This is a genomic window from Neorhizobium sp. 05N33 (assembly GCF_056397445.1).
Genome location: NZ_JBFTNK010000002.1, coordinates 611,821 through 721,207, shown reverse-complemented (window position 1 = coordinate 721,207; position 109,387 = coordinate 611,821). Strand labels below are relative to the sequence as shown.

The following is a 109,387-nucleotide window of genomic DNA, read 5'->3' as shown; positions in this document are numbered from 1 at the left end:
TGGTATGGGTGGTGACGGCGACATTGGCGACCTTCTGGAAGAAGGCGCGGATCGAGACCGCATTGGTCGTATCGTCGGCACCCTGGTCGATCACCTTCAGCACGTCTTCCGGGCCGATAATCGCGGCGGTCACCTGCACGCCGCCGGTGCCCCAGCCGTAGGGCATCGGCATCTCGCGGGAGGCGAAAGGCACCTGGTAACCGGGGATGGCGATCGCTTTCAGGATCGCGCGGCGGATCATCCGCTTCGTCTGCTCGTCGAGATAGGCGAAGTTGTAGGTGGCGAGGTCCGTCATCTTGGAGTATCCTGTGACTGCATGAACCAACTAGAAGGAAAGGCTGTCATGGACGCCATCACTTCGAACGGATTGCTGGGCGTGGCCGTCTTCGCGGCCTTCATCGCCTGCGGGATCATCATTCCCTTTTATGTCATCAAACCCCCTAAGGATGCCCGGATTGCCAATGCGGGCAGCGACGGCGGCTGGGCCGGAGGTTCCGTGAGCAGCTGCGACAGCGGCAGCGCGGGCGGCGCCTGCGATGGTGACGGCGGAGGCGATTGAGCCGCCTCTGAACTGCGGCCGAACCGACATCACGGTCATTCGGCGGCCTCCTGCAGGCCGCCCTTAACGCCATTGCCGCCATTGCGCGCCGCCTCGATGTCCGAGCGCATCTTGCGCACCAGCGCAAGCTCGGCCTGGAAGTCGACGTAATGCGGCAGTTTCAGGTGCTCGACAAAACCGGTCGCCTGGACGTTGTCCGAATGCGAGATCACAAATTCCTCGTCCTGCGCCGGCGCGGTAATATCCTCGCCCAACTCTTCCGCACGCAGCGCCCGGTCGACCAGCGACATCGACATCGCCTTGCGCTCGCTCTGGCCGAAGACCAGGCCGTAACCGCGGGTGAACTGCGGCGGTGCCTTGGACGAACCCTTGAACTGATTGACCATCTGACATTCGGTGACCTGGATGCGGCCGAGCGAAACGGCAAAGCCGAGCTCCGCGACTTCGATCTCGATTTCCACTTCGCCAATGCGGATTTCGCCGACGAACGGGTGGTTGCGGCCGTAACCGCGCTGGGTGGAATAACCGAGCGCCAAGAGGAAACCTTCGTCACCACGGGCGAGCGCCTGCAGGCGCAGATCGCGGCTCATCGGGAATTCCATCGGCTCGCGGGTGATGTCGCCGGCCTGATGGTCCTCGGAAAACTCGCCGTCCGGTTCGATCAGGCCTTCATGGGCGAGAATGTCCGAAACCCGCATGATGTGCTCTTCCGGCGTATCGCGGCGCTCCGGCTCATCGACCGGTTCGTCGGTGAGCAGCGAAGGGTCAAGCAGCCTGTGGGTATAGTCGAATGTCGGGCCGAGAAGCTGGCCGCCCGGCAGGTCCTTGTAGGTCGCCGACACGCGCCGCTCGACCTTCATGGCGGCCGTATCGACCGGAACGGAGGAACCGAAGCGCGGCAGCGTGGTGCGATAGGCGCGCAGCAGGAAGATCGCCTCGATCATGTCGCCGCGCGACTGGCGGACAGCAAGCGCCGCGAGCGCCCGGTCGAAAAGCGAGGCCTCGGCCATCACCCGGTCGACCGCGAGGCCCAGTTGCTCGACGATCTGCTCGATGGTGACGGAAGGGAGCGAGCGATCGCCCCGACGCCGGTCGGCCAGCAGCCGGTGAGCGTTGTTGATGGCGGCCTCGCCACCCTTGACGGCAACATACATGGTTCATTCTCCTGGCCATCACCGGCATTCCATGGAAGACGCGGGAAGGGTTTTGGTCGTTCGGCCCCAGCGGCTGCCCCGAGCAGGCGGCCCCAAGGCTAAAAAGTCAGATATCCGTTCATTGCGTTGCGATCCGTACCGTCCGCGGCAGGCACAGCAGGCTCTTGCCGGCCGTCAGGATGACATCGACGCCGCGCGGGAAGAGCGCCCGGTTGTCGGCCCAAAGCCGTGGAAACACTTCCGGAAGACCCTTCACCATGACGGTCGTTGCATGCGGAATGCCGGGACCGGTCAGCGTCAGCGGCAGGCCTTCGCCAAGTGCTGCGACTTCGATGACCAGCGTCGTCGAACGGTCCGGATATTCCTGGGTGCCGGCCGAAAACAGGCCGAACGAGGCAAGCGTCGCGCCGGCTTCAACGAAGGCGAAGCGGGCCTCCGCCTTTTCGCGGGTGATCGGCGCTCCGGTATGGAAACCGATCCATTCGCCGGTGGCCGATTTGGCAAGGCCGGCGCTCAGCCAGACGGGCGTTTCATGGTCGCACAGCGTCACGGCGATCGCCCCGGCTGCTCCTCCAAGCGGCTCGGGCTGACCGACATCCGGTCCGACGGTGCGGATCGTTCCCGGACGGGCCATGCCGTCCATCAGCATGCGGAACACGCCCTGGGATTCGAAAACCGGCTCCCCGAACCCGCCGGAAAGCGCTTGCGTCTTGATGTTCATCAGTCGTCCCCCCGTACCATGGTGAAGAAATCGACGCGAGTCGCCGCCGTCTCCTCCGCTTTTTGTTTGTCCTCCGCCGCGATGCGGGCCTCGATGGGCGCGAGCAGCGTGGTCTCCACGAAATCGCGCGTGCCGGCCTCCTGCCAGAGCGCGTCGAAAATGGCTGCAAGCCGGACATTGTCCTTAGACGTGCCGAGCGCCTGCCCATGGCCGGCAGTGCCGGATGCCAGGAGCACGGTCGCCCGCGTCACCGTCGCCTCGCCGAGATTGAAGGGCGCGCCGCCGCCGCCGATGCGGCCGCGGATCATCACCAGTCCGGTCTCCGGCCCACGTACGGGCTTGACCTCCGGTTTGGCCGGAAGCTTGTCCCAGGCGGCGCGCAATTCGTCCGTCATCGCCCGCGCAAGCAGGCCAACCGCACGGCGGCGCCCGGTGGTTCCCGCGTTCGGCCCGATTTGTTTCGCCAGGTCCATTGCCAAGCTCCAAAATGTCTATTAATATAGACAACCATACAAGTTACCTATACTACTAACTTCCGCATATAACAAGCGTGTGACATGGATACGGGGCAGGCAAACGTTCATCGGCAAAACGGCGTGGCGCTCTGGCGTCAGATCGCCGATCGCATTCGCGCCTCGATCGCCAACGGCGACTACGACGCGACCGGCAAGGTGCCGCCGGAATTCACGCTGGCTGCGCAATTCGGCGTCAATCGCCATACGGTGAGAAGCGCGCTTGCCGCTCTCGCCCAGGAAGGCATCGTCCGTTCCGTGCAGGGGCGTGGCACGCTGATCGAGCGCAAGGAACGGCTGAATTTCCCGATCACGCGGCGCACAAGGTTCAGCGAGGGTATCGGCGACCAGGCGCGGGAAAAGGAGGGCCTGCTGCTTCATTCGGCACAGGAGCCGGCCTCGACCGATCTGTCGGCCAGGCTGCGCATTCCCGAAGGCACGCCGGTGATCCGGCTGGAAACGCTGAGGAAGGCGGATCACCGCCCGGTTTCCCGCTCGACGACCTGGTTTCCGGCCGACCGTTTCAGCGGCATTGAGGAGGCCTACAGCAAAAGCGGTTCGATCACGGTCGCATTCCGGATGCTCGGCCTCTCGGATTATCTGCGCGTCTCGACGGAAGTGACGGCTACCCATGCGGACGGGGCGGATCTCGCCGACCTGCAGCTATCGCCGGGAGCCATCATCCTCGTCGCCCGCGCGCTCAATACCGATACCGAAGGCGTGCCGGTCCAATACGCCGTCAGCCGCTTTCCGGCCGATATGGTGCAGTTCACGATCGAGAATTGAAGTCGCCTATTCGGGCGGCCATTGGCGGGCGGTATGGATGATACCTAAAATCCGCACCGCGCCTTCGTGCACGTCATAGATCATCAGATAACTGGGATGGGCGAGGAGTTCACGCGTTCCAGAAACACGGCCGGGACGCCCCGAATAGGGATGGCGGGAGAGTTGGCCTGCCGCCATTGCAAACTGATCGTCCATGGCTGCCGCGGCCATCGGATTTTCAGGGCGAATGTAGTCAAAAATTGTTCTGCGGTCGCGGCGCGCTTGCGGCGTCCAGAGAAGCTTCATTGAGCGGACGACTTCCGCGCCTCTTCCCGTAAGGCAGCGAATTCGGTTTCGACGTCATCTTCGGAAAGAAGGTCACCGGCATTCGCCGAATCTATCGCCTTCTGGATCTTTTGGCGAAACCAAACATCGTAATCCGCAGCTTCTTGCTGCTGCTTGATATAGTCGCGCATGAACTTGCGCAACAACTGCGCGCTTGTCTGATCGTCGGCTTTCGCAGCCTCAGTGAACGCGGCTTTCAGCTCTTCCTCGACGCGGAACGTGAATGTGGCCTCAGTCATCTTCAAATCCATGTGTTACGCTGTCAGTACAGTGTAACACATGGATGTTTTGAAAGCAAAAGCTCAGTGCGCGCCGGACATGTCGCCGAGAATGTCCTTGGAAGCGACGGTCGAATCGGCCTTGAGCGTGTAGACCATCGGCACGCCGGTCGCGAGGTTGAGCTTGAGGATTTCTTCCTTGCTGAGCCGGTCGAGCACCATCACCAGCGAGCGAAGCGAGTTGCCGTGCGCGGCGACGAGGACCTTTTCGCCGCGCAGCACTCGCGGCAGGATTTCCGTCATGTAATAGGGCCAGACGCGGGCGCCGGTATCGCGCAGGCTTTCGCCACCCGGCGGCGGAATGTCATAGGAACGGCGCCAGATATGCACCTGTTCCTCGCCCCATTTGGCGCGGGCATCGTCCTTGTTGAGGCCGGAAAGATCGCCGTAGTCGCGCTCGTTGAGCGCCTGGTCGCGGATCGTCTCAAGACCCGGCTGGCCGACCTTGTCGAGGACGATCTTCAACGTGTCCTGGGCGCGCTTCAGCACCGAGGTGAAGGCGATGTCGAACTTGATGCCCGTTGCTGCCAGCGCTTCGCCGCCGGCCTCGGCTTCCTGGATGCCGAGCGGCGTCAGATCCGGATCGCGCCAGCCTGTGAAAAGGTTCTTGAGATTCCAGTCGCTCTGGCCGTGGCGCACAAGGACGAGAGTTCCGCTCATGGGATGAATTCCTCCGGGAAGATTTTCAGGAAAGCCCGAGCACGTCGAGCATGGAATAGTGGCCGGGCTTCTTGTCGCGCGCCCAGAGCGCTGCGGCAACCGCGCCGCGGGCGAAGATCGAGCGGTCGCGCGCGCTGTGCGAGAGCGTCACCAGTTCGCCTTCGCCGGCAAGGATGACCGAATGGTCGCCGACGACCGAGCCGCCGCGCAGCGTCGCAAACCCGATCGTGCCGGTCGGGCGGGCGCCCGTATGGCCGTCACGCACCCTGACGGACTGGCTTGCGAGATCGATGCCGCGGCCTTGTGCCGCCGCTTCGCCGAGCAGCAGTGCGGTGCCGGATGGCGCGTCGACCTTGTGCTTGTGATGCATTTCGAGGATCTCGATATCCCAGCCGGCGGCGGGCAAAGCCTTTGCCGCCTGCGCGACAAGCACGCCGAGCAGGTTGACGCCGAGGCTCATATTGCCGGATTTGACCACGCGCGCGTGACGGCCCGCCGCCTTGAACTTTTCTTCGTCCTCAACCGAGCATCCGGTCGTGCCGATCACATGGACGATCCGTGCCTGCGCGGCGAGAATGGAGAAGGCGACGCTGGTCGCGGGTGTGGTGAAATCGAGCACGCCCTCGGCATCCAGAAAAGCCTGAAGCGGATCGGCGGTCACGGGGACCCCAAGCGTTCCGACACCTGCGAGCTCGCCTGCATCCTTGCCGATGAACGGCGAGCCTTCGCGCTGGACCGCTGCATGCAATGCCACGCCGTCGGTTTCATGAATGACCCGGATCAGTGCCTGGCCCATCCGACCCGCTGCGCCGACCACTACGAGTTTCATGTCATTTGCGGTCATGTGCGGCGTAGTCCCTGCTTTTGTCGGTCGGTCTTTTCGAGCGGTTACAGCTTGTTGGGGCGAGCGTAAAGGCCGCTTCCGCACTGCGCAAGCATCTCTTGCAGGCCGTCTTCAGGAAAACCGGCCTCGCCCGCGGCGATGATCTCAGTCCGGTCCTAGCGTTGCCAGCGGCGGCCATCCATGGAAAGGCCGTAGGCGGAGGGCGTGCGGGCAAAGCTTGCAAGGCCGGCGAGTGCCGCCTGTGGATGGGTCACCACGAAGGTCGGAATCGTGCCCATCAGCTCCGTATGCGGCGCTTTGTCTTCGAAGGCGGCGCGGAACTCTGGGCCTTTCAGCGCGGGAACGATCTTCTGCGAGATGCCGCCGGCGAGATAGACGCCGCCGCGCGCCATGAAGATCAGCGCCATGTCGCCGGCGACCCGGCCGAGATAGGTGGCAAACAGCGATAGCGTTTCGACGGCCTGGGAATTCGAACGGTTCAGACCGTGAGCCGTGATATCCGCCGGATCGGAAAACGCGGGCTGCAGACCGTCGGCCGCACAGACGGCCTGGTAGATGTTGACGACGCCGCGCCCGCTCAGGATTTCTTCCGCAGAAACGCGGCCTTCGATGCGCTTGAGATGCGGAAAGATCTCGAAATCCCGTTCCGAGCGCGGGCCGACATCCACATGTCCGCCTTCGCCGGGAACCGGAAACCACATGTGCCGCGCATAGACGAGGCCGGCAACGCCGAGGCCAGTACCTGGGCCGAGCACGACGCGCGATGCCATATGCGGCTCGTTGTTGGGCCCAAGCGTCTCGCGGTATTCATCGGGCATGGCCGCGACGGCAAGCGCCTGGGCTTCGAAATCGTTGACGACCAGCACATCCTCGAAGCCGAGTTGGGCGATCATGTCTTTCGGCCGCACCACCCAATCGCAATTGGTCAGATCGATCTCGTCGCCGTCGATCGGTCCCGCGATGGCAAGGATCGCCGAGCGCGGCTGAACGGAACTCGAATCGAGCACGATTTTCTGGATCGCATCGTCGATCGTCGGATAGTCGGCAGTACGCACGTTCGGAAACGGCTTCGGTTCCGCATAGGCGTCGAGGAGAATGGAGAAGCGGGCATTGGTGCCGCCGATATCGCCGATCAGGATCGGAAAGGGCAGTTTGTCGGTCTTCATGGTATCGGCCATCGGGAAGCTTAGTCCTTCTGAAAGTCGATGAGTTTTTCGGCGGTGGCGCGGTTGAGTGCCATCGGAATGTCGTAGACGGTCGCCAGCCGCGTCAGCGCCTTGACGTCGACGTCATGGGGAAGCGCGCTCAGTGGGTCGATGAAGAACACCAGCATGTCGACCTCGCCGGTGGCGATCATCGCGCCGATCTGCTGGTCCCCGCCGAGCGGGCCGCTTTTCAGCCGCGTCACTTCAAGACCGGGGCAGGCATCTTGAACCCGGCCGCCGGTCGTGCCGGTGGCGACGATGTTGAACCGGGAAAGTGCTGCCTGGTGATGGCGGGCGAAATCCGCCATGTCATTCTTCTTCTGGTCGTGTGCGATCAACGCGATGCAAGGCTTGGCCGACATGATTGGGTGTCCTCGCCAGAACGATTTTCAATCGATTTGTGATGCGTTCTAGCGTGCCGCTTCGGTCTTGGGAAGGTCGCGAAGGGGCCGGCGTTTCGATTGCCGGCCTTGTCGGGAAACTATTGCAGCGGATGCGGCGTCGGGACCGGCATATCACTGGAAGCGGACGGCGGATCATTGACGATCGCTTCGACAGTCCTTGCCGATGCCGACGCGGCAGGCTGAGCCGTGTAGGCCACGGCGCTGCCGCCGAATGTCGCGTCGTCTTCGGAACGCGAGGGGGCCGCAAGCACGGCCGCACAGGCCTTCGGCAGGTCCGAGAGCATGACCTGACGCGGTTTTACCGGTTTCTTGTTCGGGTCCGGTTTGGGCGGCGGCGCCCAAGGCTCCTTGGTGAACCACCAGGCAAATCCCTTGCTGCTGCAGTCGTCGCCCTTCGGTACTGCGGCCTGCTTCTGGCAGGTGGTGGAGCCCGGCGGGCAGGAGATGCGGATATGGAAGTGTTCATCATGGCCGTAGATCGGCCGCACCTTGCCAAGCAGGTCGCGGTCGCCGGTCCAGGTCTCGCAGAGTTTCTTCTTGATGGCAGGATTGACGAAGACGCGCTCCACTTGCGGATAGCTCGCGGCCTGCATGATCAGCTTGGCATGGGTGCTGGTCCAGCGGTTGGAATCGACGGTCAGGAACTTGCTCTTGTCGAGCATGGAGGTGAAGGGATAGCTTTCGCGCTGCTGCACGGTCAGCGGCTGAGTGGGCTTCGGGGTGAACCAGACGTCGACATCAAGGCCGATCTGGTGCGACGAATGGCCGTTGATCATCGGGCCGCCGCGCGGCTGCGAAATGTCGCCGACGAGAATGCCGGAACCCCAGCCGAGCCTTGCTGCGTCGCCGGAGAAGCGTTCGAGCAGTGCGATCAGTTCGGGATTGCCCCAGCGACGGTTGCGCGAAAGGCGCATCGCCTGCCAGGTCGGCCCGTCGGTCGGCAGCGCCACCGCGCCCGACATGCAGCCCTTGGCATAGAAACCAAGCGGTTCCGCCTCCGCCTTGCTCGGAAGCTTGACGCCGGCGAAAAGTTGTTTCGCCGGTGTGCCCTCCTGCGCTGCCACCGATCCCGCGAACGTGCCGCAAAGGAAAGCAGCCGTCGTCAGCCGCATAATTGTACTCGAAATCGATCTCATGCCATCCGCCGCAAATCACCTGATCGCTTCCAAACTACCGTGAAACAGGATTTTGGTGAAATGGAGATGGCGAACGCCTTGCCGATTTTCAGGAACATAATGCCGGATAAAACGGATGTGAGTTTGGAACTCCTGTTTTTCGCCGCCTTTTGCCCTATGCTTCACCGCAACAAAGAAACTCACAAGGGGTAACGTATGCTCTTGGCCCGCCTGAAGATAGCTTTCGTGATCGCTCTCGCAGCAATGTCTCTTTGGACATCGGCAGCGACCGCCCAGGAGCCGAAATGGCGGCATGGCATGGCTGTCGTCGGTGACCTGAAGCTGCCGGCAGACTTCAAGCAGCTCCCCTATGTCGATGTGAACACGCCGAAGGCCGGCGAGCTGCGCCTCGGCGACGAAGGCACATTCGACAACCTCAACCTCGTGATCGACCGGGGTACCGCGGCTTCGGGTGTCAGCCTGATCTACGACACGCTCATGAAGCGGTCGGAGGATGAGGTTTTCGGTACCTACGGCCTTTTGGCCGAGGCCGTGTCCTATCCGGACGATGTGTCTTCGGTGACCTTCCGGTTGAGGCAGGAGGCGAAATGGGCGGACGGCCAGCCGGTCACTCCGGAGGACGTGATCTTCAGCCTGGAGAAGCTGAAGGAGCATAGCGCCCTCTATTCCGGCTACTATCGGCACGTCACGGGTGCTGAAAAGACCGGCGACCGCGAAGTGACCTTCCGCTTCGACGAAAAGAACAATCGCGAACTACCCTCGATCGTCGGCGATTTTCCGGTCCTGCCGAAGCACTGGTGGGAAGGCAAGGATGCACAGGGCAACCAGCGCGACATTTCCCGCACCACCCTGGAGCCGCCGATGGGGTCCGGCCCCTACAAGATCGGCGCCGTTCAGCCGGGCTCCACCATTCGTTACGAACTGCGCGACGACTACTGGGGCAAGAACCTGCCGATCAATCTCGGCCAATATAACTTCCGGACGATCAACTATACCTATTTTTCCGATGCCGACGTGGAATTCGAGGCCTTCCGGGCCGGCAACATCGATTACCGCCAGGAAAACAGTTCGAGCCGCTGGGTCACGCGCTATGATTTCGATGCGGTGAAGGATGGGCGGGTCATCAAGGAAGCGCTGACCAATCCCTTCAAGGCCGTCGGCGTCATGCAGGCTTTCGTGCCGAACATGCGGCGCGACATCTTCAAGGATGCGCGGGTTCGCGAGGCGCTGAACTACGCCTACGACTTCGAGGATCTCAACAAGAACCTCGCCTATGGCGGCCTGAAGCGGGTCGATAGCTTCTTCTGGGGCACCGAGCTTGCTTCATCCGGCCTGCCGCAGGGAAAAGAGTTGGAGATCCTCAACGGATTGAAGGACAAAGTTCCGGCGAGGGTGTTCACAACTCCGTACACCAACCCCGTCGGCGGCGACCCGAACAAGGTGCGCGATAACCTGCGCACCGCCATCAGCCTGCTGAAGGAGGCCGGCTGGGAGCTAAAGGGCAACCGGATGCTCAATGCCAAGACCGGGCAACCCTTGGGTTTCGAAATTCTCCTGAACAGCCAGTCGCAGGAGCGCACCGTGATGCCCTATGTGACGAGCCTCAAGAAAATCGGCATCGACGCCCGGCTCCGGATAGTCGACGCTTCGCAATATATCAATCGCATCCGCAGCTTCGACTACGACATGATGTACGGGGTCTGGGCCCAGACGATGAACCCCGGCAACGAACAGGCGGACTACTGGGGATCGGCGTCCGTCAGCCGGCCGGGATCACGCAACTATGCAGGCATCGCCGATCCGGCGGTGGATCAGCTGATCAGCATGATCACCGCTGCCCAGGACCGGGAGGATCAGGTGGCGGCCGTCAAGGCGATGGACCGGGTGCTGCTCGCCAACCACTATGTCGTTCCGATGTTCTATTCCGGCGAAGCCAGGATCGCCTACTGGAACCGCATCACGCATCCGCAGAGACTGCCGGAATACAGCATCGGCTTCCCCGAGACCTGGTCGGCCAAAAACCCTGCGAAATGACGCAATAGGCGCGGACTTGCGCCGCCGACCGGCACCTGTTCCAAATGAACCCGTATGATTCGCACCGGAAAAGAGGAAAGAGCCATTTGATCGGCATTGGGATATGTGGTGAAACAAGCCCCGTGACGACAGGCAGGGAGCTCTGATGGGCGCCTATATTCTTCGCCGTCTCCTGCTGATGATACCGACGATCGTTGGCATCATGGCGATTTCCTTCCTCGTCGTGCAGTTCGCGCCGGGCGGGCCTGTTGAACAGGTGATCGCCCAGATCCAGGGTCAGGACACCGGTGATCGGCTTTCCGGCGGTGGCGGCGACATGCTCCAGCAACAGGGCGGAGGCGAGGAAAGCCGTTACCGTGGCGCCCAGGGCCTCGATCCGGAATTCATCAAGAAGCTCGAAAAGCAGTTTGGTTTCGACAAGCCGCCGGCGACGCGCTTCCTCGAAATGATGTGGAACTACATTCGCTTCGATTTCGGCGAGAGCTTCTTCCGCAATACTTCGGTCCTCGACCTGATCATCGACAAGATGCCGGTGTCGATCTCGCTCGGTTTCTGGATCCTGATCGTTTCCTACCTGATCTCGATTCCACTGGGCATCCGCAAGGCCGTCAAGGACGGTTCGACCTTCGATGTCTGGACCTCCGGCGCGATCATCATCGGTTACGCGGTGCCGAGCTTCCTGTTCGGCATTCTGCTGATCGTACTCTTCGCGGGCGGTTCGTTTTTCGACTGGTTCCCGCTGCGGGGTCTCGTTTCGGATAATTTTGCCGAACTCTCCTGGTGGGAAAAGATCATCGACTATTTCTGGCATCTGACATTGCCGTTGATCGCCATGTCGCTTTCGGCTTTCGCCACAACCACTCTGCTGACCAAGAACTCGTTCATCGACGAGATCAAGAAACAGTATGTGACGACGGCGCGCGCCAAGGGCCTCAACGAGCGGCAGGTGCTCTACGGCCACGTGTTTCGAAACGCCATGCTGATCGTCATAGCGGGTTTTCCCGGCGCCTTCATCTCTGCCTTCTTCACCGGCTCGCTGCTGATCGAGAACATCTTCTCGCTGGATGGGCTGGGGCGCCTCGGTTATCTCGCGATCGTCAACCGCGATTACCCGATCGTTTTCGGCACGCTCTACATCTTCTCGCTGATGGGCCTGTTCGTCAGCCTCATTTCCGACCTGATCTATACCTGGATCGATCCGCGCATCGATTTCGAGCGGAGGGATGTCTGATGGAGGCAACCGCCGCAAAGACCGCCGTGCAGACGCCGCAGAAGCGGCCCTGGATCACGCCGACCAACCGCCGGCGGCTCGCCAATTTCCGCGCCAACAAGCGCGGTTATTGGTCCTTCTGGCTGTTCATGGTCCTTTTCGTGCTCAGCCTGTTTGCGGAATTCATCGCCAACGACCGGCCGATCGTCGCCTCCTACAAGGGCGAAATCCTCTACCCGGTCCTCGTCGACTATCCGGAGGAAAAATTCGGCGGCTTCCTGGCAACAACCGATTATCGCTCCGACTATATCCAGCAGGAAATCCAGGCGAATGGCTGGATGGTCTGGCCGCCTATCCGCTATTCCTACCAGACGGTCAACTCCAACATTCCCCATTCGGCGCCGACCGAACCCTTCTGGCTGATGGAGAAAGCGGATCGCTGCGCCGCCTATCCGCAAAAAGATCAGGACCCGAATTGCATCCTCGGCAACCTGAACTGGCTCGGCACCGACGACCAGGCGCGCGACGTGACCGCCCGCATGATCTACGGCTTCCGCATCTCCGTCCTGTTCGGCCTGGTGCTGACGGTCTTTTCCGCGATGATCGGGGTGACGGCGGGCGCTGTCCAGGGGTATTTCGGCGGATGGACTGACCTTCTGATGCAGCGGTTCATCGAGATCTGGTCGTCCATGCCGGTTCTCTACATCCTGCTCATCATTGCCTCGATCCTGCCGCCCGGCTTCTTCGTCCTGCTCGGCATCCTCCTGCTTTTCTCCTGGGTCGGTTTCGTCGGCGTGGTGCGCGCCGAGTTCCTGCGAGCCCGCAATTTCGAATATGTCCGCGCCGCCCGCGCGCTCGGCGTCGGCAACTGGACGATCATGTCCCGCCACCTGCTGCCGAACGCCATGGTCGCGACGCTGACCTTCCTGCCCTTCATCCTGTCAGGATCGATCGCGACGCTGACCTCGCTCGACTTCCTGGGCTTCGGCCTGCCGGCAGGCTCTCCATCTCTCGGCGAGATGATTTCTCAGGGAAAGAACAACCTGCAGGCGCCATGGCTGGGCTTCACGGCCTTCTTCACCATGTCGATCATGCTGTCGCTGCTGATCTTCATCGGCGAAGCAGTGCGCGATGCTTTCGATCCCAGAAAGACGTTCGGGTGATGGCGGGTCGTAATTGCATGATCGATGCGCTAGATTATCGGGTATATCAGCGAGCGTGACGCCATGAACAAGATCGTCAGAGAGCATTACCCAGTCGCCAACCTTCCCGAGGATCTGCGGGAGGGATTGGAGAGGGACGCGACCGTGAAGATCGTCGTTGAGGTGGAGGAGCGCAGAAAACGTGATGATCTCGGTATGGCCGAGCGCAAACCCATCCCGGCAAAAGACCTCATGGAGCTACGGCGCCGGCTGCTTTCGGACGGCAGGCCGTCAGTATCTACGGAGGAAGCCGTGGCGCGGATTCGCGAGTTGCGGGACGAGTGGGATTACTGATGGAGAATGTTGGTCGCGTCTATATCGACACCAATATTTTCATTGCTGGATTTGAAACAAGAAGTGGCCTCGCAGAACGGATCGCAATGCTCTTTTCCTCCGCACCGATCCAAACGCCTCCGCGTTTCGTGACCAGCGAGTTGACATTGGGGGAACTGCTTGTGCGGCCCTACCGCAATCATGACACTGCCCTGATCGATTTCTACGATAGTCTGATTTCTTCCAGTTCTTGGTTGGAGGTTCGGCCGGTTACCCGCGAAGTACTCTCCGCGGCAGCGAGTTGCAGAGCCCGTGATCCCGCGCGTAAATTGCCGGACGCAGTCCATATTGCAACAGCTGATCTTGCCGGTTGCTCCCACCTGTTGTCGGCCGACAAGGGTGTAGGGCCGGCGCAGGGCGAAAGCCTGCCTTTTTCACGTCTGCAACCAGACGAGCAAACGATCGAAAAACTCATCGAAAGCCTTGGCCGATGACAGAGCCGCTTCTTTCCGTCCGCGATCTCTCCGTCGCCTTCCACCAGGGCAGAGACACCTCGATTGCCGTCGACAGGGTCTCGTTCGACATCATGCCCGGCGAAGTGATGGCGCTGGTCGGGGAATCCGGCTCCGGCAAGTCGGTGACGGCCAATTCGATCCTCAAGCTACTGCCGTATCCTTCGGCAAGCCATCCGTCCGGCGAAATACTGTTCGGCGGCAAGGATATGCTGAAGGCATCCGAGCCAGAACTCCGGCGGGTGCGCGGCAACGATGTCACGATGATCTTCCAGGAGCCGATGACCTCGCTCAATCCGCTTCATTCGATCGAAAGGCAGATCGGCGAGATCCTTGAGCTTCACCACGGAATCAACGGCCAGGCAGTGCGTATCCGGACGCTCGAGCTCCTGAACCAGGTCGGCATTCGCGAGCCGGAAAAGCGCCTGAAGGCCTATCCGCACGAGCTGTCGGGCGGCCAGCGACAGCGCGTGATGATCGCCATGGCGCTCGCCAACCGCCCGAAACTGCTGATAGCAGACGAGCCGACCACGGCGCTCGACGTCACCGTGCAGGCCCAGATCCTCGATCTTCTGCGCGGGCTGAAGGGCGAGCACGGCATGTCGATGCTGTTCATCACCCATGACCTCGGCATCGTCCGGAAATTTGCGGATCGGGTCTGCGTCATGACCAAGGGCAAGATCGTCGAGACCGGCACGGTCGAGGAGGTCTTCGCCAACCCGCAGCACGCCTATACCCGCCACCTGCTTGCCTCTGAGCCGCGTGGCGAGCCGCCGCCGACCGATCCCTCGAAGCCGGTGGTGATGGAAGGCAAGGACATCCGTGTCTGGTTTCCGATCAAGGCGGGTTTCCTGCGCAAGGTGGTCGATCATGTGAAGGCAGTCGATGGCGTCGATCTCGAGTTGCGGGCCGGCGAGACGCTCGGCGTCGTCGGCGAATCCGGTTCCGGCAAGACGACGCTGGGTCTGGCGCTCGCAAGGCTCATCTCCTCCAAGGGCCGCATCGCCTTCATCGGAACTGATATCGACAAGTTCTCCTTCAAGGAAATGCGTCCCTTCCGCGACCGTCTTCAGGTCGTCTTCCAGGATCCGTATGGGTCGCTTAGCCCCCGCATGTCGGTCGGCGATATCGTCGCCGAGGGGCTGAAGGTGCATGAGCGGTCGCTTTCCCCCGATGGCCGCGACGAGCGCGTCGCCTGGGCTTTGACCGAGGTTGGCCTCGACCCCGCAACGCGCTGGCGTTATCCGCACGAGTTTTCCGGTGGCCAGCGGCAGCGCATCGCGATCGCCCGCGCCATGGTGCTGAAACCGCGGTTCGTGATGCTAGACGAGCCGACCTCGGCGCTCGACATGACCGTTCAGGCGCAGGTCGTCGATCTCCTGCGCGACCTGCAGAAGAAGCACGATCTTGCCTATCTCTTCATCAGTCACGATCTCAAGGTCGTGAAGGCTCTCGCCAACCACGTCATCGTCATGCGGCTCGGTAAGGTGGTGGAAGAAGGTCCCGCCGACCAGATTTTCCAGGCGCCGAAGCAGGATTATACCCGCGCGCTGATGGCCGCCGCCTTCCATCTCGAAGCGGTCGAGACCGAAGCCATCAATCAATAGTCACAGCAATCAAGGTCATTCCGTCCATGCCCGCCAGACATCCGGTCGTCGTCGATCTCAAGTTCGAACGCCGCGAGATCGATTTAGCACTCGCCAACGCCTTTGCCGGTCGCACCGTGCTGCACGCCTCCGATCCCGGCGTGGATATTTCCGAGGCGCGCTATGCGGTGATCTGGAAGCCGGACCCGGACCTATTCCAGCGGGCACCGAAGCTGGAGGTGCTGTTTTCCGGCGGCGCCGGGGTTGACTATATCCTCACCATGCCCGGCCTGCCTGACGTCCCGATCGTCCGTTTCGTCGACGAGAGCCTGACGACGCGGATGAGCGAATGGATCGTGCTGCAGGCCTTGAGCCACCTCCGGCAGGTGCCGGCCTATCTCGGGCAGCAGCGCGAACGCCAGTGGCGCGAACTCTCGCAGCCGGAGGCGAAGGACCTGACCGTCGGCGTCATGGGCCTTGGCGTGCTCGGCCTGGATTCGGTCCGAAAGCTGAAGATCATGGGCTTCGATGTCGTCGGCTGGTCGCGCAGCAAAAAGGCGATCGAGGGCGTCGAGACCTTTGACGGCGGCGAGCTCGATGCTTTCCTTGCCCGCACCGATATTCTGGTCGGTCTTCTGCCGCTGACGCCGGAGACGCGCGGTATCTTCAATGCCTCGCTGTTTACAAAGCTTCGCCAGGGCGGCGCCCTGGGCAAACCAGTCTTCATCAATGCCGGACGCGGCGGCAGCCAGGTGGAGAGCGATCTTGTTGCCGCGCTCGACAACGGCATTCTCGGTGGCGCGTCGCTGGATGTGTTCGAGAAAGAACCGCTCGGTGCAGATAGCCGGCTCTGGGCGATGGACAATGTCATCATCACGCCGCACGCGGCTTCCGCGTCCGATGTACGGGCGCTGTTCCGCAATGCGGAGACCCAGATGGAACGCTATGAGGCTGATGAACCTTTGCAGCATGTGGTGGACCGCCGGGCGGGCTACTGAGCCGTTCCCGTCCGGAACATTCGTAGCTGCGGGCCGTTTCTTGTGCATGAGCCGGGCATTCCGGCCGAATAAGGAGCGAAATCATGAACACCCGTTTCGATCCCCAGGAAGCCGATACCCGTCGTCCGGATCGGGCCGGTTCGCCGCCGGTGGTGGAAACCGCCACGGAAGCGCGTCAGGGAAGCTGGGGTGCGCCGGTGCTGAAGATGTTGATTGCCGGCCTTATTCTGGCAATGGTCGCCTGGGCCGGCGCCGAATGGTGGGGCGAAAGCACCGCGCCGCCGGCCGACCGGACGGCCACGCCGCCGGCTGGCAGCACGACGCCGGCTAATCCGAATGCGCCGCCGACCGCCAATCCTTCCACTCCGCCAGCTGCCACGCCGCCGGCATCGCAGTCCGGCAACTGACGGGGCATCATCCTTGATTTTTTTGGCCGCGATCCCTCGCGGCCGAATTGCGTCTGGACTTACTCTGCATTTTTTTCGATAAAAATGCCCGGAGGTTGATCAGCCGTTGCCTCCATATGCATCGAAATCGGCGGAGCCGGCCCGGAACGGCCGGGGCAGGGGCAGGCATGACCAAGACCGATATCGCGAGCAGGGTTTATAACCACACCTGGAAACTCGACCCGATTATCCGCAGTCTGATCGACACGGATTTCTACAAGCTCCTGATGCTGCAGATGATCTGGAAGCTCTATCCGGATGTGGACGCCACCTTTTCGCTGATCAACCGTACGACCAGCGTCAAGCTGGCGCAGGAGATCGACGAAGGCGCGCTGCGCGAACAGCTCGACCATGCCCGCACGGTGGGTCTGTCGAAGAAGGAGATGATCTGGCTCGCGGGTAACACGTTTTATGGCCGCAAGCAGATCTTCGAGCCGGAATTTTTGAACTGGCTGTCGACCTACAAGCTGCCGGAATACGAACTTTCGAAGCATGACGGCCAGTACGAACTGACTTTCCACGGCAAATGGATGGAAACGACGCTCTGGGAAATCCCGGCACTCGCGATCATCAACGAGTTGCGCTCCCGTTCCGCGATGCGCTCGCTGGGCTTCTTCACGCTCGATGTGCTTTATGCGCGGGCCAAGGCCAAGATGTGGGAAAAGGTCGAGCGGCTGCAGGCATTGCCGGGCCTGCGCATCTCCGATTTCGGTACGCGCCGTCGTCACAGTTTCCTCTGGCAGCGCTGGTGTGTCGAAGCGCTCAAGGAAGGTATTGGCCCAGCGTTTACCGGCACCAGCAACGTCTTGCTGGCGATGGACTCCGATCTCGAAGCGGTGGGGACCAATGCGCATGAGCTGCCGATGGTGGCTGCGGCACTCGCCGAGACTGACGAGCAGCTGCGCGCCTCCCCTTACCAGGTCCTGAAGGACTGGAACCGGCTCTATGGCGGCAACCTGTTGATCGTCCTGCCGGACGCCTTCGGCACGGCGGCGTTCCTGCGCGATGCGCCCGACTGGGTGGCTGACTGGACCGGGTTCCGCCCCGACAGCGCCCCGCCGATCGAGGGCGGCGAAAAGATCATTGCCTGGTGGAAGAAGATGGGGCGCAATCCCAGGGAAAAGCTGCTGATCTTCTCCGACGGGCTGGACGTCGATGCGATCATCGATACCTATCGGCATTTTGAAGGCCGCGTGCGCATGAGTTTCGGCTGGGGCACCAACCTCACCAACGATTTCGCCGGCTGTGCGCCGCACGAGATTGCCGGCCTGATGCCGATCTCCATCGTCTGCAAGGTGAGCGAGGCGAATGGCCGGCCGGCGGTAAAACTCTCGGACAATCCGCGCAAGGCAACCGGGGACCCGGCCGAAGTGGAGCGTTATTTGAAATTCTTCGGCCATGAAGATCGCGTCGATCAAGTCGTCCTGGTCTAGCAGACTGCTCGAACGGCAACAGGCCCCGCCGGAAGTTGGCGAGGCCTGTCTGCGTTGGTTGGCTTGAAGGGAACTTGCGACCCTGCTTACCGGATAACCTGCACGACGGTGTGCGTCTGCGGATCAACGATCACGCGCTGATTGTTCACCACCGTGTAGGCATATTTCGGATTGCTGGGCACCGGGGTCACGACGACGCTCTGCGGGATCGGCTTGCCGACAACGATCGGTTGTTCGACCGTCACGGATGCGGTCGGAGCAGGCTGTTCCTCGACATAGGTAACGACTTCGCGCGGCGGCGGATCGAGCGCGGTACCGGCCACGGCGCCGACGACACCGCCGACCGCTGCGCCCACAGGGCCACCGACGATTGCGCCGGTGACAGCTCCGCCGGCTGCACCGTTGACGGTGCCTTGCTGTGCGCCGGCCTGGGTTGCGAAGGAAGCGGCAAGAATAGCGCAGGACGCCAGAATGATCTTCTTCATGGGTCTTCTCCTTTTCATTGGACTTCCGAAGAGCTAACCCACCAGTTTTTGAGTGGTTCCTGTCTACCGGTCACCTTTCGTAAGTGTCTGAAATCTTGAGCGAGGAGGTGTTCGAGAGATGCAGCCATGTTCCGCTTGCCGAACCTGAGCCGGCAATGCGGCCCTCACCACCTCTGTGCCGGCAAATCAATCACCAAGCGCCCCGTTCTGCGGCTCGACGCCAGGGGGAGCTAGATCAAAAAATCGATATCGGGCCCTGCTCCTATTGCCAAGCGGCGATCGGAGTCTATTTGCGTCCTTCAGTCTGGGAGGATCTGCCCTTGGAATATCGTTTCCTGATCGTCGAAGACAGTCTGCTGGTCGCGATGGATATCGAGGACGCCATTCATCGAAGCGGGCATGACGTCGTCGGAATAGCCCCCGACATGACCGTGGCGCTGAATTATACCCGTGACACGGATATCGCCTTTGTGGACGTGCGGCTTGCCGATGGCGAGACCGGCCCGGAGATCGCCAAGACACTGGCGGAATGCGGCATTGTGGTGATCATGATCACCGGCAATCCGGGGCTGGTGGCGGCGGGTGTCTCCGGGGTCCTTGGCGTAATGGCAAAACCGCTGACCGACCAAGCTTCCATGGACCTCATCCAGTTCGCCGTCGATCGCAAGAATGGCCGGCCGGGCGTGCCGCCGGCGCGGCTGCGGCTCTTTCACTGAGGGCCAGCGCGATCCCGCCGATAAAATAACTTCCTGCCGCTCGGATGACAGGGCGGAATATCCGCGCTATGGGATCGGCCGCAGAGCGACAGCGGGTCATACATGCGTTATTTCATCACCGGAACGGCAGGCTTCATTGGTTTCCACTTGGCGCGACGCCTTTTGGAGGATGGCCACGAGGTTCTCGGCTTCGACGGGATGACGCCCTATTACAGCCTGCGCCTCAAGGAAGCCCGCAATGCCGGGCTCGCTCAATTCCCTGCCTTTCGCCCGGTGATCGGCATGCTGGAAGACAAGTCGCTGCTCGACAAATCCGTCGAGGATTTCAAGCCGGATGTCCTCATCCACCTCGCCGCCCAGGCCGGCGTGCGTTACAGCCTCGAAAACCCCAAGGCTTACCTCGATTCCAATCTCGTCGGTTCCTGGAACATCCTGGAGATCGCCCGCAACTACGGCGTCGGTCATCTGATGCTCGCCTCGACATCGTCGGTCTACGGCGCCAATCCGGATATTCCTTTCCGGGAAACCGATCGGGCCGACGAACCACTGACCTTCTATGCGGCGACCAAGAAGGCCACGGAGCTGATGGCGCACAGCTACGCGCATCTCTACAAGCTGCCGATCACCGGCTTCCGCTTCTTCACGGTCTACGGCCCCTGGGGCCGGCCGGACATGGCGCTCTTCAAGTTCGTCAAGGCGATGATCGAGGATCGCGAGATCGAGATCTACGGCGAAGGCAAGATGAGCCGCGACTTCACCTATATCGACGACCTGGTGAACTCGATCATCGACCTGTCCAAGGTCTATCCGGGCGAGGATAATCGCGTTGCCGGCATCGATACGCTTTCCCATCAGGCACCGTTCCGCGTCGTCAATATCGGCGGCGGCCAGCCCTCGGGCCTCATCGACTTCGTCGAAACCATCGAACGGATCATGGGAAAACCGGCCAAGCGCAAGATGCTGCCGATGCAGAAGGGCGACGTCCCGAGAACCTTCGCCAGCCCCGATCTTCTCGTGGCGCTGACCGGCCGCAAGCCGGAGATCGGCCTGGAGGAAGGCGTCAAGGCCTTCGTGCAATGGTACCTCGACCATCGCCACGAGATCGACTGAGCCGATATTCGCCGAGCCTCCTCAGCCGCGTCCGAACTCGTCGACGATGCGGATGATGTCGTCCTCGCCGAAATAGGATCCGGTCTGCACCTCGATCATCTCGAGCATGATCTTGCCTGGATTGGCGAGCCGATGCACCTCGCCCTGCGGGATATAGACCGACTCGTTTTCCCGCACGATCCGGGTTTCCTCGCCGATTGTCACTTCCGCGGTACCCTTGACGCAGATCCAGTGTTCCGAGCGGTGGTGATGTTTCTGCAGCGAGAGCTTCTTGCCGGGCGTCACGAACAGCCGCTTCACCTGGAAGCGGTCGCCGTTGAGCACCGACGTATAACCGCCCCAGGGCCGATAGGAGGTCGGATGGGTTTCGGTCAGCGCCGCGGTCGCCTTGGTTGCGGCGAGCTGCTTGACGATCTTGCCGACATCCTGGCTGTCTTCCAGCCGGCCGATATAGACGGCGTCCTCGCTGGCGATGACGGCGACGCCATCCAGGCCCTGAACGGCAAGATGGCTGGTGCGAGACATCACCAGCGAGTTCTTCGTGTTGATCAGGGTCGTTTTGCCGGAAGCGACGTTGCCGGCCTCGTCACGGGCTCCGAGCTTCCAGACGGCGTCCCAGCTTCCGAGATCGGACCAGGTGAACGAGGAGGGCACGACCGCGGCATTGGAGGTCTTTTCCATGAGCGCATAGTCGACGGAGATATCCGGGCTTGCGGCAAATTCCTGCGCGTCGAGGCGGGTGAAGTCGAGATCGCTCGAAGCCTTGGCAAGTGCAGTACGGGCGGCGGCCTCGACCTCGGGCGCGAAGTTGGAAAGTTCGCTCAGCACCTGCCCGGCCTTAAACATGAAGATCCCCGAGTTCCAGACAAAACCGCCGGTCGACAGCATCTTCTCGGCCTCGGCAAGGCCCGGCTTTTCGACGAAACGCTTGACCGTGCAGGCGCCTGAAGGAAGCGTCTCGCCGATCTCGATATAACCATACCCGGTGGCGGGTTCCGTCGGAGCAATGCCGAAGGTGACGAGCTTGCCGGAGAGAGCCGTCTGTTTGGCGATGCGGATCGCATCGAAATAACCGGCATCGGCGGTGATCTCATGATCCGAGGCAAGCACCTGCAGGATGGCATCCTCGCCAAATCGGCCTTCGACGAAGGCGGCAGCGGCGGCCACGGCCGGGGCCGTATTGCGGGCGACGGGCTCGAGCAGGATGCCGGAGAGCTTGATGCCGAGTTCGCGGGCCTGTTCTGCCACCAGGAACCGGAAATCCTCGTTGGTGATGACGACCGGAGCCTCATAGAGCTTCGGGTCCGAAACGCGCGACAGCGTCGCCTGGAACAACGTCTTGTCGCCGATGAACTGAATGAACTGTTTTGGCGCGCTCGCGCGAGACAGCGGCCAGAGCCGCGTTCCCTTGCCGCCGGCCATGATGACGGGGATGATCTTGCTATTCATTCCAATATCTCCGGCAGTTCTCGTCCAATTATCGTTCAAGCTTTGCGGCCCAGGCGCGGATGAGGTTCAGCCCCTCATGTAACAGGGCCTTCGCCTCGTCTTCCGTCCCGGCCTCGACGTAACAGCGCATTTCCGGTGCGTTGCCCGATGGCCGGAAATGCACGATCCGCCGGTCCTCAAGCGTCACCCGCAGGCCATCGATATCGCTTTTGGCGGCGACTGTCGAAATCGGCGCGAGAAAGGCTGCAAGATTGTCGTCGGATTGCCTGAGATAGGACATCAGCGCGGCGCTGGTCTCGACCGGGAAATTCTCCAGCCGGTCGGCCGCCGCAAACGGCAGGCGGAAACCGGCGACGATTTGCGACAGGGGCTTCTTTTCACGGGCAGCGAGGACAAGCGTCGCCAGAACCGGCAGGAAACCGTCGCGGGTGGGAAGCGCTAAAAGCGTGGCGGCACCGGCTTCGAACGGTGAGGCGGTCAAAAGCCCGCCATTCGCCTCGAAACCCATGACGCCCGTCTTGCCGGCTTCGACTGCCGCGAGCATGCCGGCGATCACGAAAGGCGATCCGACCTTGGTGCGGACCACTTCGAAATCCCCGGCCGCCTCGATGCCCGAATTGGAGGTGACCGGCGTCACGATGATCCGCGCTTTCAGGAACTTTGCCGCGATCAGGCCCAAAAGGTCGCCGCGCAATGGCTCCCCCGTTTCGTCGGAAACCAGCGGCCGGTCGCCGTCGCCATCGGCGGAGACGATTGCGTCAAGCCGGTATTCGCGCGCCCAACCCTTGAGGAGGGCGATCGTCTCGGCCGAGACTGCTTCCGTGTCGACCGGAATGAAATCTTCCGAACGGCCGAGCGGCACCACGTGTGCGCCATAACCTTCAAGAACCCGGACCATGAGATCGCGGGCAACCGTCGAATGCTGATAGACGCCGACCTTGAGGCCGGCGAGCGCGCCTTGCGGCAACATTGCCGCATTGCGGGCAAGGAACAACGTCTCGACTTGCACGGAATGATCAGGCGCTTCGCTACGCGTCGCGTCGATCTCGCTCCTGTCCAGTTCGGCGGCGATCGCCGTGATCCGCATCTCGTCCTGTTTGTCGATCTCGCCGTCGGGCCGGTAGAACTTGATGCCGTTGCGGTCCGCGGGGATGTGCGAGCCGGTGATCATCAGCGATGCGGCCTTGAGATGAAGTCCGTAGAGCGCCAGCGCCGGCGTCGGGATGGCGCCGCAGTCTATGGGCGAAAGGCCGGCTTGGCTGAGTGCGGCGATGCAGGTGGCGGCAATGTCGGGGCTCGACGGACGAAAATCGCGGCCGACCAGAACTGCGTCACCGGGCCGGGCAGCGCTCGTTTCCAGGAGATGCCGGGCAAAGGCCTGGGTGTAGAGGGATGAAGCTCGGCCCTCCAGATCACTCACGAGGCCCCGAAGGCCGCTTGTTCCGAATTTCATGCGCTATCCATCAAGGAGACTCCAAGCCTGATCGTCCTAGTTCATTTCCTATGAAAATAAAGTTGAAATTGGCAATACCCCAAATCGGCGGTGTAGGGACCATGAGCCCTTTCCGCAAAGCTTGGCGGGCCAGCCGAAATGATGCTATCATTTCTAGCATGATCAGGCGCTGTTCCGGATGGTGAGGCCCTGTTCTTGGGTTCGGCTGCTTCGGGTTCGAAGCTTGGGAGAGCCGTCATGGGAGCGAATATCGTAAAGAGCGTCGCCTTCGTCGTGCCGATCGCCGGCCTGGCACTTCTTATGGCCATGGGCGAGCCGACCGAAGACGAAACCTGCCCGGGAAGCCTCGCATTCGAGAAATCCCGCCAGCTCGTTGAAGAACGTCCGGATGTGGTCGATGTCGCCTGGAGCGATTTCCGCTGGATCGCCGATTGCCGGTTCGCGATTGGCGGTTATGCCGATATCAACACCGACAAAGGCCTGGACCGCAAGGATTTCCAACTCGTGGTTGCTTTCGATCCGAAGCTGCATCGTTGGCAGCAAGTCAGTTTTTCGACCTCGCAATAATGCGAAGCGCGTGCCGCGGTCCGAACGACCCCGTCAGCCATGCCGAGGCCTGGTCGTCGAAATCGACTTACCGGCAGACGCGTGTGGTCCTGGTGACCCAACGCCCGTGATGGCGGTACTGGACGCTCCGGACCCTGCAGTAGGGCCGGTAATGGTGCCTGGAATACTGGCGGTAGTAGGGGCGGTGGTAGCGATGGTAACCCGGCCGATAATAGTGTCCGGACGGCCGGTAGCCCCGATCGCCAATCGTTATGCTGAAACTATCAGCGAGGGTGGGGGCCGCAGTCGTGGTGAGGCATCCAAGCCCGATGATGCAGGCGGCAATGAACTTTTTCATCTTCTCCTCCTTCAGATTGGCCGCTGGATTGGCGGTTTCTATGAAGGTAGACTGCGGAAAATGAACAAACGCTGACAGCGGCGTTCATGTCCCGCAATGTCCGTCTCGCTCACAACAAACGCTTCAGGCAGCCTGATTGGATCTGGCGCGGGGGTGCCCTCGCTTGTCGATGCGGAACAGATTGACGATCTCGGCTAGTGCCTCCATTTCCCGGCTTGTCCTCTCGGTGGAGGCCGAAAGATTGCCGACCAGCCGGTTGCTATGGGCATTGAGCTCATCGAGATCTTTCATGGCGCTCGACAACTGCCGAAGGTTGGCACTTTGATTGTTGCTCTCGTTGGTTATCTGGCTGGAAAGCGAAGAGACGAATGCGATGGATGAGACGATCTGGGAAAATTGCTCGCTCGCCTTGCGGACCAGTTCGGCACCTGCCTTCACCTCCGCCTGGCTTTTCTGAATGAGCGCCTTCACCTCGTTCGAAGCATTGGCCGTCGACTGGGCGAGAGAGCGCACCTCGGTTGCGACGACCGCAAACCCTCTGCCACTTTCGCCTGCACGTGCGGCTTCCACCCCTGCATTGAGCGCCAGCAGGTTCGTCTGGAAAGCGACATCCTCGATGACGCCGATGATCTCGGAAATCTTGCCGGAGGAGACGGTGATCTGCGCCATGGCGTTTTCCGCGCCGCTCATGACCTGGCTGCCGTTTTCAGCCATCTGGCTGGTATCCGAAATCACGCTGGTGGCCTCGCCCGCCCGCTTGGAGTTCTGGCCGACGGTTTCGGCAACGGCGTTTGTCGTGACGGCCGTGTTCTGAAGCATCGACGACTGACGCGTGGACCGCCCGTTCAGTTCGGTCGTCCCGCGCAGAATTTCGTCGCTGGATGCCGAAACGGAGGCGCAAGCAGCAGCCAGTCGCGACACGACCTCCGAGAGGCGGGTCGTCACGGCGTTCGCGTTATTCTGCAGTTCGGCAAATGCGCCTTTGTGGACACCTTCGAACCGGATCGTCAGATCGGCATTCGCAAGTGCATCCAGAACGCGGCTGGTTTCGTTGAGCCCGCCTTCGAAGCTCGATATGACCGTATTGAGGCTCTGGGCAAGCTCGTGATGTTCGGGGCGCTCGAACGGTCCGCTGACACGACCGGAAAAATCACCCTCGGCGGCCTTGTTGACAACCCCGCGCACCTGGCTCTGCAGCAGCCGGGCTTCCGCCGAGACATGGGCGAGGCTGGCGGTCTGAGTTCGCGCTTCCTGCTCCAATGTATCGCGCATGCGCGCATTTTCACGGAACACGGCCAGGGCATCGATCATGGCGCGAATTTCCTTGGCGCCCCGGCGCTTCGGTACGACGACCTCGATGTCGCCGCCTGCAAGCAACTTCATCGACGCGGTGATCCGCACGATCGGGCCGGCAATTCGCTGGGCGACAAACAGCAGAATGATGACGCCCACGAGCGCGAGTGCAGCAGCGGTCGTCAATTCATTGCGAATTTCGGTCTCAAGCGCCTTCCCCGCGGACGCAACCGAGTCGGATGCCGTCTTGTCCACGAGCGTGTTGATGTCGAGGATCTTCGCGAAGATGGCCGTGCGCGAGCGCATAAGCTGCTCGGCTGTCGGAATTGCGGTTGCCGGATCGAGTCCGAGCAGAATACGTACATTGCTGCGCCACACAGCATGCAGATCACCGAGGTTCTTGACGTTCCCGGAGACTGCGGGTGACAGCGAGTTGCGGCCAAATTCGGCAAGCGTCGTCTCCAGAGCGCCATTGGTCGCGTCAAACCGTTTCTTGACTTCTTCGACCGAAACGAATGTCGTCATCGCCAGGAGGTTTGTGACCACGCCCGACACATTCTCGAATTGTGTTGCGGTCCTTGCAGCCAGCGTCTTGGCGGCAATCGCGTCCTGCACGACGCGCTCGATATGCGTCTGGCCATCGATCGCCTGGGAACCAACGAGAGCGGCAGCGCCGAGGCCCGCGAGGATGGAGACGACGAGGGGTAGAAGGATTTGGAATCGGACTGACAGTGCCATGGCGTGCTACTCAGTTGGGTAATGTCGGCAGGAGCAAATCCTGCTGTTCAGGGGTCAAGGTCTTCAGGAAAGCGATCAACTCTTCCCGCTCGTGATCGGTGATGAAAATTGGGGAAATGCTATCCGAGCGCGACGCGCTTTTGACCCCACCGCTCTCATAGTGAGCAATCACGTCCTCCATGGTCGCCAGACTGCCGTCGTGCATATAGGGACCGCGATAGAGAGTGTTGCGCAGGCTCGGCGTCTTGAAGGCATATAACGCTTTGGGATTATTCGGTTCGAATTTGGCGCGCCCTATGTCGTCTGTAGGCAGGCCCGTATCGTGAAACTTGTTGTCGGTGAAATTCCAGCCTGTGTGGCAAACGGCGCAGTTTGCTTTGCCGGTAAACAGTTCGAAGCCTCGCTTGGCGCTGTCTGAGACTGCGGTTTCGTCACCGTCCACCCAGCGGTCAAACGGCGACCAGGCGGAAACAACGGTACGTTCATAGGTTGCGATCGCCGTCAGCAGCGTCTCGTTCGTGGCGCCCTTGTCCGGGAATATCTGTTTGAACCAACTGTTGTAGTCGGGAATGGCTCGCAGATCGGCGACGATCTGGTCGAGCTTGCCGTTCATCTCCGCCGGTGCCGTGATCGGTCCTGCGGCTTGCGCTTCCAGCGTTGGCGCGCGGCCGTCCCAGAACAAGGGGGTGGTCCACGCCACGTTCAGAATAGTTGGCGACTGGCGGGCCAGATGCGTATTGGCCGCACCCACCGGCGTCTTGACCGGCACTTCGAATCCAAAGGAGGGATTGTGACAGCTGGCGCAGTTCATGTTCTTCGCGCCCGACAGGCGCGGATCGAAAAACAACATCTTCCCCAGTGTCGCCAACTGCAACGAATATGGCGTCACCTTGTCGAAGGGAATTGCGAGAGGTCGCTTGAAATCGGCGAGATTGCCAGCAGCCGCGCCTTGAAATGACACGACTGAGAAGAGGGTTATGCAGAGAAGCGAACGGCGCATGATTGGATTATCCAGAAGCTGATTTAGCGCTCGAAGACCGGATGAATTCGGAGCCGAAATCATCTGGTTGTCGTCTGGACCAAACGTAACCAAAAAGAGTAAAATCTTTGTATAACGAATTTCTAACTCAACTTATTATTGAAAAATTGACAAATGAGAAGAGTAAGGCCAATCCGGCGGCCGCTTTGGCTGATCCTATCATCCATTTGAAAGGGCTTGATATTTGTCAATTTCATAGCGCCGCCATACTCTTCTTCAGAGACTGGCGGCTTTATCTCCCGGGCGGAAAATGCGACTGCGAACATACAACCGATGCCGGCCGGAACGAAACCGCTTCTCGGTCATGCCGCAGGAGCGCGGAGCCGCCGCCGGCACGTCGCTGATCAGTCCCATGCCGGAAATCGCCGGGCGTCGCGGTGAGCGACGGCGATGACCGCAAAACACGATACTTCGCCGCAGCGTGCCAATCGAGGCGTCACCTCGCGGCCGACAAAACATGAAGCAGCTATTTAAAGAGCCAATGGCGGACAAGGTGGGATTCGAACCCACGGTACGCTTTCACGCACACACGCGTTCCAGGCGTGCGCCTTAAACCACTCGGCCACCTGTCCTTGGTTGCTTTGCGTCGTCTGAGAAGCAAAACGTTGGAACGGCCGCGATATATACCGATCAATTCCCCGGGATCAACCCGAATCTGAACGTTTTTTGACAGTGGGCGGGAAAACTCCGTCGACCGCGTTGCCAAGCCTTGGGCCCCGGACTATTTCTTCTGCCATAAACGCCGTCGCGCGGCAGGCGGCGCGGCCGTGATCAACGATGCGGGCTTGTTCGCCATGGCAGTCATACGGTTCGTTTTCCATCTGCTCAGCGGGCTTGCTCTGGTTGCCGCGATCGTGGCCGGCACGCTGGATGCGATCCAGTCCGTGTCCGCCTCCTCGGTGGTGCTGACCAGCCTTGGCAATGCTTGGCTCAATCTCGATCCGGAAAGCCTGGCGCTCACCGAGATCACCGCGACCACCTATCTCGGCCAGGACATCTGGCGGCCTTTCGTGGCCCCGGTGCTGGCGCAGCCGGCATTCGCGGTGTTCCTGGGGATTGCGTTGATCTTTTGGATGGCCGGATACAGCCGGCCACAGTTTGCCGGGCGGTTTTCCGCCTGAAGCCCAAGCTGATCCTGCCGGCTCCCAAGAACTGCTGGGGGTAGTGTTGTAAGCGGAGTTGGATGCCGTCATGGGTTGCATGATGCAGATGCCTCCGGCCTCGCTCGACGAATGGGCAGAACTAAGTCTCGAAGCCTTCCGTTTGAGCAGTTTTCGACAACATTGTGGAAGTTTTCAGCAGCTTCGCTGTTTTTTACCAGTTGAAAAAAATCTCGTGAATTTTTCCGAAACCCGTGCAAGAGTGACCGAAGCCAGACCCTTGAAGAAAAAGGGCAGGTGGCCGCAGACATCACCGGGGAACGGGGATTGCGGGAGGACCTAACAGCTAAAAAACAGGGCTGCACGATGAAGAAAACCCTTTTAAGCCTCATTGCCATGGCGGCCATGTCGGCAACCGCGCTCGCCGCGGATATCAAGCCGGCGCTGGTCTACGGCACGGGCGGCAAGTTCGACAAATCCTTCAACGAAGCCGCTTCCGTCGGCGCCGAAAGGTTCAAGAAGGAAACGGGGATCGACTTCCGGGATTTCGAACCGACCAGCGACACCCAGGGCGAGCAGGCCATCCGCAACTTCGCCAGCCGCGGCTTCAATCCGGTGGTCGCCGTATCGTTCGCCTGGACCTCGGCCATGGAGAAGGTCGCGGCCGAATTCCCGGACACCAAGTTCGCGATCGTCGACTCCGTCGTCAACCTGAAGAACGTCCGCTCTATCCTCTATAAGGAGGAAGAAGGTTCCTACCTCGTCGGCCTTCTCGCCGGCATGGCGTCGAAGACCGGCAAGGTCGGCTTCGTCGGCGGCATGGATATCCCGCTGATCCGCAAGTTCGGCTGCGGTTATGTCCAGGGCGTCAAGGCGGCCAAGCCCGATGCGCAGGTCTTCCAGAACATGACCGGCACGACCGGTGCTGCTTGGAACGATCCGGTTCGTGGCGGTGAACTCACCAAGAACCAGATCGACCAGGGCGCCGACGTCGTTTACGCGGCTGCCGGTGCGACCGGTCTCGGTGTGCTGCAGACTGCTGCCGACAACAAGAAGCTTTCGATCGGCGTCGACTCCAACCAGAACCACCTGCATCCGGGTTCGGTTCTGACTTCGATGGTCAAGCGCGTCGATCTCGCCGTCTACAATGCCTTCAAGGACACCAAGGAAGACAAGTTCACGGCTGGCATCCAGGCTCTCGGCGTCAAGGAAGACGGCGTTGCCTACGCGCTTGACGACAATAACAAGGCGCTGATTACGCCCGAAATGAAGGCCGCCGTCGAAAAGGCCAAGGCCGACATCATCGCCGGCACCATCAAGGTGCACGACTACATGTCGGATAAGGCCTGCAACAAGTAAGGCCGGTTTTGAGGGGCGCAGGGCGACGATAATCGCCATGCGCCCTTTTTGCATATCAGGCGGAAGGGCGGACCATTGAGCTTCGATTCTCCGAAGGAGCCCGCGATCGAGCTTGTCGGCATCGACAAGAAGTTCGGTACGGTACACGCGAACAAGAACATCAATCTGACAGTCGCCAAAGGCTCGATCCACGGCATCATCGGGGAAAACGGCGCCGGCAAGTCGACCCTGATGTCCATCCTCTACGGCTTCTATCAGGCCGACCACGGCGAGATCCGCATTTCGGGAAAGCCGATGACGATCCGGGATAGCCAGGCGGCGATCGCTGCGGGCATCGGCATGGTGCATCAGCACTTCATGCTGGTCGAGAATTTCACGGTGCTTGAAAACGTCATGCTTGGTGCCGAAGGCGGCCAGCTCCTTGCCAAGGGCGTAGCGAGCGCCCGCAAGGAACTGAAGCGGCTGGAGGACGATTACGGCCTCGAGGTCGATCCGGATGCGGTCATCGAGGAACTGCCGGTCGGCAGCCAGCAGCGCGTCGAAATTTTGAAAGCGCTCTATCGCGGCGCTGACATCCTCATCCTCGATGAGCCGACCGGGGTGTTGACCCCGCCGGAGGCCGATCATCTTTTCAAGGTCCTGCGGGTGCTGCGCGATCAGGGCAAGACGATCATCCTCATCACGCACAAGCTGCGCGAGATCATGGCGATCACCGATACGGTGTCTGTCATGCGCCGCGGCGAAATGGTCGCGACCCGCAAGACCGCGGAAACGACCGTCGAAGAACTTGCCGAACTGATGGTCGGCCGCCGCGTCCTGCTGCGTGTCGAAAAGGGAGCCGCCCATCCGGGAGGGGTCCTGATGTCGGTCAGGAACCTGACGGTCAAGGACAGTCGTGGCGTCACCATGGTCGACGACGTCTCCTTCGACGTGCGCGCGGGCGAGATTGTCGGCATAGCGGGCGTCGCCGGCAACGGCCAGTCGGAACTGCTCGAAGCCATCGCCGGCATCCGCAAGCCGTCGTCCGGCGAGATCTTCATCGATGGCAAGCCCGTCGCCGGTGTCGACCCGGCAGGCCTGCGCGATCTCGGCCTCGCGCATATCCCGGAAGACCGCCACCATATGGGCCTGGTCCTGAAATTCGAGGAATACGAAAACTCGATCCTCGGTTATCACCGCGATCCCAGATACGGCCGCGGTCCGTTCCTGGATCTCGATGCGATGCGGAAAGATGCCGAGGAGAAGATCGGCAAATACGACATCCGCCCGCCGAACCCGCGGCTGCGGACCGCCAATTTTTCCGGCGGCAACCAGCAGAAGATCGTCGTGGCGCGCGAAATCGAGCGCGATCCGAAAATGCTGCTCATCGGTCAGCCGACCCGCGGCGTTGATATCGGCGCCATCGAATTCATCCACAAGCGGATCATCGAGATGCGCGACGCCGGCAAGGCGGTACTGCTGGTCTCGGTGGAGCTGGACGAGATCCGTTCGCTCTCCGACCGCATCCTGGTGATGTTCGCGGGCAGAATCGTCGGCGAAAAGTCGGGCGAGGCGGGCGAACAGACGCTGGGCCTGATGATGGCCGGGATCGCCGCATGACGCTTTCAGCAATGACCCATTCGGAGCATGGAATGATCGGACTTTCGGCGGCAGCACGGCGGACGAGGGCAGGGGCATGACCACCGCATCCGTTCCGCTTCCCGCCTGGATCAATTACGGCCTCATCCCGCTGCTCAACCTCATCCTGGCTTTCTTCTTTTCCGGTCTGGTCGTCTGGGCGATCGGCGAAAGCCCGTTCGAGGCGCTGCAATTGCTGTTGATCGGCGCGCTCGGCCGCGGCGAAGGCATCGGTTTCACCCTGTTTTATACGACGAGCTTCATCTTTACCGGCCTGTCGGTGGCGGTCGCGATCCATGCCGGCCTGTTCAATATCGGCTCGGAGGGTCAGGCCTATCTCGGCGGTCTGGGTGCGGCGCTCGTGGCGCTCGCCATGGACCGTTACGTGCCCTGGTATGTGACGATGCCGTTTGCAGTGATCGGCGCCGCCCTGTTCGGTGCAGCCTGCGCCGCCATTCCTGCCTGGCTGCAGGCCAAGCGTGGTAGCCACATCGTCATCACCACCATCATGTTCAACTTCATCGTCTCATCGCTGATGAACTACATGCTGGTGCGCGTGCTGATCGTTCCCGGCAAGATGGCGCCCGAAACTCGCACCTTCTTGCCCGGCGGCCAACTCCCCAAGCTCGACTGGCTGATCGCCATGTTCGGCGGCAAGCTCGGTGCGGCACCGCTCAACTTCTCCTTCCTGATCGCGCTGATGATGTGCTTCTTGGTCTGGGTGCTGATCTGGCGCACCAAGCTCGGCTACGAGATGCGTACGCTCGGCATCAGCCCGACGGCCGCGAGTTATGCGGGCATCCGCTATTCGAAGATCGTCATGATCACCATGCTGATCTCCGGCGGCCTTGCCGGCATGATGGCGCTCAATCCGGTCATGGGCGCTTCCGCTCGCCTGCAGATCGAATTCGTCGGCGGCGCCGGCTTTGTCGGCATCGCGGTGTCGCTGATGGGCCGCAACCATCCGGCCGGCATCATCTTGGCGGCATTGCTGTTCGGCATCCTCTACCAGGGCGGCGCTGAACTCTCCTTCGATATGCCGAGCATCACCCGTGACATGATCGTCGTCATCCAGGGCATGGTCATCCTGTTTGCCGGAGCCCTGGAATATATGCTCCGCCCGGCCATCGTCCGGTTCTACCAGCAGCTCACCGGGAAATAGGCTCATGGATTATTTCGATATTTTCATCAGCATTCTCGGTTCGGCGATCCGCCTTTCGATCCCGCTTCTGTTCACGGCGCTTGCCGGACTGTTTTCGGAGCGCGCCGGCATTTTCGACATCGGTCTCGAAGGCAAGATGCTGGCCTCGGCCTTCGCAGCCGCCTGCGTCGCGTACTGGACCGGCAATGCCTGGTTAGGCCTGCTCGGCGGCATCGGCGTGTCGATCGTATTTTCCTTCGTGCACGGCTTTGCCTCGATCACCAATCGCGGCAACCAGATCGTTTCCGGGGTGGCGCTGAATTTCGTCGCCGCCGGCCTGACAATCGTGCTCGGCCAAGCCTGGTTCAGGCAGGGCGGGCGCACCGGCCAGGTGCAGCCCGAGGGCCGGTTCTCCTCTATCGTCCTGCCGGGCGCCGACATGATGCGCGACGTGCCGATCATCGGCCCGCTTTATGCACACGTGATCTCCGGCAACAACATCCTCACCTACATCGCTTTCCTGATGGTGCCGATTTCCTGGTGGGTTCTCTACCGCACCCGTTTCGGCCTGCGCCTGCGCGCTGTCGGCGAAAATCCGGGCGCGGTCGATACCGCCGGCATTTCGGTTGCCTGGATGCGCTATCGGTCTCTGATCGTCGCCGGGTTCCTCTGCGGTTTCGCGGGCACCTACCTGTCGATCGCCCAGTCGGCCGCCTTCATCAACAACATGTCGGCCGGCAAGGGTTATATCGCGCTTGCAGCACTGATCTTCGCCAAATGGAAACCGGTGCCGGTCATGCTCGCCTGCCTGCTCTTCGGTTTTCTCGATGCGTTCGCCAATTTCATGCAGGGCAAATCGCTGCCGCTGATCGGCGAAGTGCCGGTACAGATCTTCCAGGCGCTGCCCTATATCCTCACCTGCGTACTGCTCGCCGGTTTCATCGGCACCGCTCGCCCGCCCAAGGCCGGCGGCGTGCCCTATACCAAGGAACGTTGAGGTATGGCTTCCATCACCAAAGACCAAATGGAGAAGGCTATGTCCGCGATTAGAGCCGACAATCAACAACAAGCGGCCGAACGTCAACTTTTCGAAGCCGCCCGCGGTGCGATGGCCAAGGCTCACGCCCCCTATTCGAAATTTCCGGTGGGCGTGGCGCTCCGTGCCGATGACGGCAAAGTCTATCTCGGCGCCAACATCGAGAACATCTCCTTTCCCCAGGGCTGGTGCGCCGAGCCGACGGCGATCGGCGCGATGATCATGGGCGGGGGTAAGAAGATCGTCGAACTGGCAGTGCTTGCCGAAAAGCTGGCGCTCTGCTCGCCCTGCGGCGGCTGCCGGCAGAAAATCGCGGAATTTGCCTCCGCCGATACGCGCATTTATCTCTGCGACGATCTCGGCGTGCAGAAGACCGTCACCATGGCGGAACTCCTGCCTTTTGCTTTCGAAACCGACGTGATCGGCTGAGGCGGTGGAGATGAGGAAAGTCATCGATCTGCTCGTCGAGCGCCTGAACGGCCTGGTGCCGCGCCACGCGATCGTACTCGGCTCCGGCCTCGGTTCGCTGGTGAACCAGGTGACGGAGGCTGTCCGTGTGCCTTATGGCGCACTGGAGGGTTTCCCGGTGAGCGGCGTCACCGGCCATGCGGGCGAAATCGTCGCGGGTTATCTCGGAGCCGAGCCGGTCATCATGCTTTCCGGGCGGGCGCATTATTACGAGCATGGCGACGCCAAGGTGATGCGCTTTCCGATCGAGGTGATGAAGGGCCTCGGCGTCCAGTCGCTCATCCTCACGAACTCGGCAGGCTCCTTGAGGGAAGATATGCCGCCGGGCTCGGTGATGCAGATTTCCGACCATATCAACTATTCCGGCATGAACCCCCTGATCGGCGAAGAAGGCGACGGGCGTTTTGTGGGCATGACCACTGCTTATGATGCCGACCTCGCGCTCGACATGCGCAATGCGGCGATCCGTTGCGGCGTCCCGCTGTTTTCCGGGGTCTACATGTGGTTCTCCGGACCGAGCTTCGAGACGCCTGCGGAAATCCGCATGGCGCGCACGCTTGGCGCCGATGCGGTCGGCATGTCGACGGTGCCGGAAGTCATCCTCGCGCGTTATTTCGGGCTCAAGGTCGCGGCGGCCTCGGTCATCACGAATTTCGGCGCCGGCATGACCGGCGCAGAACTCAGCCACGCGGAAACCAAGGACATGGCGCCCGTCGGCGGGCAGCGTCTGGCGGCCATTCTGAAAGAAATGTTGGCCTGATTACACGATGTATTTCAAGCGGATAAGTCCCGTGTGGGCGCGTGCCCCTCTGGTGTGGCTTGCATCTAATCGTTTGAACGATAAATATGGGCGAGCCGCATGACCCAGAAATCGAGCAGATTTTGACCGGACTTGCGTCGCCTTTGAATTTACTGCGTCACTATCAGACCGATAGGCGCGCGGCGCAGTAAACAAGCCGGGGAGGCACTCGACATGGAACTCCTGAGCCCGCGTGAGGCGGCAGCCTTTGCGCTATCGCTTCTCGACCTGACGAACCTGCGCGACGATTGCGATTACGCCGCGATCGAGAAACTGTGCCAGCGCGCCCAGACGTCTTATGGCAACACGGCCGCGATTTGCATATGGCCGCGTTTCGTCGCCCATGCGCGGCAGATCCTGGGCCCCGAACATCCGGTCCGCATCGCTACGGTCGTGAATTTCCCTTCCGGCGAACTGGATGTCGCGACCGTCGTCGGGGAGACGCGCAAAGCGATCGAAGACGGCGCCGACGAGATCGATATGGTCATTCCCTATCGCAAGCTGCTCGCCGGCGATGAGGCGGCGGTGACCGAAATGGTCGAGGCCGTCCGCGCCGCCTGCCCGAATGCCTGCCTGAAGGTGATCCTCGAGACGGGCGAGCTGAAGGATAGCGCTCTAATTCGTCGCGCCTCCGAACTGGCGATCGCCGCCGGCGCCGATTTCATCAAGACATCGACCGGCAAAGTCGCCATCAACGCGACGCTCGAAGCAGCGGATATCATGCTGCAGGCGATCCGGGATTCGAAGAAGCGCGTCGGCTTCAAGCCTGCCGGCGGGATCTCGACGGTTGCGGACGCCGATCTTTACTTCCGGCTTGCCGAAACGATCATGGCCCCCAACTGGATCATGCCCTCCACCTTCCGTTTCGGCGCATCGAGCTTGCTCGATGATATTCTCGGCGTGTTGAGCGGCAGCACCACCGTCCGCGCGTCGAGCGGCTACTGACACGATGATCCCGCAGGAAATCATCCGCCGCAAGCGCGACGGAAAGGTTCTCACCGGCGAAGAGATCGCAGCCTTCATTGCTGCCCTGACAAAAGAGGAAATCTCCGAAGGCCAGGCGGCTGCCTTTGCCATGGCTGTCTTCTTTCGGGGCATGTCCCGCAATGAGACGGTGGCGCTGACGCTTGCCATGCGTGATTCCGGGACTGTCCTGAACTGGGACGCTCTTGACCGGCCGGTGGCGGACAAGCACTCGACCGGCGGCGTCGGCGACAATGTCTCGCTGATGCTCGCGCCGATCATGGCGGCCTGCGGCCTTGCAGTCCCGATGATTTCCGGCCGTGGCCTCGGTCACACCGGCGGTACGCTCGACAAGCTGCAATCCATCCCCGGTTACACCGTCATGCCGGACGAGGTTCTGTTCCGCAAGGTCGTCGGCGAGGTCGGTTGTGCCATTATCGGACAGACGAGCGACCTCGCTCCCGCCGACCGCCGACTCTACGGTATCCGCGACGTGACGGCCACTGTCGAATCCGTGCCGCTGATTACCGCCTCCATCCTCTCCAAGAAACTCGCGGCCGGTCTCGGCAGCCTCGTGCTCGACGTCAAGGTCGGCAACGGCGCCTTTATGGAAAGCCCGGAGGAAGCAGAAGCGTTGGCCCGCTCGCTGGTCGAAGTGGCGAATGGGGCGGGCGTCAAGACCGCAGCACTTCTGACCGATATGAACCAACCGCTGGCAGATGCCGCGGGCAATGCGCTCGAAATCGTCAACTGTCTCGATTTCTTGGCTGGCCTGAAGGCCGGTACGCGGCTCGAAGCCGTCGTTTTGGCTGAGGCCGCGGAAATGCTGGTCCAGGCAGGCGTGGCCAGCAATCTGGCCGAGGCCGAGGAGAATGCGCGGCTGGCCCTGAACTCCGGCGAAGCGATGGAGCGGTTCGCCCGCATGGTCCATGCACTTGGCGGTCCCGCGGATTTCTGCGAGCGTCCCGATTCCTACCTTGAACGCGCACCGGTGCGGCTGCGTGTGCCGGCGCCGCGCGATGGGTATCTCTCCGCCTGCGAGACCCGCGCCATCGGCCTGGCCGTCGTCGAACTTGGTGGAGGCCGCAAGCGGGCCGCGGATCCGATCGATCATCGCGTTGGCATCAATGAGCTTCTGCCGCTCGGTCGCCAGGTCTCGGAAGGTGAGCCGATCGCCATGGTGCATGCCAGGACAAAAGAGGATGCTGAGCGGATCGCTGAGGGTATTGCGGGCTTCTATACGATCTCAGACGCTCCGGTCGCAGCCGCGTCGGTCATCTTGAAGCGCATCGGCTGATCACTGGATCAGCTTCAGATTGCCGCCTTCCACCTGGAAGGATTTCAGTTTCTTCAGAAAGCTCATGCCGATCAGCGTGCCGGCAAGCGCCTTGTCGCGCAGCACGAAGGTATCGACGTCCTTGACGCGCACGCCGCCGATCTCGATGCGGTCGAGGACCACATGCGCCGCCTCGGTTCCGCCATTGGCGGTGTTGACCGTGTAGCGGAAATCCAGGCCGTTGGCGCTGTAGCCCAGCTTGCGCGCCGTGCTTTCGTTGATCGCCACCAGCGACGCACCGGTATCGACGAGGCCGTCGACGGATTTGCCGTTCATCCGGAACGTGCCGTTGAAGTGACCTCGGCCATCGGCTTCCAGGGTCACGCTGCCGGGTGTCACCGAAACAGGCGTGGCCTTTGCGGGCGCTTCGACGGCAGCCATCGCCTCCGGCGGATGATCGGCACGCTGGATCAGCGCTGGGATCTGTGTCGCCAGCAGCGCCGCAACGGCGGCAAAAATGACGGTGCGCAGGAGCATGAACAATCCTCTCGGCATGAACCGGATATCCGCTTCCTGCATAACCGACAATTCATAAGAAAACGGCCCGCGAAATCCCCGCAGGCCGTTCATTTAAAAGCTTGGTAAGCGAATTCTAAATTACTTACTTGGTGCCGTACATCCGGTCGCCCGCGTCGCCCAGACCGGGCACGATATAGCCCTTCTCATTGAGGTGGCTGTCGATCGAGGCCGTGTAGATCTTCACGTCCGGATGCGCCGCGCGGAAGTTGGCGATGCCCTCGGGGGCCGCAAGCAGGCAAAGGAAGCGGATATTGTGGGCGCCCCGTTCCTTGAGCTTATCCACGGCGGCGATCGAGGAATTGCCGGTCGCCAGCATTGGATCGACGACGATGATCAGCCGCTCGGCGATGTCTTCCGGTGCCTTGAAATAATATTCGACCGGCTGCAGCGTCTCGTGGTCGCGGTAGACGCCGATATGCGCGACGCGGGCCGAAGGCACCAGTTCAAGCATGCCTTCGAGAAGCCCGTTGCCGGCACGCAGGATCGAGGCAAAAACCAGCTTCTTGCCTTCGACGATCGGCGCCTGCATTTCGACGAGCGGGGTCTCGATCGTTTCCATGGTCAGTTCGAGGTCGCGGGTCACCTCGTAGCAGAGCAGCATCGAGATTTCCCGGAGCAGCCGTCGGAAGCCCGCCGTCGAGGTTTCCTTCTTGCGCATGATCGTCAGCTTGTGCTGCACCAGCGGATGATCGATGACAGTGACGCCGTCCATGAGCTTCCCCTTCTTGTTTGCCTGTCTCTTCTTTCAGGAAAAAGGCCGGTTCCGCAACCCGTCAGGCGCGTATGACCGCCTCATCCCCAGCCTCTGACCCGCTCTGGGCGTCGAACCGGGCGATCAGCTTTGCCCTTGTCGCGTCGTCCACGAAGGCAGCCTCGATCGCCGTGCGCGTCATCTCATCGATCTCGCCGTCCGAGATCCCCATCACCCCCGACGCGATCTCGTATTCGCGGGCGAGCGAGGTGTGGAAGAACGGCGGGTCGTCGGAATTGATGCAGACCCGCACCCCGGCGGCCTTGAGGCGCTTCAGCGGGTGGCTGTCGAAATCCGGAAACACCTTCAGTGCGATGTTCGAGCCGGGGCAGACTTCGAGCACGGTGCCGAGCTCGACAAGCCGTTCCACCAGCGCCGGATCCTCGATTGCGCGCACGCCATGGCCAATCCGCGAGGGCTTTACCAGATCGAGCGCATCGGCGACGCTGAAGGCACCGCAGACCTCACCGGCATGGATGGTCAGACCCAATCCGGCATCGCGGGCGATATCGAAGGCACGAGCATAGTCGGCGACGCGGCCCATGCGTTCCTCGCCGGCCATGTTGAAACCGGTCACCAGCGGGTTTTTCGCGCGCGCCGCGTATTCGGCGGCGGAGATCACCCGGTCCGGGCCGAAATGCCGCTCGCCCGTGACGATGATCCGCGCCTCGATGCCGGTCTTTTCGCGGGCTGCGTGGATGCCGTCGCAGATGCCGGCGAGATAGGCATCCGCTCCGAGCCCGATCCGGTCTCCGTGATCGGGCGAGACGATGATCTCGCTGTAGATCGTGTTGGCGGCGGCAAGTTCCAGAAGATAGGTCTCGGTCAGCAGCGCATAGTCGTCGGCGGTTTTGAAGAGCGCGGCGACAGCATCGTAGCAGACGAGGAATTCTGAGAAATCCGACCAGACATAAGCGCCGTCGCGCAGCACCTTGCTGGCATCTTCGCCGTATTTCCTGGCCTGGGCTGCAGCCAGTGCCGGGGGCGTGGCGCCCTCGATATGGCAGTGGATCTCGGCCTTGAGGAGGTGTCTGGTCAAAGGAAGCTCCATCCGTTGGGCCCAGGCGGGATCGATAGATGGGCAGCGATTGTTTCGGCAATATCCGCGTAGGTTGATCTGATCCCGATCGAGCGGGAGCGGATACCCGGCCCGAACGCCATGACCGGCACCCGCTCGCGGGTATGGTCGGTGCCGCGCCAGGTCGGATCGCAGCCGTGGTCTGCGGTGAGGATGACGAGATCCCCCGGTTTCAGCCGCCGGTGGACATCCGGCAGGGCGCGGTCGAAGGCTTCGAGTGCCGCGGCATAACCCGGCACGTCACGGCGATGACCGTAGAGCATGTCGAAATCGACGAAATTGGTGAAGACCAGATCGCCGACGGTCGCCTCGTCCATCGCGGCAAGCGTCGCCTCCATCAGCGCCGCATTGCCGTCCGCCTTGATGACGCGCGACACGCCCTGGTGCGCAAAGATGTCGCCGATCTTGCCGATGGCATGTACCGACCGGCCGCCCCGGATCAGCCGGTCGAGCAATGTCGGCCCGGGCGGCGGCACGGAGAAGTCGCGGCGATTGCCGGTTCGCTGGAACGTGGCCGCCGTTTCGCCGACAAAAGGCCGGGCGATCACCCGGCCGATATTCATCGGATCGACCAGTACCCGTACGGTTTCGCAGAGCTTGAGCAGTCGGTCGAGGCCGAAATGGGTTTCGTGGGCGGCAATCTGGAAGACGGAGTCGGTTGATGTGTAGCAGATCGGCCTTCCGGTGTGGATATGCTCTTCCCCGAGCCGGGCGATGATTTCGGTGCCGGATGCGTGGCAATTGCCGAGAATGCCCGAAATGCCGCCTTCACGGCAGATGGCGTCCACGAGTTCGGGAGAGAAGGCCTCGCCTTCGGTCGGGAAATAACCCCAATCGAACATAACCGGCGTGCCGGCGATTTCCCAATGGCCGGATGGCGTATCCTTGCCGCGGGAAATTTCGTTGGCGGCGCCGTACAGGCCGAAGATCCGCTCCGGCATCGGCATGCCGACGGGATAGTCGCCGCCGGCGAGCTTTGCGATTTCCAGAAGACCGAGCGATGACATGTTCGGCAGATGCAGCGGGCCTTCCCTCAGACCCGCGCGGTCGCCGACGCCTGCGGCGCAGAACTGCGCGATATGCCCGAGCGTATTGGAGCCGAGATCGCCATACTCGTCCGCATCGGGGGCACCGCCCACGCCGAAGGAATCAAGAACGAACAGGAACGCACGCGCCATCGGTCACCCGGAAGTTTGAATATCGCCCGGCCGGCGGTCTGGCTGCCGGCTCGAATCGGGATTCATATAGCCGTGCGGATGTATTAGCAAAGGGCATGACGTCCGATGCGCGTCAGCAATTGGTGCAGGCGACGTTGTTCCCAAGGCGCTGGCGGTAGAAATACTCCCGCGCGATGGTGATGTTCTGAATCTCGCTTGGCAAAAGGCCGGGCATGAACATCAACAGTTCGTGGTGGACCGAAACTTCCGCCCGGACGAGGAAGGAATTGGCTATATGCATGTCGGGCGGCACCGGGACCGCGGAACCGACCACATAGGGCCTGCCGTTATCCTGGTTCCATGACCAGGCAACGGTCGGATTGCCATTGGCATCGAGCGTCACGCCCGTGACCTTGATGCTGAGCGTGTTAGGCGTATAGGGGGCGAAAAGACTGGCGGTGACGTCTTTCATCGTCGTGAGCATCGTCTTGTCGACACTCGTTTCCCGGGTCACGAGATCGGCGATGGTACTGGCGCTGCGCGTCACCCGCTTGGAGACGCTGAGGCCGATGGTGATCTCGAAGGACGTGATGTAGAGGCTGAGAAGCAGCGGCGCGATCAGCGCGAACTCGACTGCGCCAACGCCGCGCCTGTCGGTCATGAACTGCCTGAGGCGGGTCAACAGGCCCGGATGTCGCGACTGCGGCTGCGGCTTTTGCTCTTCCATCACGGATAGTCCTCGGCTCGGAAGGCGGATGTCTCGACGATCAGGAAATAGTTCGGCCGTCCGCCGTTCGCAGGCCTGACATTGGTGATGTAAGGCCGGATCAGATCGGTGACGACATCCCAGCGGTAATAGGCACGCAGCATGTTGATGCTTTTGGCGGGGCCCGGCGCATAGGCGAAGGAAGATGTATCGAGCTCACCGAAATCGCCACCGGACGTCGAACGCGGGATTGTCTTCGGTATCAATGCGAAGCTCGCGAACGAGCGGACGTCGAGCAGAAGTTTGTCCGGCGTCGTAATTTCAGCATCGCTGCACGTGATCAGGATCGATATTTCGGCGCAGAAAGCGCGGCGGAATTCCGTCTGGTTCTTGTCTGTGCCGCGATTGAGCCCATAGGTAATATTGCCGGTCCTGAGCTTGCGCGCCATCGTGTCGACGGCATTGGCGACGAGCTGTTCTCCCGTATAGGCGATGAAGGTTTCGACGATCGCAAACACGATTAGGAAATAGGGGATTGCAAGCAGTGCGAATTCGATCGCCGCTGCTCCATCTTTCGAGCGGATGATCCGCCGCCACGCCCCGCGTTTACCCTTTACAGGTACGGGCGCACCGCTTCTGGTATCGTCATGATCCTGGCACATGGTTCCCGCCCGACAGCCCGGTTTGAGCACGCCGATCCTAGGGTTCGATTATTGAGATTCCGTTGCCGCAATCGTCTGCAGTTTAACGACCTGTCCCCGATCAGGGCGAGGAGGTGTTCTTGAACTCGGCGTGCTGCTCGCAATTGGGTGTGCAGGAGAGGATGGAACGTTCCGTTTGCCGGAAGACGCGCACCGTGTTGCCTTCGTCGATGGAAACGAGGATGCGTTCATCGGCAATCGCATTGCCCTGGGCGTCGAGCAGCACCAGATTGGTCGTGCCGAAACTGCGGCCGGTGAGAACGATCGTAGTGGAGTCCGCGACGGTGGCATCGGCGACGTTGGAATTGCCGACGATGACCTTGCTGACCGGACGGTCGAGTTTCAGCACGCGCGCATGATTCATGAATACGCGCAGAAGATCCCCCTGATCCTGCGCAGCAACATGTCCCACGCCAGCGAACACGCCACCGCAAATGGCGAGGAGTCGGACCATGACGCTACGGAACAGCATTGGGGGCAGCCTTTAGGGTGCGGTTGTTATCGGCCAAGAATGGATGTGATTGGTGTATGAAAGGTTAAGCGGCACAGGCGGCCGGGTTTGATCTCATCTTAACCATTGCCGAATGGCCGGGATCGCAGCCCATGGAGCAAGTATCAGCCTTCCCGCATGTAAATTAAAGCTCTGTAAAAAAATGTACATTAGTCAATTATGAGCAGGAGTGAACACGTGTCGAATGCGATCTTTTTTCTTTCCCCTTCGTTTACCACGCAACCGGCAATCGTCCATTAACGGGTTGGTAATGATGTTCCTTAAGCCGATCGCAATCGTCCGTCTGTAGATTGCAGTCATCCGAACAACGGAAACAGTTGTCGGGACGTGCTGAACAACAAATGTGGAGTAGGAGAGTTCCATGACCAAGATTTTCGCCCGTTTTATGAAAGATGAGTCTGGTGCGACCGCCATCGAGTATGGTCTTATCGCAGCACTCATCTCCGTTGCTCTGATCGCTGGTGCGACCACCCTCGGCACCTCGCTGAACACCCAGTTCACCAACATCTCGAAGAAGCTTAACTGCGGCACCGGCACCACCGCTTGCTGATTGCAGGCGTGACAAATTCCAGAAGCCGGCTCGATCACAATCGGGGCGGCTTCGTCTTATTTCGTAGTTCAGCAGGGATTGGGGATCGTGCATTCCGCGCGTGCAAATCCTGACTGATGTCGGCGGATTCAGCAATGATCGTGATCACTCTGGCCATTCTCACAATCCTGCCGCTTTGCCTGGCGCTTGCCGCCATCTTCGATCTCGTCAGCATGACGATCCCGAACCGGGTATCTGCGGTTATTCTGGTGTCCTTTCTGGTCCTAGCCCCGCTCGCGGGGCTGTCCTGGCCAGAAATCGGCATGAATCTGGTCGCCGGCCTTGCCGTGTTCGGCGCGTGTTTCGCGCTGTTTGCCTTCAATGTCATGGGTGGCGGCGATGCGAAGCTCCTGACCGCGACCGCCGTCTGGTTCGGCTTCAATCATTCGCTTCTGGTTTTCCTCGTCACCGTCGGTTATGTCGGCGGCGCGGTGACGCTTGCTTTCCTGCTCCTGCGCTCGCAGGCGGAGTCGGTCATGGCCATGGGCATCCCGCTCCCTTCGTCCCTCGTCAACGCCAAGAAGATTCCTTACGGTATCGCCATTGCGATCGCCGGCTTCCTGACCCTCGAGCTTGCGCCGATCCATCTCCTGGCCGTGAAGGCGTTTCAATAAAGGTTTCCGCGATGGAAAGATCGCGTTAACCAGAATTGTAAGCGTCTCATTAACTATAATTACACCATTGGAGACCATTCTCCGGGGGAATTAGTGTTCCCTCAAGGAATGGCCATGAAGCCCACCCGTATCATTATTCTCGCGGTTGCCGTGGTGGCGGCGGGTCTCGCCGGCATGCTCGCCATGCGCCTTTCCGGCACCAAGGCACCCGAACTGGTGGAAACCGTCATCCAGAAGGAGCCGACGGTCAAGGTGCTCGTCTCGGCTGAGAACCTGCCCATCGGCAGCCGGCTGAACGATAAGTCGATGCAGTGGGCGTCCTGGCCCTCGAGCGGCGTCGTCGACGGCTTCATCACCGATTCCACACGGCCGAATGCGATGACCGAGCTTCAGGGTGTCGTGGTCCGCATGCCGATGTTCAAGGGCGAGCCGATGCGCGCCGAGAAGATTGCCGATTCATCCAGCCGCATCATGTCCTCGTTGCTTCCGTCAGGAAAACGGGCCGTCGCAACCGAGATTTCGGTGGCGACAGGCGCCGGCGGCTTCGTGCTGCCGAATGATCGCGTCGACATCATCATGGTGCGCGAGAACAAGGACAGCGGCAACTACATTACCGAAACCATCCTGAGCAACGTCCGCGTCCTCGCGATCGACCAGCAGGTCCAGGAAAGTGAAGACGGCAAGAAATCGGTGGTCGGCACGACGGCGACGCTGGAACTGACGCCGGATCAGGCAAAGGTCATCGCCGTCGCCCAGCAGATGGCCCAGCGGCTGACGCTCGCGCTGCGCTCGGTCGCGGACTCGCAGGAGGCCGACACGGTCGCCCCGGGCTATTTGCTGCATGGGGGCGATGGCAAGGCGGATATCCAGGTCATCAAATCGGGTGCGATCGTCAAGAGCACGGCGACGGCGGTGCAGGCGAAATGAACGGAGCGCTCAAGTGAACAGTCTGAAACACAAGATTCGTAGCTCGGCAGCGGCAGGCTTGGCTTTTTGCCTCGCCTTTTCCGGCATTTCGCTGAATATCGCCCCGTTCAGCTTTGAGCCGGCACAAGCTTTGGCGGCCGAAAATAGCGTCGTCCGCATCACCGAAGGGGGCCCTGGCATCCGCAAACGGCTGCAGCTCGGCCTCAACAAGGCCCTGGTCGTCGACCTGCCTTCCGACGCCCACGATATTCTGGTCGCCGACCCGAGCATGGCAGACGCGGTGACGCGCACCTCCCGCCGCATCTATCTGTTCGGCAAGACCGTTGGCCAGACCAATATCTTCGTCTTCGGGCCCAACGGCGAGGAAATCGTCAGCCTGGACGTGGCAATCGAACGTGACATTTCCGGTCTTGAGCAGAACCTTCGCCGGTTCCTGCCGGAATCGAACATCAAGGTCGAGATCATCTCGGACAACATCGTGCTGTCGGGAAGTGTGCGCACCCCCCAGGACTCGGCGCAGGCGGAAAAGCTCACCACCGCCTTCCTCAAGGGCGGTGAGGCGACCACCCGGAATATCACGGCTCAGGGCAATAACGGCGACGCGGACATCTTCGCCGAAAACCGACAGAAATCTCAGATCGTCAACCTCCTGACGATCGAGGGCGAGGACCAGGTGACGCTGAAGGTGACGGTTGCGGAAGTCAGCCGGCAGGTGTTGAAGCAGCTTGGTTTCAATGGCTCGGTGGCCGGTCCCAAGGGTTCGATTTCCTTTGCCAATCCCGCCAATCTGGGAAATGCCGTTGGCTTGGCTGCTCAAGGCGTCCTGTCCGGCAACATCGGCAATGTCGCTCTTTCGACTTACATGAACGCCATGGAGCAGGCGGGCGTCATGCGCACGCTCGCCGAACCAAGCCTGACCGCCATTTCGGGTCAGCAGGCAAAATTCTACGTCGGCGGCGAATTCCGCCTGCCTGCCCAGCAGGAGGTCGACGGCCAGAAGGGGACCGTCACGCAGACGGTCAACACGGTCGATTATGGCATCGAACTGAACTTCAAGCCCGTCGTTCTGTCGCCGGGACGCATCAGCCTGGTGATCGAAACCAACGTGTCGGAGCCGACCTATGAAGGTTCTGCCGCGACCGGTAACGGTGCTTCGCTGCGGATCCCCGGCAATACCTACATGTCGATCCGCAAGCGCGAGGCTTCGACCACGGTCGAATTGCCCTCCGGGGGCTCCATCGTGATCGCCGGCCTGGTGCAGGACAACGTCCGACAGGCGATGTCCGGCCTGCCGGGCATTTCCAAGGTGCCGGTGTTCGGCACGCTCTTCCGCAGCAAGGATTTCGTCCGCAACGAAACCGAACTCGTGATCATCGCGACGCCGTATCTGGTCCGTCCCGTTGCGCGCAGCGAGATCGCTCGGCCGGACGACAATTTCAATCCGGAAAACGATGCAGCGACCTTCTTCCTGAACCGCGTCAACAAGATCTACGGCCGCAAGGAGCCCGTCGCGACGGGCCAATATCACGGCGCCGTCGGCTTTATCTACAAGTGAGCGGTCATGGACATTGAAACGCAGAAAATCTCCGCCGAAGGACAGGATGCCATGACCAAGGTTACAACCAGGTCCCGTCGCCGCCAGATTGCCGCAGCCTTCGCGCTCGCGGCATCCGGCATGCTCCTGTCGGCCTGCGGCAACAGCCAGCTCACCACCGGCGCCATCCCCGACGACTATCGCACCCGCCATCCGATCGTCCTGGCGGAAGGTCAGTCGACGCTTGATATTCCGATCGCCTCGGGCGATGTCCGCCTGACAACCGGTATGCGCGATACGGTCAAGGGATTTGCGCAGAACTTCATGGCGTCGCCAGCCGGCGTAATGCAGATCCAAGTGCCGTACGGCTCGTATAATTCCGGTGCCGCGCAACATCTGGCGGGCGATATCCGCCGTGAACTGACGCGTTCCGGCATCAAGCCGCAGCGGATACTGATGAGCAGCTATGCAGCCTCGCCGAATGGCGATGCAGCGCCGATCCGACTTTCCTACGTGACGACCAAGGCGATGACCGGCCAGTGCGGCGAATGGCCGGCGGATCTGTCGGACAACACGTTCGGCAACAAGAACTGGTACAATTTCGGCTGCGCCAGCCAGAACAATCTTGCAGCCCAGGTCGCCAACCCCACGGACCTCATCGCCCCGCGCGCCATCACGCCGATCGACGCGGCGCAGCGCGCCAAGGTCATCAGCGATTATCGCGGGGAATCCAGTGGCACCACGACGCCGTAAGCCAGGGAACCGGAGAAAACAATGAGCGCGATCAACTATGAAATCCGCACTCCCGGCCAGGGTGAAGGGTCTGCCGAGGACGCCGATCGTCCCGGCGATTTCGACGCGCTGCGCCCGTTGCCGCGCATCTCTATCCATTCCTTCTGCGAAAGCGAGGCGATGCAGCGCACGATGGACCGCATGGCCCGTGATCGCCGCATGGCCAAGGTCAACCTGCGTGTGACCATCGGCGGCACCAGTGCCGCCGCCAACATGTTTTCGTCCACGCCGACCCCGAACCTCATCATCCTGGAAACCGACGCCGAGCCGAAGAACCTGCTGCATGAGCTCACGCCGCTTGCGGAAGTGTGCGACCCCTCGACCAGGGTCATCGTCGTTGGCCGTTACAACGATATTTCGCTCTATCGCGAGCTGATCCGCAACGGCATTTCCGAATATCTCGTCGGCCCCGTGCAAATGCCCGACATGCTGGCTTCGATCTCGGCGATTTTCGTGGATCCCGAAGCCGAGCCGCTCGGCAAATCGATCGCCTTCATTGGTGCCAAGGGCGGCGTCGGTGCCTCGACCATTGCGCACAACTGCGCCTTCGGTATCTCGAACCTGTTCTCGACCGAGACCATCCTCGCCGATCTCGATCTTCCCTTCGGCACGGCCAATATCGATTTCGACCAGGATCCGGCCCAGGGCATCGCCGAAGCGGTCTTTGCGCCGGAACGCCTGGACGAAGTCTTCCTCGATCGCCTTCTGACCAAGTGTTCCGAGCATCTCTCGCTGCTGGCGGCTCCCTCGCTGCTCGATCGCGCCTATGATTTCGATCGCAACGCGTTCACGCCGATCATCGAACTCCTGCAGCGCAGCGCACCGATGGCCGTTCTCGACGTTCCGCATGGCTGGACGGAATGGACGCGGGCGGTTCTGTCGGAGGTCGACGAGGTGGTGATCTGCGCGGTGCCGGATCTCGCCAACCTGCGCAACACCAAGAATATGATCGATGCCTTGAAGAAGCTTCGGCCGAACGACCGTGCGCCGCATCTGATCCTCAACCAGGTCGGCATGCCGAAGCGTCCGGAGATCGCTCCGAACGATTTCATCGAGCCGCTGGAGATCGAGCCGATCGCCATCCTGCCGTTCGACGTGCAGCTGTTCGGCAATGCCGCCAATAGCGGCCGCATGATTTCCGAAATCGACGCAAAATCGCCAGCCGCCGAAACCTTCTCGCAGATCGCCCACATCGTCACGGGTCGCGTCGCCATGAAGAAGGTGAAGAAGGGTGGGCTTGGCAAGATGCTCGGCATGCTCGGGCGTAAGAAGGCATAACACCAGGAAACCGGTATGTTTGGAAAACGCGGAAACGAGGGATTTGGGAAGAGCGGCAGCGTCGCGCCGCCGCCGGCTGTGCCAGCGCCTGCCGCGGCGCGGTCGGCCGCTCCGGAAATCCTTGCCGAGCCGGTGCGCGATCCCGTGACCCAGCGGCAGCAGATCTCCTCGCCGCCGCCGCTCGCGCCGCAATCGACAGCCCGAAAGCGCCCGGCGCGCACGGAGCTCTATTACGATACCAAGAGCCAGGTCTTCTCGGCCCTGATCGATACGATCGATCTTTCCCAGCTCGCCAAGCTCGACGCCGAGAGCGCGCGCGAGGAAATCCGCGATATCGTCAACGATATCATCACCATCAAGAATTTCGCAATGTCGATCTCCGAGCAGGAGGAACTGCTCGAGGACATCTGCAACGACGTTCTGGGTTATGGCCCGCTGGAGCCGTTGCTCGCCCGAGACGACATCTCCGACATCATGGTCAACGGTGCCGGACAGACCTTCATCGAAGTCGCCGGCAAGACGATCGAATCCGACATCCGCTTCCGCGACAATTCCCAGCTCCTGTCGATCTGCCAGCGTATCGTCAGCCAGGTCGGCCGCCGCGTCGACGAATCCTCGCCGATCTGCGATGCGCGCCTGCCGGACGGATCCCGCGTCAACGTCATCGCCCCGCCGCTCGCCATCGACGGACCGGCGCTCACCATTCGTAAGTTCAAGAAGGACAAGCTCAACCTCGACCAGCTCGTCAGGTTCGGTGCGATCACCCCGGAAGGGGCAACGCTCCTGCAGATCATTGGCCGCGTCCGCTGCAACATCGTCATCTCCGGCGGCACCGGTTCCGGCAAGACGACGCTGCTGAACTGCCTGACCAACTATATCGACAGGGAAGAGCGGGTCATTACCTGCGAGGATACCGCCGAACTGCAGCTCCAGCAGCCGCACGTGGTCCGCCTCGAAACCCGCCCGCCGAACATCGAGGGCGAGGGCGAGATCACCATGCGCGATCTTGTCAAGAACTGCCTGCGCATGCGCCCCGAACGCATCATCGTCGGCGAAGTGCGCGGACCGGAAGTTTTCGACCTGCTGCAGGCGATGAACACCGGCCACGACGGCTCGATGGGTACGATCCACGCCAACACGCCGCGCGAATGCCTGAGCCGTATGGAATCGATGATTGCCATGGGCGGTTATTCGCTGCCGGCCAAGACCGTGCGCGAGATCATCAGCGGTTCGGTCGACGTCATCATTCAGGCGGCCCGTCTGCGCGACGGTTCGCGCCGCATCACCCAGATCACCGAGGTGATGGGCATGGAAGGCGACGTGATCATCACCCAGGACCTGATGCGCTACGAGATCGACGGCGAGGACGCCAATGGCCGCCTGATTGGCAGGCATATGGCAACCGGCATCATGAAGCCGCATTTCTGGGACCGCGCCCGTTATTACAACGAGGAAAAGCGTCTTTCCTCCGCGCTCGACGCGATGGAAAAAACCAAGGACTAAGGAGCGGAATTCCATGTTCGGGTTGGATATCAATGTCGTGGCGATCATCGCCCTCGTGGCGGTCGCCGCGGCGGCGGTCTGTTACGGGCTGTTGTTCTCCCGCATGGAAGTGGAAAAGAAGGCCGACAGCCGGCTCAATCGGGTAAAATCGGCGGAAACCGATCTCAACAAGGTCAAGGACGCGCGAGACCGGGTGCAGGAGCTCTCCAAGCGCCGCAAGTCCATGCAAGACTCGATCAAGGACCTGGAGAAGAAGCAGGAAGAGAAGAACAGGAAGATGGGCGACGGCAGCTTGAAATCCAAGCTCGCCCAGACCGGCCTGTCCCTGACGATGGGCCGCTTCTATATGTTCAGTGTCCTTTTCGGCGTCTTCGTCTTCTTCGTCACCCTGATTGCCGGCCTGCCTTTGCTTGCCGCCCTCGGCGCAGCCTTCGTCAGCGCGGTCGGCTTGCCGCGCTGGATCGTTGGTTTCCTGGTCAAGCGTCGCCAGAAGAAGTTCCTGGAGGAATTTCCGAATGCGCTCGACGTCATGGTGCGATCGATCAAATCCGGCCTGCCGCTCAACGATTCAATGCGACTGATCGCATCCGACGGCCAGGAGCCGGTGAAGACGGAATTCCGCCGCGTGATCGAATCCCAGCAGGTGGGCCTGAGCATTCCCGAAGCCTGCACCCGCATGATGTTGACCATGCCGCTGCCGGAAGTGAATTTCTTTGCGATCGTCATCACCATTCAGGGCCAGGCCGGCGGCAATCTTTCCGAAGCGATCGGCAACCTTTCCAAGGTGCTGCGCGAGCGCAAGAAGATGAAGGCCAAGGTGCAGGCGTTGTCGATGGAAGCCAAGGCTTCGGCGGTGATCATCGGCGCTTTGCCCTTCATCGTATCGCTGCTCGTCTATCTCACCTCGCCTCAGTACATCTCGATCATCTTCACCGATCCGCGCGGGCACCTGATCCTTTTGGCTTCCGGCGTCTGGATGTCGATCGGCATCTTCGTCATGCGCAACATGATCAACTTCGACATCTGAGGGGACGGGACGATGGGACTGGCAACGACGCTTACCGATCCGATCACACTGCTTGCCATTCTGGTGGCCGTGGCGGTTTTCGCGACCCTCTACACGCTGGCGAGCCCTTTCCTCGAAAAAGGAGATCTCGACAAGCGCATGAAGGCCGTCTCCACCGAGCGCGAACAGATCCGCGCCCGCGAACGCGCCCGCATGAATTCCGAACAGTCGAAGACGTCGCTGCGCGCCCAGAACAACCAGTCGGTCCGGCAGATCGTCGAGCGCTTCAATCTGCGCAAGGCGCTGGTGGACGACAACACCGTCAACAGGCTTCGTGCCGCCGGTCTGAGGTCGCAGAACGCCCTCAACATGTTCCTGCTGGCCCGTTTCCTGCTGCCCTTCGTTTTCCTTGCGGCCGCTATCGTGTGGATTTTCGTGCTCGGCAACCTCGCCACCCGGCCGTTCCCGATCCGCATGCTGGCGGCGATCGTTATCGCCTATATCGGCTTCTACGCACCGAACATCTACATTTCCAACCGGGTGAAGAAGCGCCAGCATTCCATCAAGCGGGCCTGGCCCGATGCGCTCGACCTGATGTTGATCTGCGTCGAATCGGGGATTTCCATGGAAGCGGCGATGCGCCGCGTGGCCGAGGAGATGGCGCAGGCGTCGCCGCCGCTGGCCGAGGAAATGGTGCTGACGACGGCCGAGCTCTCCTTCTTGCAGGACCGCCGCACCGCGCTCGAAAATCTCGGCATCCGCACCCAGCTCGATATCGTCAGGGCCGTTACCCAGGCGCTGATCCAGGCGGAACGTTATGGCACGCCGATCGCCTCGGCGCTGCGCGTACTTGCCCAGGAAGGTCGCGACGAGCGGATGAACGAAGCGGAAAAGAAGGCGGCCGCCCTGCCGCCGAAGCTCACCGTCCCGATGATCCTGTTCTTCCTGCCGGTCCTGATCGCCGTCATCCTTGGTCCGGCCGGCATCCAGGTCGCCGACAAGTTCCACTGAACGCGGTTTTCTAGCATTCGGCGTTCGACCCGCACCGGCCGCGCGTGCCCATTGTTGAACGTGATATGAACTCCCGTTTCAGACGGCGTTCAGCGGGATCGGTCCAATATCCTCTCCATCAGCTCGAGACGGCCGGCTCTTCCAGCCCCGCCGGTTCGTGAGCGAAACATATTCGGAGGATACCAAGATGCTGACACGACTTTGCGTGAACCTCGTCCTGATCGGCGGAATCATCACCGTGATCTCGCGCCTTATCTAAGGCGCTCCGACAGGACCATTCCCGAAAACGAGAAAACCGGCGCAAGGCCGGTTTTTGTTGGAATGGCGGAAGAAGCCCCATCAGTTCGTGTTGGGCTTTCCCTTGCCATCCTTGTCGGCGAGCTTCGTCCAGGCGTTTTGCTGGGATAACATCGAGCGCAGATAGGTGACGTTGGCATCGGCCTGCTGCTGCGAGAGTTCGCGGCGGGCGATCTGTTCTGCTTCCGAAAAACGACCCTGCAGGCCGACCACCAGCGCCAGGTTCTGGCGGACGCGGCTGTCAGCGGCAGGCTGGCCGGCGGCATTACGCATGTAGGTTTCCGCCGTCTTCAGGTCGCCGGAAAGCACATAGGACATTCCGAGATTGGACATCACACTTGGCTCGTTCGGCTGGGTATCGAGCGCCATGCGGTATTTCTGGCGGGCCTCCGCCGAGCGCCCGAGCTGGTCGAGCACGGCCCCTTCGGCGGAATAGAGCCGCCAGTCCGGATGATCGGGGGTTTGCGCGCGGTTGATGGTCGCGAGCGCCTGTTCGAGCTGGCCGGCACCGGCCTGCGCCTTGCCATAGGCTGCCAGCACCTCGCGGTCGGCCGGGTGGGCAATCGCCACCTGCTGCATCACCGCAAGCGCCTGCGCGCTCTTGCCCGTCATACCGAGCACCGTCGCGTAGCGCAGCCCGATTTCCTTGTTCTTCGGATCCCGGGCATAACTTTCGCCGATCGACTTTTCTGTGCCTGCAAGCGCGTCCGCATTCATGCCGTCCATGGAGGCGGCCGAGGCCCTCGGGATCGAGCCCGTCGTCGCCGCGTCCCGGTTCGTCGCACAACCGGTGACCGAAAGAGCGGTGAGAAGGGCGAAGGCGGCGGTCTGGGCGAGGCGGGTCTTGCGAAGCGTCACTGCTGCGGAAGCGGTCATGGGGTGCGGTCTCGTTCGGTCCGGTGCCACGTCTTCCGATTAGGGAGCGGGCAGATAGCGCATTTCCACTCCAGCAATAAACTGTTAACCCTAACAGATCGTTAAGACGAGCGATTCCAACAGCTTCCGAAGGCCGGCCCATGACTCCTTATCAATATATCGAACGTCCCTCTCCCTTCAGCGAAAAAGGGGCGACGTCAAGGCCGGTCCATGCCGTGACGCCCTCCGACCTGGAGGCTGGGAAGCTCGATGCGGCGGCGCTCGCCTGGGCGAAGGCATCGGGCTTCAAGGCGGAAGCCGGTGCTCTGCTTGTGGTGCCCGCGGGCAATGAAGTGGGCAGCGCCCTGTTCGGCCTTGGCAGCGATCCCGCCGAGGCACCGTTCATTACCGGCAAACTCTCCAAGCTCTTGCCGGCGGGTGACTGGCATGTCGAGACCTCGGCGCTTGGCGGCGCGCATCTTGCTCTCGGCTACGGCCTCGGCACCTACGGTTTCAGCCGCTACAAGTCCGAAAAACCGAAGGACGTCCGGCTTGCGATCCCGGTCACGGCCGATGCCGCCGATGTCGAGCGCCAGCTTGCCGGCGTTTTCCTGGCCCGTGACCTCATCAATATTCCCACCAACGAGATGGGGCCGATCGAGCTCGAAGCGGCATTCCGGGCGCTTGGCGAACATTACGGCGCGACCGTCACGTCGATCGTCGGCGAGGACCTGCTCGCCCGGAATTTCCCTCTGGTTCACACGGTCGGCCGCGCCAGCGTCTCGCCTCCGCGGCTGCTCGAAATGCGCTGGGGACAGAAGGGCCATCCGCGCGTCACCCTGGTCGGGAAGGGGGTATGCTTCGATACCGGCGGCCTCGACATCAAGGGTGCCGCCAACATGGCGCTGATGAAGAAGGACATGGGCGGCGCGGCGAACGTCATGGGCCTTGCCCTGATGATCATGGATGCCGGCCTCAAGGTCGACCTGCAGGTTCTGGTGCCGGCGGTCGAAAACTCTATTTCCGGCAATGCCTTCCGCCCCGGCGATATCTACAGGAGCCGCAAGGGCGTCACCGTCCAGATAGACAATACGGATGCGGAAGGCCGGCTGGTCCTGGCCGACGCGCTCGCCTATGCGGACGAAAACCCGCCCGACTTGATGGTCGACATGTCGACGTTGACGGGGGCTGCCCGCGTCGCGCTCGGCACCGAGCTTGCGCCCTATTTCACCGACGACGAAACGCTTGCCGGCAAGCTGATGGACGCGGGACGCACCGAAGCCGATCCGATGTGGCGCCTGCCGCTGTGGATGGGCTACGACAAGGATATCCGCTCCCGCGCCGCCGATGTCACCAATTCGCCCTCGGGCGGCATGGCCGGCGCGATCACCGCAGCACTTTTCCTCAAGCGTTTCGTCACCGCGACCAGGAGCTGGGTGCATTTCGACATCTATGGCTGGGTGGCGGCCGAAAAGCCGCAGGCACCGGTCGGCGGCGAGGCGTTTGCGATCCGCGCGCTCTATCGCACGATCCGCGACATGGCCGCGAAATAAACCGGCTCCGAAACAAACCGGTAAGAACTTCGTCCTAAAATTCGTCGGATTGTGAACCGAGGCGGGACTTGGAACCGAGGTGGTGATGCCGGTTGAACTGACCGCCACGGAAGCGCTGGGCCTCTGGCACCGGGTATCGCTGGAGCAGGTGCGCCACGACGGCCGCGATCTGACATTGCGCCAGATGTCCATTCTGCTGCATATTTACCTCGTGCCGCCGCCGCACACGGTGCGTGGCCTGGCGGCGACGCTGGGCGTTACCAAGCCGGTCATCACCCGCGCGCTCGACACGATGGGCGAGATGGGCCTGGTGGATCGCCAGCGTGACGAGCGGGACCGCCGCAATGTGGTGATCAAGCGCACGGTGGCGGGTGCGCTCTATCTGGAAAAGCTGGGCGACCTGATCATCAAGGAAGGCCGCAAGTGACGGGTTTGGCATAAGGCGCCCGAAGGGAATTTGAAATGACCAAGTTGCTCGACAGACGCCTGCACGCCTTCCGCCCCGACCTTGCAGACGAGACGCTGAAGGGCAGCGTCGAGGCAGGCCAGTTCGTCCGCGGCGAACCGGCACGCATCGCCGTGCCGGTGGCTCAGCTGCGTCCGGCACCGGACCTTGCCCGCGGCATCGATACCGAACTTTTGTGGGGCGAAACCGTCCGGGTTTTCGACCGTGCCGATGGTTTTGCCTGGGTGCAGGCCGATCAGGACGGCTATGTCGGCTACCTGCCGGAGGCGATGCTCGGAAGCCCGGACGAACCCACCCACCGCATCGCCGTGCCCCGCACTTTCCTGTATCCGGAACCAGAGCTTCGCAAGCCGCCGGTTGGCGCCCTGTCCATGGGCAGCCGCGTCACCGTCGTCGGCGAGGCGGAAACCCGCGGCACCCGTTATTTCGTCTTGGCGAGCGGCGAGGCGGTGATCGCCCGCCATTGCCTGCCCATCGCCGAAACCTTGGATGGGGACTACGTCGCCGTCGCCGAAAAATTCATCGAGACGCCCTATCTCTGGGGTGGCCGTTCCGGTTTCGGTCTTGATTGCTCGTCGCTCGTGCAGCTCGCCCTGATGATGACCGGTCAATTTGCCCCACGCGACTCCGATATGCAGGCCTCGATCGGCAAAGAGATCGGCCAAGGGGAACTTCGCCGCGGCGACCTCGTTTTATGGAAAGGCCATGTCGGCATCATGGAGAATGCCGAGACGCTTCTCCACGCCAACGGCCACACGATGAGCGTCGCCCGCGAGAATTTCGAGGCGGCCGTTCAGCGGATCGGATGGCTCTACCAGCAGCCCACCGGCTATCGCCGTTTGGATAACCGCCGATGATCACGCAAACGTGGTCCCCGGCCCATGGATCGGGCCTCCTGCCGTCCATATCTTTGAATCGTCCGCAGTTTTCGTGGATGAGGAGTCGATTGATGCTCAAAGGTGCATGGATACTGCCGGCCATGATGCTCGTGGCGCTGCTTGTCGCCGCGTTGGTTCCGGCCGAGGTATTCGCAGCCGAGCCCCTGGCCTTCCCCAAGGACACCCAGACCTATTTCCGCAACCTGCCCGGCGTCGTGCCCGAGGAAGAACGCGTGAAGAAACAGGCCTATGACTGCACCAGCGATATCGAGAACGTCTATCGCAGTCGTGGCGGTTTCGACATTCTCTATGGAGATGTCATGCCGACCCGGATCTACCGCTGCAAGTCGCCGAGCGGCGTGACCTATACCGGCACACGGATGCCGAATAATGAATGGGCTCCCGGCATTCACCCCTATCATCTGCCCGAATAGGGCAATCTTCGTTCAAACGCGGCGAACGGGAAGACCGTATCTTGCGATGTCGCGTCGCAGCCCCGTCCAGCCATTGACGACCTGCCGCCGCTGCCCCACTACTTTCTGACATACTGAACTTGGTACACCGGGAGGATGCAGGGTGTTCCACGCAAGCATGAATTTTGCGCTCGGCGAGGAGGTCGACGCTGTTCGTGAGACGGTCCACCGTTTCGCGCAGGAAAAACTCAAGCCTCGCGCCGACGAAATCGACCGCAGCAACGAATTTGCCCGAGATCTCTGGCCTGAACTGGGTTCGCTCGGCCTGCTCGGCATCACCGCCGACCCGGAATTCGGCGGCACGGGCCTCGGTTATCTCGCTCATGTGGTCGCCGTCGAGGAGCTGGCTCGTGCCTCGGCCTCCACGTCGCTCAGTTACGGCGCTCATTCCAACCTCTGCGTCAACCAGATCAACCGCAACGGCAATGCCGACCAAAAGGCGCGTTACCTGCCGAAACTCTGCTCGGGAGAGCATGTCGGCGCGCTCGCCATGTCGGAACCCGGCGCCGGTTCCGACGTCGTCTCGATGAAGCTCCGCGCCGAGAAGCACGGCGATCGCTATGTCTTGAACGGAACCAAGATGTGGATCACCAACGGCCCGGATGCCGATGTGCTGGTGGTCTATGCCAAGACCGATCCGACCGCCGCCTCCAAAGGCATCACCGCCTTCCTCGTCGAAAAGGGTTTCAAGGGCTTCACGACCGCCCAGAAGCTCGACAAACTCGGCATGCGCGGCTCCAACACCTGCGAACTGGTGTTCGAGGATTGCGAAGTGCCGGCCGAAAACGTCATGGGCGCCGAAGGTGGCGGCGTGCGCGTGCTGATGTCGGGGCTCGACTACGAGCGCGTCGTGCTTTCGGCGATCGGCATCGGCATCATGCATGCCTGCCTCGACGTGGTCATGCCCTATGTCCACGAGCGAAAGCAGTTCGGCCAGCCGATCGGCGAGTTCCAGCTGATCCAGGCCAAGGTCGCCGACATGTACACGGCGATGAATTCCGCCCGTGCCTATGTCTATGCGGTGGCCGCCGCCTGCGATCGCGGCGCCGTGACACGCCAGGATGCCGCTGCCTGCTGCCTCTACGCCTCCGAACAGGCGACCCAGCAGGCGCTGCAGGCCATCCAGATCCTCGGCGGCAACGGTTATATCAACGACAATCCGACTGGCCGGTTGCTGCGCGACGCCAAGCTGATGGAGATCGGCGCCGGTACGTCTGAAATCCGCCGCATGCTGATCGGCCGCGAACTCTTCAAGGAAACCGCCTGATGGCTGTCATCCGGTCTGCGGTCAACCTGAGGAGCGAAGCCGCCGAAGCGAACCGCGCCGCGATGCAGGCAAAGCTTGCCGAGGTCGAGGCGGCGGTAGCGCTTGGCCAAGCCGGCGGTGGCGAGGAAGCGCGGGCGCGGCATGTGAAGCGCGGCAAGCTGCTTCCGCGCGAGCGGATCGCTCGGCTGCTGGATCACGGTTCGCCCTTTCTCGAAATCGGCGCCACCGCCGCGCATGGGCTTTACGGCGGGGCGAGCCCGTCAGCCGGCATCGTCACCGGCATCGGCCGGGTCGAGGGCCACGAGGTGATGATCGTCGCCAACGACGCCACCGTCAAAGGCGGCACCTATTACCCGATGACGGTCAAGAAACACCTGCGCGCCCAGGAGATCGCCGAGGAGAACCGGCTGCCTTGCGTCTATCTGGTCGATTCCGGCGGCGCCAACCTGCCGAACCAGGACGAGGTGTTTCCCGACCGCGATCATTTCGGCCGCATCTTCTTCAACCAGGCGCGCATGTCGGCGAAGGGCATCGCCCAGATCGCCGCCGTCATGGGTTCCTGCACCGCCGGCGGCGCCTATGTGCCCGCCATGTCCGACGAGGCGATCATCGTCAAGGACCAGGGCACGATCTTCCTCGCCGGCCCGCCGCTGGTGAAGGCCGCGACGGGCGAGGAAGTCTCGGCCGAAGATCTCGGCGGCGGCGATGTGCACACAAGGCTGTCCGGCGTCGCCGATCATCTCGCCCGCGACGACGCCCATGCGCTTGCGCTGGTCCGCCGCGCGGTCGCCGGGCTCAACACCCGCAAGCCGGATAGCGTGATGCTGGCGACGCCCGAAGATCCGCTCTACGATCCGGAAGAAATCGCTTCCATCGTACCGTCCTCTCTGAGCACGCCCTACGACATCCGCGAGGTGATCGCCCGCGTCGTCGATGGCTCGCGGTTCGACGAGTTCAAGGCTCGCTTCGGCATGACGCTGGTCTGCGGCTTTGCGCATATCTTCGGCATCCCGGTCGGCATCATCGCCAACAATGGCGTGCTGTTTTCCGAAAGCGCCCAGAAGGGCGCTCATTTCATCGAGCTCTGCTCGCAGCGAAAGATCCCGCTGGTCTTCCTGCAGAACATCACCGGCTTCATGGTCGGTCGCAGATACGAGGCGGAGGGCATCGCCAAGCACGGCGCCAAGCTGGTGACGGCGGTTGCGACCACGTCCGTGCCGAAGGTCACGATCCTGCTTGGCGGCTCCTTCGGCGCCGGCAATTACGGCATGGCCGGCCGCGCCTATTCGCCGCGTTTCCTCTGGACCTGGCCGAACAGCCGGATTTCGGTGATGGGCGGCCCGCAGGCCGCCGGCGTGCTGGCGACCGTCCGGCGCGAGGCGATCGAGCGCGGCGGCAAGACGTGGAGCACGGACGAGGAAATGGCGTTCAAACAGCCGGTGCTCGACCAGTTCGAGGAACAGAGCCACCCGCTTTATGCGTCCGCCCGCCTCTGGGACGACGGCATCATCCACCCTGCCAGGACTCGTCAGGTCCTGGGCCTGAGCCTCTCGGCCGCCCTCAATGCTCCGATCAAGGATACACGCTTCGGCGTGTTCCGGATGTGAGGTTGGTTTGATGCAGCAGAGCACATCCAAATACCCCTTCTGGCCTGCCGGCCATCTCCCCCACAAGGGGGGAGAAGACTCGCTGCAAGGCCTCGCTTCAAATCCACGGCCGGTGCGGCGGGGTAAGCCCCTCCCCCTTGTGGGGAGGGGTTGGGGAGGGGTTTACTCTTCCTGGTATCTCGGTGCTGCCTCATGCTGAGAAAAGTCCTCATAGCCAATCGTGGCGAGATCGCCTGCCGCATTATCCGCACCTGCCACCGCCTGGGTGTTGCGACCGTCGCCGTCTATTCCGACGCCGACCGGGATGCCCTGCATGTGTCACTTGCGGGAGAGGCGATCCATATCGGGCCGTCTCCCGCCGCCGAAAGTTATCTCCGTGGTGACGCGATCATCGACGCGGCGCTGCGCACTGGTGCCGACGCAATCCATCCCGGCTATGGCTTCCTCTCGGAGAACCCCGATTTCGCCGATGCGGTAACATCCGCCGGCATCCGTTTCATCGGCCCATCGTCCAATGCCATCCGCGCCATGGGCCTCAAGGACGCTGCCAAGGCGCTGATGGAAAAGGCAGGCGTGCCCGTCGTGCCGGGTTATCACGGCGCCGAGCAGGATCCGGACTTACTCTTGGGTGAGGCAGAGCGGATCGGCTTCCCGGTGCTGATCAAGGCACGCGCCGGCGGCGGCGGCAAGGGCATGCGGCGTGTCGAAAGTGCGGCCGACTTCAGGGAAGCACTCGCCTCGGCACAGCGGGAGGCTTTGGCCGCCTTCGGCGATCCCGCCTGCCTGATCGAGAAACACATCGCCCATCCACGCCATATCGAAATCCAGGTGTTTGGCGACGATCACGGCAATGTCGTGCACCTCTTCGAACGCGACTGCTCGCTGCAGCGCCGCCACCAGAAAGTCATCGAGGAAGCGCCGGCTCCCGGCATGCCGGAGGACATGCGCCTTGCCATGGGCGAGGCGGCGGTCAAGGCGGCGATGGCGATTTCCTATTCCGGTGCCGGCACGATCGAGTTCATAGCTGATGCCTCCGACGGGCTGAAGGCGGACCGCTTCTGGTTCATGGAAATGAACACCCGCCTGCAGGTGGAGCATCCGGTGACCGAGGCGATCACAGGCGTCGATCTCGTCGAATGGCAGCTTCGCGTCGCGTCCGGCGAGCCTCTGCCGCGCAGCCAAGACGAACTTTTCATCAGCGGTTGGGCCATCGAGGCGCGGCTTTATGCGGAGGATGCCGAGCGGGGTTTTCTGCCCGCCACCGGCAGGCTTGCGCACCTGGACCTGCCGGAGGAATTGGCGCGGGTGGACAGCGGCGTGCGCGCCGGCGACCGCATCTCTCCCTTCTACGATCCGATGATCGCCAAGATCATCACCCGCGGGCCGGATCGCCAGACGGCGCTGTCGCTGCTGTCGTCCGCCCTTGCCGAGGTTCGCGCCACCGGCGTCACCACCAACGCCGCATTTCTTCGCCGGCTAACGATCCAGCCGGATTTCGTCGAAGGCTTGCCCGATACCGGTCTGATCGACAGGCATCTGGCGGAATTGACGATCGGTCAGTCCCCGCCTCGCGAGACAATGGCGCTGGCCGCCTTGAAGCTTTCCGGCGCACTCGAGCCGAAGACCGTCAGCGATCCCTGGGGCCGCTTGTCCGGATTCCGGTTATGGTCGGAAGCGTCCGATTTCGTCGAACTGGATTACCGCGGCCAGCATGTGCCGATCTCGTTCCGATCGACCGTGGAGGGCGTCTATGCGGCCGCGGTCGACGGCAGACAGGTCGATTTCGGCCTTTCTCGTCTGGGCGAAGACATCTATCTCCTGGAGGTCGACGGCCGTAAGCGCCGGTTCCATCTCGTGCCTGGCCATCATGATCTGACGATCTTCGGCGATGGCGAAAGCTGGCACTTCGGCCTTATCGATCCCCTTGCCGGTGAGGATGAGATTGCCGCCGGCAGCGATCGCATCGTCGCCCCCATGCCGGGCCTCGTCAAACTCCTACGTGCCACGCCGGGAGCCTCTGTCACAAAGGGCGAGGCTCTTGTCGTCATGGAAGCGATGAAGATGGAGCTGACGCTTGTCGCCCCGCGCGGCGGAACGGTTGCCGACGTCCTCGTGTCGCAGGGCGAGCAGGTGATCGAAGGCGCCGTGCTGCTCTCCCTTGAGCAGGAGCAGGAAGCCGGGGAGCCGCAGGATGGCTGAATTCGTCCGCATCCACGAGATGGGGCCGCGGGACGGCCTGCAGAACGAGAAGCGCCTCATTTCCACTGCCGATAAGATCCGGCTGGTTGACCTGCTTTCGGCCTGCGGTTTCGAAAAAATCGAGGTGACGAGCTTCGTGCGTGCCGACTGGGTGCCGCAGATGGCCGACGGCGCCGAGGTCATGGCTGGCATTACCCGCCGTCCGGGGACGCTGTACACAGTGCTGACGCCGAACGTGCGGGGATATGCGGCGGCCGTCTCGGCCAAAGCGGATGAGGTTGCCGTCTTCGCCTCGGCGTCCGAAGGTTTCAGCCACCGCAACATCAATTGTAGCATTGCGGAGAGTTTTCAGCGGTTCGCGCCGCTGATCGGCAGTGCCCGCCGCGACGGCATCCCGGTCCGCGCCTATGTCTCCTGCGCCGTCGATTGCCCCTTCGATGGTCCGACGCCGCCGGCCCAGGTGGCGCGGGTGGCAACGGAGCTTCATGCGCTGGGTTGCAGCGAGGTGGCGTTGGCCGATACGATCGGCACAGGCACGCCGGATCGGGTCGCAGCCATGCTCGATGCGGTCTTGAAGCGCCTGCCGGCGGCACATCTCGCCGGGCATTTTCATGACACAAACGGCCGGGCGCTCGACAACATCGCCGTTTCGCTCGAAAAAGGCCTGCGCGTTTTCGACGCTGCGGCCGGCGGGCTTGGCGGCTGCCCCTATGCGCCAGGGGCGGAGGGTAATGTGGCGACCGGCAAGACGGTCGATCGTCTGCATGCGCTGGGTTTCGAAACTCGCATCGATCGCGACCGCTTGTCCGAAGCCGAGGATTTCGCCCGGAGTTTGAGGGGGCCGCGCTGATGGGGGCTTACGACACGCTGACGCTGGAACGGGATCTCCGCGGGGTGGTAACACTGACGCTCGCCCGGCCCGAAAAGCACAATGCCATGAACGCACGGATGATCGCCGACCTGGCCGACGCGGCCGGCAAGCTCGCAGCCGACGATGCGGTGCGCGTCGTGGTTCTCGCATCCGCCGGCTCCACATTCTGCGCCGGAGGCGATCTGCAATGGATGCGCGACCAGGCGGCGAGGGATCGTGCCGGCAAGATCGAGGGGGCGACGGAACTTGCTCTTATGCTGAAGGCGCTCGACGACCTGCCGAAACCGCTGGTCGGCCGGGTTCAGGGCAATGCCTTCGGCGGCGGTATCGGCCTGATGGCCGTCTGCGACATCGTGGTCGCGGCTGACAGCGCCTGGTTTGCGCTCACTGAAACACGGCTCGGCCTGATCCCCGCCACCATCGGACCCTATGTCGTGCGCCGGATCGGCGAAGGCCATGCCCGCCGGCTGTTCCTCAACGCCCGCCGCTTCGATGCGGTCACGGCCCGCGAGATTGGTCTCGTTTCCGTCGTTCGCACCGCCGGCGAACTCGATACGGCGGTGGAACAGGAGGTCTCGGCTTTCCTCGATTGCGCTCCCGGCGCCGTCGCCAGCGCCAAGAGCCTTGTGCAAAATCTCGCCCGCCAGGCGATCGAAGATCCGATCGGCTACAGCACGGGCTTGCTCGCCGACTGTTGGGAAAGCACCGAAGGTCGCGCCGGCATCGACGCCTTCCTCAATCGCCGGCCGATGCCCTGGGCGGCGCCCAAGTCAGGCGGGGATTAGTCCCGGATCGGCTCAGGGACCAATCGAGCGTTATTGTTTCGGAATACCCGCCTTCTGGATCACGTCCGACCATTTCTGGATGTCGGCCTTCAGGCGGTTGCCGATTTCCTCCGGCGTGCTTGATCGGGCTTCGACGCCGAGATCCGCGAACCGCTTCTTGAGGGCAGGGTCGGCCAGCACTTCGACCAGCGTGGCGTTCAGCTTCTTCACCGCTTCCGGCGGCGTGCCCTTCGGCGCGAAAATGGCATTCCAGGAGGTCACGTCGAAACCCTTGACGCCTTCTTCCGCGGCGGTCGGGACGTTCGGCGAGAGGCTGGAGCGCGACGGGCCGGATGAGGCGATAGCGGTCGCCTGGTTCTGCTGCAGGGCAGCCTTCAGCGCCGTCTGGCTGTCGACGATCAAGTCGAGCTCGCCGCCCAGCAGGGCGACCTGAAGATCGGGCGTGGCTTTGTAAGGGACGATGGTGAAATCGATCCCGGAAGCCGACTTGAAGAGTTCGGCTGCCAGGTTCTGGCTGCTGCCGACATTGATCGTCCCGACATTGAGCGCGCCCGGCTTGGCCTTGGCGCCTTCCAGCACGTCCTTGAGAGTTTTGAATTTGCCATCCGCCTTGGTGACGAACACGAAATCGAAATAGGCAAGGCTCGATACCGGCACGAAATCGGCGACCGGATCGAATTGCAGGTTCTTGAAGAGCGGTACGCTGATCGCGGTTCCGTTCGAGAGCAGTGCGAGCGTGTAGCCGTCCGCCGGGGCGTTCAGCGCCGCCCGGGCCGCGACCGAACCGCCGGCGCCCGGCTGGTTCATGATGACGATCTGTTTGCCGAGCTTCTTGCCGAGCGATTCGGCAACCAGGCGTGCCGTGATGTCGGCAATGCCGCCGGGCCCGAACGGCAGAACCAGCGTGATGTCCCTCGACGGATAGGCGTCCTGCGCCATGGCGCCGGTCGGCAGCATCAGGGTCAGGGCGACAGCCAGAGATTTCATCCATCGCGCCGGCTGTCGGAACCGGCCCGCCGATCTCCCCATAGTTTTGTAATTCATTCTCTCCTCCTCCTCTAAAGGCCGCTCAGGCGGCGAAACCGTATAAACGTGCTGGATTGTCGACGAGCAGCCGCTGCCGATCCTCTTCCGTCAGCGCGAACTTCGGCACGAGATCCACGAGATCGGCCTCGTCTACCGGCTCCTTGAGGTTCGGATGCGGAAAGTCCGTGCCCCAGAGGCACCGGTTAGGGCTTGCCTCCAGCAGCGCCTTGGCAAAAGGTACGGCCGTATCGAACGGAAAACGGGAGATACGTTCCGAACCGCAGACCTTGATCCAGCAGTTTTCCCGTCGCACCAACTCCAGCAGCGCCCGGAACGCTGGCTGATCGAGGCCGAGGCTGGTCTCGATGCGACCCATGTGATCGATGACGAAGGGCACCGGCAGTCGGGCGATCATGTCGGAGAGCGGAACGATGTCGGCGGCATCGAGATGCAGGACCACATGCCAGCCGCGGCCCTTGATGCGGTCGATCGACCGGTTGAAGACGTCCGTATCCGGCGCGCCGCCGAGGTGGCGGACGAAATTGAACCGCACGCCGCGCACGCCGCCATCGTCGAGCGTCTGATAGGCGCGGTCGTCAAAACTGTCGTCGACGATGGCGACGCCGCGGTAACGATCCGGGCGCCAGGCGATCGCGTCGAGCATGGCGCGGTTGTCGGTCCCGTGGCAGCTCGCCTGAACGATGACGGCGCGGTCGATGCGAAGCCGGTCGTGGAGCCTCGCCAGCGCCTCTTTCGGCGCATCCTCCGGCGTATAACTGCGGTTGGGGGAATAAGGGAACACGGCGCCCGGGCCGAACACGTGGCAATGCGCGTCGCAGCTATTGACAGGCAGTATGAAGTTCGGTTTCCGCCGCGCGGTTGCTATCCCGTGACCGCTCTCCTGGCGATGTTCGTTCATTTCTCCTCCCATGCGTATTTCAGATTGCTGCGGATTGCCTGGTTCCGACGCCGAGGCTTCGAAAGCTCGCATAACTTGCCTCGACGAGTTGATCGACGGCGGCTTCCCGATCGTTTCCGTCGACCGTGCCGCCCGAAAGACGCGTCACGCGGTCCGGATTGATGAGGGCGTAATAGAGCGAGCCGAGCAGGAACTGGCTGCGCCAGACGAGCCCGCTCAATGGCGCATCGGGTACGCAATCGGCTAAGGCCTTGATGAAGGCGCGGCTGGTCTCGTCGAACGCGTCCGCGATGATCGCCTGCGCGTCGGGATTTCCCTCTGCCGACAGGACCGCCCGCATCCGGGTGAATTCGGCACCGCCGCCATCGCCCTCCGACGAGGAAACGAAGGCCGGCACGACATAGGCGCGCAGGATCGCCATCAGCCGTTGATCCGCATCGCTGATCCGCAGGGCCTCGCCTAGCAGCTCGCGGCGGCGGGCGTTCATCGGCACCGTGTGGCGCTCGTAAACCTCCCGCAGCAATTTCGCCTTCGAGCCGAAATGATAGGTCAGGCTGCCGACATTGGCTCCGGACGCCTTGGCGATGTCCCGCAGCGAGACGGCATTGTAGCTGCTGCGGGAAAACAGGGTCACGGCGTTTCTGAGCAAGGCTTCCCTCAGGTTCGGGCGCATGGAAATCCATAGTCAATTGTTTGGCGAGTTTGTACAGTTGTACAAACTCGCCGTCAAACGAAATGGCGCCATGAGGGCGCAGGTTAGTTCAACTCACCGGTCCGCCGATAAAACCACCTGGCTCTGTCGAAGCATGAAGCCATCGAAGAACACTGACAGCTCGGCAAATCCATCGACCGGCAGCACATGGGCGACATATTGGTCCGGCCGGACGACGACCACGCAGCCGTGCTGCCTGTCGATGCCGCGCATGTCGAAAATGTCCTGGCCGCTCTTGAGGTCGGGGCAGAACATCTTTTCGTAATCGCAGAGCCCGTAGCGGCCTTTCCGGGGCAGAAGGAAAGTCGGCATGGCTTCGACGGCAAGCGTGCGGTGGGCCTGTTGGAAGACCGCCCGGAAATCGATCACCGAATCAATGTCGGCACCGGAAGGTGTGTGTCTCTTGACGGGCGAGGAGGGGGAGTCCGCCAGGAAATCGCAAAGCGCCCGTAGTCGGGAAGATGGCTGGGCACGATCCTCCACCCCGGCAAAGGCATAGATGCGCCAGCGGCCATCGGCTTTCGCGGCATGGCCAAGCTGCATCGGCTTGGCATCGACCAGCCGGATCGCCGGCGCTGAATGGAACCGCGCGCCGATCGTCAGCCCCTTGGCGAGATGCTGATGGGTCGATCGGCCGATCAGCATCGACGGTATGTAGCGTGTCGCTGTGCCCGCCGTATAGCGTCCGGACCGGACGAAATATTTCTGGACTTCCGCGGGTTCGACGCCCTCGCCGTCTGGATCGTTCGGGGATTTCAGCGGCGCGCTCAGCATGGCCGACCATTCTCGGTCGAAATCAATCAGTTCCTTGGCGATGGTCTGGCGTTCGGCGGAATAGCTGTGCAGCAGCTCCGGCCCGCTCCGTCCCTGCAGCACGGCGGCCAGTTTCCAGCCGAGGTTGAACCCGTCCTGCATCGAGACGTTCATGCCCTGGCCGGCTTTCGGGCTGTGGGTATGGCAGGCGTCGCCGGCGATGAAGACATGGGGTAGACGCTCTCCGATCGCGTCTTCGGCCACGTCGTCGAACTTGTCGGTCAGCCGTTGCCCGATCTCGTAGACCGACCACCAGGCGACCTCCTTCGCCTCGAATGTGTAGGGATGCAGGATGCGCTGCACGGCCGCGATCAGCTTGTCGACGGTGATGTTCCGGCTCGCGACCCGCTCGTTCTCGTTGAGCTTGTCCATCTCCACATAGATGCGGACCATGTAGCCGCCTTCGCGCGGGATCAGCACGATGCTGCCTTCGCCCGCGGACTGGATCAATGCCTTCAGGCGAATGTCGGGAAAATCGGTAACGGCCAGCACGTCCATGACGCCCCAGGCGTGATTGGCGGAATCGCCATGCAGCGCCCGCCCGATCGATTTGCGCACTGTGCTGCGCGCGCCATCGCAGCCGACGACGTAGCGCGCCTTGACGGTCTCGATCTCACCTTCGTGGGAGGGATCAAGACGCTCCAGCCTCGCGGTCACCGGATAATCCGAAGTAGCCGGGTCTGTTTCGACGTCGATCAGGCGCCGCGAATAATGCGGCTCGAGCCGGGTCGGCGATTTGCGCATGACGTCGAGGAAGAAATCCTGAACCCGCGCCTGGTTGAGGATGACATGCGGGAATTCGGAAAGCCCATCCTCGGTATCGTCGATCCTGCCGCTGCGGATGATGTTTTCGCGTTTTGCGTCGTCCGGCTTCCAGAACGATGTCTCGTTGACCCAGTAGGATTCCCTCATCACCCTCTCCGCGAAACCGAAGGCGTGGAACATTTCCATGGTGCGGCAGGCGATACCGTCCGCCTGGCCGCGCAGCAAGGGCCCCGATCTCTGGTCGACGATGCAGGTCCTGATATCGGGAAAGGCAGACAGTTGCGCCGCGAGCGTAAGGCCTGCCGGACCGCAGCCGACGATCAGGACATCGACTTCGGCGGGAAGCGGTCCTTTGTCGACTGGCGTGCTCTGTCGATCCTCCGGGTGAAAGATTTCCGGGTCGCCGGGCTCGAACCCATTCAGATGGAATTGCATGGAACCAGTTTCCTCCGCATGTTTCTTGATGGGCGTCCGCTGAAATGGATTCGGCGGATCCAACATTGATCAGTATACTGATTATCAGTATACGTGTCAAGCTTGCGATGGTTTTGGAGAGTTTGGTGAAAGACAACGATGACATGCCGGGGCATCTCGCCCGCCGGTTTCAGCAGATCGCCGTGGCGGTCTTCCATGCCGAGGTCGAGCAAGCCGGCTACGACCTGACACCCGTCCAGTACGCGGCGCTCGCGGCGATCAGCACCAATCCCGGGATCGATCAGGTGACGCTCGCCGGGCTGATCGCCTACGACCGGACGACGATTACTGGGGTGATCGACCGGCTGGTGCAGAAAGGGCTGCTGGCGCGCAATACCAGCACCAGGGACAGGCGCGCCCGCGAATTGCAGATCACCGACGAGGGTCGCAAGACCTTGAGCGGCGTCGCGCCGGTGGTCGAGGCGGCGCAGGAACTCATGCTGCGCGGGCTGTCGGCAGATGAGGGCGACGAACTGCTGCGGCTTTTGCGCAAGGCGATCGCCGCCGGCAACGAGTTGAGCCGCGCACCGTTGCGCGAGGTTTCGGACACCGCCAAGACCAAGCCGGTCACCTGACCTGCTTCGGGCAAGGCGTGGCCCGGTTACCGGAGCAAACTCCGTATCCGATCCCGCTCCGTTAACCATTTGTTGACCATATTGGCCGAGCCTCCTCTCCAGGCACGCCAGCCGTAACTTGGATACAGCAGGGAGAAGAGCATGACGCTCGTGACATTGCCCAACAAGATCGTGCGAAACAGCCACCACACCGTTCTGGTGATGCGCGACGGCGGCACATGCCAGGCCGTCTGCGTCGTCAACGACGGCAGGATCGGCGACGTCTGCTCGAAGCTCGGCCTCATCGAAAGTATCGCCAGCAGCAAGCTCGATCACGGCGAAGTGGCGTTCGACGGCCGCGTTTGGATCACCCATTCCGACATGCCGCGTCCACTGCATGTGGGGCGCCACTAGGTCTTATCCCGCAGGCGAACGAAACATCCGGCCCTCGAGCATGCTCGAGGGCCGGATATCGGGGAGGTATCAGCGGAAGAGGTCGAGAATGCGTTTCGACTGTTCGTTGACGATGCTGAGGCCGATCGTCTGAAGTTGCTGCTGCACCTTCGTGGCGGCGAGCTTTACGGCGCTCTCTTCCATGTTGGCATCGACGAGGCGCCCGACGCCGCGGTCGATCGCATCATGCAGCTTGGAGAGGAACTCCGTATTGGCACCGATGCGGCTCGAGGTGGAGCCGAGCTTGGCGCCGGCGGAGGTGAGGCTCGAAAGCATGCTGTCGGTGGCCGAGATCATCCCGTCCAACTCGTCTTCGGTGGTCGAATTCGAGATCTTGATTTCGTTGGCGGTTGCCGACCCCTGCGATCCCGTATCAAGGAGATAATATTCGTAGGCGGTGCCGTTGTCGGTGGTGCCCGAATAGGCCTTGGTCAGAAGCCCGTCGGCGGCGTCACCGCTGCCGACCAGCGTCGTCGAGGCGGTATCGAAATCGATCGTGTTGAGGGCCGTGGTGCCGTCTTGGTTCGTCGATGGGGATGCCAGCAGCGACTTGACGCTCGGCGTCCCGGCGGAACTCAGCCAGTTCTCGCCGCTGAAGGATGACGACTCGGCGACCATGCCCAACTGATCCTTGAGTTGGCCGATCTCCGCATTGATGGCGTCGCGGTCCACGCCCGGCGAGCGCGCCAGGATAAGTTTTGCCTTGATCTCGGAAACGAGACCGGTCGCAGCCTCCATGCCGAGCGACGCCGTATCCGTCACCGCGGCTGCAAGGCCCGATGCGTCCTCGACTGCCGAAAGCGACATGCCCGTCGAACGCATCGAGGTGGCGATCGACCAATAGGCGGCGTTATCGGAGGCCGTATTGACCTTGCGGCCGGTTGCCACCTGGATCGTGTTACGCTCCAGCGCCTTGGCGGAGCCGGTCAGCAATAACAGCGCAGAAGCCGCCGACTGATTGTAAGAAATGCTGCTCATGAAGCGTCTCGCAGGTGGGAAGGACACGTTACGGGCTCAGGCAGTGAAGATTGGCGTCATGCCCTTGAGCTGTCGCCGCGTTGGCGCACGAACCCATCACCTGCAATCACCTTGCACGAGCGAGATTTCAAAGCATTTGCAGGATTTATTAAGGTTTTAATGATTGGCGGGTTTTTTGAGGGGTGAGTGGTGTGGCGGCGGCCCGACTGCGCTCCCAGCCAGTAAAGATCAAATCACGCCGTCAGAATTGGTGGTACTTTGCCGGCGGTCGGAATTGATTTGCGACCGGATGGGGACATGCCAGTCTCCAGAGTTGACGCGCAAAGGATATGCGCATGAACTCTGGATAGAAAGATCAGTCGTCCTTCATCTTCAAGGCCGCAATGAAGGCTTCCTGCGGGATGTCGACCTTGCCGAACTGTCGCATGCGCTTCTTGCCTTCCTTCTGCTTGTCGAGCAGCTTGCGCTTGCGGGTGGCGTCGCCGCCGTAGCATTTTGCGGTCACGTCCTTGCGCATCGCCGAGATCGTTTCGCGGGCGATCACGTTGCCGCCGATCGCCGCCTGGATCGGGATCTTGAACATGTGCCGCGGGATCAGGTCCTTGAGCTTCTCGCACATGTCGCGCCCGCGCTTTTCGGCAGCCGAGCGGTGGACCAGCATGGAGAGCGCGTCGACCGGCTCGCCGTTGACCATGATCGACATCTTCACGAGGTTGCCTTCGCGATAGCCGTGCAGGTGGTAGTCGAACGAGGCATAACCCTTGGAGATCGACTTCAGGCGGTCGTAGAAATCGAACACCACTTCGTTGAGCGGCAGCTCATAGGTGAGCATGGCGCGCTTGCCGACATAGGTGAGTTCGGTCTGGATGCCGCGGCGGTCCTGGCAGAGTTTCAGGATACCGCCGAGATAATCGTCGGGGGTGAGGATCGTCGCCTTGATCCACGGTTCCTGGATTTCCGAGATCTTGACCACGTCCGGCATGTCGGCCGGATTGTGCAGCTCGCGCTCGGAACCATCGGTCATCGTCAGCTTGTAGACGACCGAGGGTGCGGTGGCGATGAGGTCGAGGTCGAACTCGCGCTCCAGGCGTTCCTGGATGATTTCCAGATGCAGAAGTCCGAGGAAGCCGCAGCGGAAACCGAAACCGAGCGCTGCCGAGCTTTCCATTTCGAAGGAGAAGGAGGCGTCGTTGAGGCGCAGCTTGCCCATCGCGGCGCGCAGGTCCTCGAAGTCGGCCGCATCGACCGGGAAGAGGCCGCAGAACACCACCGGCTGGGCCGGCTTGAAGCCCGGGAGAGCCTTGGCGGTCGGGCGCTTGTCCTCGGTGATCGTATCGCCGACGCGGGTATCGGCCACTTCCTTGATCGAGCCGGTGAAGAAACCGATCTCGCCGGGGCCGAGGCTGTCGACGGCCAGCATTTTCGGGGTCAGGACGCCGACGCGCTCCACTTGGTATTTGGCATCGGTGCCCATCATGCGGATGGTCTGGCCCTTGGTCAGCACGCCGTCGAGAATGCGCACCAGAACCATGACGCCGAGATAGGTGTCGTACCAGCTGTCGACCAGCAGCGCCTTCAGCGGGCCTTTTTCGCCGAGTTCGCTCTTCGGCGGCGGCAGCTGGTGGACGATCGCTTCCAGCACGTCGGGAATGCCTAGGCCCGTCTTCGCCGAGATCAGCACGGCGTGCGACGCGTCGATGCCGATCACTTCCTCGATCTGTTCGCGGATGCGGTCGGGTTCGGCGGCCGGCAGGTCGATCTTGTTGAGGACGGTGACGATCTCGTGGTTGTTGTCGATCGCCTGATAGACGTTGGCGAGCGTCTGCGCCTCGACGCCCTGGGATGCGTCGACGACGAGAAGCGAACCTTCGCAGGCCGACAGCGAACGCGAGACTTCATAGGCGAAGTCGACATGGCCGGGCGTGTCGATCAGGTTCAGGATATAGGTCTCGCCGTTATTCGCCTTGTAATGCAGGCGCACGGTCTGGGCCTTGATGGTGATGCCGCGTTCGCGCTCGATATCCATCGAGTCCAGCACCTGTTCCGACATGTCGCGCTCGGCAAGGCCGCCGGTCGTCTGGATCAGCCGGTCGGCGAGCGTCGACTTGCCGTGGTCGATATGCGCCACGATCGAGAAGTTGCGGATATGGTCAAGCGGAGTGCGGGTGGAATTGGTGCTCATGGTCGCGCATATAGCAGCGCGAATCCCTGCCGCAAAGCGGAAAGATAACCTTTCGTTGAGGATAAAGCCCGGCGGCGTGGGCTATTTGGCGGGCTTTTCGGTCTCCGGACCGGTCATCACGGAGGCGTTCGGAAGCTGGGCGCTTCTGAGCCCGACATTCTCCCGTTCGTCGGCCGGCACGCCCACGCGTTCCTTGAGGCGCCAGATCACGTAAGTCCCATAGGCGATCGCCACCAGGATCACCGCATAGATGAAGGTGTGCTGGCCGAAAGCCGGGGTGAGCAGCGTCACGCCGAGGGGGACGATGGTGGCCGCCGTCGACCATGCCACCAAGAGCGTCGAGGAGAGCGGCACGAAATCGCCGGGATCGGCCCGGTCGTTGGCATGCGCATTGGCGACCGAATAGACGGTCTCGACCGCGCCGCCGAAGATGAGGAAGACGAGCATCAGGACGATCATCATCGAGAAGGACACGAACAACGCCGCGGTGCCCGCTGCGACGATCAGCGCGCAGGTGATCAACAGCACGAAACGGCGGTCGATGCGGTCCGACAGCATGCCGAGCGGATATTGCACGAACAGCAGGCCCGTCTGCATCACCAGCATCAAAAGCGCGACATCCGCCTGCGCCACGTGGCTGGTGGTGGCGTAGATCGGCACGAAGCCCTGGATCACCATGGAAAGGCCGCCGGACGCGAGCACGCCGATCAGCCCGACCGGCGAGATGCGCCAGGCCATCTTGATGTCGACATTGACATTGGCCGGCGCCGGCGGGTTGGGCAGGCGGGTCAGTCCGATCGGCAGGATGGCGAGCGCGGTGACGAACACCACGGCGAGCGGCGCCAGATTGCCGTCCGTCGGAATACGGCCGAACAACCAGGCGCCGGCGCCAAGGCCCAGCACGAAGGCCATGTAGAAGAACGACATCGCCCGGCCCCGCCACTCGTTCGAGGCGGCATGGTTGAGCCAGCTCTGGGCGATGATGAAATTGACGTTGGACGCTGCCCCATAGACGCCGCGCGCCAAAACCCACCAGATCGGCGGCGGGTTGGTGGCGATCAGCACGGCGGCGATGATCACCATCGCCATCGAGCAGGAGAACAGCCGCGCATGGCCTACCCGGCGGATCAGCGGCCCGCCGACGATGCAGCCGATCAGCCCGCCGAAGGCGAGCGTCGGAACCGCGGCGCTGGCGGCCCAGGATGAACCCGTCTCCGTCAGCACGAAGGGGACATAGGCGGACATGATGCCGCTGCCGACGGCGGCGATCGTCATCGAAACGACGATGCTGGCGATCGACAGGGGCGACGCCGTCTCGGATGTCTGGCCGTTCATCTCGTCCCCCCGCAAGCGCGGGCGTTGGCGATTTCCGCCGATTTAAAGCCCGATACTGCTCCATAGCCGATGGACCATGACAGGAGCTATCGCGGAAGCGCCATCGCTTGTAAAATTCGCCAACTCTATCATTTGCGCACTTGATTCCACGATAAGAGAATGCAATTCTCAAATCATGGAAGCCACGGATCATGACATTGAAAACGCTATCAGCGAGCGGCTGAAGAGCCTGCGGGCCCGCGCCGGTCTGACGCTGGACGAGCTGGCGAACCGCTCCGGCGTCAGCCGTGCGATGATTTCGCGGATTGAGCGGGCCGAGGCGAGCCCGACGGCGGCGCTGCTGGCAAGGCTGTCGGAGGCGCTCGGGCTCTCCCTCTCGGCCTTTTTCGCCGATGACGAGCCGCAGAACTCGCCGCTCAGCCGCCGGGCGGAGCAGAAGCTGTGGCGCGATCCGCATACGGGTTATCTGCGCCGCTCGGTTTCGCCGCCGGGCACGCCGAGCAGGGTAGATATCGTCGAGGTGGATTTCCCCGCCCATGCGCGGGTCAGCTTTCCGCCGCGCGAGGAGAGCCGGGTGATGACCCAGCATGTCTGGTTGTTCGAGGGCGTGCTGGAGATGGTCATCGGCGGGACCGTTCATAGGCTGCATCCAGGTGACTGCCTCTACATGGATATCGGCGCCGCCTTCGACTTCCACAATCCGTCCGACAAGCCGGCCCGGTATGCGGTCATCCTCGACCGCGGCCGCTGAGCATTTTCATCAGGAGATTTTTCAAGATGACCGTCACCATCCGCATCCTCGATGCCGGCGAAACCCGCGCTGCCATAGCCGATCTCTCCGAGACCCTGTCCGACTGCGTCAACGGCGGGGCTTCGCTCGGCTTCATGCTGCCCTTCGCGCCGGAGGATGCGGTCGGCTATTGGCAGGAGATTGCCGATGCGGTCGGAAAAGGCGGCATCATCCTCGCGGTGGCCGAAATGGAGAGCAAGGTCGTCGGCACGGTGCAGGTGGGTCTTGCCTCAAAGCCGAACCAGCCGCATCGCGGCGACCTGATGAAGCTCCTCGTGCATCGCTCTGCCCGCGGGCTCGGCCTGTCGCGCAGGCTGATGGAGGCGGTGGAAGCGGAAGCCGCACGGCGCGGCCGCACCCTTCTGGTGCTCGACACCGCGACCGGCAGCGAGGCGGAAAAGATCTATCCGCGCTTCGGCTGGGAGCGGGTCGGGGTCATTCCGGATTATGCCATGTGGCCGCAGGGCGGTTTCTGCGCCACCACGCTGTTTTACAAGCGGGTTGCTTGAGGGTCCAAGAAAAATTCATCAGCACGTCCCCCTCCATCTCGATTTATTCTTGCAAATCAGGGCATATGAACGGGCGCCCGTTGATCAGGCGCTATCATAGGGGGCTTTATGTTGATTTTTAATTCGCTGCCGGCGATCCGCCGCGCAGCCCTGGTGGCTTTGACGGCAACCGTCTGCTCCATAGCCGGTCAGGTTATGTCCGCTGACGTCAGCTTCGTGATGCGCAACGAACATCCGAACGCCGTCGAGGTCGAGCTTTATAGCCAGGACCGCAAGCATGTCTGGCCGGGCGGCAACCAGGTCTATTATCTGGATGACGGCGAATCCAAGCAGATCCACCTCTCCTGCCAGCAGGGCGAGAACATCTGCTACGGTGCCTGGGTCTCCGGCGACAAGCAGACCTATTGGGGCACGGGCCCGAACAACAAGGAAGCTTGCGAAGACTGCTGCTACGTCTGCAGCGGCGGCGAGACCGAGGAAATCAACCTGGTCGAGTAGTCTGGATCTGCAACAGGATCGGCCGCGCTGTCGGCCGATCCTTTCGGCTCAGCGGCTTTCTTGAGTGGCCGCAAACGGGGTGATGGCCGCTCGGCCGTCAGCGGGGTCGTCCGTGAACGAGCACACCGTCGATATCGACCATCAAGATTTTCATTGCGCATTTTCCAGATTTGAAAACGGATATAAAACAGGCGCCGCAAGCGAATATGCCGCTTCCACCATCGTCCATCCAGTCGCGGATGATATCGGGAACATGATGCGGGATTTATATAGAATCGGACTATTGGCGTGCCTCTGGCTGAGCCTTATCGCGGCTGCGGCCGCCGAGGATGTGCCGAAATTCGCGCAGTTTGCCGAGAACGTCTATTCCGGCTCGAGTGCTTCGGTAAAGCTGGTGACGGAGGACGACCGGAGCTTCGCGACCCGGCTGAGGGCAGCGGCGAAACAGCCGGTGAATTTTGCGGGGCATTATATTCTCACGACATGGGGCTGCGGCGCCGAATGCCTGGGCGGCGCAGTCATCGATGCCCGCAGCGGCAAGGTCACCTTCCTTCCCTATTCGGTCTGCTGCTGGGGTGAGGGCGAGCCCTTTTATTACCGCAGCGACAGCCGGCTGATCGTCTTTTCCGGTGTGCTCAACGAGGAAAGCCCGAAGGGCGCGCATTTTTTCGAGTTACGGGATGGCGTGTTTCTGCATGTGACGAGCCGCGCCAAGGACGGCACGGCCCTTTCCGGCATTCCGAAGCCGGCGAAATAGCCTGCCGATCAATTGCCGGTGTTCAACATCCTCTTGAAAGCTGTGATGATCAGTCCGGCCAGTTCGCGATGGATATCGCTGCGCGGCCGGCTGGTGTCGCTGCAGATCGGGTCTGGCTCGCCGACCTTCTTCAGGAATTCCTCGGCGCCAGGTTTGCAGACGGGCAGGAAGCTGAAATGGTCGGCTTTATCGACCTGGGCATAAGTCGCTTTCGAAGCCTTTTTGGCGAGCGCCTCCGAAAGCACGGCGGCCGGGATCTCACCCGCGCTGCCCAGATTGATGAAGGCGAGCGGGATATCGATCGCCCCGATACTATCAGGCTTGAAAGCCTCGACCAGACCGGGATCAACCAGCACGGCTCCCGAAATGCGGGCGTCCCGGTTCGACTGTTCGAAGCGGCTGCGGTCGAGGCTGTCGAGGTTCAGCGGCTCGACCGCCACCTCTTCGCCGCCGGCAAAACCGCGCCCGCCGCGAAACCAGCGGCAATCCATCATGTCGGAATTGGTCTCGCAATAGTGCTTGTAGGCATCGAGATCGGCACGTGCGCCGGCAAGCTCGATTGCCGTGCTGCCGCCAAGCGAGAAACCGAGCATGCCGATGCGCGTTTTGTCCACCGAAGTCTTGAAGCGCGGATCGGCTGAAAGCGCGGTGATGACGTCCGAGATATCCTGTGTCCGCTCCCAGATTTTAGGCGTGGCCTCCGGCGTGGAATCACCGCTCGTTGTACCGGGGTGGTTGGGGCCGGCAACGATGAAGCCGGCTTTCGCCAGTTCGATGGCGATCCAGCCCATGCCGTCTGCTCGTGAGCCCGAACCATGGGAGACGAGTACGATGGGGAACCGGCCGGCTTCGATGGTGGCGTTTCGCGAGGCGGTGGAGTTTTCAAATATTGGGTTTTCGCCGGCGGAGCCGGTCCGGCCGTCACCCTTCGACGGATACCAAACGGTGACTGCCAGCGCGCGGTCGCGGGTGGGTGAGACGACGCTGATCTTTTGGATGCCGACGGGCAGGACATCGCCGGCAAAGGCGGCATCGGCCAGGAACGGACCGATGAAGGGAAGAAGAACAAGAAAGGGAAGTTTCAATCGCATGTGAGCCTCGTCCTGTTTAAAAACGAAGGCTCCTTCCTGGCGTCATGGCGGTCTTTCGGCGACCTCGATCACGTTCGAGGTCGTCCTCGAACGTGATCTTGTCCTATGGCCTCAAGCCCCGGCGCGCTTTTCCGTCAGAAAATAGAGGAAGGCGATGACCGGCAGGGCAAATCCGAGCGACGAGGCAAGCAGCCAGCCGCCTTCGGCAAAGGCCCAGGCGCCGACGGCGGAGCCGATCGCGCCGCCACAGAAGAAGGTCGCCATGTAGAGGCCGTTGAGCCGGCTTCTCAGGTCCGCGCCGAGATTGTAGATCGACCGCTGGCCGATCACGAGCGTCATCGTTACCCCGAAATCGAGCAGGATGGCGGCAATCGTCAGCAGCGCGAGTGCCACGAGCGAGCCTTCGGGCGCGATATGGGTGATCAGAAAGGCGACGGCGACGGCTCCGATCCCAAAGATCGTCGCGGGCCGGCCGAGATCCCGGTCGGCCAGGCGTCCGGCGATCGGCGAGGCGATGGCGCCGGCCACACCTGCCAGGGCAAACAGCGCGATGCCGGCCTGGCTGAGATGGAAGGCGGGGCCGGCGAGAACCAGCGGCGTCACCGTCCAGAACAGGCTGAAAGTGGCGAACTGGCAGGCCTGGTAGAAAGCGCGACGGCGCAGAACCGGCTGGGTGGCGTAAAGGCGCCCCATCGATCCGAGCAGGCCGAAATACGAGAGCTTCGTCTGCGGAATGCGCTTCGGCAGCCGCGCGGCAAGCACGAAGCCGAGCACGATCATCGCCGCAGCCGATAGGAAGAACACGATGTGCCAGGAGGAGAACTCGGCAACGAAGCTCGAGACCGGCCGGGCCATCATGATGCCGATCATCAGCCCGCTCATGACATTGCCGACCACCCGGCCGCGATTGGCGTCATTGGTCAGGCTGGCGGCAAACGGCACGATCATCTGCACGGCGGTGGAGCCGATGCCAATCGTCAGCGACGCGGCGAGGAACGGGACGGTCGCGGTCGACAGGCCGGCTCCGAGCAGCGCCACGGTGACCGCGCCGATCATGGTGAGGATCAGCCGGCGGTTTTCCAGAAGGTCGCCGAGCGGCACGACCAGCAGCAGGCCGAGGCCATAACCGATCTGGGTCAGTGTGACGATAAGGCCTGTCGCATGCGCCGGCAGACCGATCGAGGCGGCGATCGGACCTGCGAGCGGTTGGGAATAATAGAGATTGGCGGCGATGAGCCCGCAGGCTGCTGCCATGACGAAGGTCATCGCGGTGGACAAGCCGGAAGCGGCCGTCGGCGTGGCCATCGTTGCGGTATTGGTGGTCATGGGAAGCTCCTTGGGAGGAAGGATTGCATTGAAAAATCAGTCGAGAAGTTTCATGGCCGCATCGACCACGGAAAAGGCGCGGTCCCGGTTCGGCCCAGTTTTGCCGAGCACTCTCAGGCCTTGCGTCACAGAGAGCAGGACGTGGGCGGTGGCGAGGGGATCGATCGCCGGTGGAATGGAGCCATCCGCCTGGCCTTCGCGGATGAGTGCCTCGATCATGGCTTCGGTCCGGGCCATCGAGCGGCCGACGCGTTCAGCTGCGTCGGCATCGTAGACTGCGAGTTCGATTGCCGTACCGACGACGAGGCAGCCGCGCCGGCCGTTTTCGCCGTGCGAGGCTTCGGCATAAAAGCGCAGCATGCGGGAAACCTTGTCGCGGCCGTTTGCGCCTTCGGCCAGTTCCTGGTCGAGAAGTGCATTGCGGACCTGCTTATAGCGGTCGAAGCTTGCGAGAAAGATTGCCTTCTTGTCCTTGAACGCCTTGTAGAGACTGCCGGCGGCAAGCCCCATGGCGTCCTTCAGCTCGGAAATCGAGGCCGCGTGATAACCCCTCTCGGAAAACACGATGATCGCCTTGTCGAGTGCATCTTCGATCTCGAATTCGCGGGGGCGACCCGGCGGACGCCCAGTGCTGTTGATGTCCATGATGTCGGCTTAGTTTGGAAACGATCGTTCCCAAATAGAGGCGTCTTTGCGCTTCGTCAAGGGAAAACCTGGCCGTGGTATATCAAGTTTCGATGTTGGCGGGCGTGCGGGGTCCGACGATTAGCGGGAACACTTGAGGCGCCCGGCGGTTACGTCCCTGTCACCAACCGCAAAAGCCGGAGGCAGACATGAGCAAGAGTGACGTACAGGAAGCCGTAAAACGCGCCGAACGCCAGGTCGAGAACACCAGTGCCGGCGGCCACCTCGGCGGCACCTATTATGGCCAGAACCCGGACGGCAAGACGGCATCCACCAATACCAATGTCGGCAAGAACCGTCCCAACACCGGCAGCAGCTAGACGTCACCACCATCAAGGGATTTTGGAGAGCCCCGCCGCGTGCGGGGTTTTTTTATTCTATGATCCAAAAATCCGGTTGCGAAAAAAATCAGTCGGCTCTGTCGGGAGAGAAGGGCCCCGGACGTCCTTGGTTCAAGGATGGGCATTGCGATGCTGCGCAAGCCGTCCGGATTTCGGAACCTGTGACATAGGGGAGTAGACATGAGTAGCAATTATCGTTGGGTGATCGTCGCTGCCGGCGCCTTGATGGGCTGCGTCGCCGTCGGCACGATGTTCTCGCTGGCCATCTTTCTGGAACCGATCGCCAAGGCGACCGGCTGGTCGCATGCCGGTATATCGAGCGCCATGACGCTCAATTTCGTCGTCATGGGCCTCGGCGGCTTCATGTGGGGCACGTTGAGCGACCGTTTTGGCGCACGCGTCGTCGTGCTGATCGGGGCGGTGCTTCTTGGCCTGGCGCTGGTGCTCGCCAGCCAGACACAGAGCCTGATTGCCTTCCAGCTGATCTATGGCTGTCTGGTCGGGCTTGCCGCAAGCGCCTTTTTCGCGCCGATGATCGCCGTCACCATGTCCTGGTTCGACGAGCATCGCAGCCTGGCTGTTTCACTGGTATCGGCCGGCATGGGCATGGCGCCGATGACCATCTCGCCCTTCGCCCGCTGGCTGATCACCGCCTATGACGACTGGCGCATGGCGATGCTCTTTATCGGCATCGGCGCCTGGATCTTGCTGCTGCCGACGGCCTTTTTGGTCCGCAACCCGCCGGCCGCGGCGGCTGCGGGCGGCACGGTCTCCGAACCCCAGGCAGAAGGTAGCGGCATGCCGCTGTCGCGGGTGTTCCGCTCGCCGCAATTCCTGGTGCTCGGATTTACGTTCTCCGCCTGCTGCGCTGCCCATTCGGGCCCGATCTTCCACATGGTGAGCTATGCGATGTTCTGCGGCGTGGCGCCGATGGCGGCGGTCAGCATCTACAGCGTCGAGGGCGCGGCCGGTCTCGGCGGCCGTATTCTGTTCGGCGTGCTGGCCGACCGGCTGGGCGTCAAGCCGGTGTTGATCGGCGGCCTGATGATCCAGGCAGCCGTCATCGCCGCCTACACAATGGCAAGCGATCTCAGTCAGTTCTACATGTTGGCGGTGATCTTCGGCGGCACCTATGGCGGTGTCATGCCGCTCTATGCGGTGCTGGCACGCGACTATTTCGGACCGAAGATCATGGGTACCGTGTTCGGCGCGGCGACCATGCTCTCGAGCCTCGGCATGGCCTTCGGACCTCTTGCCGGCGGCTGGGCCTTCGACCATTTCGCAAATTATGACTGGCTGTTCTTCGGTTCGGCGCTGGTTGGTCTCGGGGCGGTGGCGATCGCTCTCGCCTTTCCGCCGCTGCCACGCCAGCCGGCGCAGCTTCAGGCCGCTTGAGCGGCTCACACATGCTGAGCCACAAAGCAAAAAGCCCGGAAAATTCCGGGCTTTTGAAATTCAGTGATCTGCCGGGGCCTTTCGGCCCTTGGCTCGAACCGGGGCCGGAGCAGGCTCCGCGGCTTCGCGTTCAAGGCGAAGCTGCCTCAGTTTCTCGGTTTTCTTTTCCCGCTGGGTCGCTTCCGCCGAAATGATGGAGCGCGCGGTGTGATCTGTCGCGGCAGCTTTGTCACGCGCGGAAAGCTTGGTGGGATTGAAGAATTCGTCCTTGGTGGCGGCCATAATATCCTCCTTCCTGATGGGATGTCCGTGCGGTCGACAAATTATCCGCGCGCCGGACGGACCACTTTCTTGGGAGCCGGCAGGAGGCCTTCGCGCTGCATCTTCTTGCGCGCCAGCTTGCGGTAACGACGAACGGCTTCTGCCTTTTCGCGCACCCGCTTTTCGGAGGGCTTCTCGTAGGCGCTGCGCGCCTTCATCTCGCGGAAGACGCCTTCGCGCTGCATCTTCTTCTTCAGCACCCGGAGTGCCTGCTCGACGTTGTTGTCTCTGACTAGAACCTGCAAACTATATCCTTTCCATTGCGGGCAGATCCCGCGTTCGATCAAGAGGTTGAATCACTTGCCGATACGAATGCTCGACGGCTTCAGCCAAGGTCCGGCTGGGGCGGCGTCGGAAGCCTCGTCCTTCTTGGCGGACGATGCGGTCTCGGAAGTGTCTATATCGCTTTCGACGATCCGGCGCTCGAAATTCTCGCTGCCGAAACGTACCCGGTATTGGTTTTCACCTCGGTCGGCTGCCGGTAAAAGGCCCACGACGCGGCATGTCCGGTCGCCAGTGGCGGTCCGGGTAAGGCCTGCCTTGAGGACGATGTTATCGCCTATGGCATAGACATTTGCGCTCATCGTGGTCTCCTTGAACCGGCCAAAAGCCGGAGCAAAACAAAAAGGCCGGGCGTTACCCCGACCTCTTCCCGTCATTCAAGCCGTCGCTGCCAGTACATCCGTGGTCAGCCGAGGCGAATGACATCCTTATGCGGCCCGGAGGTTGTCGGCCGAGCTCTTGCCGGACTTGCGGTCGCGAACGATCTCGTAGGAGATCTTCTGACCTTCCGTCAGGGAAGACATGCCGGCACGTTCGACAGCCGAAACGTGAACGAAAACGTCCGTCGCGCCGTCATCAGGCTGAATGAAGCCGAAGCCCTTGGTGCTATTGAACCACTTTACGGTGCCAGTATTCATAACGATTTCCTTTCAATCGTTAGAGATTGCGGACAGTATTCCGTCCGCTTTGATCGATATTTGAGAGGAAATCTGACTGAGCACCAGGCCCGTGAACAAAGGTCGCAAGCAATTTTCGATAGCGTCAATATAAGCTTTATCCGTTGATAATCAATGCTGCCGCGGAGATTTAATTTTCCGGGCGCTCAACGGCAATGCCGATTTTCTCAATCAACGACATGATTTTACAATGCAATATCGAAATTAGCAACCGCTTTGGCCGGCTCGGCGACCGATTCTGATGCGTCGGCAGCCGGCTTTCGAACTCCACGCCCGGAGGATCGCTCCGGGCGCGGCGCATGTCACTACGACGATCCGGTCAGAGCGTGCCGGCGCGCTGCTGCGTCATCATGTAGGTGTCGTAGGAATATTCGGCGATCTGCGCCCAGAGATAAGCGTCCTTCTTGAAGGCCTGCTGGCTGTCGTAGATCTTCTTGAAGGCCGGGCTCTTGGCCGAGAGGTCGGCATAGGTCTCCATTGCTGCCTTGAAGCAGACATCCATGATCTCGCGGCTGAAGGCTTTCAGCACCGCGCCTTCGGCAACCAGCTTCTTCAGCGCCGTGGCGTTGTGAGCATCGTAATTGGCGAGCATGCTCATGTTGGCCGCGGCGCAGGCATCAGTGACGATCTGCTGGTAGCTTTTCGGCAGGCCCTTGAACTTTTCGAGATTGAAGAAGGCATGCATGGCCGGGCCGCCTTCCCACCATGCCGGGTAATAGTAATATTTGGCGACCTTCACGAAGCCGAGTTTTTGGTCGTCATAGGGGCCGACGAATTCGGTGGCGTCGATCGTGCCCTTTTCGAGTGCTGCATAGACATCGCCGCCGGCGATCTGCTGCGGGGTGACGCCGACCTTCTGCATCACTTGGCCTGCGAGGCCAGCAATTCGCATCTTCAAGCCCTTCAGGTCATCGATCGTGTTGATTTCCTTGCGGAACCAGCCGCCCATCTGGGTGCCGCTATTGCCGGCGGGCAGGGCATAGAGATTGCGCGGGGCCAGGAATTCGTTGATCAGGTCGTTGCCGCCGCCGGCCGTGAACCAGGCATTGGTCATGCGGGCATTGAGGCCGAAGGGAATGGCGGTGCCGAGCGCAAACGCCGGGTCCTGGCCGATATAATAATAGGAGCAGGTATGGGCCATTTCGACGGTACCGTTGGCAACCGCGTCTGCCGCCTGCAGCGGCGGCACGATTTCGCCGGCCCCGAATGTCTGGATCGTGAACTTGCCGTCGGTGGCGTTCCTGACGCTGTCGGCGATCTGGTTGGCGGCATTGAAGATGATGTCGAGGCTTTTCGGGAAGGAGGATGTCAGTCGCCAGCTGACCCTCGGGCTTTCCTGGGCAATTGCCGGAGCGGCAAGTGCGGTTGCGGCAGCAGCGCCGACCCCGGCGGTGGCGGCCTGCTTGAAGAAATGTCTGCGATCCATGAAATTCTCCTCGAAGCGAAAAGTGCGCGGCCAGTCCGGGCCCTGTCGATTTCGCTCATAATCCTTTCATTTCGGGAACGGCAAGGAAATTCCAAAAAGTCGCACTGTTGCCCGGCCAACATCGAGGCCGACCGGGCAATCGCGCTGACAAAGTTCGCATTCACCAGGGAAGAGTTTGGTCGTCGAACGAATTGGCGCGGGTTGCCGGCATGAGTGTTTCGGTCTTTCACCGCCACTTCAAGGACGTGACTGCCATGAGCCCGATCCAGTACCAGAAGAGCATCCGCCTGCACGAAGCACGCCGCCGGCTGCTGGCGGAAGCGGGCGATACGGCGCGGGTCGCCTTTTCAGTGGGATACGAAAGCGTCACCCAGTTCAGCCGCGAATACTCCCGACAGTTCGGCGCATCGCCAGCCCGCGATGTCGGACGCCTGCGCGACCGGATGGCTGGCGATATCGAGCTGGTCGAAGGCTGATAGAAAAAGCCCGAAGCGATGCTCCGGGCTTTTGATATTGCGAACGGACGCTGTTTACAGCGTGCCCTTGCGCTGCTGCACCATCATGAAGGTGTCGTAGCTGTATTCGGCGATCTGGTTCCAGAGATAGCCTTCCTTCTTGAAGGCCTGCTGGCTGTCGTAGATCTTCTTGAAGGCGGCGTTCTTGGCGTTGAGTTCGGCATAGACTTCGAGCGCAGCCTTGTAGCTGGCTTCGAGGATTTCCGGGCTGAACGGCTTCAGGACCGCACCTTCCGAAACGAGCTGACGCAGCGCCTTGGCGTTGCTGGTGTCGTAGCGGGAGAGCATGTTCTGGTTGGCATTGGCGCATGCATCCTTGATCATGCGCTGGTAGCTCTTCGGAAGGGCGTTGAACTTCTCCTTGTTCATGAAGGCGTGGACGGCCGGGCCGCCTTCCCACCATGCCGGATAATAATAGTACTTCGCGACCTTCACGAAACCGAGCTTTTGGTCGTCATAGGGACCGACGAATTCCGTGGCGTCAATCGTGCCTTTTTCGAGTGCTGCATAGACGTCGCCGCCGGCGATCTGCTGCGGCGTGACTCCGAGCTTCTGCATCACCTGGCCTGCGAGGCCGGCAATGCGCATCTTCAGGCCCTTCAGGTCTTCGATCGTGTTGATTTCCTTGCGGTACCAACCGCCCATCTGGGCGCCGGTATTGCCGGCCGGCAGCGCGAAGAGATTGTAGCTGCCAAGGAAGTCGTTGAGCAGCTCATTGCCGCCGCCGACCGAGAACCATGCGTTGGTCTGGCGGGCGTTGAGACCGAACGGAACGGCGGTACCGAGCGCAAACGTCGGGTCCTTGCCGATATAATAATAGGCGCAGGTATGCGCCATTTCGACAGTGCCGTTGGAAACGGCATCCGCGGCCTGCAGCGGCGGCACGATTTCGCCAGCGGCGAAGGTGTGGATCGTAAAGTTGCCGTCCGAGGCTTCCTTGACGCTTTCGGCGATGTCGGTGGCCGCGGACCAGAGAATGTCGGTATTCTTGGTGAACGACGAGGTCATCCGCCAGGTGATCTTCGGAGATTCCTGGGCAATGGCAGGCGCTGCGAGTGCGGTCGCTGCAGCGGCGCCCACGCCGGCGGTCGCGGCCTGCCGGAAAAAGTTTCTGCGGTTCATGGGATCTATGCCTTCTAAACTTTGGGAGGTGCCCGGATTTTGGCCCGCGCGGGGCAGCTCATAGTCCTTTCATTTCGGGAACGGCAAGAAAAAAATCCAGAAGATTACGCTGCATCGCAGCAAATCTTTCCGGATATTGCGCCCAGCCTTCTCGTCGTCTTTCGATCGCGGGGAGGCAGAAATCCCTTGAAGTTTTCAGGCGAGGCTTTAGTTTAGAACTATTCTAATAAGAGGTTTTTCATGCTCGCCCGTCTCCTTTCCAGTTCCAAGCGCCCATTCGCCTCCCTCGACGAGAAGGAAATCCTGGCGCTCGCCATCGCTTCGGAAGAGGAGGATGCGCGGATCTATCTCGCTTATGCGGACAATCTCAAGGATCAGTTTCCCGCATCTGCCAAAGTGTTCGAAGACATGGCGGAGGTCGAGCAGACCCATAAGAACATGCTGATCGACATGTTCCGCTCACGCTTCGGCGAGCGCATCCCGCTGATCCGCCGCGAACATGTGCGCGGCTTCTACGAACGCAAGCCAGATTGGCTGACCCGCAACCTGTCGCTCGACACCATCCGGGAACAGGCGGAAGCCATGGAGCAACAGGCTTTCCGGTTTTATACCGAAGCGGTAAAGCAGGTTTCCGACGCCTCGACGCGGCAGCTGCTCGGCGACCTGGCGATTGCCGAGCAGGGGCACGAGGACATCGCCCGCATGCTCGGCGACAAGCACGTGACCGACGACGTGAAGACCGAGGAAGACGAGACCGCCCGCCGCCAGTTCATCCTCACCTACGTGCAGCCGGGTCTCGCAGGATTGATGGACGGCTCGGTCTCGACGCTGGCTCCGATCTTCGCAGCGGCCTTTGCGACGGGCGACACCTGGTCGACCTTCCTGATCGGCCTGTCGGCCTCGGTCGGTGCCGGCATTTCCATGGGCTTTACCGAAGCCGCCCACGACGACGGCAAGATTTCCGGACGCGGTTCTCCGATCAAGCGCGGGTTTGCCTCCGGCATCATGACGGCGCTCGGCGGCCTCGGCCACACGCTGCCCTATCTCATTCCGCATTTCTGGACCGCGACCATCGTCGCCGCAATCATCGTCTTCTTCGAACTCTGGGCGATCGCCTTCATCCAGAATCGCTACATGGAAACGCCGTTTCTGCGGGCCGTGGTCCAGGTGGTGTTCGGCGGATCGCTGGTGCTCGCCGCAGGCATTCTGATCGGGAATGGGTGAAGCGCGAAGGCTGAACGCCCTGAGCCCAAAGCGAAGGCCGGGATCCGGTGCGGCACACTCCCGAAGCTCAAACGAGCAGCCTGAAGTCTGCTGGGAAGAGCCTCACGCCGCCTGTTGCGGCACCCTGACCCGGGGTATCTCGAGCGAAAACACCGCGCCGCCGTCGTTGTGGGTGGTGAAATGCCCACCGAGCTGTTTGACGAAATTGGCGATCAGTTTGCTGCCCATGCCGCCGGTCCGATTGAAGGCCTCGATGCCCGGGCCGTCGTCGCGGATGACGAGGCTCAGATTGTCGCCGTCTTCGCCGAGTTCGACGGAAAGCTTGCCGCTTTGACGACCGACAAAGGCATATTTGAATGAGTTGGAAACGACCTCGTTGATGATCATCCCAAGCGGCAGAGCCTGTTCGCGATCGACAGTCAGCGCCTGCAGCTTGAGATCGAGCACGACAGGCGTCTCATAGCCCGAGGCGATGTCGTTGATCAGCTTGGTGGCATAGGGCGCCACCTCGACCTGTTCGAACTGGTCGTTCTGGTAGATCTGCTCGTGCACGGCGATCATCGCCGCGATACGCCTCGTCATGTCGTCGCGCGCATCGACCGGTAATGCCTGCAGCCGCACGAGCGCCAGCACCGCCTGGAGATTGTTCTTCACCCGGTGATGAATTTCCCGCAGCAGGAAGCGATTGCGCTCCACCGCCTGCTCCAGTTCCTCGTTGCGGACGGCGGTCCGGTAGAGAAGGCGGTTGATCCAGAAGGCGCCGAGGACCAGCAGTGCCATCAACGGCAGCATGACCAGCGCGTCGGAAAAGAGATTGCGCCAGAACTGGTCGAGAATTTCCTGCCGTGCGATTGCAGCAAGGGCGATGAGCGGCCATCCGGAGACCTTCCAGAAGGCGACGATGCGGGCATGACCGTCGATCGGCGAGACCGGACTGTGGTAGAAGCCGGAGGACATTTGACGCGTCATCGGGTACCACGCGGTCGTGCTGAGGTCGATCGGGCGTGTTGCCGCCGGCCGCCGGGCGATCAGCCACCCGTCATCCCTGATGATCAAAATCGTGGAATTCGGCCCAAGCCCCATCGAGGCCCAGAAGCCGTCCAGACTCTCGTTCGGGATGGTAATGCTGGCGACGCCCCGGAAAATCCCGTTCCGGTCGATCCGCCGTGCGACGGTGAAGGATGGCTTGCCGGCACGTTCGTTGTCGAGCAGCCGGGTGAATGTCAGTTCCTGGCCATCCCTCAGCCTCGCGAAAAAGGCGCGTTCGTTCTGACTGTCGGATATGCTTCCAAGGGCGTCCCCGCCGGCGCTGGAAAAGCGGACGACGCCGGCATCATCGAGAAGCGAATACTGAAAACCGGCCGGCAGTTGGCCGACAGCCCGCAACAGGTCGGCCGCAAGATTGGGCGAGGCATCGATGGGCCTGTCCCCCACCTCGGTTTCGATGCGCCGCAGGGCCTGGTCGCTCGCCTCGATCATCCACTCGAGGTGGGCCGCGACAACATGCGCAGACGAGAGGGCGCGGGCTTCGCCTTCCTTCAGGGCGTTCCGGTAGTTTTCGAGGACAATAAGGCCGGCGACCGTCAGCAGGACAAGGGCAAACACACCGGTCAGCAGGATCGGGAGGGCAGGCCTCGTTACACGGGCCGCGCGTGGCAAACCTGTTTTCACCTCGTCACGCACAACCCGCTCCGGTTTCAGAGATTCCCTCCTAGCAGGTTGGCTGCATTGAGGAAATGTCTTCCGATATGCCGATACCAAAAACATTCGCCCGCAGCCTCTATGGTTGCAGGCGAATATTAACTTGTACTTAAGTGTGTGACTTATTTCAACGCGCCGACCAGCAGGTCGCGGCCGTTTTCGATGGTGACCCAACGTCCCGTGTTGAACGAGGCCTGACGCTTCAGGAAGGTGTAGGGCGTCGCAAACCAGGGCTTCACCTCGTTATCGAGGTTGTCCAGGATGAAGTCGCCATCGGACGTGCGCAACGTAAGCACCGCATGGCCTTCGCCGTCCGGCTTGCGGACGACGGTCATCAGAAGGTCGGAAAGGGCAAAGCCCTGAGCGGCAAGTTCCTTGCGCTTTTGAAGCGCATAATCTTCGCAGTCGGCGAAATTCGTCGGATAGCTCCAGACCTCTTCGCGGCCGTAGACTTCCCGGTCGGTCTTGGCGATGTAGCGGGCATTCACGGCCCGGTTGATCTGACGGACTGTAGCCCAGCCTTTGGCGCTGACTTTGGGGGAAGGAGCGGAACGGCTCTTGATCGAACATTCCGCCGCATATTTCTGGCAGAATTCGTAATGGCCGATCGGCTGGGAGGTGACGGCGCCCGTGACCATGGCGGCCATCGGTCTTGGAGCCGGAACTGCAGCACTCACTGGTACAAGTACGCTAACTAGGATCACGGCGAAACGCCGCGCCTGCAAGGCTATCTTCATGGACCCGTCCCTTCAAATCCTAATGAAAGGTTAAGGGCGTACGGGAGAAAGAGTCAATCGATGACTTTTGTTAACGGGTCACCGTTCGCATTATGGTTAAGGCTGCAACATTTTTGTATCAGCCCAAAATTTAATCATTAAGTATTAGGGCCGAGACCGCGGTTCTCAATTTTTCGATATCCTGGGGCCTGGAAAGTCGGTGGTCGCCATCCCGGATCAGCGTCAGCACGACATCGTCGGCCGGCAGGAACTCGACAAGCTTCAGCGCGTGGGCGTAGGGCACGTCCGGGTCCTTCATGCCCTGCAGGATATGCACCGGGCAGCCGGTCTCGATAATCCCTGTCATCACCGAGTTTTTGCGGCCATCTTCGATCAGGTCGCGCGTATAGATATTGGGTTCGGCGCTGTATTCGGAGCGCTCCTCGAAATAGCCGCGTTCGGCAAGCGACTGCCGCTCAACCTCGGTAAGCTTCGGTTCGATCAGTTCCGCCGTGAAATCCGGCGCCGGAGCGATGAGGACGATGCCGTCGACTTTCGCGGCCCTCTTCCGCTTCTTCAGTTCCTGCACCAGGCGCAGCGTGATCCAGCCGCCCATCGAGGAGCCGACCAGGATGACACGTTTCGGCCTGATGTCGTCGAGAACGGCGGCAGCTTCTTCCAGCCAGCGTGAGATCGTGCCGTCGCGGAAGGCGCCGCCGGACGCGCCGTGGCCGGAATAATCGAAGCGGATGGATGCGAGCCCGAGTTCGCCGGCGAGCGCGTCGAGTTCGACGGCCTTGGTGCCGGTCATGTCCGACCGGTAGCCGCCGAGCCAGACGAAGGCAGGTCCCGACGTCTTCTTGCGCGCGGCCCGATGGATGATCGCGATCTCCCGCGCAAGCGTTCCAGAACCGACGGTGATCGTTTTGCGGGTGAGGTTGGCTGCGTCGGTCATGGCGGAATCCTGAGGTTTTGCCGCGCTTATAAAACAGATTCTTAGGCATAGGACAGCAGGTGATTTTTTCGCGCGGCTATGCTATTGACTTCGCCGTAGCGATCACGACATTGCCGTCGGCCGCAAGCCGGACGCTGTCAATGTGTCGCTGCGGTCCGAAACAATCTAGGAGAATACGACCATCCGCAGACCATTCAAAACCGATGCCCCTGTTAAGGACGGGCCGCGCTCCAACCGGGAAATTCGCATTCCCAAGGTCCAGCTTATCGATGCCGAAGGCTTGAACCTTGGTATCGTTCCGACCGAGCAGGCTCTCAAGATGGCTGAGGACGCCGGCCTCGATCTCGTTGAGATCTCGCCGAACACCGAGCCGCCAGTGTGCAAGATCCTCGACCTGGGCAAGCTGAAATATGCGAACCAGAAGAAAGCGGCAGAAGCCCGCAAGAAGCAGAAGATCGTCGAAATCAAAGAAATCAAGATGCGGCCCAACATCGACACGCATGACTATGACGTGAAGATGAAGGCGATGAACCGTTTCTTTGAAGAGGGCGACAAGGTCAAGGTGACGCTGAAGTTCCGCGGCCGCGAAATGGCCCACCAGGAACTCGGCATGAAGCTTTTGCTTCAGGTGAAGGACGATACTTTGGAAATTGCCAAGGTGGAAGCTGAGCCGAAGCTCGAAGGCCGCCAGATGATGATGGTGCTGGCGCCGAAATAAGCGCCGCACCGGATGCCTTTTCGACGGACCGGCTGGCTTGGCCGCCGGATTTTCGTCATGTCTTCTTTCCCATTGCGCTTTTGACCGACTGCGGTTATAAGCGCGCGTTCCGAACGGTCCGGCAGGGCATGCCGTGGCTGTTCTAAATGCTTGAAACCAGCATCGTCTGTGGTTTCGATACAAAACTGGAGTAGCAAAATGCCCAAGATGAAGACGAAATCGGCTGCCAAGAAGCGGTTCAAGATCACCGCGACCGGCAAAGTCGTTGCAGCAGCCGCTGGCAAGCGCCACGGCATGATCAAGCGGTCCAACAAGTTCATCCGCGATGCACGCGGAACGATGATCCTTGCCGAACCCGATGGCAAGAAGGTTATCAAGAACTACCTGCCGAACGGTCTCTGAGACCCTCGTCACTTTTGGATCAGTTAAGGAGATCATGACATGGCACGCGTAAAACGGGGCGTCACTTCCCGCGCCAAGCACACCAAGACTTTGAAGGCAGCCAAGGGCTTCTACGGCCGCCGCAAGAATACGATCCGGGCCGCCAAGGCTGCCGTCGATCGTTCGCGTCAGTTCGCCACGCGCGACCGTCGCGTCAAGAAGCGCAATTTCCGCGCTCTGTGGATTCAGCGTATCAATGCTGCCGTCCGCGAATCCGGCCTGACTTACGGCCGCTTCATCGACGGCCTCAACAAGGCTGGCATCGAAGTCGACCGCAAGGTCCTCTCCGACATGGCAATCCACGAGCCGGAAGCATTCGGCGCTCTGGTTGCTGCTGCCAAGAAGGCGCTTGATTACCTCAAGGAAGCCGGCACCACCAACGAGTTTGAAAGCGCGGTTCGTTAACCAGCGCTTCCCAAGCTAATTAGCTTTACTGATTTTGGGAAACCCGCGCTGGTTACGGCTGGCGCGGGTTGTTCTTTTGCAGTCCGCACGTCATCCCCAAACAGCCGTCACGACCTCGCAATAGATCTCGCCGAGCATCAAACGGAAGAAACCATGTCCGATCTGGAAAACCTGAAAACTTCGCTTCTGGCGGAAATCGCCGGCACCAGTGACGAGGCGGCGATCGAGGCCGTGCGCGTCGGCGCTCTCGGCAAGAAGGGCTCGGTCTCCGAGCTCCTGAAGACGCTGGGCTCGATGTCGGCGGAAGAGCGCCAGACCCGCGGTGCGGCGATCAACGCGCTGAAGAACGAGATCACCGACGCCATTACCGAGCGCAAGACGGTGCTGAGGGACGCGGCGATCGAGGCGCGTCTCAAGGCCGAGACGATCGACATCTCGCTGCCGGTGCGCTCTTCGCCCGCCGAGCGCGGCCGCATTCATCCGATCAGCCAGATCGTCGACGAGATCACCGCCATCTTCGGCGACATGGGTTTCTCGATCGCCGAGGGCCCGGATGTCGAGACCGACTACTACAACTTCACGGCGCTGAATTTCCCGGAAGGCCATCCGGCCCGCGAGATGCATGACACATTCTTCTTCCAGCCCGACGAGAACGGCGAGCGCAAGGTCCTGCGCACCCATACCTCGCCGGTGCAGATCCGCACCATGGAAGCCTCGAGCCCGCCGATCCGCATCATCATCCCCGGCAAGACCTATCGCCAGGACAGTGACGCCACCCATTCGCCGATGTTCCATCAGGTCGAAGGACTAGTGGTCGATCGCAAGTCGCATGTCGGCAACATGCGCTGGATCCTCGAAGAGTTCTGCAAGGCCTTCTTCGAGGTCGACAGCGTCACCATGCGCTTCCGCCCGTCCTTCTTCCCGTTCACCGAGCCGAGCTTCGAAGTGGACATCCAGTGCGACCGCTCCGGCCCGATCGTCAAGTTCGGCGAGGGCACCGACTGGATGGAAATCCTCGGCTGCGGCATGGTGCACCCGAACGTGCTGCGCGCCGGCGGGCTCGATCCGGACGAGTTCCAGGGTTTTGCCTGGGGCATGGGCCTCGACCGTATCGCCATGCTGAAATACGGCATGCCGGACCTGCGCGACTTCTTCAACGCCGACGTCCGCTGGATGAACCACTACGGTTTCCGCCCGCTCGACATGCCGACGCTGTTCGGCGGGTTGAGCGCGTAAGAGATGCCGACAGTTCTTCGCAAATATGGCTTCCGGTTCCATTTCTACGGTTTCGATATGGGAGAGCCGCGGCATATCCATGTTGCAGGACACGGTGGCACTGCGAAGATCTGGTTGGAGCCTATCGAACTGGTCGAGGCGAAGGGCTTTAACGCCGGAGATCTCAAGCGTATTATGGAAGTTGTTACAGATCACCACGGCCAGTTTGTGGAGGCATGGGATGAATTCTCCAAGTCTGTATCCTGAAAATGAACGACCCGTCGAGGCATGGTGCGATCTGCACAATGTACATGTCCGGCTCGCGGACGGACGCGAAGTGATTACCCCACTTTGGTGGTATCCGCGCCTCTATACGGCGTCGCCGGCAGAGCGGAACAATATTGAGCTCATGCTTGCCGGGGTTCATTGGCCGGACGTCGATGAGGATCTGTCCATCCGAGGAATGCTGAGCGGCTGGAAATATCCTAAGGCCAAGGCTCCCGAAAAAGCCGCATAGTCTGACCCATCAACGTGTCCAGTGATTTTAAAACGAGAACAAAGATATGAAATTCACGCTTTCCTGGCTGAAGGATCATCTGGAAACAGATGCCACGCTGGACCAGATCTGTGACCGTCTGACCGCGATCGGCCTCGAAGTCGAGGATGTCGACGACAAGGCGGCCTATAAGCCGTTCGTCATCGCCAAGGTTCTCTCGGCCGAAAAACATCCATCCGCCGACCGGCTCAAGGTGCTGATGGTGGATGCCGGCGACGGCAAGCCGGTGCAGGTCGTCTGCGGCGCCCCCAACGCACGCGCCGGCTTGATCGGCGCATTCGCGAAACCTGGAACTTACGTTCCGGGGATTGATGTGACGCTGGCAGTCGGCAATATCCGCGGCGTCGAAAGCCACGGCATGATGTGCTCGGAAAAAGAGCTCGACATGTCGGACAATCACGACGGCATCATTGATCTGCCGCTGGACGCGCCGGTCGGTACGCCGTTCGCTTCTTATGCCGGCCTCGACGACCCGGTCATCGAGATCAACCTGACGCCGAACCGTCCGGATTGCACGTCGATCCACGGGATCGCCCGCGATCTGGCCGCCGCCGGCCTCGGCACGCTGAAGCCGCACGCAAAGCCCGACTTCAAGACCGAGGGGCAGACGTCCGTCGGTCTCAAGATCATTCTCGACGACGAGCGGCTCTGCCCCGGTTTCGGCCTTCGCCTCGTGCGCGGCGTCAAGAACGGCCCGAGCCCGCTCTGGATGCAGCAGCGGCTGAAGGCGATCGGCCTTCGCCCTATCAATGCGCTGGTCGATATCACCAACTTCATGACCTTCGACCATGGCCGGCCGATGCACGTCTTCGATGCCGCCAAGGTGAAGGGCGACCTGACCGTTCGGCGCGCGTTGGATGGCGAGACGGTGCTGGCGCTCGATACGCGCGAATACAAGCTCAACCCCAGCAACGTTGTCATCGCCGATGATAACGGCGTGGAGTCGATCGGCGGCATCATGGGTGGCGAACATTCCGGCTGCGACGGGAATACCGTCGACGTGCTGATCGAATCCGCGCTCTGGGACCCGATCAACATTGCCAAGTCCGGCCGTTCGCTCGGCATCATCACCGATGCCCGCTACCGGTTCGAGCGCGGCGTCGATCCGGAATACATGGTCCCCGGCCTCGACCGCACCACCCAGCTGGTGCTGGAACTCTGCGGCGGCGTCGCCGCGGAAGCGAAAGTCGTCGGCTACAAAGGATATCAACCGAAGATCGTCGATTTCCCCTATGCGGAAGTGAAACGCCTGACCGGCCTTGAAGTCTCGACCGAGGAAAGCCGCCATATCCTGACGCGCCTCGGTTTTGCAGTCGAAGGCTCCGGCGAACGCGTTTCCGTCACCGTACCTTCCTGGCGTCCTGACGTCGACGGCAAGGCGGACCTCGTCGAAGAGGTCATGCGCATCCATGGCGTCGACCAAATCAAGCCCGAGCCGATCGAAAAACTCTCGAGCGTCAATGCCAAGATCCTGACAACCCTGCAGATCCGCACCCGCACGGCCAAGCGGGCGCTTGCCTCGCGTGGCATGCTGGAAGCCGTCACCTGGTCCTTCATTCCGGAAGATCAGGCAAAGCTCTTCGGCGGAGGCGCCCGGGCGCTGAAGCTGGCGAACCCGATTGCAGCCGATATGTCCGACATGCGGCCGTCGCTGCTGCCGGGCCTGCTGTCTGCCGCGCAGCGCAATGCCGACAAGGGCTTTGGCGACGTGGCGATCTTCGAAGTGTCCGGCACTTACGAAAGCGACGGGCCGGAAGGCCAGCGCCGCGTTGCCGGCGGCATTCGTCGCGGCACGGCCTCGATCAACGGCACCGGCCGTCTCTGGTCGAACAATGCCAAGGGCGGCGGCAAGTCGGTCGATGTCTTCGATGCCAAGGCCGATGCGCTGGCGGTGCTCGAAGCCTGCGGCCTGCCGATGGGTAATGTGCAGATCGAGAAGGGCGCACCGGAATGGTATCATCCCGGCCGCTCCGGCACCATCAAGATGGGTCCGAAAGTCGTGCTCGGTTATTTCGGCGAGTTCCACCCGAAGACGCTCGGCGCCCTTGACGTTTCCGGCGCTCTCTGCGGTTTCGAGGTCTTCCTTGACGCCATGCCTGAGCCGAAGAAGAAGGCGACGCGCACCAAGCCGCCGCTGGAGCTTTCGCCGTTCCAGGCCGTCAAGCGCGACTTCGCCTTCGTGGTTTCGAGCGATGTCGAGGCCGGCGCGATCGTCAAGGCGGCGTCGACCGCCGACCGCAAGCTGATCGCCGGCGTCAACGTCTTCGACGTGTTCGAGGGCGCATCGCTCGGTGAGGGCCGGAAGTCGATTGCGATCGAAGTGCTGATCCAGCCGGCCGAGCGCACGCTGACCGACGAGGATTTCGATACGCTGACGGCCAAAATCGTCGCCAATGTCGAAAAGACCACCGGTGGAACTCTGCGCGCCTGAAACGGGTGGCCTGAATCACCTCTGAAAGATAGCTTGCCTCATGGATGATGTGGGGCAGGCTTTTTATTTTGGAGGAACGGATGCGCGCACCGGGATCGATGAAAGGACTTGAGGAACTCGGCCGGGTGAGGCTGTCGAAGAACTTCTTCTTCCGCGATTTCCTGTTTTCGGAGATCGCCAATTTCTACGCGATCCCGAACATTCCGGAAGATCCGGATCTGGCGATCGAGGCTGGCCGGCATCTTTGCGAGGAACTGCTGGAACCCTTACAGGCAACGTTTGGGCGGCTGCACCTGCGCTCCGGTTATCGCTGCGCTAAGGTCAACGAATTCGGCAACAAGAACAATCTCAATTGCTCCTCCAATGCCAACACGGCGGCCGACCATATCTGGGATCGGCGCGATGCCAAGGGCTTCATGGGCGCCACCGCCTGCGTCGTTTTCCCCTGGCTGATCGACAACTATCACGACGACGGCGACTGGCAGAAGATGGCTTGGTGGATCCACGACCACCTGCCTTACTCGTCGATCATGGTCTTTCCGAAACTCTGGGCGATGAACATCCAGTGGCACGAAAAGCCCGCCCGGCGGATCCGCAGCTTCGCCGAACCGCGCGGCGTGCTCACTAAGATCGGGATGCCCAACAACGAAGGCGATCATTCCGAGCACTACATTGGGTTTCCGGCGCTTAAACGGTAAGCGATGGCGGACCGTTCAGGAATGCAGGTGATAGAGCTTGTTGACGATCACCCAGCGGCCGTCGATCTTCAGAAGCGAGAGATAATCCGAGAACCGCATGCCGGCGAACTGGTCGACGACCTTCACCGTCGCGGCGTCGCCGGTGACGTCGAGCGCCTCGATCTGGATCAGCGGCTGGGTGCCGGCGGGCGCGGGACCTTCCGAGGTGATCGCCCCGATGAAGTCCTCAAGCGACAGCCATTCGACCGCGCCATCGTAATTGCCGATGATACACGCCTTGGGGTGGAACGCCTTTCGAAGTGCCGCCTCATGCGCAAACGTCATTCCGTCCACATAGAGATGGATCACCGCCTGAACGGCCCGCTCCTCGGACATCGATCTTCTCCCATCGTTAGCGCCAGCATACTAATACGGAAAGATGGAAGCCCGAGTTTGCGTTAGCAAGGGCAAATTTAGCGGTTGGTCCACGCCATCGCCTGCGCCGCATAGCGGGTCCCGGAAAATTTCTCAGGAGCAAGCAGGTCGCCAAGCATCTTAAGCTCGTCCGCCGAGAGCGAAATTTCCGTCGCCGCGACGTTCTGTTCCAGATGCGGGATTTTTCTGGCGCCCGGGATGGGCACGATGAAATCGCCCTGGGCGAGAACCCAGGCCAGCGCCAGCTGCGCCGCTGTCACGCCCTTCTGGACTGCCATGGCCTCCAGCATCTTCACCAGAGCGGCGTTGGCGGCCATGTTCTCGGCGCTGAATCGCGGCAGCGTGTTGCGGAAGTCGTCCGGACCGAAATCCTCCGGCTTCTGGATCTTGCCGGTGAGGAAACCGCGCCCGAGCGGGCTGAACGGCACGAAACCGATATCGAGTTCGCGGCAGGTGTCGAGGATCTCGCCTTCCGGCTCGCGGGTCCAGAGCGAATATTCGCTCTGGAGCGCTGTAATCGGATGGACCGCATGGGCGCGGCGAATGGCGGCGGCACCCGCCTCGGAAAGCCCGAGCGCACGCACCTTGCCTTCCTTCACCAGTTCGGCCATCGCCCCGACCGTATCCTCGATCGGCACGTTCGGATCGACACGATGCTGGTAGAAAAGGTCGATCACCTCGACGCCGAGACGCTTCAGCGAGGCTTCCGCCACGTCGCGCACGTGTTCCGGCCGGCTGTCGAGGCCGGACATGGCCCGGGCGTCGGAGGCATTCGGGTCGATCCTGAAGCCGAATTTGGTGGCGATGACGACCTTGTCGCGGAAGGGCTTCAGTCCCTTGCCGAGCAGTTCCTCGTTCTTGAAAGGACCGTAGACTTCTGCCGTATCGAAGAAATTAACGCCGAGATCGACGGCGTGGTGCAGGGTCCTGATCGCTTCCTGTTCGTCCTGGCCGCCGTAACCATGGCTCATGCCCATGCAGCCGAGACCGACGGCGGACACGGTCAGTTCTTTTCCGAGCTTCCTCATTTCCATGGGAGCCTCCTTCTGTAATCGCAAAAACTGACGGGCGTCTCGCGGCGCCCGCCGAATTGATCAGGCGCCGGCCTTGTTGAGCAGCTTCATCTGGTCGGCCGAAAGCGTCAGGTTGCCGGCGGCGATGATCGCGTCGAGCTGACCGATGCTGGTGGCGCTGGCGATCGGCGCGGTGACGCCGCGGGTCTGGATCAGCCACGCGAGCGCGATCGAGGCGACCTCGGCATTGGTTTCGACCGAGACCTCGTCGAGGGCTGCGAGGATGCGCAGGCCCTTGTCGTTGAGATAACCGAGCGCTTTGCCGCCGCGCGCCTTGCCTTCGGTGTCGGCCTTATCGCGGTATTTGCCGGTGAGGAAGCCGGAAGCGAGGCCGTAATAGTTGATGACGCCGATTTCTTCCTTGACGCACAGGTCGGCAAGCGGACCCTCGAACGTGTCGCGGTCATAGAGATTGTATTGCGGCTGCAGCACGTCGTAGCGCGGCAGGCCGGCTTGCTTGGCAGCGTCGAAACTATCCTGCAGCATTTTCGCGTCGAGGTTGGAGCAGCCGATCGCCCGGATCTTGCCCTGTTCCTTCAGCTTGGCGAAGGCGCCGAGCGTCTCCTCGTAAGGCACGGTCTCGTCCGGCCAGTGGGCGAGATAGAGGTCTATATGGTCGGTCTGCAGGCGACGCAGCGAGTTCTCCACCTCTTCGAGGATCCACTTGGCCGACAGGTCCTTCTTGCCCTGGCCCATGTCGGATCCGACCTTGGTGACGATGATCGCCTTGTCGCGGGAGGTGCCGCCGCTCTTCAGCCATTTGCCGATGATCGCCTCGGACTCGCCGCCGACATGGCCGGGCACCCAGCGATTGTAGCTGTCAGCGGTGTCGATCGTGTTGAAGCCGGCATCGAAGAACCGGTCGAGGATGTCGAACGACGTCCTCTCGTCGGCGGTCCAGCCGAACACGTTGCCGCCGAGAACGACGGGGGAAATGGAAAGGCCGGTCCGGCCGAGTGCGCGCAGCTCCATGGTATTCCTCCAAAATTTTTAAGTGAGTGGGATGAGCTTGGGAAAGGAGCCTGAGATTAGCCGATGTTCCGCCGCCGACCAGTCTCTATTTTGGGCGGACGATCACTTTTTCAAGCGTCGCATCCGGCCTGCCGTTGCGTGGGTGCCGGCAGGCCAATAAGGTGCGGCAGCAATGCCATAGGGAGGTTCACATGCTGCGTTTCGGAATCCTGTCGACTGCCAGGATCGGCCATGAACAGGTGGTGCCGGCGATCCAGGACGCGGAGAACTGCGTCGTCACCGCCTTTGCCAGCCGTGATCTCGCCAAGGCGCGGGCACTTGCCGACCGTTTCGGTGCCCCGCATGCCTTCGGTTCCTACGAAGAGATGCTGGCCTCCGACGTCATCGACGCCGTCTATATTCCGCTGCCTTCCAGCCAGCATGTCGAATGGTCGATCAAGGCCGCTGAAGCCGGCAAGCACGTGCTGTCCGAAAAGCCGATCGCGATCAAGGCAAGCGAGATCGAGGACCTGATCAAGGTGCGCGACCGCACCGGCAAGCTGATCTGCGAAGCGTTCATGGTCACTTACGCACCGGTCTGGCTGAAGGTGCGCGAACTGCTGAGCCAAAAGGCGATCGGCGAGTTGAAGCACGTGCAGGGCTCGTTCAGCTATTTCAACCGCGACCCGTCCAACATGCGCAATATCCCGGAACTCGGCGGTGGCGCCCTGCCGGATATCGGCGTCTACCCGACGATCACCACACGTTTCGTGACCGGCCAGGAACCGCAAAGGATACAGGCGCGGGTGGAACGCGATCCCGGTTTCGGCACGGATATCTATTCCAGCGTCAAGGCAGATTTCGGTTCGTTCGAAATGACGTTCTATATCGCGACCCAGATGGCCGCCCGCCAGCTGATGGTCTTCCACGGCACCGAGGGCTACATCGAGGTCAAGTCGCCGTTCAATGCCGGCCGCTGGGGCGCTGAGGAAATCGAGCTCACCAATCAGAACCATGCGGTGTCGCAGATATTCCGTTTTCCGGACAGCCGCCAATACAAGCGCCAGGCGGAAGCCTTCGCGAAGGCAGTCAAGGGTGAGGCGGTCGAAGTCGTGACGCTGGAGAATTCGCTGAAGAACCAGAGGTTTATCGACGCCATCTACCGTGCTGGCGGCCACGACGGGTGGGAAACGGTCTAGTCCCGCCAACGACGGATGCGGTAGAGCCCGAAACCGCCGAAGACGAGCGCGCAGGCCCAGGCGAAGCCGAAATGCACGAGCGGCTGCACCTGCGGCGCGCGTGACGCCAGCGCTGCGAAAATTCCGTAGTTCAGCACAAGGCCGATCGTGACGAGCGGCCAGAAACCTGGCTGGCGCACGTGATCCGAAGCCGCGGGCAATATTCTGTGCAGGGCCAGTGCAGCAACCAAGCCGCCGCTCAGCGACATTAGGCGGTCTACAAGCGTGCCGGCCTCGGTCTCTGTGGCGAGGACCTGCAGTAGCAGCGCATCGACGGTGATCAGCAGCGCGAGGAGAATGGCAAACCGGGCGCGGCTGGTCATCGTGCGGTCAGCCGTTGATCGCCAGCAGACCGGCGAAGATCAGCACGGTCCCAAGTGCATATCGGAACGTTAGCGGTTCGCCGAAGAAAAGCTGCGCCAGCAGCGGCACGAAACAGAATGTCAGCCCCATGAAGGAATAGGCGAGCGTCAGCGGCACGGATTTCAGCACATAGATCCAGACGACCGTGCCGAAACCGTAAAGCGCCAGTGCGGCGAGCAGCACCGGATTGGCGGCGAGCGCGAGGAGCCCGCGCACCGAAAAGTCACCGGCGGTGGAGCTGGTCATCTTGAACAGGACCTGGCCCATGGCGATCAGCAGCGGCGTTCCGAGAAGCCCGAGCCAGGTGATGGGGGAAAGCGAGGCGAACATCGAATATCCTCAGCCCGGCCGGTCTTCGCTGTAGAAGATATCGCGGCCGATATCCTCGCAGACATAGACCTCCGGCACCGGATGGGCGGCGCGCAGGAAAGAATGGGTGTAGGCGAAGAAGTTGAAATGCGGGTTGAACGTGTAGCGGGATTCCCGTTCGCGCGGCACGACGATGATCAGCCGCTTTCTGGCGATCCGCCTGAGTTCCGCAACCGCCTCCCTGTATTCCAGCACATGCTCGATCACATGGGTGCAGACTACGGTATCGAACTCGCCGTCGGCAAACGGCAGGTCCTCGATCTTGGCGGCGACATATTCGACACCTTCGATCGCGGCCGCATCCTCGACGACGAAATCGACGCCGACGAGACGCGTGAGTTCGGGATGGGCGGCGCGAATATGGGTGAGCAGCGCACCGGTGCCACATCCGACGTCGCAGACGCTTGTGCCGGTAATCATCGAATTAATCCGCCGGATGCAGGCCGCCGAATTGTCCGTGCCCTCATGGACGCGCGGATGGTTGCGGTAGAGGTCCGCGTATTCCTCCTCCGTCAGGAACGGCGCCCGCTCCCGAAAGCTGGCGAGATGGCTGATATGGTCGCCCCAGACGCGCTTGGCGAGCCAGAGGAAAAGCGGCGAATCCCTGAGGATCGGCGGCAGCAGGTCTTCGATGACGAAGCGGATGCGGTTGGTGGTTTCCCGGTTCATGCCGCTTTGGTCCTGCGCCGTTCCGGCTTGGGCCCCCGGACCGCGATCTGTGCCGGATCGGCGACATGCACGCTGGCCGGCAGGCTCATGTAGTGGATACGAAGCTGTTCGGCGCGGGCGCGCGACACGGAATCGAGTATCAGGCCGGCGGTGAAGATCAGCAAGGAAACCAGCATCAGCACCAGCGAGAACACCCAGGTGGGCATGCGCTCCACGAGGCCGGTCTGGAAATAAGCAACCAGGACCGGCGCCATGAAGATCAGGCTCGCCGCCATGAAGGCGCCGCTGATCAGGCCGAAAAAGGCGAACGGCCGCGTTTCCTTCATCAGCATCGCGAACATCCAGAGGATCCTGGCGCCGTCCTTGAAGGTCGAGAGCTTGGAATGCGAGCCTTCGGGCCGCCTTCCGTAATCGAGCTCGATCTCGCAGACCGGCAGCTTCAGCAGCGAGGCATGCACCGACATTTCGGTCTCGATCTCGAATCCGCCGGAGACAGCCGGGAAACTCTTCACGAACCGGCGCGAGAAGGCCCGGTAACCGGAGAAGATATCGGTGAAGTCGGACGCGAACATCGTCCGGTAGAGGAAGTTGAACAGCCGGTTGCCGGCCGCATGGCCCTGCCGACCCGCATCCGCATGCACCCCGCGCCGGGTGCCGACCACCATGTCGGCGCGCTCGGTCAAGAGCGTGCGGACCAGTTCCTCCGCATCCTGCGGCGTATAGGTGCCGTCCCCGTCGGCCATGATGTAGATATCCGCCTCGATGTCGGCGAACATGCGGCGCACCACATGGCCCTTGCCCTGCCGGCGCTCGCGCATGACGAGCGCGCCCGCGAGCATCGCCTGGAGGGCGGTGCCGTCCGTGGAATTGTTGTCGTAGACATAGATCCGGGCACCGGGAAGCGCCTCGCGGAAACCGCGCACCACGCCGGCGATGGTCATCGCCTCGTTATAGCAGGGCAGCAGGATCGCGATGTCGAAATGGCCGGTCAGGGCGTCGCTCATGTTTTTCACTCGATACACGGAAAACCGAACGCGGGAATTTCCCGTGCCGCAGGCTTTACTATTTCTTGGGAAGGTTAAGGCTAGGTTTCCTCAACCCTCGAACAGGCGAAAAGTCCGCACCAAGATGACGGAAAACATGGCAGACAGATCCCTATCGAGGGCGGCAGGCCGGCCCGCCGTGCCGCTACTGTCGCGGCTTCTGCCGGCGGTGGTTCTTTATGCGGCCATCGCCGCCTTCATAGCTCTCGCGTTTTTTCTCTCGGATGCCAAGGATTACGTCGGAGCCGACAATGACGACGTCATGCGGCTCGTCGAGATCAGGGATTTTCTCGGCGGCCAGAACTGGTTCGACCTGACCCAGTACCGGCTCGGTCTCGAGGGCGGCACGTTGATGCATTGGTCGCGGTTGATCGATCTGCCGATCGCGCTGCTGATCCGGCTGTTTTCGCTCTTCCTCACTCCGGGCAAGGCCGAGGCCGTCGTCGTCACGATCTGGCCTCTGCTTCTGGCGCCGCTTCTGCTCCTGCCGCTCGGCCTGGCTGTCCGCAGACTGGCCGGCGTTGCGACCATGCACATCGCGCTCGGCCTTGGGGCACTGTTCGTCCTCGGCTGCGTCCGCTTCAAGCCCGGTTCCATCGACCATCATAACGTCCAGCTCACGCTCGTCATGTGGATCGCCGCCATGCTGGTCGATCCGCAGAAGCGGGCGTCGAGCTATATCGTCGCGGCCATCGCCTGCGCGCTGGCACTGGCGATCGGAGTCGAAACGACACCTTTTGTTGCCGTCGTCTGTGTGTGCGTCGCGCTTCAGTGGGTTTGGCATGGCCAGGCATTTTCCCGGCCGGCCCGTTTCTTCGGCCTGTCGCTGGCGCTGTCCGTCTCGGCTGCCTTTTTCCTAACGATCCCGCCGCGCGCCTATGCGGTCGTCACCTGCGATAACTTTTCACTCGGCTTCTATGCGCTTTCCGCACTGGGAGGAGCTGCGCTCTTTCTCCTCGCAAGCCTGCCGAAACAGCGCAGTCGCCCTTTCCGCGTCGCCTTGGCCGGTGTCACCGGCGGGGTGCTGCTGCTGACGGCCCGCGTCATCGCGCCGCAATGCCTCGGCGATCCGCTCGGCACGCTCGATCCGCTATTGGTCGAGCTATGGCTGAACGGCGTAACGGAAGCACGCTCGGTCTTCGCCGAAGCCCAGGCAGAGCCGGAAATGGTCGGTGGGTTCTACGCCGTCGGGCTCTTTGCGATTGTCGTCTGCCTTGTCCGCAGCCTGAAGCGCGAGGAGACGGAACTCCATCTCGTGCTGCTGGCGCTGATCGGGGCATCATGGGGGATCGCGCTGCTGCAGGTGCGGGGCGCCTTCTTTTCCAACATGCTGGCCATCCTTCCGTTGTCGCTGTTGATCGCTGATCTGCGGCGCGCCTCCGCGGCCGATCCCGAGAACCCCAGCACGGCCTTTGCCTATATCAGCGCCGTGCTGATGTCCGTGCCTGTCGTCTGGGCCTTGGGCGGCGTCCTTGCGGTTAATGGCTGGAAGCAAGCGGCCGACATGCGGGCGCTCTCCGGGGCCGGCATTTTCGGCGGCGAAGTAGGCGAGTGCGGTGATCCGGCGGACATGGCCGCATTGAACACCTTGCCCACGGGCGTCATAGTCGCGCCCTCCAACAGCGGGGCGGATATCCTGCGCTGGACCCCTCACAGGGCCCTGTCGGCACCTTATCATCGTAACCAGAAAGGCATGCTGACCGAACTCTACATAGGTCTCGCCCAGCCAGGCGAAGCAAAGGCCTTTCTGAGAGGTGCCGGCGTGACGGCGCTCGCTTTCTGCAAGACAGATCCGCAGACCGACGCCTTGATCAGGCGCAAGCCGGACGGGCTCTATGCCAGCCTCGCCCGCGGCCAGGTGCCTGATTATCTGCAGCCGTTCGGACAACCGAGCAAAAGCGGTTTCCGCCTCTATAGGGTGCTGCCGGACGGGAATTGATAACGGGATAAAACGCCCTTAAGCCGCGCGGCGGGTCTGCAGGGCGAAAAGGCCGGTGACGAACGCAATCAATCCGGCATTGTAGCCGAGGATCGCAATCAGCAGATTGAAATAGGACGCCGGGCCGGGCGACACGGCGGTCGCAAGCGCGAATGTCGCGGTGATCATGACTGCGATGAAAGCGATCGAGAACGCGGACCGCATCATGCCGACGCAGATGCCTATCGATGCAGCGGTCAGGAAAAGCACGCGGATATCTCCTCATCTGCCTCAAGGGGACGAGCGTATTAGCAACGTGCTAACAAATGCTTTCGTTCCGATGCGGGGCGGGCGTCGATGTAACCCACGACGATTGGATACGATCTGATTCGGTGCGGCTAAGCCATGTTCAATGGGGCTGGCCTTTGGCTGAAACGCCGCGATCCACAAGATATGGTGCCAGCGCGCGCGGCAGTTCTCCCTTCCAGGCAAGCCGGACATGGTAACCGGAGACCGGACAGGTGAGGGCGACGACCTCGCCCTCGAACTCGGCCGTCTCCCCGGTCGGCTTGCGGATGATGCCGTCACCCGAGACGGCATCGAACGCGACGCCGATCTCGCCGAGCACGGACATTGCCTGCAGCCTGTCCTCGAAGCGGAGCAGCAAAGGTTCACGCCGCATTGCCGACCGCCGTATTTCTCAAACGAGGCCGGCGATTGCCACCGCCGTCGTGCCGGTGGCAAACACGCGGGTCACCCGCAACGGAAGTAGGCCCCCGGTCGGTACGTTCGAGAGGGTCAGCGTCTCGCCCGAAAGCATTCGCACGGACAATTGGCCGCCGGTTCCCACATAAAGAGCGCGCGTTGTCTCCGGGAGATCTGCACTGTCGCTGGGCGTGATCGCAAAGCCGGAAGACGCGGGGCCGGAAAGCGAGGCTTGGGTATTGGCGAAACGGTCGGGCATGGACGAAATCTCCTTGAATATCGCTGTCCGTCATTGTCGCTCTCCTCTTTCTGGCGGGGAAAATACGATGCTTTAAAAAGGCGCTGTACCGCAGGCTTCCGGCCCTTCCGCAGAAGAAAATGTGGTTTCTTCGGCAGAAGAAAAGATGCATCGCCAAAGACTTGGGCACGAACCGTCCGCGGGGCCGGCCCTTGTTGCGTCATTGAAAGAGCCATTCGAAACGTTCTTTTTGAGGGCACATCATCCCCGTTTCCGCCGCCTGGAACTGGTGAAATCGCCGCGCTCTTCCTTTAGAAGGGAAGGATGACCAGTTTGCTCGACAACGATTCGCCCACGAACCTCACCGAATTTTCGGTGTCGGAACTGTCCGGCTCGATCAAGCGCACGGTGGAAAATGCGTTCGACCACGTGCGGGTGCGTGGCGAGATTTCCGGCTATCGCGGCCAACATTCCTCAGGCCACGCCTATTTCTCGCTGAAGGACGATCGGGCCCGGATCGATGCCGTGATCTGGAAGGGCACCTTCCCCCGTATCAAATTCCGCCCGGAAGAGGGCATGGAAGTGATCGCCACGGGCAAGATCACCACCTTCCCGGGCTCCTCGAAATATCAGATCGTCATCGAGAACCTGGAACCGGCAGGCGCTGGCGCGCTGATGGCGCTGCTCGAGGAGCGGCGACGCAGGCTAGGGGCCGAGGGTCTGTTCGACCAGAGCCGGAAGCGGCTTCTTCCCTTCCTGCCGCAGGTGATCGGTGTCGTGACCTCACCGACCGGCGCCGTCATCCGCGATATCCTGCATCGCATCGCCGACCGTTTTCCGGTGCATGTCATCGTCTGGCCGGTCAAGGTGCAAGGCGAAGGATCGGGCGACGAGGTGGCGGCCGCAATCCGTGGCTTCAATGCGATGGCGCCCGGCGGGCCGATCAAGCGGCCGGACGTGCTGATCGTCGCGCGCGGCGGCGGCAGTCTCGAAGATCTCTGGAGTTTCAACGACGAGGCAGTGGTGCGTGCCGCGGCGGAGAGCGAGATCCCGTTGATCTCGGCCGTCGGCCACGAAACTGACTGGACGCTGATCGACCACGCCGCCGACATCCGTGCGCCGACGCCGACAGGGGCCGCTGAAATGGCGGTGCCGGTCAAGGCGGATCTGGAAGCGCAGGCCGCCAATCTAACTGCCCGCTTGCGGGGCGCTGCCAGCCGCCAGATGGACCAGAGCCGCCAATCGGTTCGTGCGCTGGTCCGCGCGCTTCCCTCGCTCGACCAGCTGCTGGCTTTGCCGCGCCGGCGTTTCGACGAAGCGGCGGCCGGTCTCGGCCGCGGGCTGGAGCGCACCACGGTGGTCAAGCGCCGCAGCTTCGAACGAGCCTCTTCCGGGCTGCGGCTGGAACTGCTGACCAACCGCCTTGCCCAGCAGCGGCAGTTGCTGGCCGACCGGCTGACGCGCGGCGACCGCTGTCTGGAACGGCAATTGCTGAAGGAGAACAACCGCGTTGCCAAGGCCGGCGCATCGCTTTCGGCGCTCCCGGCAAGATTGCTCGGCCAGTTGCAGCGCGAGCGCCTGCACCTCACGTCGATGGCCCGTCATGCGGATACGGCGATCTCGCACACGCTGATCCGCAGCCGTGCGGCGATCACCGCGCAGGACCGCGTGCTGCAATCGCTCTCCTACAAGAACGTGCTGAAGCGTGGCTTTGCCGTGGTGCGCGGCGAGGACGACCGGCCGCTGACACGCGCTGCCGGCATTGGCGAGGGGCAGGCGATCTCCGTGGAATTTGCCGACGGCCGGATTACGGCGGTGACAGGTGAGGGCGGCGAATTGGCCGATCCTCCCGTTGCGGCGCCTCAGCCCAAGAAGCGACCGGCGAAACCGGAGCCGCCCGGAGGCGCGCCAAAACAGGGCACGCTCTTCTGATGCATGTGCTCCTGGTGCTTGCCCATCCGCTGCCGGAAAGTTTTGCGCATTCGGTTGCCCGCGTGGCGCGCGAGACGCTGGAGGCGAACGGCCATACGGTGAACCTGCTCGATCTCTATTCGGAGAGTTTTGATCCGCGGCTGACGGAACACGAACGGCGCGCTTATTTCGATGTGCCCTACGACACATCGGAGGTGGCGGATCTCGTGGCACGGCTGCGGAAGGCCGAAGCGCTGGTATTGGTCTTTCCGCAATGGTGGTTCAACCTGCCGGCGGTGCTGAAGGGTTTCTTCGACCGGGTCTTTGCACCAGGCGTCGCTTTCCGCCACGACAAGGCAGGCGGAAGGATCGTCCCGCTGCTCACCAACATCCGCCATTTCTGGGCCTTCACGACCACAGGTTCGCCCTGGTGGGTCGTGAAGTTCTATATGGGAGACCCCGTGCGCCGCCAACTCAGGCGCGGCATCGCTGTCTTCTGCAATAGAAAAGTCGATTTCCGCATGCTGGCGCTGCACGACATGGACCGGACCACCGACGAAAAGCGCCGGCAGCATCTGGAGCGCGTGAAGACGGCGCTCCAGATGTTGCGATAGGCCGTTCGGCCCACATCGGCGATAGCGACGGTCTTGGCCTCGGCCTGATCAGGAATGGGCCTTGGCGGTCAACTCGATCCCCAACGATTTCATCACTGCAATCGTCGTCTTGAGCGTCGGGTTTCCGGTGGCGCTAAAGGAACGATAGAGCTGCTCTCGGGAAAGACCGGTGTCTTTGGCAATCTGCATCATCCCCTTGGCACGGGCAACCACCCCTAAGGCATGCGCAATGTAGGCCGCGTCCTCCGTCTCGAAAGCTTCGGCCATAAATGCCGCAATCGCCTGATCGGAGCCCAGGTCTTCGGCTGGATCGTAAACGGTTAGTTTTTCAGCCATCACTCACTCCATTCCATCGCCAGTCGCTTTGCAGCCTTGATGTCCTTTGCCTGGCTGCTTTTGTCGCCACCGCACAGAAGAACGATTAGGATGTTACCGCGCTGCTGAAAATAGACGCGGTAACCCGGCCCATGATGGATGCGCAGTTCGCTGACACCTTCACCGACGGGGGCCACATCTCCGGCATGCCCGAAAGCGAGCCGGTCCAGACGCGAGGCTATCAACGCGCGAGCACGCTCGTCCTTCAGACGCGTGCGCCATTTCAGAAACGTTTCCGTCTGCTTGAGCTCGAACACGGACCATATGTAGTTTAAAAACTACATATGGTCAACGGATCATGAGCTAATCAGGCCCACTCGCCCTTGCGCATCACCGGCACCTTCGAGCCGTCGGCTCGCAGGCCGTCGATGTCGACTTTGTCGGAGCCGATCATCCAGTCGATGTGGATCAGGCTCGAATTGCCGCCCTGGGCCTTGATCTGGTCCTGGCTGAGCGACGCACCGTCGAGGAAGCATTTCGAATAGCACTGGCCGAGCGCGATGTGGCAGGAGGCGTTTTCGTCGAACAGGGTGTTATAAAACAGGATGCCGCTCCTGGAGATCGGCGAGGAATGCGGCACCAAGGCCACTTCGCCGAGCCTGCGGGCGCCTTCGTCCGTATCCAGAACCTTGTTCAGCACTTCCTCGCCCTTCGAAGCCTTCGCCTCGACGATCCGGCCGCCTTCGAACTTCACCTGAATATTGTCGATCAGCGTGCCCTGGTGCGAGAGCGGCTTGGTGCTGGAGACATGGCCTTCGACCTTCAGCGCATGCGGCGTGGTGAAGACTTCTTCGGTCGGGATGTTCGGGTTGCAGGTAATGCCGTTCTTGGCCGTCGAAGCCCCGCCATGCCATTCGTGGCCGTCGGCAAGGCCGACCGTCAGGTCGGTGCCCGGGCCGGTGAAATGGAGCGCCGAAAAGCGCTCGCCGTTGAGCCATGTGGAGCGCTTCTTGAGATTGCCGTTATGTTCGGCCCATGCTGCGACTGGATCGGCGAGATCGACACGCGAGGCGGCGAATATCGCGTCCGCCAGCTTGCCGACCGCGACGTCTTCCGGAACGTCGGGAAAGACCTGGCGCGCCCAGGAAGGGTTGGGGTAGGAAACGATGTTCCAGTTGATGTCGAAGTTGGCGATCTTTTCGAGCGCCGGCTTGTAGGCCATGGAATTGGCCTTGTTGGCGCGCGCCACCTTGGCCGGGTCCTGGCCGGAGAGCATCATCGGATTGTCGCCGGAAATGGCAAGTCGTGCGGCACCGTTGGCATAGGCCTGGGCCATGCCGTCATAGAGCC

The 109,387-nt window shown here is 61.7% G+C and carries 120 protein-coding genes and 1 tRNA gene (2 of these 121 running past the window's edge); 63 read left to right on the top strand and 58 right to left on the bottom strand.

The window, feature by feature from the left end; genetic code table 11:
• Positions 1-295: the 5' end (the start) of an alpha-D-ribose 1-methylphosphonate 5-phosphate C-P-lyase PhnJ gene (locus AC1DLT_RS07970; protein ID WP_038548048.1), read on the bottom strand. The gene continues 587 nt to the left of window position 1, outside the view; the window shows 295 of its 882 coding nt (coding positions 1-295); its start codon is at positions 293-295; its stop codon lies off the left edge, out of view.
• A 48-nt stretch (positions 296-343) separates the two neighbouring features.
• Here AC1DLT_RS07970 and AC1DLT_RS07965 point away from each other — a divergent pair, with 48 nt between their 5' ends.
• Positions 344-559, top strand: a complete 216-nt coding sequence (locus tag AC1DLT_RS07965) for a hypothetical protein (RefSeq protein ID WP_038548050.1) — start codon at positions 344-346, stop codon at positions 557-559.
• A gap of 35 nt (positions 560-594) precedes the next feature.
• Here the strand turns inward: AC1DLT_RS07965 and AC1DLT_RS07960 are convergent, their stop codons facing one another.
• The 3 genes from AC1DLT_RS07960 to phnG all read right to left on the bottom strand — a co-directional run bounded on the left by AC1DLT_RS07960 (position 595) and on the right by phnG (position 2,907).
• Positions 595-1,713, bottom strand: a complete 1,119-nt coding sequence (locus tag AC1DLT_RS07960; RefSeq protein ID WP_038548052.1) for a carbon-phosphorus lyase complex subunit — start codon at positions 1,711-1,713, stop codon at positions 595-597.
• 118 nt (positions 1,714-1,831) lie between these two features.
• Positions 1,832-2,434: a phosphonate C-P lyase system protein PhnH gene (gene phnH / locus AC1DLT_RS07955; RefSeq protein ID WP_038548054.1), complete on the bottom strand. Its 603-nt coding sequence runs from the start codon at positions 2,432-2,434 to the stop codon at positions 1,832-1,834.
• Entirely contained in the window at positions 2,434-2,907 is a 474-nt protein-coding gene (gene phnG / locus AC1DLT_RS07950; RefSeq protein ID WP_477486389.1) for a phosphonate C-P lyase system protein PhnG, read from the bottom strand. The genes phnH and phnG overlap by 1 nt, the downstream gene beginning before the upstream one ends.
• A gap of 84 nt (positions 2,908-2,991) precedes the next feature.
• On the opposite strand from phnG, the gene phnF reads away from it, so the two are divergent.
• Positions 2,992-3,732, top strand: coding sequence for a phosphonate metabolism transcriptional regulator PhnF (gene phnF / locus AC1DLT_RS07945; protein ID WP_247139122.1), 741 nt, complete (start codon positions 2,992-2,994; stop codon positions 3,730-3,732).
• 6 nt (positions 3,733-3,738) lie between these two features.
• Here the strand turns inward: phnF and AC1DLT_RS07940 are convergent, their stop codons facing one another.
• From AC1DLT_RS07940 to mepA, 7 genes are all read right to left on the bottom strand, one after another.
• Positions 3,739-4,017: a type II toxin-antitoxin system RelE/ParE family toxin gene (locus AC1DLT_RS07940; RefSeq protein WP_247038917.1), complete on the bottom strand. Its 279-nt coding sequence runs from the start codon at positions 4,015-4,017 to the stop codon at positions 3,739-3,741.
• A complete protein-coding gene (locus AC1DLT_RS07935) occupies positions 4,014-4,307 on the bottom strand; it encodes a CopG family ribbon-helix-helix protein (RefSeq protein ID WP_309493880.1) in 294 nt (97 codons plus the stop codon). The genes AC1DLT_RS07940 and AC1DLT_RS07935 overlap by 4 nt, the downstream gene beginning before the upstream one ends.
• 51 nt (positions 4,308-4,358) lie before the next feature.
• The gene (locus tag AC1DLT_RS07930; RefSeq protein ID WP_247139123.1) at positions 4,359-4,994 is read right to left on the bottom strand and encodes a 2,3-bisphosphoglycerate-dependent phosphoglycerate mutase; all 636 of its coding nucleotides are present in this window, start codon (positions 4,992-4,994) and stop codon (positions 4,359-4,361) included.
• Positions 4,995-5,019: 25 nt separating this feature from the next.
• Entirely contained in the window at positions 5,020-5,838 is an 819-nt protein-coding gene (dapB, locus tag AC1DLT_RS07925) for a 4-hydroxy-tetrahydrodipicolinate reductase (RefSeq protein WP_477486388.1), read from the bottom strand.
• 155 nt (positions 5,839-5,993) lie between these two features.
• Entirely contained in the window at positions 5,994-7,016 is a 1,023-nt protein-coding gene (locus tag AC1DLT_RS07920; RefSeq protein ID WP_247137010.1) for a glucokinase, read from the bottom strand.
• 8 nt (positions 7,017-7,024) lie between these two features.
• Positions 7,025-7,405: a methylglyoxal synthase gene (locus tag AC1DLT_RS07915; RefSeq protein WP_038548075.1), complete on the bottom strand. Its 381-nt coding sequence runs from the start codon at positions 7,403-7,405 to the stop codon at positions 7,025-7,027.
• 119 nt (positions 7,406-7,524) lie between these two features.
• Complete coding sequence (gene mepA, locus AC1DLT_RS07910) at positions 7,525-8,559, bottom strand: penicillin-insensitive murein endopeptidase (RefSeq protein WP_477486495.1); 1,035 nt, start codon at positions 8,557-8,559, stop codon at positions 7,525-7,527.
• A gap of 219 nt (positions 8,560-8,778) precedes the next feature.
• Between mepA and AC1DLT_RS07905 the strand changes: the two genes are divergently transcribed.
• From AC1DLT_RS07905 to pncB, 9 genes are all read left to right on the top strand, one after another.
• Positions 8,779-10,617 (top strand): extracellular solute-binding protein, encoded by a 1,839-nt coding sequence (locus AC1DLT_RS07905; RefSeq protein ID WP_477486387.1) that lies wholly within the window; start codon positions 8,779-8,781, stop codon positions 10,615-10,617.
• Between the two features lie 145 nt (positions 10,618-10,762).
• The gene (locus AC1DLT_RS07900; RefSeq protein WP_038548084.1) at positions 10,763-11,848 is read left to right on the top strand and encodes a microcin C ABC transporter permease YejB; all 1,086 of its coding nucleotides are present in this window, start codon (positions 10,763-10,765) and stop codon (positions 11,846-11,848) included.
• The gene (locus AC1DLT_RS07895; protein ID WP_038548088.1) at positions 11,848-12,990 is read left to right on the top strand and encodes an ABC transporter permease; all 1,143 of its coding nucleotides are present in this window, start codon (positions 11,848-11,850) and stop codon (positions 12,988-12,990) included. The genes AC1DLT_RS07900 and AC1DLT_RS07895 overlap by 1 nt, the downstream gene beginning before the upstream one ends.
• Positions 12,991-13,053: 63 nt before the next feature.
• Positions 13,054-13,323, top strand: a complete 270-nt coding sequence (locus AC1DLT_RS07890) for a hypothetical protein (RefSeq protein WP_477486386.1) — start codon at positions 13,054-13,056, stop codon at positions 13,321-13,323.
• A complete protein-coding gene (locus AC1DLT_RS07885) occupies positions 13,323-13,796 on the top strand; it encodes a type II toxin-antitoxin system VapC family toxin (RefSeq protein WP_477486385.1) in 474 nt (157 codons plus the stop codon). Before AC1DLT_RS07890 ends, AC1DLT_RS07885 begins: the two co-directional genes overlap by 1 nt.
• Positions 13,793-15,421, top strand: a complete 1,629-nt coding sequence (locus tag AC1DLT_RS07880; RefSeq protein ID WP_477486384.1) for an ABC transporter ATP-binding protein — start codon at positions 13,793-13,795, stop codon at positions 15,419-15,421. The genes AC1DLT_RS07885 and AC1DLT_RS07880 overlap by 4 nt, the downstream gene beginning before the upstream one ends.
• Positions 15,422-15,447: 26 nt before the next feature.
• Positions 15,448-16,398, top strand: a complete 951-nt coding sequence (locus AC1DLT_RS07875) for a 2-hydroxyacid dehydrogenase (RefSeq protein ID WP_477486383.1) — start codon at positions 15,448-15,450, stop codon at positions 16,396-16,398.
• 83 nt (positions 16,399-16,481) lie between these two features.
• Positions 16,482-16,805 (top strand): hypothetical protein, encoded by a 324-nt coding sequence (locus AC1DLT_RS07870; protein WP_051899984.1) that lies wholly within the window; start codon positions 16,482-16,484, stop codon positions 16,803-16,805.
• A gap of 167 nt (positions 16,806-16,972) precedes the next feature.
• Entirely contained in the window at positions 16,973-18,277 is a 1,305-nt protein-coding gene (gene pncB, locus AC1DLT_RS07865; RefSeq protein ID WP_477486382.1) for a nicotinate phosphoribosyltransferase, read from the top strand.
• An 86-nt stretch (positions 18,278-18,363) separates the two neighbouring features.
• On the opposite strand, the gene AC1DLT_RS07860 is transcribed toward pncB, so the two are convergent.
• Positions 18,364-18,762: a DUF1236 domain-containing protein gene (locus tag AC1DLT_RS07860; protein ID WP_477486381.1), complete on the bottom strand. Its 399-nt coding sequence runs from the start codon at positions 18,760-18,762 to the stop codon at positions 18,364-18,366.
• A gap of 320 nt (positions 18,763-19,082) precedes the next feature.
• Here AC1DLT_RS07860 and AC1DLT_RS07855 point away from each other — a divergent pair, with 320 nt between their 5' ends.
• Both AC1DLT_RS07855 and AC1DLT_RS07850 read left to right on the top strand, forming a co-directional pair.
• The gene (locus AC1DLT_RS07855) at positions 19,083-19,478 is read left to right on the top strand and encodes a response regulator (protein ID WP_038592299.1); all 396 of its coding nucleotides are present in this window, start codon (positions 19,083-19,085) and stop codon (positions 19,476-19,478) included.
• A gap of 102 nt (positions 19,479-19,580) precedes the next feature.
• Positions 19,581-20,588, top strand: coding sequence for an NAD-dependent epimerase/dehydratase family protein (locus AC1DLT_RS07850; protein ID WP_477484134.1), 1,008 nt, complete (start codon positions 19,581-19,583; stop codon positions 20,586-20,588).
• A gap of 21 nt (positions 20,589-20,609) precedes the next feature.
• On the opposite strand, the gene AC1DLT_RS07845 is transcribed toward AC1DLT_RS07850, so the two are convergent.
• Both AC1DLT_RS07845 and AC1DLT_RS07840 read right to left on the bottom strand, forming a co-directional pair.
• A complete protein-coding gene (locus AC1DLT_RS07845; RefSeq protein WP_477486380.1) occupies positions 20,610-22,037 on the bottom strand; it encodes a mannose-1-phosphate guanylyltransferase/mannose-6-phosphate isomerase in 1,428 nt (475 codons plus the stop codon).
• A 28-nt stretch (positions 22,038-22,065) separates the two neighbouring features.
• Positions 22,066-23,490 carry a phosphomannomutase gene (locus AC1DLT_RS07840; protein ID WP_477486379.1) on the bottom strand — a complete coding sequence of 475 codons (1,425 nt, stop codon included), beginning with the start codon at positions 23,488-23,490 and terminating at the stop codon, positions 22,066-22,068.
• Between the two features lie 237 nt (positions 23,491-23,727).
• On the opposite strand from AC1DLT_RS07840, the gene AC1DLT_RS07835 reads away from it, so the two are divergent.
• Complete coding sequence (locus tag AC1DLT_RS07835; RefSeq protein ID WP_477486378.1) at positions 23,728-24,057, top strand: hypothetical protein; 330 nt, start codon at positions 23,728-23,730, stop codon at positions 24,055-24,057.
• 67 nt (positions 24,058-24,124) lie between these two features.
• On the opposite strand, the gene AC1DLT_RS07830 is transcribed toward AC1DLT_RS07835, so the two are convergent.
• From AC1DLT_RS07830 to AC1DLT_RS07815, 4 genes are all read right to left on the bottom strand, one after another.
• Positions 24,125-24,394 carry a hypothetical protein gene (locus tag AC1DLT_RS07830; RefSeq protein ID WP_151045787.1) on the bottom strand — a complete coding sequence of 90 codons (270 nt, stop codon included), beginning with the start codon at positions 24,392-24,394 and terminating at the stop codon, positions 24,125-24,127.
• Positions 24,395-24,517: 123 nt separating this feature from the next.
• Positions 24,518-26,425: a methyl-accepting chemotaxis protein gene (locus AC1DLT_RS07825; RefSeq protein ID WP_477486377.1), complete on the bottom strand. Its 1,908-nt coding sequence runs from the start codon at positions 26,423-26,425 to the stop codon at positions 24,518-24,520.
• 10 nt (positions 26,426-26,435) lie between these two features.
• Positions 26,436-27,425, bottom strand: coding sequence for a cytochrome-c peroxidase (locus AC1DLT_RS07820; protein WP_038548125.1), 990 nt, complete (start codon positions 27,423-27,425; stop codon positions 26,436-26,438).
• A 521-nt stretch (positions 27,426-27,946) separates the two neighbouring features.
• A tRNA-Ser gene (locus AC1DLT_RS07815) sits at positions 27,947-28,036 on the bottom strand.
• 222 nt (positions 28,037-28,258) lie between these two features.
• Between AC1DLT_RS07815 and AC1DLT_RS07810 the strand changes: the two genes are divergently transcribed.
• The 9 genes from AC1DLT_RS07810 (at position 28,259) to deoA (ending at position 37,244) form a co-directional block, all read left to right on the top strand.
• A complete protein-coding gene (locus AC1DLT_RS07810; RefSeq protein WP_051900233.1) occupies positions 28,259-28,585 on the top strand; it encodes a hypothetical protein in 327 nt (108 codons plus the stop codon).
• Positions 28,586-28,930: 345 nt separating this feature from the next.
• Entirely contained in the window at positions 28,931-29,923 is a 993-nt protein-coding gene (locus AC1DLT_RS07805) for a BMP family lipoprotein (protein ID WP_038592324.1), read from the top strand.
• Positions 29,924-29,998: 75 nt separating this feature from the next.
• On the top strand, positions 29,999-31,522 hold the full coding sequence (locus tag AC1DLT_RS07800) for an ABC transporter ATP-binding protein (RefSeq protein WP_038548135.1): 1,524 nt from the start codon (positions 29,999-30,001) through the stop codon (positions 31,520-31,522).
• Positions 31,523-31,598: 76 nt separating this feature from the next.
• Entirely contained in the window at positions 31,599-32,702 is a 1,104-nt protein-coding gene (locus AC1DLT_RS07795) for an ABC transporter permease (RefSeq protein ID WP_477486376.1), read from the top strand.
• A 4-nt stretch (positions 32,703-32,706) separates the two neighbouring features.
• A complete protein-coding gene (locus AC1DLT_RS07790) occupies positions 32,707-33,678 on the top strand; it encodes an ABC transporter permease (RefSeq protein ID WP_477486375.1) in 972 nt (323 codons plus the stop codon).
• A 39-nt stretch (positions 33,679-33,717) separates the two neighbouring features.
• Entirely contained in the window at positions 33,718-34,146 is a 429-nt protein-coding gene (locus AC1DLT_RS07785) for a cytidine deaminase (protein ID WP_477486374.1), read from the top strand.
• Between the two features lie 10 nt (positions 34,147-34,156).
• On the top strand, positions 34,157-34,945 hold the full coding sequence (locus AC1DLT_RS07780; RefSeq protein ID WP_477486373.1) for a purine-nucleoside phosphorylase: 789 nt from the start codon (positions 34,157-34,159) through the stop codon (positions 34,943-34,945).
• Positions 34,946-35,158: 213 nt separating this feature from the next.
• The gene (gene deoC / locus AC1DLT_RS07775) at positions 35,159-35,929 is read left to right on the top strand and encodes a deoxyribose-phosphate aldolase (RefSeq protein ID WP_477486372.1); all 771 of its coding nucleotides are present in this window, start codon (positions 35,159-35,161) and stop codon (positions 35,927-35,929) included.
• 4 nt (positions 35,930-35,933) lie between these two features.
• Positions 35,934-37,244 carry a thymidine phosphorylase gene (gene deoA / locus AC1DLT_RS07770; protein WP_477486371.1) on the top strand — a complete coding sequence of 437 codons (1,311 nt, stop codon included), beginning with the start codon at positions 35,934-35,936 and terminating at the stop codon, positions 37,242-37,244.
• On the opposite strand, the gene AC1DLT_RS07765 is transcribed toward deoA, so the two are convergent.
• The 7 genes from AC1DLT_RS07765 to AC1DLT_RS07735 all read right to left on the bottom strand — a co-directional run bounded on the left by AC1DLT_RS07765 (position 37,245) and on the right by AC1DLT_RS07735 (position 42,667).
• Complete coding sequence (locus AC1DLT_RS07765) at positions 37,245-37,760, bottom strand: TIGR02281 family clan AA aspartic protease (RefSeq protein WP_157885205.1); 516 nt, start codon at positions 37,758-37,760, stop codon at positions 37,245-37,247.
• 124 nt (positions 37,761-37,884) lie between these two features.
• Positions 37,885-38,514, bottom strand: coding sequence for a uracil phosphoribosyltransferase (gene upp, locus AC1DLT_RS07760; protein WP_038592343.1), 630 nt, complete (start codon positions 38,512-38,514; stop codon positions 37,885-37,887).
• Positions 38,515-38,575: 61 nt separating this feature from the next.
• Positions 38,576-39,592: an adenosine deaminase gene (locus tag AC1DLT_RS07755; protein WP_477486370.1), complete on the bottom strand. Its 1,017-nt coding sequence runs from the start codon at positions 39,590-39,592 to the stop codon at positions 38,576-38,578.
• A complete protein-coding gene (locus AC1DLT_RS07750) occupies positions 39,589-40,809 on the bottom strand; it encodes a phosphopentomutase (RefSeq protein WP_477486369.1) in 1,221 nt (406 codons plus the stop codon). Before AC1DLT_RS07750 ends, AC1DLT_RS07755 begins: the two co-directional genes overlap by 4 nt.
• Positions 40,810-40,921: 112 nt before the next feature.
• On the bottom strand, positions 40,922-41,515 hold the full coding sequence (locus AC1DLT_RS07745; protein ID WP_477486368.1) for a TadE/TadG family type IV pilus assembly protein: 594 nt from the start codon (positions 41,513-41,515) through the stop codon (positions 40,922-40,924).
• Entirely contained in the window at positions 41,515-42,156 is a 642-nt protein-coding gene (locus tag AC1DLT_RS07740; RefSeq protein ID WP_038548168.1) for a TadE/TadG family type IV pilus assembly protein, read from the bottom strand. The genes AC1DLT_RS07745 and AC1DLT_RS07740 overlap by 1 nt, the downstream gene beginning before the upstream one ends.
• A gap of 100 nt (positions 42,157-42,256) precedes the next feature.
• A complete protein-coding gene (locus tag AC1DLT_RS07735) occupies positions 42,257-42,667 on the bottom strand; it encodes a pilus assembly protein N-terminal domain-containing protein (protein ID WP_477486367.1) in 411 nt (136 codons plus the stop codon).
• A gap of 400 nt (positions 42,668-43,067) precedes the next feature.
• On the opposite strand from AC1DLT_RS07735, the gene AC1DLT_RS07730 reads away from it, so the two are divergent.
• The 9 genes from AC1DLT_RS07730 to AC1DLT_RS07690 all read left to right on the top strand — a co-directional run bounded on the left by AC1DLT_RS07730 (position 43,068) and on the right by AC1DLT_RS07690 (position 51,960).
• Positions 43,068-43,256, top strand: coding sequence for a Flp family type IVb pilin (locus tag AC1DLT_RS07730; RefSeq protein ID WP_038548170.1), 189 nt, complete (start codon positions 43,068-43,070; stop codon positions 43,254-43,256).
• A 140-nt stretch (positions 43,257-43,396) separates the two neighbouring features.
• Positions 43,397-43,909 (top strand): A24 family peptidase, encoded by a 513-nt coding sequence (locus tag AC1DLT_RS07725; RefSeq protein WP_038549947.1) that lies wholly within the window; start codon positions 43,397-43,399, stop codon positions 43,907-43,909.
• A gap of 114 nt (positions 43,910-44,023) precedes the next feature.
• Positions 44,024-44,836 carry a Flp pilus assembly protein CpaB gene (cpaB, locus tag AC1DLT_RS07720; RefSeq protein ID WP_038549949.1) on the top strand — a complete coding sequence of 271 codons (813 nt, stop codon included), beginning with the start codon at positions 44,024-44,026 and terminating at the stop codon, positions 44,834-44,836.
• 13 nt (positions 44,837-44,849) lie between these two features.
• Positions 44,850-46,391: a type II and III secretion system protein family protein gene (locus AC1DLT_RS07715; RefSeq protein ID WP_477486366.1), complete on the top strand. Its 1,542-nt coding sequence runs from the start codon at positions 44,850-44,852 to the stop codon at positions 46,389-46,391.
• A gap of 51 nt (positions 46,392-46,442) precedes the next feature.
• Positions 46,443-47,123: a CpaD family pilus assembly protein gene (locus AC1DLT_RS07710; protein WP_038549951.1), complete on the top strand. Its 681-nt coding sequence runs from the start codon at positions 46,443-46,445 to the stop codon at positions 47,121-47,123.
• 21 nt (positions 47,124-47,144) lie between these two features.
• Positions 47,145-48,440 carry a CpaE/TadZ family protein gene (locus tag AC1DLT_RS07705; protein ID WP_247138428.1) on the top strand — a complete coding sequence of 432 codons (1,296 nt, stop codon included), beginning with the start codon at positions 47,145-47,147 and terminating at the stop codon, positions 48,438-48,440.
• Positions 48,441-48,455: 15 nt separating this feature from the next.
• Positions 48,456-49,943, top strand: a complete 1,488-nt coding sequence (locus AC1DLT_RS07700; RefSeq protein ID WP_477486365.1) for a CpaF family protein — start codon at positions 48,456-48,458, stop codon at positions 49,941-49,943.
• 13 nt (positions 49,944-49,956) lie between these two features.
• Complete coding sequence (locus AC1DLT_RS07695; protein ID WP_477486364.1) at positions 49,957-50,970, top strand: type II secretion system F family protein; 1,014 nt, start codon at positions 49,957-49,959, stop codon at positions 50,968-50,970.
• A 12-nt stretch (positions 50,971-50,982) separates the two neighbouring features.
• A complete protein-coding gene (locus AC1DLT_RS07690; protein ID WP_038592363.1) occupies positions 50,983-51,960 on the top strand; it encodes a type II secretion system F family protein in 978 nt (325 codons plus the stop codon).
• 339 nt (positions 51,961-52,299) lie between these two features.
• On the opposite strand, the gene AC1DLT_RS07685 is transcribed toward AC1DLT_RS07690, so the two are convergent.
• Positions 52,300-53,133, bottom strand: coding sequence for a tetratricopeptide repeat protein (locus AC1DLT_RS07685; protein ID WP_477486363.1), 834 nt, complete (start codon positions 53,131-53,133; stop codon positions 52,300-52,302).
• A gap of 140 nt (positions 53,134-53,273) precedes the next feature.
• Between AC1DLT_RS07685 and AC1DLT_RS07680 the strand changes: the two genes are divergently transcribed.
• From AC1DLT_RS07680 to AC1DLT_RS07640, 9 genes are all read left to right on the top strand, one after another.
• On the top strand, positions 53,274-54,665 hold the full coding sequence (locus AC1DLT_RS07680; protein ID WP_477486362.1) for a leucyl aminopeptidase family protein: 1,392 nt from the start codon (positions 53,274-53,276) through the stop codon (positions 54,663-54,665).
• Between the two features lie 85 nt (positions 54,666-54,750).
• Positions 54,751-55,092 (top strand): MarR family transcriptional regulator, encoded by a 342-nt coding sequence (locus AC1DLT_RS07675; protein ID WP_247138613.1) that lies wholly within the window; start codon positions 54,751-54,753, stop codon positions 55,090-55,092.
• A 35-nt stretch (positions 55,093-55,127) separates the two neighbouring features.
• Entirely contained in the window at positions 55,128-55,988 is an 861-nt protein-coding gene (locus tag AC1DLT_RS07670; protein ID WP_477486361.1) for a C40 family peptidase, read from the top strand.
• 92 nt (positions 55,989-56,080) lie between these two features.
• Positions 56,081-56,443, top strand: a complete 363-nt coding sequence (locus AC1DLT_RS07665) for a hypothetical protein (RefSeq protein WP_247031733.1) — start codon at positions 56,081-56,083, stop codon at positions 56,441-56,443.
• Positions 56,444-56,585: 142 nt separating this feature from the next.
• Positions 56,586-57,749, top strand: coding sequence for an isovaleryl-CoA dehydrogenase (locus AC1DLT_RS07660; RefSeq protein WP_477486360.1), 1,164 nt, complete (start codon positions 56,586-56,588; stop codon positions 57,747-57,749).
• Positions 57,749-59,356, top strand: a complete 1,608-nt coding sequence (locus tag AC1DLT_RS07655; protein WP_477486359.1) for a carboxyl transferase domain-containing protein — start codon at positions 57,749-57,751, stop codon at positions 59,354-59,356. Before AC1DLT_RS07660 ends, AC1DLT_RS07655 begins: the two co-directional genes overlap by 1 nt.
• Before the next feature lie 192 nt (positions 59,357-59,548).
• Positions 59,549-61,555, top strand: a complete 2,007-nt coding sequence (locus tag AC1DLT_RS07650; protein WP_477486358.1) for an acetyl/propionyl/methylcrotonyl-CoA carboxylase subunit alpha — start codon at positions 59,549-59,551, stop codon at positions 61,553-61,555.
• On the top strand, positions 61,548-62,405 hold the full coding sequence (locus AC1DLT_RS07645; RefSeq protein ID WP_477486357.1) for a hydroxymethylglutaryl-CoA lyase: 858 nt from the start codon (positions 61,548-61,550) through the stop codon (positions 62,403-62,405). Before AC1DLT_RS07650 ends, AC1DLT_RS07645 begins: the two co-directional genes overlap by 8 nt.
• Positions 62,405-63,211, top strand: coding sequence for a crotonase/enoyl-CoA hydratase family protein (locus AC1DLT_RS07640; RefSeq protein ID WP_477486356.1), 807 nt, complete (start codon positions 62,405-62,407; stop codon positions 63,209-63,211). Before AC1DLT_RS07645 ends, AC1DLT_RS07640 begins: the two co-directional genes overlap by 1 nt.
• A gap of 30 nt (positions 63,212-63,241) precedes the next feature.
• Here the strand turns inward: AC1DLT_RS07640 and AC1DLT_RS07635 are convergent, their stop codons facing one another.
• The 4 genes from AC1DLT_RS07635 to AC1DLT_RS07620 form a co-directional block, all read right to left on the bottom strand.
• On the bottom strand, positions 63,242-64,255 hold the full coding sequence (locus AC1DLT_RS07635) for a Bug family tripartite tricarboxylate transporter substrate binding protein (RefSeq protein ID WP_477486355.1): 1,014 nt from the start codon (positions 64,253-64,255) through the stop codon (positions 63,242-63,244).
• Positions 64,256-64,280: 25 nt separating this feature from the next.
• A complete protein-coding gene (locus AC1DLT_RS07630) occupies positions 64,281-65,156 on the bottom strand; it encodes an amidohydrolase family protein (RefSeq protein WP_477486354.1) in 876 nt (291 codons plus the stop codon).
• Positions 65,157-65,175: 19 nt separating this feature from the next.
• Positions 65,176-65,829, bottom strand: a complete 654-nt coding sequence (locus tag AC1DLT_RS07625) for a TetR/AcrR family transcriptional regulator (protein ID WP_477486353.1) — start codon at positions 65,827-65,829, stop codon at positions 65,176-65,178.
• Between the two features lie 93 nt (positions 65,830-65,922).
• Positions 65,923-67,881, bottom strand: a complete 1,959-nt coding sequence (locus AC1DLT_RS07620; RefSeq protein ID WP_477486352.1) for an FAD-binding monooxygenase — start codon at positions 67,879-67,881, stop codon at positions 65,923-65,925.
• A 125-nt stretch (positions 67,882-68,006) separates the two neighbouring features.
• On the opposite strand from AC1DLT_RS07620, the gene AC1DLT_RS07615 reads away from it, so the two are divergent.
• Positions 68,007-68,495: a MarR family winged helix-turn-helix transcriptional regulator gene (locus AC1DLT_RS07615; RefSeq protein ID WP_477486351.1), complete on the top strand. Its 489-nt coding sequence runs from the start codon at positions 68,007-68,009 to the stop codon at positions 68,493-68,495.
• Positions 68,496-68,636: 141 nt separating this feature from the next.
• Positions 68,637-68,888, top strand: a complete 252-nt coding sequence (locus AC1DLT_RS07610; RefSeq protein WP_477484162.1) for a hypothetical protein — start codon at positions 68,637-68,639, stop codon at positions 68,886-68,888.
• A 69-nt stretch (positions 68,889-68,957) separates the two neighbouring features.
• On the opposite strand, the gene AC1DLT_RS07605 is transcribed toward AC1DLT_RS07610, so the two are convergent.
• The 3 genes from AC1DLT_RS07605 to AC1DLT_RS07595 form a co-directional block, all read right to left on the bottom strand.
• A complete protein-coding gene (locus tag AC1DLT_RS07605) occupies positions 68,958-69,905 on the bottom strand; it encodes a flagellin N-terminal helical domain-containing protein (RefSeq protein ID WP_477486350.1) in 948 nt (315 codons plus the stop codon).
• Between the two features lie 355 nt (positions 69,906-70,260).
• The gene (lepA, locus tag AC1DLT_RS07600) at positions 70,261-72,087 is read right to left on the bottom strand and encodes a translation elongation factor 4 (protein WP_038548234.1); all 1,827 of its coding nucleotides are present in this window, start codon (positions 72,085-72,087) and stop codon (positions 70,261-70,263) included.
• An 81-nt stretch (positions 72,088-72,168) separates the two neighbouring features.
• Positions 72,169-73,422: an MFS transporter gene (locus tag AC1DLT_RS07595; protein WP_477486349.1), complete on the bottom strand. Its 1,254-nt coding sequence runs from the start codon at positions 73,420-73,422 to the stop codon at positions 72,169-72,171.
• Positions 73,423-73,597: 175 nt separating this feature from the next.
• Between AC1DLT_RS07595 and AC1DLT_RS07590 the strand changes: the two genes are divergently transcribed.
• The 4 genes from AC1DLT_RS07590 to AC1DLT_RS07575 all read left to right on the top strand — a co-directional run bounded on the left by AC1DLT_RS07590 (position 73,598) and on the right by AC1DLT_RS07575 (position 75,976).
• On the top strand, positions 73,598-74,173 hold the full coding sequence (locus AC1DLT_RS07590) for a helix-turn-helix domain-containing protein (RefSeq protein WP_477486348.1): 576 nt from the start codon (positions 73,598-73,600) through the stop codon (positions 74,171-74,173).
• A 26-nt stretch (positions 74,174-74,199) separates the two neighbouring features.
• Positions 74,200-74,721: a GNAT family N-acetyltransferase gene (locus AC1DLT_RS07585; protein ID WP_477486347.1), complete on the top strand. Its 522-nt coding sequence runs from the start codon at positions 74,200-74,202 to the stop codon at positions 74,719-74,721.
• A gap of 108 nt (positions 74,722-74,829) precedes the next feature.
• Complete coding sequence (locus tag AC1DLT_RS07580; protein WP_038548243.1) at positions 74,830-75,219, top strand: hypothetical protein; 390 nt, start codon at positions 74,830-74,832, stop codon at positions 75,217-75,219.
• Positions 75,220-75,502: 283 nt separating this feature from the next.
• Complete coding sequence (locus AC1DLT_RS07575) at positions 75,503-75,976, top strand: hypothetical protein (protein WP_477486346.1); 474 nt, start codon at positions 75,503-75,505, stop codon at positions 75,974-75,976.
• Between the two features lie 8 nt (positions 75,977-75,984).
• Here the strand turns inward: AC1DLT_RS07575 and AC1DLT_RS07570 are convergent, their stop codons facing one another.
• From AC1DLT_RS07570 to AC1DLT_RS07560, 3 genes are all read right to left on the bottom strand, one after another.
• The gene (locus AC1DLT_RS07570; protein ID WP_477486345.1) at positions 75,985-77,067 is read right to left on the bottom strand and encodes an alpha/beta hydrolase family protein; all 1,083 of its coding nucleotides are present in this window, start codon (positions 77,065-77,067) and stop codon (positions 75,985-75,987) included.
• A 111-nt stretch (positions 77,068-77,178) separates the two neighbouring features.
• Positions 77,179-78,393 (bottom strand): MFS transporter, encoded by a 1,215-nt coding sequence (locus AC1DLT_RS07565; RefSeq protein ID WP_477486344.1) that lies wholly within the window; start codon positions 78,391-78,393, stop codon positions 77,179-77,181.
• Between the two features lie 36 nt (positions 78,394-78,429).
• Complete coding sequence (locus AC1DLT_RS07560) at positions 78,430-79,038, bottom strand: TetR/AcrR family transcriptional regulator (protein ID WP_038548249.1); 609 nt, start codon at positions 79,036-79,038, stop codon at positions 78,430-78,432.
• 188 nt (positions 79,039-79,226) lie between these two features.
• On the opposite strand from AC1DLT_RS07560, the gene AC1DLT_RS07555 reads away from it, so the two are divergent.
• Both AC1DLT_RS07555 and AC1DLT_RS07550 read left to right on the top strand, forming a co-directional pair.
• Positions 79,227-79,397: a hypothetical protein gene (locus tag AC1DLT_RS07555; protein ID WP_167551681.1), complete on the top strand. Its 171-nt coding sequence runs from the start codon at positions 79,227-79,229 to the stop codon at positions 79,395-79,397.
• Between the two features lie 201 nt (positions 79,398-79,598).
• A complete protein-coding gene (locus AC1DLT_RS07550; RefSeq protein ID WP_477486343.1) occupies positions 79,599-80,813 on the top strand; it encodes an MFS transporter in 1,215 nt (404 codons plus the stop codon).
• Positions 80,814-80,873: 60 nt separating this feature from the next.
• On the opposite strand, the gene AC1DLT_RS07545 is transcribed toward AC1DLT_RS07550, so the two are convergent.
• The 5 genes from AC1DLT_RS07545 to AC1DLT_RS07525 form a co-directional block, all read right to left on the bottom strand.
• Entirely contained in the window at positions 80,874-81,095 is a 222-nt protein-coding gene (locus tag AC1DLT_RS07545) for a hypothetical protein (RefSeq protein WP_038548255.1), read from the bottom strand.
• A 41-nt stretch (positions 81,096-81,136) separates the two neighbouring features.
• Entirely contained in the window at positions 81,137-81,379 is a 243-nt protein-coding gene (gene rpsU, locus AC1DLT_RS07540) for a 30S ribosomal protein S21 (protein WP_038548258.1), read from the bottom strand.
• Between the two features lie 51 nt (positions 81,380-81,430).
• A complete protein-coding gene (locus AC1DLT_RS07535; protein WP_477486342.1) occupies positions 81,431-81,718 on the bottom strand; it encodes a cold-shock protein in 288 nt (95 codons plus the stop codon).
• 126 nt (positions 81,719-81,844) lie between these two features.
• Complete coding sequence (locus AC1DLT_RS07530; RefSeq protein ID WP_007770461.1) at positions 81,845-82,054, bottom strand: cold-shock protein; 210 nt, start codon at positions 82,052-82,054, stop codon at positions 81,845-81,847.
• A 358-nt stretch (positions 82,055-82,412) separates the two neighbouring features.
• Complete coding sequence (locus AC1DLT_RS07525) at positions 82,413-83,519, bottom strand: TRAP transporter substrate-binding protein (RefSeq protein WP_477486341.1); 1,107 nt, start codon at positions 83,517-83,519, stop codon at positions 82,413-82,415.
• 107 nt (positions 83,520-83,626) lie between these two features.
• Between AC1DLT_RS07525 and AC1DLT_RS07520 the strand changes: the two genes are divergently transcribed.
• On the top strand, positions 83,627-83,995 hold the full coding sequence (locus AC1DLT_RS07520; RefSeq protein ID WP_477486340.1) for a helix-turn-helix transcriptional regulator: 369 nt from the start codon (positions 83,627-83,629) through the stop codon (positions 83,993-83,995).
• A gap of 54 nt (positions 83,996-84,049) precedes the next feature.
• On the opposite strand, the gene AC1DLT_RS07515 is transcribed toward AC1DLT_RS07520, so the two are convergent.
• A complete protein-coding gene (locus tag AC1DLT_RS07515; protein ID WP_038548272.1) occupies positions 84,050-85,156 on the bottom strand; it encodes a TRAP transporter substrate-binding protein in 1,107 nt (368 codons plus the stop codon).
• 240 nt (positions 85,157-85,396) lie between these two features.
• Between AC1DLT_RS07515 and mbfA the strand changes: the two genes are divergently transcribed.
• Positions 85,397-86,380 (top strand): iron exporter MbfA, encoded by a 984-nt coding sequence (gene mbfA / locus AC1DLT_RS07510; RefSeq protein WP_038548275.1) that lies wholly within the window; start codon positions 85,397-85,399, stop codon positions 86,378-86,380.
• A gap of 102 nt (positions 86,381-86,482) precedes the next feature.
• Here mbfA and AC1DLT_RS07505 read toward each other — a convergent pair whose 3' ends face one another.
• The 3 genes from AC1DLT_RS07505 to AC1DLT_RS07495 form a co-directional block, all read right to left on the bottom strand.
• Entirely contained in the window at positions 86,483-88,063 is a 1,581-nt protein-coding gene (locus AC1DLT_RS07505) for a sensor histidine kinase (protein WP_477486339.1), read from the bottom strand.
• A gap of 140 nt (positions 88,064-88,203) precedes the next feature.
• Complete coding sequence (locus AC1DLT_RS07500; protein ID WP_247136625.1) at positions 88,204-88,818, bottom strand: transglutaminase-like cysteine peptidase; 615 nt, start codon at positions 88,816-88,818, stop codon at positions 88,204-88,206.
• A gap of 130 nt (positions 88,819-88,948) precedes the next feature.
• The gene (locus AC1DLT_RS07495; protein ID WP_247031685.1) at positions 88,949-89,752 is read right to left on the bottom strand and encodes an alpha/beta hydrolase; all 804 of its coding nucleotides are present in this window, start codon (positions 89,750-89,752) and stop codon (positions 88,949-88,951) included.
• A gap of 181 nt (positions 89,753-89,933) precedes the next feature.
• Here AC1DLT_RS07495 and infC point away from each other — a divergent pair, with 181 nt between their 5' ends.
• The 8 genes from infC to AC1DLT_RS07455 all read left to right on the top strand — a co-directional run bounded on the left by infC (position 89,934) and on the right by AC1DLT_RS07455 (position 96,216).
• Positions 89,934-90,470, top strand: a complete 537-nt coding sequence (gene infC / locus AC1DLT_RS07490) for a translation initiation factor IF-3 (RefSeq protein WP_038548290.1) — start codon at positions 89,934-89,936, stop codon at positions 90,468-90,470.
• Between the two features lie 198 nt (positions 90,471-90,668).
• Positions 90,669-90,872 carry a 50S ribosomal protein L35 gene (gene rpmI / locus AC1DLT_RS07485; protein ID WP_007751830.1) on the top strand — a complete coding sequence of 68 codons (204 nt, stop codon included), beginning with the start codon at positions 90,669-90,671 and terminating at the stop codon, positions 90,870-90,872.
• Positions 90,873-90,911: 39 nt separating this feature from the next.
• Positions 90,912-91,316, top strand: coding sequence for a 50S ribosomal protein L20 (gene rplT, locus AC1DLT_RS07480; RefSeq protein ID WP_037079680.1), 405 nt, complete (start codon positions 90,912-90,914; stop codon positions 91,314-91,316).
• A 153-nt stretch (positions 91,317-91,469) separates the two neighbouring features.
• The gene (pheS, locus tag AC1DLT_RS07475; RefSeq protein WP_477486338.1) at positions 91,470-92,552 is read left to right on the top strand and encodes a phenylalanine--tRNA ligase subunit alpha; all 1,083 of its coding nucleotides are present in this window, start codon (positions 91,470-91,472) and stop codon (positions 92,550-92,552) included.
• A 3-nt stretch (positions 92,553-92,555) separates the two neighbouring features.
• Complete coding sequence (locus AC1DLT_RS07470; RefSeq protein ID WP_345929183.1) at positions 92,556-92,798, top strand: DUF4160 domain-containing protein; 243 nt, start codon at positions 92,556-92,558, stop codon at positions 92,796-92,798.
• On the top strand, positions 92,773-93,048 hold the full coding sequence (locus tag AC1DLT_RS07465; RefSeq protein WP_477486337.1) for a DUF2442 domain-containing protein: 276 nt from the start codon (positions 92,773-92,775) through the stop codon (positions 93,046-93,048). The genes AC1DLT_RS07470 and AC1DLT_RS07465 overlap by 26 nt, the downstream gene beginning before the upstream one ends.
• 46 nt (positions 93,049-93,094) lie before the next feature.
• On the top strand, positions 93,095-95,518 hold the full coding sequence (pheT, locus tag AC1DLT_RS07460; RefSeq protein ID WP_477486336.1) for a phenylalanine--tRNA ligase subunit beta: 2,424 nt from the start codon (positions 93,095-93,097) through the stop codon (positions 95,516-95,518).
• A gap of 80 nt (positions 95,519-95,598) precedes the next feature.
• Positions 95,599-96,216, top strand: a complete 618-nt coding sequence (locus tag AC1DLT_RS07455) for a hypothetical protein (protein WP_477486335.1) — start codon at positions 95,599-95,601, stop codon at positions 96,214-96,216.
• Positions 96,217-96,231: 15 nt separating this feature from the next.
• On the opposite strand, the gene AC1DLT_RS07450 is transcribed toward AC1DLT_RS07455, so the two are convergent.
• From AC1DLT_RS07450 to AC1DLT_RS07440, 3 genes are all read right to left on the bottom strand, one after another.
• Complete coding sequence (locus AC1DLT_RS07450; RefSeq protein ID WP_477486334.1) at positions 96,232-96,591, bottom strand: nuclear transport factor 2 family protein; 360 nt, start codon at positions 96,589-96,591, stop codon at positions 96,232-96,234.
• 77 nt (positions 96,592-96,668) lie between these two features.
• Entirely contained in the window at positions 96,669-97,664 is a 996-nt protein-coding gene (locus tag AC1DLT_RS07445; protein ID WP_477486333.1) for an aldo/keto reductase, read from the bottom strand.
• A 60-nt stretch (positions 97,665-97,724) separates the two neighbouring features.
• A complete protein-coding gene (locus tag AC1DLT_RS07440) occupies positions 97,725-98,675 on the bottom strand; it encodes an aldo/keto reductase (protein WP_477486332.1) in 951 nt (316 codons plus the stop codon).
• 191 nt (positions 98,676-98,866) lie between these two features.
• Between AC1DLT_RS07440 and AC1DLT_RS07435 the strand changes: the two genes are divergently transcribed.
• Positions 98,867-99,853, top strand: a complete 987-nt coding sequence (locus AC1DLT_RS07435; RefSeq protein WP_477486331.1) for a Gfo/Idh/MocA family protein — start codon at positions 98,867-98,869, stop codon at positions 99,851-99,853.
• On the opposite strand, the gene AC1DLT_RS07430 is transcribed toward AC1DLT_RS07435, so the two are convergent.
• The 4 genes from AC1DLT_RS07430 to AC1DLT_RS07415 are packed head-to-tail and all read right to left on the bottom strand — an operon-like array spanning position 99,850 to position 102,297.
• Entirely contained in the window at positions 99,850-100,215 is a 366-nt protein-coding gene (locus AC1DLT_RS07430; RefSeq protein ID WP_477486330.1) for a hypothetical protein, read from the bottom strand. The two genes, AC1DLT_RS07435 and AC1DLT_RS07430, sit on opposite strands and share 4 nt — an antisense overlap.
• A 7-nt stretch (positions 100,216-100,222) precedes the next feature.
• Entirely contained in the window at positions 100,223-100,585 is a 363-nt protein-coding gene (locus AC1DLT_RS07425; protein WP_477484185.1) for an EamA family transporter, read from the bottom strand.
• A gap of 9 nt (positions 100,586-100,594) precedes the next feature.
• Entirely contained in the window at positions 100,595-101,293 is a 699-nt protein-coding gene (locus AC1DLT_RS07420) for a class I SAM-dependent methyltransferase (RefSeq protein WP_247031663.1), read from the bottom strand.
• Positions 101,290-102,297: a glycosyltransferase gene (locus AC1DLT_RS07415; RefSeq protein ID WP_477486329.1), complete on the bottom strand. Its 1,008-nt coding sequence runs from the start codon at positions 102,295-102,297 to the stop codon at positions 101,290-101,292. The genes AC1DLT_RS07420 and AC1DLT_RS07415 overlap by 4 nt, the downstream gene beginning before the upstream one ends.
• Before the next feature lie 136 nt (positions 102,298-102,433).
• On the opposite strand from AC1DLT_RS07415, the gene AC1DLT_RS07410 reads away from it, so the two are divergent.
• Positions 102,434-104,275 carry a hypothetical protein gene (locus AC1DLT_RS07410; RefSeq protein ID WP_477486328.1) on the top strand — a complete coding sequence of 614 codons (1,842 nt, stop codon included), beginning with the start codon at positions 102,434-102,436 and terminating at the stop codon, positions 104,273-104,275.
• 18 nt (positions 104,276-104,293) lie between these two features.
• Here AC1DLT_RS07410 and AC1DLT_RS07405 read toward each other — a convergent pair whose 3' ends face one another.
• The 3 genes from AC1DLT_RS07405 to AC1DLT_RS07395 all read right to left on the bottom strand — a co-directional run bounded on the left by AC1DLT_RS07405 (position 104,294) and on the right by AC1DLT_RS07395 (position 105,218).
• Positions 104,294-104,524 carry a hypothetical protein gene (locus tag AC1DLT_RS07405; protein WP_477486327.1) on the bottom strand — a complete coding sequence of 77 codons (231 nt, stop codon included), beginning with the start codon at positions 104,522-104,524 and terminating at the stop codon, positions 104,294-104,296.
• 139 nt (positions 104,525-104,663) lie between these two features.
• Entirely contained in the window at positions 104,664-104,936 is a 273-nt protein-coding gene (locus AC1DLT_RS07400; protein WP_477486326.1) for a hypothetical protein, read from the bottom strand.
• Between the two features lie 18 nt (positions 104,937-104,954).
• The gene (locus AC1DLT_RS07395) at positions 104,955-105,218 is read right to left on the bottom strand and encodes a spike base protein, RCAP_Rcc01079 family (protein WP_477486325.1); all 264 of its coding nucleotides are present in this window, start codon (positions 105,216-105,218) and stop codon (positions 104,955-104,957) included.
• A 303-nt stretch (positions 105,219-105,521) separates the two neighbouring features.
• Between AC1DLT_RS07395 and xseA the strand changes: the two genes are divergently transcribed.
• Both xseA and AC1DLT_RS07385 read left to right on the top strand, forming a co-directional pair.
• Positions 105,522-107,129, top strand: a complete 1,608-nt coding sequence (xseA, locus tag AC1DLT_RS07390) for an exodeoxyribonuclease VII large subunit (RefSeq protein WP_247031657.1) — start codon at positions 105,522-105,524, stop codon at positions 107,127-107,129.
• Positions 107,129-107,722 carry an NAD(P)H-dependent oxidoreductase gene (locus AC1DLT_RS07385; RefSeq protein ID WP_477486324.1) on the top strand — a complete coding sequence of 198 codons (594 nt, stop codon included), beginning with the start codon at positions 107,129-107,131 and terminating at the stop codon, positions 107,720-107,722. The genes xseA and AC1DLT_RS07385 overlap by 1 nt, the downstream gene beginning before the upstream one ends.
• Before the next feature lie 48 nt (positions 107,723-107,770).
• Here the strand turns inward: AC1DLT_RS07385 and AC1DLT_RS07380 are convergent, their stop codons facing one another.
• The 3 genes in view from AC1DLT_RS07380 to AC1DLT_RS07370 are tightly spaced (at most 50 nt apart) and all read right to left on the bottom strand, a layout consistent with a single transcriptional unit that may run on beyond the window.
• Positions 107,771-108,058, bottom strand: a complete 288-nt coding sequence (locus AC1DLT_RS07380; RefSeq protein ID WP_038548338.1) for an addiction module antidote protein — start codon at positions 108,056-108,058, stop codon at positions 107,771-107,773.
• A complete protein-coding gene (locus tag AC1DLT_RS07375; RefSeq protein ID WP_477486323.1) occupies positions 108,058-108,354 on the bottom strand; it encodes a type II toxin-antitoxin system RelE/ParE family toxin in 297 nt (98 codons plus the stop codon). The genes AC1DLT_RS07380 and AC1DLT_RS07375 overlap by 1 nt, the downstream gene beginning before the upstream one ends.
• A 50-nt stretch (positions 108,355-108,404) precedes the next feature.
• On the bottom strand, positions 108,405-109,387 hold the 3' portion of the coding sequence (locus AC1DLT_RS07370; protein WP_255761605.1) for an aminopeptidase. It continues 271 nt past the right edge of the window; the window shows 983 of its 1,254 coding nt (coding positions 272-1,254); the start codon falls outside the window, past its right edge — the gene reads right to left on this strand; it ends in the stop codon at positions 108,405-108,407.

What these genes read in the sequence shown, in the direction of transcription:
- lepA (WP_038548234.1), bottom strand. Translation starts at nt 72,087, where the DNA reads ATGAGCACCAATTCCACCCGCACTCCGCTTGACCATATCCGCAACTTC.
- AC1DLT_RS07710 (WP_038549951.1), top strand. Translation starts at nt 46,443, where the DNA reads ATGACCAAGGTTACAACCAGGTCCCGTCGCCGCCAGATTGCCGCAGCC.
- AC1DLT_RS07830 (WP_151045787.1), bottom strand. Translation starts at nt 24,394, where the DNA reads ATGAAAAAGTTCATTGCCGCCTGCATCATCGGGCTTGGATGCCTCACC.
- AC1DLT_RS07890 (WP_477486386.1), top strand. Translation starts at nt 13,054, where the DNA reads ATGAACAAGATCGTCAGAGAGCATTACCCAGTCGCCAACCTTCCCGAG.
- AC1DLT_RS07445 (WP_477486333.1), bottom strand. Translation starts at nt 97,664, where the DNA reads ATGGAAATGAGGAAGCTCGGAAAAGAACTGACCGTGTCCGCCGTCGGT.
- AC1DLT_RS07695 (WP_477486364.1), top strand. Translation starts at nt 49,957, where the DNA reads ATGTTCGGGTTGGATATCAATGTCGTGGCGATCATCGCCCTCGTGGCG.
- AC1DLT_RS07560 (WP_038548249.1), bottom strand. Translation starts at nt 79,038, where the DNA reads ATGGACATCAACAGCACTGGGCGTCCGCCGGGTCGCCCCCGCGAATTC.
- AC1DLT_RS07820 (WP_038548125.1), bottom strand. Translation starts at nt 27,425, where the DNA reads ATGCGCCGTTCGCTTCTCTGCATAACCCTCTTCTCAGTCGTGTCATTT.
- AC1DLT_RS07730 (WP_038548170.1), top strand. Translation starts at nt 43,068, where the DNA reads ATGACCAAGATTTTCGCCCGTTTTATGAAAGATGAGTCTGGTGCGACC.
- AC1DLT_RS07550 (WP_477486343.1), top strand. Translation starts at nt 79,599, where the DNA reads ATGAGTAGCAATTATCGTTGGGTGATCGTCGCTGCCGGCGCCTTGATG.
- dapB (WP_477486388.1), bottom strand. Translation starts at nt 5,838, where the DNA reads ATGACCGCAAATGACATGAAACTCGTAGTGGTCGGCGCAGCGGGTCGG.
- AC1DLT_RS07415 (WP_477486329.1), bottom strand. Translation starts at nt 102,297, where the DNA reads ATGAGCGACGCCCTGACCGGCCATTTCGACATCGCGATCCTGCTGCCC.
- AC1DLT_RS07880 (WP_477486384.1), top strand. Translation starts at nt 13,793, where the DNA reads ATGACAGAGCCGCTTCTTTCCGTCCGCGATCTCTCCGTCGCCTTCCAC.
- AC1DLT_RS07915 (WP_038548075.1), bottom strand. Translation starts at nt 7,405, where the DNA reads ATGTCGGCCAAGCCTTGCATCGCGTTGATCGCACACGACCAGAAGAAG.
- pncB (WP_477486382.1), top strand. Translation starts at nt 16,973, where the DNA reads ATGACCAAGACCGATATCGCGAGCAGGGTTTATAACCACACCTGGAAA.
- AC1DLT_RS07870 (WP_051899984.1), top strand. Translation starts at nt 16,482, where the DNA reads ATGAACACCCGTTTCGATCCCCAGGAAGCCGATACCCGTCGTCCGGAT.
- AC1DLT_RS07400 (WP_477486326.1), bottom strand. Translation starts at nt 104,936, where the DNA reads ATGCGGCGTGAACCTTTGCTGCTCCGCTTCGAGGACAGGCTGCAGGCA.
- AC1DLT_RS07765 (WP_157885205.1), bottom strand. Translation starts at nt 37,760, where the DNA reads ATGCTCCTGCGCACCGTCATTTTTGCCGCCGTTGCGGCGCTGCTGGCG.
- AC1DLT_RS07665 (WP_247031733.1), top strand. Translation starts at nt 56,081, where the DNA reads ATGCTCAAAGGTGCATGGATACTGCCGGCCATGATGCTCGTGGCGCTG.
- phnF (WP_247139122.1), top strand. Translation starts at nt 2,992, where the DNA reads ATGGATACGGGGCAGGCAAACGTTCATCGGCAAAACGGCGTGGCGCTC.
- mepA (WP_477486495.1), bottom strand. Translation starts at nt 8,559, where the DNA reads ATGCGGCTGACGACGGCTGCTTTCCTTTGCGGCACGTTCGCGGGATCG.
- AC1DLT_RS07425 (WP_477484185.1), bottom strand. Translation starts at nt 100,585, where the DNA reads ATGTTCGCCTCGCTTTCCCCCATCACCTGGCTCGGGCTTCTCGGAACG.
- AC1DLT_RS07630 (WP_477486354.1), bottom strand. Translation starts at nt 65,156, where the DNA reads ATGAACGAACATCGCCAGGAGAGCGGTCACGGGATAGCAACCGCGCGG.
- AC1DLT_RS07645 (WP_477486357.1), top strand. Translation starts at nt 61,548, where the DNA reads ATGGCTGAATTCGTCCGCATCCACGAGATGGGGCCGCGGGACGGCCTG.
- AC1DLT_RS07585 (WP_477486347.1), top strand. Translation starts at nt 74,200, where the DNA reads ATGACCGTCACCATCCGCATCCTCGATGCCGGCGAAACCCGCGCTGCC.
- AC1DLT_RS07455 (WP_477486335.1), top strand. Translation starts at nt 95,599, where the DNA reads ATGCGCGCACCGGGATCGATGAAAGGACTTGAGGAACTCGGCCGGGTG.
- AC1DLT_RS07440 (WP_477486332.1), bottom strand. Translation starts at nt 98,675, where the DNA reads ATGGAGCTGCGCGCACTCGGCCGGACCGGCCTTTCCATTTCCCCCGTC.
- AC1DLT_RS07845 (WP_477486380.1), bottom strand. Translation starts at nt 22,037, where the DNA reads ATGAATAGCAAGATCATCCCCGTCATCATGGCCGGCGGCAAGGGAACG.
- AC1DLT_RS07860 (WP_477486381.1), bottom strand. Translation starts at nt 18,762, where the DNA reads ATGAAGAAGATCATTCTGGCGTCCTGCGCTATTCTTGCCGCTTCCTTC.
- AC1DLT_RS07655 (WP_477486359.1), top strand. Translation starts at nt 57,749, where the DNA reads ATGGCTGTCATCCGGTCTGCGGTCAACCTGAGGAGCGAAGCCGCCGAA.
- rplT (WP_037079680.1), top strand. Translation starts at nt 90,912, where the DNA reads ATGGCACGCGTAAAACGGGGCGTCACTTCCCGCGCCAAGCACACCAAG.
- AC1DLT_RS07470 (WP_345929183.1), top strand. Translation starts at nt 92,556, where the DNA reads ATGCCGACAGTTCTTCGCAAATATGGCTTCCGGTTCCATTTCTACGGT.
- AC1DLT_RS07810 (WP_051900233.1), top strand. Translation starts at nt 28,259, where the DNA reads ATGGCAGTCATACGGTTCGTTTTCCATCTGCTCAGCGGGCTTGCTCTG.
- AC1DLT_RS07935 (WP_309493880.1), bottom strand. Translation starts at nt 4,307, where the DNA reads ATGGATTTGAAGATGACTGAGGCCACATTCACGTTCCGCGTCGAGGAA.
- AC1DLT_RS07900 (WP_038548084.1), top strand. Translation starts at nt 10,763, where the DNA reads ATGGGCGCCTATATTCTTCGCCGTCTCCTGCTGATGATACCGACGATC.
- AC1DLT_RS07530 (WP_007770461.1), bottom strand. Translation starts at nt 82,054, where the DNA reads ATGAATACTGGCACCGTAAAGTGGTTCAATAGCACCAAGGGCTTCGGC.
- AC1DLT_RS07620 (WP_477486352.1), bottom strand. Translation starts at nt 67,881, where the DNA reads ATGCAATTCCATCTGAATGGGTTCGAGCCCGGCGACCCGGAAATCTTT.
- AC1DLT_RS07705 (WP_247138428.1), top strand. Translation starts at nt 47,145, where the DNA reads ATGAGCGCGATCAACTATGAAATCCGCACTCCCGGCCAGGGTGAAGGG.
- AC1DLT_RS07385 (WP_477486324.1), top strand. Translation starts at nt 107,129, where the DNA reads ATGCATGTGCTCCTGGTGCTTGCCCATCCGCTGCCGGAAAGTTTTGCG.
- AC1DLT_RS07450 (WP_477486334.1), bottom strand. Translation starts at nt 96,591, where the DNA reads ATGTCCGAGGAGCGGGCCGTTCAGGCGGTGATCCATCTCTATGTGGAC.
- AC1DLT_RS07940 (WP_247038917.1), bottom strand. Translation starts at nt 4,017, where the DNA reads ATGAAGCTTCTCTGGACGCCGCAAGCGCGCCGCGACCGCAGAACAATT.
- phnG (WP_477486389.1), bottom strand. Translation starts at nt 2,907, where the DNA reads ATGGACCTGGCGAAACAAATCGGGCCGAACGCGGGAACCACCGGGCGC.
- AC1DLT_RS07690 (WP_038592363.1), top strand. Translation starts at nt 50,983, where the DNA reads ATGGGACTGGCAACGACGCTTACCGATCCGATCACACTGCTTGCCATT.
- AC1DLT_RS07595 (WP_477486349.1), bottom strand. Translation starts at nt 73,422, where the DNA reads ATGAACGGCCAGACATCCGAGACGGCGTCGCCCCTGTCGATCGCCAGC.
- AC1DLT_RS07895 (WP_038548088.1), top strand. Translation starts at nt 11,848, where the DNA reads ATGGAGGCAACCGCCGCAAAGACCGCCGTGCAGACGCCGCAGAAGCGG.
- AC1DLT_RS07410 (WP_477486328.1), top strand. Translation starts at nt 102,434, where the DNA reads ATGGCAGACAGATCCCTATCGAGGGCGGCAGGCCGGCCCGCCGTGCCG.
- AC1DLT_RS07380 (WP_038548338.1), bottom strand. Translation starts at nt 108,058, where the DNA reads ATGGCTGAAAAACTAACCGTTTACGATCCAGCCGAAGACCTGGGCTCC.
- AC1DLT_RS07430 (WP_477486330.1), bottom strand. Translation starts at nt 100,215, where the DNA reads ATGACCAGCCGCGCCCGGTTTGCCATTCTCCTCGCGCTGCTGATCACC.
- AC1DLT_RS07535 (WP_477486342.1), bottom strand. Translation starts at nt 81,718, where the DNA reads ATGAGCGCAAATGTCTATGCCATAGGCGATAACATCGTCCTCAAGGCA.
- AC1DLT_RS07555 (WP_167551681.1), top strand. Translation starts at nt 79,227, where the DNA reads ATGAGCAAGAGTGACGTACAGGAAGCCGTAAAACGCGCCGAACGCCAG.
- AC1DLT_RS07805 (WP_038592324.1), top strand. Translation starts at nt 28,931, where the DNA reads ATGAAGAAAACCCTTTTAAGCCTCATTGCCATGGCGGCCATGTCGGCA.
- AC1DLT_RS07635 (WP_477486355.1), bottom strand. Translation starts at nt 64,255, where the DNA reads ATGAATTACAAAACTATGGGGAGATCGGCGGGCCGGTTCCGACAGCCG.
- AC1DLT_RS07780 (WP_477486373.1), top strand. Translation starts at nt 34,157, where the DNA reads ATGAGGAAAGTCATCGATCTGCTCGTCGAGCGCCTGAACGGCCTGGTG.
- AC1DLT_RS07565 (WP_477486344.1), bottom strand. Translation starts at nt 78,393, where the DNA reads ATGACCACCAATACCGCAACGATGGCCACGCCGACGGCCGCTTCCGGC.
- deoC (WP_477486372.1), top strand. Translation starts at nt 35,159, where the DNA reads ATGGAACTCCTGAGCCCGCGTGAGGCGGCAGCCTTTGCGCTATCGCTT.
- AC1DLT_RS07420 (WP_247031663.1), bottom strand. Translation starts at nt 101,293, where the DNA reads ATGAACCGGGAAACCACCAACCGCATCCGCTTCGTCATCGAAGACCTG.
- AC1DLT_RS07905 (WP_477486387.1), top strand. Translation starts at nt 8,779, where the DNA reads ATGCTCTTGGCCCGCCTGAAGATAGCTTTCGTGATCGCTCTCGCAGCA.
- pheT (WP_477486336.1), top strand. Translation starts at nt 93,095, where the DNA reads ATGAAATTCACGCTTTCCTGGCTGAAGGATCATCTGGAAACAGATGCC.
- AC1DLT_RS07395 (WP_477486325.1), bottom strand. Translation starts at nt 105,218, where the DNA reads ATGCCCGACCGTTTCGCCAATACCCAAGCCTCGCTTTCCGGCCCCGCG.
- AC1DLT_RS07500 (WP_247136625.1), bottom strand. Translation starts at nt 88,818, where the DNA reads ATGAAGATAGCCTTGCAGGCGCGGCGTTTCGCCGTGATCCTAGTTAGC.
- AC1DLT_RS07435 (WP_477486331.1), top strand. Translation starts at nt 98,867, where the DNA reads ATGCTGCGTTTCGGAATCCTGTCGACTGCCAGGATCGGCCATGAACAG.
- AC1DLT_RS07545 (WP_038548255.1), bottom strand. Translation starts at nt 81,095, where the DNA reads ATGGCCGCCACCAAGGACGAATTCTTCAATCCCACCAAGCTTTCCGCG.
- AC1DLT_RS07590 (WP_477486348.1), top strand. Translation starts at nt 73,598, where the DNA reads ATGGAAGCCACGGATCATGACATTGAAAACGCTATCAGCGAGCGGCTG.
- cpaB (WP_038549949.1), top strand. Translation starts at nt 44,024, where the DNA reads ATGAAGCCCACCCGTATCATTATTCTCGCGGTTGCCGTGGTGGCGGCG.
- AC1DLT_RS07840 (WP_477486379.1), bottom strand. Translation starts at nt 23,490, where the DNA reads ATGAAATTCGGAACAAGCGGCCTTCGGGGCCTCGTGAGTGATCTGGAG.
- AC1DLT_RS07825 (WP_477486377.1), bottom strand. Translation starts at nt 26,425, where the DNA reads ATGGCACTGTCAGTCCGATTCCAAATCCTTCTACCCCTCGTCGTCTCC.
- AC1DLT_RS07525 (WP_477486341.1), bottom strand. Translation starts at nt 83,519, where the DNA reads ATGGATCGCAGACATTTCTTCAAGCAGGCCGCCACCGCCGGGGTCGGC.
- AC1DLT_RS07835 (WP_477486378.1), top strand. Translation starts at nt 23,728, where the DNA reads ATGGGAGCGAATATCGTAAAGAGCGTCGCCTTCGTCGTGCCGATCGCC.
- AC1DLT_RS07740 (WP_038548168.1), bottom strand. Translation starts at nt 42,156, where the DNA reads ATGTGCCAGGATCATGACGATACCAGAAGCGGTGCGCCCGTACCTGTA.
- AC1DLT_RS07885 (WP_477486385.1), top strand. Translation starts at nt 13,323, where the DNA reads ATGGAGAATGTTGGTCGCGTCTATATCGACACCAATATTTTCATTGCT.
- AC1DLT_RS07495 (WP_247031685.1), bottom strand. Translation starts at nt 89,752, where the DNA reads ATGACCGACGCAGCCAACCTCACCCGCAAAACGATCACCGTCGGTTCT.
- AC1DLT_RS07790 (WP_477486375.1), top strand. Translation starts at nt 32,707, where the DNA reads ATGGATTATTTCGATATTTTCATCAGCATTCTCGGTTCGGCGATCCGC.
- AC1DLT_RS07610 (WP_477484162.1), top strand. Translation starts at nt 68,637, where the DNA reads ATGACGCTCGTGACATTGCCCAACAAGATCGTGCGAAACAGCCACCAC.
- AC1DLT_RS07675 (WP_247138613.1), top strand. Translation starts at nt 54,751, where the DNA reads ATGCCGGTTGAACTGACCGCCACGGAAGCGCTGGGCCTCTGGCACCGG.
- AC1DLT_RS07570 (WP_477486345.1), bottom strand. Translation starts at nt 77,067, where the DNA reads ATGCGATTGAAACTTCCCTTTCTTGTTCTTCTTCCCTTCATCGGTCCG.
- AC1DLT_RS07930 (WP_247139123.1), bottom strand. Translation starts at nt 4,994, where the DNA reads ATGAGCGGAACTCTCGTCCTTGTGCGCCACGGCCAGAGCGACTGGAAT.
- upp (WP_038592343.1), bottom strand. Translation starts at nt 38,514, where the DNA reads ATGGACGGCGTCACTGTCATCGATCATCCGCTGGTGCAGCACAAGCTG.
- phnH (WP_038548054.1), bottom strand. Translation starts at nt 2,434, where the DNA reads ATGAACATCAAGACGCAAGCGCTTTCCGGCGGGTTCGGGGAGCCGGTT.
- AC1DLT_RS07795 (WP_477486376.1), top strand. Translation starts at nt 31,599, where the DNA reads ATGACCACCGCATCCGTTCCGCTTCCCGCCTGGATCAATTACGGCCTC.
- mbfA (WP_038548275.1), top strand. Translation starts at nt 85,397, where the DNA reads ATGCTCGCCCGTCTCCTTTCCAGTTCCAAGCGCCCATTCGCCTCCCTC.
- AC1DLT_RS07685 (WP_477486363.1), bottom strand. Translation starts at nt 53,133, where the DNA reads ATGACCGCTTCCGCAGCAGTGACGCTTCGCAAGACCCGCCTCGCCCAG.
- pheS (WP_477486338.1), top strand. Translation starts at nt 91,470, where the DNA reads ATGTCCGATCTGGAAAACCTGAAAACTTCGCTTCTGGCGGAAATCGCC.
- rpmI (WP_007751830.1), top strand. Translation starts at nt 90,669, where the DNA reads ATGCCCAAGATGAAGACGAAATCGGCTGCCAAGAAGCGGTTCAAGATC.
- AC1DLT_RS07670 (WP_477486361.1), top strand. Translation starts at nt 55,128, where the DNA reads ATGACCAAGTTGCTCGACAGACGCCTGCACGCCTTCCGCCCCGACCTT.
- AC1DLT_RS07960 (WP_038548052.1), bottom strand. Translation starts at nt 1,713, where the DNA reads ATGTATGTTGCCGTCAAGGGTGGCGAGGCCGCCATCAACAACGCTCAC.
- AC1DLT_RS07680 (WP_477486362.1), top strand. Translation starts at nt 53,274, where the DNA reads ATGACTCCTTATCAATATATCGAACGTCCCTCTCCCTTCAGCGAAAAA.
- AC1DLT_RS07745 (WP_477486368.1), bottom strand. Translation starts at nt 41,515, where the DNA reads ATGGAAGAGCAAAAGCCGCAGCCGCAGTCGCGACATCCGGGCCTGTTG.
- AC1DLT_RS07850 (WP_477484134.1), top strand. Translation starts at nt 19,581, where the DNA reads ATGCGTTATTTCATCACCGGAACGGCAGGCTTCATTGGTTTCCACTTG.
- xseA (WP_247031657.1), top strand. Translation starts at nt 105,522, where the DNA reads ATGACCAGTTTGCTCGACAACGATTCGCCCACGAACCTCACCGAATTT.
- AC1DLT_RS07605 (WP_477486350.1), bottom strand. Translation starts at nt 69,905, where the DNA reads ATGAGCAGCATTTCTTACAATCAGTCGGCGGCTTCTGCGCTGTTATTG.
- AC1DLT_RS07700 (WP_477486365.1), top strand. Translation starts at nt 48,456, where the DNA reads ATGTTTGGAAAACGCGGAAACGAGGGATTTGGGAAGAGCGGCAGCGTC.
- AC1DLT_RS07515 (WP_038548272.1), bottom strand. Translation starts at nt 85,156, where the DNA reads ATGAACCGCAGAAACTTTTTCCGGCAGGCCGCGACCGCCGGCGTGGGC.
- AC1DLT_RS07750 (WP_477486369.1), bottom strand. Translation starts at nt 40,809, where the DNA reads ATGGCGCGTGCGTTCCTGTTCGTTCTTGATTCCTTCGGCGTGGGCGGT.
- AC1DLT_RS07640 (WP_477486356.1), top strand. Translation starts at nt 62,405, where the DNA reads ATGGGGGCTTACGACACGCTGACGCTGGAACGGGATCTCCGCGGGGTG.
- AC1DLT_RS07920 (WP_247137010.1), bottom strand. Translation starts at nt 7,016, where the DNA reads ATGGCCGATACCATGAAGACCGACAAACTGCCCTTTCCGATCCTGATC.
- AC1DLT_RS07785 (WP_477486374.1), top strand. Translation starts at nt 33,718, where the DNA reads ATGTCCGCGATTAGAGCCGACAATCAACAACAAGCGGCCGAACGTCAA.
- AC1DLT_RS07650 (WP_477486358.1), top strand. Translation starts at nt 59,549, where the DNA reads ATGCTGAGAAAAGTCCTCATAGCCAATCGTGGCGAGATCGCCTGCCGC.
- AC1DLT_RS07580 (WP_038548243.1), top strand. Translation starts at nt 74,830, where the DNA reads ATGTTGATTTTTAATTCGCTGCCGGCGATCCGCCGCGCAGCCCTGGTG.
- AC1DLT_RS07965 (WP_038548050.1), top strand. Translation starts at nt 344, where the DNA reads ATGGACGCCATCACTTCGAACGGATTGCTGGGCGTGGCCGTCTTCGCG.
- deoA (WP_477486371.1), top strand. Translation starts at nt 35,934, where the DNA reads ATGATCCCGCAGGAAATCATCCGCCGCAAGCGCGACGGAAAGGTTCTC.
- AC1DLT_RS07875 (WP_477486383.1), top strand. Translation starts at nt 15,448, where the DNA reads ATGCCCGCCAGACATCCGGTCGTCGTCGATCTCAAGTTCGAACGCCGC.
- AC1DLT_RS07735 (WP_477486367.1), bottom strand. Translation starts at nt 42,667, where the DNA reads ATGCTGTTCCGTAGCGTCATGGTCCGACTCCTCGCCATTTGCGGTGGC.
- AC1DLT_RS07625 (WP_477486353.1), bottom strand. Translation starts at nt 65,829, where the DNA reads ATGCGCCCGAACCTGAGGGAAGCCTTGCTCAGAAACGCCGTGACCCTG.
- AC1DLT_RS07465 (WP_477486337.1), top strand. Translation starts at nt 92,773, where the DNA reads ATGAATTCTCCAAGTCTGTATCCTGAAAATGAACGACCCGTCGAGGCA.